We start from the raw sequence: 111098 nt of genomic DNA on the forward strand, positions 1-111098 counted from the left end.
CCCAGTCGGGTAGGATTGGTGCTGCTCATGGAGTCAGCCCTGATCCCCCCGCCGAACCGCACGTGCAGCTTTCACCGCATGCGGCTCTCCACTGTGACGAACCATCACTTTGCCGTAGATCGGGCAGGCGGCCTCTGTGAGTATCCCAGTGGCATTGCTCGCACAGGACCACCGTCCTGCGGGCGCGTGCCACCTTCATTCTCACGACAAAACCGCGGTGCGAAACATCGGCCATCCCCCGGATATGGTGCACCTGACACGGAACATCGGATCGACCGCAAGCCTCGCATTGCTTGGCATTCTGACGATCAACCCAGTCCGTACGTGAGTGGGTGAACACCTGCGTCCAAGGCTGGATATCAATCCTGGACGAGGTGGCCGGATCACGTTTCAGATGAGCCAGTTTCCAGACTTTGACCGATCGGGGCTGGCCATCGACGTCGTAGCCGATGGTGAATTCCTGCCCCGTCCTCATGCGGGCCACGACCGCTCGCACATTGGTTTTGTGCTTGCTGGCCAAGGTCTTGAACAAGCTCCACCGCTGGAGAAACTCAAGCCTGTTCAGCTTGAAGCTCACATCCTTGGCGAGAGCATAGTAGTTCGCAAAACCCCGCAATTCGGCGTTGTAAGCTAGGACGATCTCAACGTCGCTGCAGCTGAGCAGCAGGCTACGATGACGCGGCTTCAACACCGACAGATCACCATAACCTTTTGCAGAAGCGAACGCGTGGACCTTCTCCCAAGGGACATGCAGCTGCATCACTTCCGACGGCGGCCTACGAAGGAAGCTGACGGAACCTTGTCGGCTCCGGACAACCCGTTGGCGTGTCGTATATGTGCGGACCTCATATCCAAGGAAGGCGGCTCCATCGCTCGCCTTGCGGATACCGCTTTTCTCCTCGGACACCGTGAGCGCCAGCGCCTCGGTCAGGAATGCCCTGACTTCGGCGAACACGCTTCGTGCATCCTCCTTGCTACCGATAACCCCAATCATGAAGTCGTCCGCGTAGCGACAGTAACGAAGTCGGCGATAACCGGGGTCCATCGCGTCTCTCGACGGGATGGACCGCTTTTGCGGCAGTAAGGTTTGGATTTTGGCCAAGGAGGCCGCAACCTTCACCTCGTCGACATTGTCTTTGGCCCGCAGCATGGTGACGCGCTTCCGTTGTTTCTGGATGCGCCCAGCCAGTCGCCCATATTCCGGGTTCGTGGCACGGACCTTCCCCCTCTCGAAAGCCGCGATCCGTTCCGCCATGAACATATCGAGTTCATGGAGGTAGATGTTGGCCAAGATTGGAGAGACGATACCGCCCTGCGGAGTGCCGCTGTAGGTCCGGGTGTGAACCCGGTCTTCCATAACACCCGCCTTAAGCATGCTGCCGATCAAGCCGATGAATTTCTCGTCATCGATCCTTTTCCGCAACAGCCGCAGGAGGATGTCGTGGTCGATGTTCTCGAAGAACCCCGCGACATCCACATCTACGAGCCATTTCACCCCCGTCCATACGGCTTTGACGTGTTCAAGCGCCGTATGACACGACCGGCCCGGCCGGAATCCATGGGAGGCGTTCGAGAACACCGGTTCATAGATCCGTTCGAGCAGTTGCCGCGCCACTTCCTGAACGAGGCGGTCGTCGCGCGTGGGAATGCCCAGCGGACGCCGTTTGCCCTTGCCTTTCGGGATAAACACCCGACGCACTGGTTTGGGATCATAGGTCCCTGCCGTCACGCTGGCGATAATCGGGTCGAGGTCTTCCGGTCCGAAGTCCGCGAAGGTCTCGCCGTCAATACCCGGCGTCATCGCACCCTTGTTGGATCCGATCTTCTGGAGCCCCTCCTCCCAAAGGAGGCGAGACCCCATCAGACGATAGAGTCCATTCACCCTTTTGCCCGACGCAACGAGCGCCGGAATGGCCTCCAACCGGCCTTTCACAGTTTCTGGCAGCATCAGCACACCCCATGATCGGTGGTTGAAGAATCACAGCTGCCGCCCTTCCCCCGGTCTTCCCCGCTTTCGGCCCGATCGCTCGAGACCTTATACAGTTGCACCGCCGCCTCCGAAGAGGTCGATGTCCCGGGCATTACCCCGGGCATTTGAGTAATATGGCGGCTCCGTACCCATGCAGGCCGGCAGAAGCCGCCTGTTTAGGGCATCCCGTAGTTACGCTGAATGGAGATGCGGCGCGGTTAGGTGTCCCGTTCGTCCACTAAACCCCTCGACGAGAGGCGCACCGGATGGGCTGAGAAACAGGCGGCCAAGACATGAGACCGCTGTCATCATCCGGACCTGGCGTGACAGTCGCTTTCGCCAGTATCGCTATATAGATTGCTGCAGACTGGGATTTAAGCAGTGTAGCCTTCACCATACGCACCTTGCCCTGACCGTCATCGCCTCCATTTGCGACTAAGACGCATCTGGCCTTTTCCGAACATGCTATTGTTCCCCGTCCCTTTCGGGATTTCAGACCTTGTGAGGCCCGAGGTTAGTCCGGCGAGCAGAGGCATTCTCAACTTACCTCATCATCACTGATACTCCATTTCAGCGCCGCAACGGCGCACTGTCTTTATAGGCGAAGATGTAGCCGTCCTTCGCATTCGGCGTCCATCGGACCTCACAAATGAGCGCGGTGATGGAGGTGGCGACATCGTTTTCGAGGACTTCGACAGCGGCATACCAGACGCGGTTTCCGACGCATGCGCTGTCGATCACGCGCGCACCGCGCGTGCCGCCACCATCGGCGTCGTTGGTGTAGGTGAATTGTGCGTCCAGATACGCCTTGGGCGTGCTGTGGCGACCCATTCCGTCGCGCCTCATCGAAAGCCATCCCATGGCGGGTTCTCCTGTGAGAATGGGTCATGCTGCCAGCTTCGCCGGATGTACGGCCTCGGCCGAGAAGGTGCGAAGATATGCAAAGGCTTGCTCGGCCTTTGTGGCGGCAACGAAGATCACGCTCTTGTCCGACCGGAGCATACGCAACCAATCGCCAATGTAGCTTGCATGGCTATCGTGTATCTCGGATGGGAGACCAAGATCGCTACACACCATGGCTCCTGTTAGGCCGCGTGGACGAATTTGAGCAGGTAGCGGGTGGCAGCGATCTGGATCATGCTGAGGAAGCTTTCGGCGAGTTGGTCGTATCGGGTGGCGACCGCGCGATTGATCTTGAGATGACCAAACATGCGCTCGATACGATTGCGCTCCTTGTAGAGGGTGCGGTCGTGGATGATCGGCTTCTTACGGTTGGATCGTCCTGGGATGACGGCGTCGATCCCGCGGCCACGTAGATCGTCACGGATGGCGTCGGCGTCGTACCCCTTGTCACCCAGCAGCGCGGCCGGCTCGACCTCGGGCAGTGCGATCAGTGTGTCGTACGCCTTGCAGTCGGCGGCTTGCCCACCTGTCAGATGGAAGGCGAGCGGTCGCCCACCAGCATCGGCGATGCAGTGAACCTTACAGCCGAACCCGCCCCGCGAGCGGCCAAGAGCCTGTCGATGAGTCCCCCTTTTACCCCCGCTGCCGAGACGTGGGCGCGAATGGTGGTACTGTCGATGCTGTAGTGGCCGGTGTCCGCCATCATTTCGGCCAGGGTGACCGACACGATCTCCCAGGTGCCGGCCTCGCTCCAGCGCCTGAACCGCCGATAGATCGTGTTCCACTTGCCGTACTTCTCCGGCACGTCGCGCCAGGGCGCCCCGCAGCGCAGCCGCCAGAGAATACCGTTCAGAACCGCCCGGTTCTCGGTCGGGCGCCGTCCGCGACCACGCATAGATGGTTCGATCGGCAACAGATCCTTCAAGACCCGCCACTCCGCCTCGCTCAGATCGCCCCGGCTCAATCACGCCTCCAAAAGGAAGCCTTGAATCAACCGCTCGATCCAGCGTCAACCAATTCGTCCACGCCGCCTAGTTCTGCAACCAGCTCTTCGAGCGCGTAAGCCTTGTCACCAAATTTCTTCCCGAATGTTCGATCCAAGCGAGACTGATGCCCGGTCCAGTGAGCGTGCTCATGTGCGAGGATAGAGGCATGAGCGTCGGCGGACCTGAAGCTGCCGGCGTGCGGCATCTGGATGAAGTCGAAAGTCGGGCTGAAGAAGGCTCGGTCGCCGCCCCGACGCACTCGCGACGGTATCGCCGAGAAGAAGGCGTCGATGCGATCCTGTCGCGCCGACAACAGCGCAGGGGTCGGTGGGACCGGCCGGGCATAGAAGTAGCTCGGGAGGCCCTCGATCTCGTCGGCATTGAAGACGGTGTACGAGCGCAGGAATCGGATCAGCTTGTCGGCCGACAGGCCGAGCAGGTTCGGTTGCGCCTTCTTGCGGAAGGTGGAGCTGTAAACAGAGAACGATGGCTGCGCCTCACGGCGGACCAGTCCGCCAAGCTCCTCGGCCTGACGCGCCGTCATCCAGTAGCGGCTTTTGAAGCCGAGGAAGTCGGCCATCGCCCATAGCCAGATCGAGTTGATTCCGAGGTACGGAGTCCCTTCGTGGCGCAGCGGGCGCCCACCTTCTCCGGTCACCGACCACGGACGCTGCCATGGAACGGTGCCGGCCTCGAGCTTGGCGATGATGGTGTCGGTAATTGCGGCCGCGATGTCGCGAGTGCCTGCGGGCATGGCACGGCTCCTCGAATGGACGTGAAAAGAAGCTGCCGACGCTGCGGTGAGGCAGCGCCGGCAGCGAGGTTGCCCAGCGGGTGCGCTGTTACTCGGCCGCGACCAGGTGGTCGGTCGTGTCGTCGTTCTGGTTATCCGGGTGCGGGACCTCACCCGTGACACTGCCGTCGTCGGCCTCGGCGGTCTCGTCATCCTCGGTGGGTTCACCGTCCCCGTCGGCGATCAGTGCGCCAAGATCGTCGTCTTCGCCTTCGCCGTCGGCGTCGCCGATGAGCCCCGCAAGCTCGTCCTGGCCATCGTCCGCGGCCAGCTCGTTCGACGGCTTGTCATTGAACCGCATCGCCGAGGGCACCCAGGCGAGCGCCTTGTCCTTGATCTCGGTTTCGACGATCGCGTCACCGGCGAACAGCTTCTGGCACGACGCCGAGATGTCCGGCTTCTTGCTGCTCGCGTGACGGCTCGTCAGCGCAGGACCGCCGACCTCGTCGAGGAGCGACAACAGCGCGCCCTTGGGAACGCGGTCGAAGAAATTCTCCGACGTGGGACGCCACCAACTGGCAACGTCGATCTCGAGGATCGTGGCGAGGCGGTTCTGGAGCGGGATCTGCTGGGTGGCGCCGTAGCCTTCCTTCGCCTCGAACGACGTCGCGACGATCCACGCCATCCAGGCCGCCTTCGTCTCGTCGGCCAGCACTCGGAACGCCTCGAAGCGAGCGACCTTGTCGGTTGCCTCGGTCCAGGTCGCATCCAGACTGTCGTGGACCTCGGCGAGATAATCTCGCGCACGCGAGTTGGGCACGTTATTCGCCAATACCGGATCCTGCGGCAGCGCGGCGCGGATCGTCGTGCCGTTGCCGGTGCCGCGATGGCTGCGTGCTTCGATCATGGCGAAGATCATATAGTCCAGCGCGAGACCGGGGTTCGCCTGCAATGCCGCGCCGAGCACGTCGCGACGCTGGATGGCGAGCTGATCGAGGAGCACCTGGCTCATCTGCTTGCCGCCGGGGGCGGCGCGGTCGGGCTCGACGATCGCGGTGGTGCTGCCCCGGAAGCTCGACCGTCCAGTGCCCTCCTCGATGCGGAAGGTCGGGGTCTGGATACCACGCGGCGTGACCTCGCCATCGTCATCGCTGGTCGCGTCACCGTGCTCACCATCAGCCTCGCCAGCGACGTCATCGATCGCATCGGGCTCGACCATCGTGACCGTCAGAGGCGTCTCGCTGTAGAAGGTGTCGTCGAGCACCATCTCGCCCGCGTGCGACAGCGTGAGGAACGTGCCGACACGCGACGCGAGTTCGGGAGGCATCATTACCGGCCGATTTTCGAGGGCATGCAGTTCCGCAGCGAGCGCGTCGTACTGCTCCTCGATCGCGATGTACGCCTCGTCAGCCAACGTGCCGCTTTCGAGCTGCTCCTGCAGCGGCTCCAGCAACGCCTCGATCTCGACGGCGCGGGCGCCCTGCTCCTCGGTCATCGGCTCGGTCGGCAGGGCCACCGGATAGAGGCCGCGGGCGGCATCGTAGGTGCTGTTCGATGCGACCGGTCGGATCCAAGCCAGGCCGCGCTCGTCGCCGATGCGCTTCGCTTCGGCTTCCATCTTCTCGGCCGCGAGCTTCTGGACGATTTCGGGGTTCGACCAGCGATCGTCACCCTCGCTGAAGAGCTCGCGCTCGATGATACCGCCGGCGGCTTCGTAGGCGTCCGCGCCGACAAGCAATGCGACCGGATCGTTGCTGCGCATGTCGTCGTTGGCGATCATGCGACGGATCATGTCGGCGTTGTAGTAGCTGCTGTTGCCGTAGGTATTCCAGACCTTCAGCTGGCGGTCATGGCTGGCCGTCGAGCCGTATGCCTTGGCCATCTCGAGGCTGATCTTCTCGTCGGCGAGCGCATCGAAGATCGGCTCGGCGAGGTCGGCAAGCCGCAGGCGCCCTTCCACGAAGCGGCGGGTCACGCCGAACCGACGGGCAATACCATCGATGTCGCCGCCCTGAGATTGAATGATCTGGAAGCCGCGGCACTCGTCAGCCGGGTTCATCGCGTCGCGCTGGAAATTCTCGACCAGCGAGACTTCGGACAGTTCGCTCTCGGGGCCCGTCATCAGCTTGACCGGCACATCATAGTCGTCGGCGTTGATCTCGCCACGTTCGACCAGGAGCATCAGGCCCCGGTAGCGGCTTTCGCCGGCAACGATGCCGAAGTGACCGCGCGGCTTCTTCAGCGGCGTCACGATGAGGTTCTGGAGGATGCCGCGTGCGGAGATGCTCGCGGCGAAGCTCTCGGCCTTGTCGGCACGACGCTTACGGACATTGACGTCGGAGGGGACGAGCTTCGACAGCTTGACGGACTGGATCATGGGAAATCACCCTTATTGCTGAGCATCCGACATTCTCGCCGGACACCTTCTCCCTCCCCCTTCTCTCCCTGGCTCCGGCTGCTTCGGAACGTGACATGTTCCTGGCCCGTTCAGTGTTGCCGCGTGGGCGCTCCGGGCTATGAAGGTGACGTCGCGCCCGCGACCTTCCCCTGACTATCGGGATCCAAGATGAGCGAAGATACGAACCCCGTCGAACTGGCGACCGAGCTGACGATCGCGTGGCTATCAAACCCGAATACACGGACCTCGGCCGACGACGTTCCAGCTTTCCTGAAAGCGATGCACGAAGCGGTCGCGACACTAGGCGCCGGCCCGAATGAGGCGACCGCCGAGCCTGCTGCCGCTGAATATACGCCGGCTGTATCGGTGCGGAAGTCGCTGGCGAGCAAGGACCACATCGTCAGCATGATCGATGGAAAGCCGTACAAGACGCTGCGCCGTCATCTTGCGGGTCACGGCTTGACCCCGGATGATTATCGTCAGCGTTACGGGCTGAAGGCCGATTATCCGATGGTCGCGGAAGCCTACAGCGAAGCCCGTCGGGATATGGCCAAGAAGATCGGTCTCGGACGCAAGCCTGGTCAGAAGCCGGGTGCTGCAGCGGCCGAGGCCCCGGTCAGCAAGCCGCGCCGGACCAAGAAGGCTGCGGAAGCGGCCGAAGCCTGATTGGGTGGCCGGTCCGCCCGTCAGGGGTAGGATCGGCCAACCCTTCATGCCACCTTGAGGAGCTTCTCGAGGATCGTGCTGGCCTCGCCGACCGGTACGAACACGCGCGTCCGATAGGCGATGATCTCCGTGAAGCATCCCAGCGCCTTGAGGTAGGCAAGTTGCTGAGCTGGAGCGCGCTCGATCTCGATCCGCTGCGCACCGTTCACGAAAGAACGGCGGATCGTCATCTCGAACGGCCGAACCACGTCGACGCTGCGGCCCGACAGGACCGAATGTGCGATTGCCTCGACAGGCAGGTCCTCGCTCTTCGCGATCCCCAGCTTGGTGTAGAGCTGGACGACGTGTTGGTCGAACACGAGGCGGCCCAGCCACGAGTTGCCTTGTCCGTCGACGATACGGTTCACCGCGAGATGATCGGACGGGAGTGCCGACCAGATTGGCAGAAGCAGGCCCGTCGCGAGGCGGATCGTCTCGACCTCGGTCTGCCCTGCCAGTTCGGCGACCTCTTCGGCCCACTTGGTCTCGAACGTGGCGCGATCGATCACGTCCCAAGCGGACTCGAGCAGGTCGGTCTCGCCGATATATTCACGCCGGCACGGGCGCTGCAGTTCGAGCCGAGGGATCGGCTGCCCCTGTTCGTCCATCCACGGGCGAGCGTGTAGCTGCAACGCGACTTTGCCCGACCGCCCGTTCATGACAAAGGCCGCATCGCCGGCCCACTGCGCCGTTGTGAGGATGCGCTCCAAGGAAATCGGCGTCTTTTTGCGTGCGATCTCGATGGTGAGGAGATGGGACGTCGCGCCCGAAAGCGGGTCGGTGCGCAGCAGCGTATCATCGACGACGGTAGCGGTGTCCGCGGTGATGGTTTCAACGCCAACGTCGAGCGTGCCCGCTTCCCGGGCTGCAGCGACACGCGTTTCGACGAGCGAGAGGAACTCGTCGAAGATCACGTTCTGCAATCCGATCGGCAGGGCCAGGAGGCGATTGAGCCAGCGCTGGATAGGCGGCAGCTCTTCCTTCAGGCACCCGTCGCTGTCGTAGAGCTCAAGCCCGGTGCGCGCGCAGAAGTCGTCAAGAGTCGTGCTGGTCAGCTTACCTTTGTCGAGGAGGTGGAACCACGTAACGAGCGCGTCCTTGGCGTATTCGCTCTCGAGGTTGTCAGCCGGGTCGAAAAGGTTCTGCCCGCCGGTCTGGCGCTGCCCACGTGTCAGCGCGCCGAGGCTATCGAGCCGTCGTGCGATCGTCGAGGTGAAGCGGAGCTCACCCTTGCAGTCTGTCGTGACCGGTCGAAATAGCGGGGTCGAGGCTTGATGGGTGCGATGCGTGCGTCCGAGCCCCTGGATCGCTCGATCAGCGCGCCAGCCCGGCTCCAGAAGGAAGTGAACGCGCTGCTCTTGGTTCTTGGCGTCGAGGCTGGCGTGATAGGATCGTCCCGTCCCTCCAGCGTCGGAAAAGACCAGCACGCGCTTCGTGCCGGTCATGAAGGCCGCAGCCTCAACCTGGCTCGACCGAGCTGATCGGGTTTCGACCTTCTGGCGCCCCTCGGAGGTGCAAACGAGCCGTTTGGATCGGCCTGTCACTTCGGCGACGTGGTCGGTGCCGAAGTGCTCGATCAAGGCGTCGAGCGCGGACTTGATCGGCGGAAGCCCGCAGATGTGTTCGAGCATGGCTTCACGGGCGGCGATGGCGTCGGGATTGTAGACCGGATTGCCAGCCTCGTCTGCCATCGGCCGCGACCGCGCGGTGCCGGTATCGTCGGTATAGGTTTCCATCTGGCGCGTCGGGAACGCTCGCTGCAGATAGTCGGCGATATACTCGGTGGGCGACAGGTCGATCGTGGGATCGGCGCGCTCCTCTGCCGACATCTGGTTGAGCCGGCGATCGAGGATCGCTTCGGCGGTGGTCACCAGCTGAAGCACGACCGATTGCCCAGCCTTCAGGTGCTGTTCCACCGCGGCGATGACCGTCGGGAGTTTCATCGCGAGAAGGACCTGACCGAAGAACCGCTGCTTGCAGGATTCGAGGCGCGACCGGGCGGCCGCTTTTGCGCCGCTGTTGAGCGTCCCGCCTTCGAGGCCGTCGACGACGTTGGTAAACTCGAGCGCCGCCTCCATGTTCTGATGGATCACGCTCCAGGCCTGCGCATAGGTGTCGTAGATCTCGATCTGCAGCGGCGTCAGCTCGTGCTTGAGGACGTCGTATTCGACGCCTGCGAAGCTGAGCGCCCTAGCCGTGTAGAGCCCGAGCGCTTTCAGATCGCGGGCAACGAGCTCCATGGCAGCGATGCCACCTTTCCGGATCTCGGCGATGAACGTCTCGCGACCGGCGAACGCCGTCTCCGGCCCCCACAAGCCAAGCCGGACCGCATAGGCGAGATTGTTCACGTCGGATGCGCCCGTCGCGGACGCGTACAGAACGCGGGCGTCCGGGAGATGGTTCTGCAAAAGGACGCCGCAGATACCCTGCTGCGACCCATCCTTCTTGCCGAGCGCACCCTCGCCGCCCGCTACGCCGCCCATCTCGTGGGCCTCGTCAAATGCGATGACACCGTCGAAATCAGGCCCCGCCCAGTCTAGGATCTGCTGCAGGCGGCTGCTCTCGGTCCGCATCGAGCGCAGCGTCGGATAGGTGACGAACAGGACGCCCTCTTCGAGGCGGATCGCCTCGTCGATCTTCCAGTTAGAGACCGGCTGCACATCGCCCGCCATACCGCCCAGGGCGGACCAATCGCGCCGCGCATCCTCAAGGAGCGGCTCGTTCTTGGTCACCCAGATGTGGCGTCTGCGGCCCTGCAGCCAGCTGTCGAGAATGCACGCGGCCACCTGTCGCCCCTTACCCGCGCCGGTTCCATCGCCGAGGAAGAAGCCTTTCCGGTAGCTGCGGCCGTCCTCGTTCAGGGTGAGGCCAACGCCCTCCTTGTCTGGCTTGAACATCCCCGGGAGCATCTGCGACCATGCGTGTCCGGCATAAATCACGGTCTCGAGCTGCGACGAGGACAGCATCCGCTCCGAGACGGTGCGCTCGGGAAGGTGCGGGATATGGGCAGGGACCGGTGCCGGGATCGAGCCCATCGCGACCGATTCTACCAGCGCCGTCGGGTGCTCGCCGGCCGCGTCGAAGATGATCCGGCTCGGACGATAGGGAAGATACACTCCGACCTGGTCTGCGAGCGGTGCCGGAGCTGACAGGGTCGTATAGCCGACCGGCAGAACGGCGTTACGAACCGGCTTGTGGTAGGTGCGTGCCACGGCCGGCTTCGCGGTGCGTGCGGCACCGAAGAGACTTACCGCGGCAGCGGGAGCCCTCGCGCTCCGTGCTTCCGACACCAGCTCGGCTCGGGCAGGCATCTCAACCACGTCGAGGAAGTCGAGGACGGAACGACGCTGGATGACGGTGTGCGACGTACCCCCTGCCACCTTGTCGATGACGTAGAGCCGCACCGCGATGTCGGTGCCATGCTTGCGGTAGCAGCTTTCGAGCCGCAGCGACGTGCGGACGGTGCAGCCGGTGAGCACCGCTTCATAGGCAGCTTTCAGTTGCGCGCTCGGCGCGAACCAATCGGGCATGATCGCGACAATCCGACCACCCATCGAAACGCGGCGGATTGCCGCCTGCAGATGGCGGAGTGCCGCGAGATTGTCGGCGCCGCGGCCAATGCTGCGCGAGAACGGCGGGTTCATCAGAACGACGGTAGGCCGTTCCAACGAGGCATGGAGGCTCACGAGCGCAGCCCCATCGTGGCCGGTGATGATGGCATTCGGGAAGACGCTGGCGAGGCGTTCTCGACGGCGCGGATCGATCTCGTTCAGTTGCAGGCCGGCATGATGCGGCACCTGAACCGCAAGCAGCCCATTGCCGGCGCTCGGTTCCAGCACGATGTCGTCCGGTCCGATCGCGGCCATGACCGCTGCGAGCGCGCCGATATCGATCGGCGTCGAAAACTGCTGCAGCTCGATCTGCTCCTCGCTGCGCACGGTTTGCGTCGGGAGCCGTTCCATCAACGCTGCGGCATGCGTCACGCCGGCGATGTCAGCCAGTGGATAGGGCTGCTTGGCGACGTGCAGCGCCAAAGCGTGTTCCAGCATCTCGAAGCTGTCGCGCTGGGTCCAACGGCCCTCCGCGTCGGTGCCTCCGAACGCAGCCGTCATGGCGTTGTTGAGCGCGCGCCGCGTGATCGGCTCGCCAGACGCCAGTGCGAGCGCGATCGTGAGCGCGGCCGGTCGGTCGGTGACAGGCGGCAAGTCGAGGAGGTCGGACATGGAAGGCTCCCTTGGTCATGCTGCCATTCCGGCAGCTCACCGCCTCCCTCCCCCTCCCCTCTCTTTCGCCTCGAGCACCTCCGCCCAATCCTTGTAGGGCGCCGGCGGAAAGTCCGGCACGACGGTCAGGGTGTCGGACGCATATTGTTCGATGCTGCGCGCCACAGCGCGTCGCCCAGCGAGATCGCGATCCGCAGCCAGGATCAGCCGGGTGACCGACGATGGAATGGCCAGAAGGTCGAGTCGTCGTGACCCGAACGAAGACCAACAGGGGAGGCCACGCAGTCGCGACCATGCTTGGGCACTCTCGAAACCCTCTGCGAGCCCTATCGTCGAGGCCAGACCACCGCCACGCCACGCGCCATTGCCGAGGGTCCCGAGCGTCTGCTTCTCGGTGTAGGCGCTCGTTGCGGGATCGATGAAAATCCTTTGGAAAGCGACCAGGCGGTCAGCTTCGCGAACGGCGACGAGCAGTGCTGGCTTGAACACGGTGAGCGGCTTCGGCCCGAGTGGGCAGCGCGGGTGAAAGCGAATGTCGGTCGGCAGCGGTAGCAGGAAGCGCGACGCGAGATAGCGCTCCGCGCAGGTTCCTGGCACGCCACGAGCCTCATTCCATAATCGCTCGATATTGGCGGTGCCTCCTGCGCGGGTCACCTTGGGTGGCTCATAGCGCTGGCCTAGCGGTATGCGGTCGAGCTCGCGCAGGATGTCGGCAGGGTCGCAACCCGCAAAGCAGGTCACAAGGATGCCTCGATCGCCTTGTCGGAGTGACAGGCTTGGCGTCTTGTCCGTATGCGCTGGGCAGCGGCACGTCGCGACGTTCCGGTGCCAAGTTCCCCCGAGCGCGCCGACGAGGTCGACCAGCTTCTGTGACGGACGATTGGCGATCAGGGTCATGCCGGATCCCCCTCGCGTCGCATCGTCTTCGTCAGGCGCGCGATCACATATGCAGCGTCCCGCGCGGCGAAATAGCTGTCGATCGCGTCGTCGTCGTGGAGGGGGACGACATCGGCGTTCGGTTCGGACCGGCTCCGTACATAAGCCGCTAGGGCCGTGCGGGCCGATCGTTCACTGGGATGCACGTCGGTTTGATCGCGACCGTCGACGTCGCGGATGAAGAGCAGGAAGCGTTCCATGGCGAGCGGACCTCGTACCTGGCCGCCTGTACCGGCGAACCATTACCGCAAGGGAATGTCGGGCCACCCGAGCAGCCCATCCTTTCTCCCCCCCTCCGCTCTTCCTCTACCCCTGTTAAATCAGGGCTGATTTCGTATCCGTCCCGTTTACCCAGCGCTAAGCCCAGCCAAGTAGGGTGCTCTAGGAACTAGAATCGATCCGTGCTTGTTTGTCGACGCACGGCCTTAAAAAGAGGTGTGGATGTCTCAGTTTTCGCCAGTCGAGATCGCGAACTGGGTCGCCATCTATCTGGCGGCAGGAATCTGCTGCGGAATCGCCATGGTCATGTCAGTTTCGGTGACGCTTCACGAGATGTGGCAGGCCAAGGTCTGGCAAGATGCCCGCACGATCCGCGGTGCGGCTCTGCTGCTTCCGAAGACATGGTGGCGCTGGCAGAAGCTCTACCTACTTTCCACGCCCGTTACACTTGGCATAGTCTGTTACTTCGCCGCGACGATGAACTGGGGTTGATCCTCAGAGCCTGCAATTATTTAGCGGTCCAACGAGGCTTTTAGAGCCTCATCGCATTGGCGATTTGAATGCCCGCAGCATCGTCCTCGATATCACTCGGGCGTAATGTGAGCAGATCGCCCAGGTGGCGCATGCGCGGGTGGGTCACCGCCTTTGCGGCGAGATAATCGTCGTTGTCGAACCCCATCGCTTCCACAACGAGCGTGCGCAGCTCCCCGGTTTCGCGGGATCTCCCCTCGAGGACGAAGTCCGGACGACATGGGCCATCTGGTGTCATGGTATCGAAGAGCGGCTTTCCGATCGCCAGATCAATTGACTGCGAACGGAGAAGCCGTTGGGCTTCCAAGATCCGCTTGAGGGTTTTCCGCTCGAAATCCGACTCCACCGGAACGAACAGCCGGCCATTGTAAATCGGCTGTGCGTACCCCCGCAGCGGCGCATACCCATGGGCCTCCGGGTACTCGCCGGCGACAACCAGCACGAGGAACGGGCCGCTGATCCTGTTACCCCGCACCGATGGTGACTGAACCCGATTAGCGATTTCCACGGGAGGACCATCGGGCACGTAGATTTTGTGCCCTTGGATCGCGGTCGCATAGAGCAGGACGAAGCCTTGCGGCGCATGCGCCTTTGGCCAGTTTTCCGCGAGGCGTCGCAGCGTTGCATACACGACCTTGGCCTCGAGCGGCCGGGCGTGCGTCCAGATGGCGCGGCCTAACTCGATGCCGGGAGCAATCTCGATCTTTCCCGCCGCGCCGAGGATGGCGGCAAAGGCCTCCTTGATCGACCACTCCGGACCTGCGCCGATCGGCGGGACGCTGTTGGATCCGGCCGTGTCCATTAGCCGCCATAGAAGGCGAGCCAGCCGCGGCGTCGACGCGTTTCGCGTCCGATCGTCGTTGCTGTCTTCTTCCGGCCGTTGCGAGAGCTTCTCCGGCGCGGGCCTGAGCACCTCGAAAAAGCCAGCAGGCGGGTCGGTGGGCGTGTTGGGGGACCGGATCTCGGTGATCCGGTTGGTCACCTGGTCGCGGAAGAACGGGCAGTCTGCGCGATGCTCGGGACGTTTCTCGCTGGTCAGACGTCGAAGATAGTAGGTCTCCGCCTCGGACAGGAACGCGGGTGTGAGGATCGGTGGGGCCGCCTCCGCTCCAAGGCAATTGCAGGCGATCCAGCGGTGACCGATGCGCGCGTTCTGAACGAGCGTGATGCCGGCCTGCTCGTCGTGGAAGGTGCCTTTGCCCACGTACCAGCGTACCAGCGCCTCCCGCAGCGGCTGCGGAAGCTTGATGCGATTTGGACCTTTTCCGTCAGTGTCTCGATGGATCAACCACATGCTCGAAGAGCCTTTGGGCGACGTTTCTTGACCAGTTTCGCCCTCGGCCCCGGTCTTGACAAGGGCAAATCTCTTGATCTCCACTCTTTTAAACAGGGGGTCGAGGAGGTTTTTGTGCAGAAGTTTTACGCCGGTGTGGCGATCGCGAGCGTGGCGCTGGCCACATCTGCTTCGGCCGCGCCTGAAAAGCGCGGCAAGGTTCGGCGCGTTGAGCTGATCTCGATGACCACCGCGTCGGCGCTGCCAATGGCGGAGGGTGATGGCGGACCCGCCGATGACCTCCCAGCACCTGACCTCCCGCCTGAGTTCAAGGTGCACGATCTAAGCCGCCGCTACGTTGAGTTTCGGATGAAGCAGGAGCTCGCGTCGATCTTTCCCGAGGTCAGCGTATCCGACAGCCTGGCCCCGGCTGTAGCGGCGACGTCCTCCATCAGCGTGCCCGATTGGATGAAACCGGGCGTCGGATCGTTTACGGCGCCAGCCTTCGTTCCCGGCTGTGCTCCGCTCGCGTATCGGCCGTCAGGGTTTCTCTCGCGCGAGGCCGAAAGTCGGCGGGCAATTTACTATGGCATGATGAGCTCGATCGCCTGCGAACACGGCATTCCAACTGGGCTCTTCGACGCGATGATAATTCGCGAGAGCCGCTACAATCCAACAGCTCTATCGCCGAAAAACGCCTTCGGCTTCGCGCAGCTGATGCCCGGCACTGCGATGGGGCTCGGCGTGAACCGGTTCGATCCCTACCAGAACATGCGTGGCGGTGCCCGATACCTCCGCCAGCAGCTCGATAAGTTCGGCCGCGTGCAGCTCGCGCTCGCTGCCTATAATGCCGGTCCTGGCCGAGTGCGCGGGGGTCTCGTCCCCCGGATCACCGAAACGCAGGCCTATGTAACCGACATCATCGCCAATTGGTCGAGATTGACCGCAGCGCCTGGGTCACAAGCACTTCGTTCGACCTTGCCACAACCTGCCTATCGCTCGGTCGCACTCGCGCAATTCTGACCTCTCAGCGTTCGCGCCCTGCCGATGATCGACGCCAGAAAACGCATGCTCCTTTCGGGAGCAATGCGACGGCGTAGCCGGCGCTCCGACAGTCAGTCTTCGGGCCGCCGTCGAGATGCGCGTTGCGGTTTCGTTGCTCTCGCCGTCAGGCGTGAACGCCTTGGCCGGCTAGGCCAAGTCTTTCTGAGCTAATGATATATGAATCTAGGAGCGGTTGCAGGCCAGGTTGGCACTCGCTCTCTTTGGCATCGATCGCGGCGCCGAGGCGCGCGAGAACCTTGCCTAGTTGGCCGTCGACCGTCGCCAACGCATATTCCCGACGCGACAGTGAGCTGAGCATCGCGGCCGTCTGCTCGATCCGCTCGGCTTCCTGCTGGACGACATCCGCGGGCAAAGGAGCCGGACGCAGCCAGCGCGGAAGGTGAGCCTCGATCCAGGCCGGCATGAGCATGCGGTACGCATTGCTGGTTTGCTTATAGCGTGGTCCAACGCCGTCGATCTCGACGCGTTTGAAGCGACGCTGGGCAAGAACGAAGCCGAGTTCGGTCAGAAGCGCAAGTGCGCGGATGACGGTGCGGCGTCCGATACCGACAGTCTCGGCCAGATACTCGAGGGTGGGGTACACACGGCCTGCTTGGACTCGCGCGATCCTGAGCAATGCCTCGAGGACCGCCAGCGTGTTACGGCTGAAGCGCAGGATAGCGGCCTCCCGCGGTGTCGGCTCTCGTTCTTCGTGCGCGATCCTTGCGCGCAGGTTCGCCCGTCCCGCGCTCAGCGCCGCAGCGCGCTTGTAGATCCGGTCGGTTTCACCTTTGCTGGGACGCGAAAAGAAGGCGTCTTCGAACGTACCAGCCTCGATGCTGTCGCGCCGCACGGGCGCCCCAGTGCGGTGGGTTGCGCCAGATCGCGACGGCTTCCGCTTGAAGCGGGCACCGCCGAGCACGGCCAGAGCCGCCTCTGCCATTGTTATTGCAGCCAATTTCCTGCCCTCACATTGGGCCGGGACCGGGGCAAAACTCGTCCGTGGGGCGAAGCGCGCAACCCTTGAACCGAAGCTCGGAAACCAGTATATCTTGAGCGTTCAACGGCTCTTTCGATGCTTGCCGGCATCGGACATAGCGGTCTCAGGGTGCCCGGCCTCGTGCCGGGCATTCGTTTATGTGGTCACAGCCATTCCCAATTTTTCCAGGCCGCGGACTGCGACCCAGGCGGCCGCATAGTGGCGCACGATAGCCATTCGCGAAACACGCGTGATTCGTGCTTTCGACAACATTAGGCGGCTAATGTTCGTGCTTTTGAAAACACGTAGGCTGCCCCGTCCCGCGCCACGGGACAACAATTCGTGCTTTTGGAAACGCGAGAAGTTGGTGGCGCCGTGTTTGGAGTCGGCTTTCGTCGAATCGAAAACGTCTATGACGAGAGGCGCTTCACCGTGCTCTCTGGAATGATTTTGACGAGGTATTCGCGGACTGTTCGCCCGGCTGCCGTCACCGTTCCGAGACCTTGATCCTCGATCTCAAATCGAAAGCCTGGGATCGGGTCCTCTTTGATGGTTTTCGTAAGTGCGAATTTGAATTGGCGCGAGGATCCTTGGTAGCCCATCTGCAGCCGCAGATCCTCAAGCGGAATGGTAGTCTGACCGTCAACGCACAGCGATCGGGCAACCTCATAGAGTCGACGTTCGACCGGGCCGAGCTGGAAGTAGGTGGATGCGTATTCGAGGACCTGGCGGTCGACCATGATAGCCCGATACAGCCAGTCACAGAGGCGAATTTTGACCGCCTTCAGGCGCTTCACGCCACCTTCGCCCTTGCTGTATTGCAGCTTGGCCTCTTGTAGCCACGAGAAAAAGCCCTCCTCGCCTTCCCCGCCTGCTTCGATGTTGGTCTTGATCTGTGTGCCTTGAAGTCGCTCAAGAGCCTCAGACAATCTTGTGTAGGACCTAGCCGACTTGTTGACGCCGGTGACGCTGAAAAGGTCGTTCGCACTGAAGCTGAACTCCTGCCCAATGGCCTTCCCTGCCTCTACCTTGGAAACCATTAGGCTGGCGATATAGAGCAGGATTTCCTTGTCGTAGATCGTGGCCACCCCTTTTGGTCCCGGCCCGATTTCGATCGAGATGTCACCCTTTTTATAGGTAAGCGGTTGCATCCAGGCCTTCTTCGCCAACGCGAAGAACGGCCATGCCATGAGTGACCGCTCTCCGCGGACTGGTCCGTGGAGAGGACTGTCGAGCAGAAAAAGCTCGCCCTGTTCTTGCTCCGCCATTGTCAACTTACCTTCATGTGTCTCGGCATTCGCCGAGGAGAGCGGATCGGGTTCAGCCGGGATCCCCAGTGACCTCGACGCTCTCGTGTTTTTGATAATTCGCTTCCGGCGCTCTCGCGTTTTTGAAAGCACGAAAATTCGGCCGCTGGCGTTTCCGAAAGCACGAAATCCGACCCCAAAACCGGCTTTCTAGGCCCTGTTTCTGCCGATTTCGGACAGGTCCAGGCCGCCCGGCCGCCCTTCTTCGTGCTTTTGAAAACGCGAGAGGCTGTGTCGGTGTAGCGGTCGGTAAGGGGGGTCTGGATTACGGAAGCGTAAGCCATGCCTTGCCGTAGCACCGTGTCGGCTTCGGCTCAAACGGCATCATCCCCGTTTGCTGATGCACACGGTCCTCCAGCCCGCGTTCAACCTCCCCCTCCCCTTCCGATCCCGGGGGGCGTCAGATGCTCTAGGAGCCCTAAGGGACGCGAGATGGCAGGGCGGCGGGAGGTCTGTCCGGGACGGCGTGGCGGTGGTGACAGCGCCAAAAAAAAGGCACCTGAAGCGGTGCCCAATCCATCATTTCAGTCGAGGTGCCGTTAGAGCCCGTCGGCCTCTCTCTTTCGCAGCCGGAGCCCCTTGCGCTCAGCTAGGTCCGCATACCCTCGCTCGAAAGTCTCACATACCAGCTGCTGGATCTGCTGGCCGTGCTCACCCTTCACGTCGCTTAGATCCAAGCCGCCGATCGCGGACACAGCGTTCGCCAATCTCGGCGCCAATCCGCCGAACATCGTCGCGAGGAATGACGTCAGGCCTGCGGCCTCCTCGCGATCGTCACCCGACATGCAGCCGAGCAGCTCGGTCCCGAAGAACGCTTCTGACTGCGTGATGCCGAGCGCGGCGCAGATCGCCTGGGCCTCGTCCACGCGCATCGGCCGGCGCTTGGCCGTGTCCGAATGCAGGATGCAGTGGAGCCTCGTCCGCTTCATCATCGGCGTTGAAGCCTCGAGCACGCGGAACGTGACCCGCAATTCCTTCATCCTCGCGAGGAGGAAGTCGGCAAGTTCTGGCTTGGCGCTGCTACTGCTTTCGCCAGAATTGTAAGGATTAGACGCTCCCACCTCAGGGCACTCCCCACCCGCTAGCTTCGACTCAGGTACGCCCGAAAATGACAGAATGGCAACCCTGCCGTTAACGTTAATTTCATGTTTCCGAGGTGCTACCTGATTGGAATCACGTTCGTTTCGGTTCTTTTTGCCGCAGCTCGAAAGGCCTGGGCGTCCTCAACGTCCAGCCCCAGCTTATTAATCACCTCCGTCGTGTTCTCCTCAACGATGAAGTCGAAGAGGACCAGTGAAACGGCGGACGCAAAACTTACCGATGATCCGATAACCTCTTGAAGGTCTGGGATCGAACCGTCGATCGCCTCAGCGCTGCTTTCGAGGATCGTCAGTGATAGGCCGACATCGCCATCAGTTGGGATGATCCGCAGATGCTCCTTCAACGAGCCTGGTCGGTAGGTATCCTTGATTTGGGCGGCCGAGGAAGATCGATCGTTGACCACGTCGTTGATCGAAAGAAGTCTCTTCTTCTTGTTCGAGAAAAGGCGGATGCTTTCGGTTACGAGCCGAAAGAACGTTTCCGAGATCTTTAGATCGAAGGCGCGTTCACCCGCCGTCATCTTAGAAGAAGTCCTCACCTTGATAGCACACCCTGAAAAATACCGTCTCCGCGGCGTTTTAGCACCATCGAGTCCGCGTTGTGTAACACAATCAAAGAGCGGAGTCGCATCGCGGGATTAAGGCCTTCGCGCCGCTGTCCTCGCACGCGGACGCGTGTCCGCCAATACGGACAGCTGTCCGCTATTACGGACAGGCGTTCGTAAACGCGGACAGATGTTCGTGGGGGCGGACAAGTCGTCCCGAAGCGCGGGACAAGAGCCTGATTGGTAAGCTGGCAAAGCTCATTTCGTCGCAATCGCAGAAAAAACTTACGGCAACCTTACCAGTTCCTAAACGCGCCGATTGCGCGAATTTTTTTCCCGGTCGAGCCTTTGGTTGGGCGCGCTGAAATGCGCTCAATCAAAGGAGACCTTTCGTCATGAAGACCATGCTCAAGATGGGCCGTCGCGTCGAGACGGCCGCACTGGCCACCCTCGGCGTCGCAGCGGCTGCGGCCGTGATGGCCTCGCCCGCCTTCGCGGGTGCCGACGGCACGTTCGATACCGCGCTGAACGCCTTCACCGGCTTCCTCGAGGGTTCGGGCGGCAAGATCATCACCGTGCTGTCGCTGGCCGGCGGTGTCGTCGGTCTGGCCTCGGGCCGCTTCTCGCTCGGCCAGGTCGCGATCCCGGTGGGCGTGGGCGTCGGCGCCGGCACCGGCGTTCCGATCGTCACCTCGACCGTCACCGCCACCATCTAACTCGATCCGGCACCGGCGGAGATAGCAGCTCCGCCGGCGTCGTCACTGAAGGTGGCGTGATGTCAGCCGATAAGTACGTGATCCCATCGCACTTGGACGACCCTGAGCTTATCGGCTTTTGGACGTTGGACGAGTTCCTAGCGATGGTCATCCCCTTCACGTGGGGGATCCTGTCCCAACACATCGTCATCGGGATCGGCTTCGCCGTCCTGGGCTGGTGGGCACTCCGTAAGGCCAAGGCGGGACGGGCGACATCTTGGTTGATCCACCTGGCATACTGGCACCTCCCCGGCGGCTTTCCGTCTCTCAGGGCCACGCCACCTTCCTATCTCCGACTGATGGTGGGCTGACATGGACTATTCCTACCAGCACGCGCAGAGCCAGCGTGTCCTTCGCCAGCGCAATCTTCTCGGCATCGCCGCCCTTGTGCTGGCAGGCGCCGTCGCACTCCTCCTCCTCATGTCCGCGACCCGTAGTCGTGAGATCGTCCTGCAGCCGGTCCTCGGATCGCCGGTGACGGTCTCCAGCAGCGGCGTGTCGCGCGAATATCTCGAGCTCGTCACCCGCGACACGGCGGTCCTGACGCTGAACCGATCGCCCGGCAGCCTCGACTATTGGATGAAGTCGGTCCTCGCGATCGTCTCCCCGAGAGCGCAGGGCACGATCAAGGCCGACCTGCTGAAGATCGTCAACGAGCAGCGCAATTCGAGCATGAGCCAATTCTTCACGCTCGAGGGCATGGAGATCGACGCCAAGCACCTGCAGTCTACCGTGACCGGCAAGCTCAGCACGGTGGTCGGCCAGAAGATCGTGTCGAGCGAGCCGCGCACCTTCATCTACGACTGGGAGTATTCGGGCATGAGCCTGAAGCTGGTCGGATTCAGCATGGCGCAGCCGAAGGGCCGCCTGGGAGGCTCGCTGTGACGGACGCATTCTACGCCTTCGGCAGCGCTGCACTCGGCACGGTGCTCGCCTCGCGCACAATGTGCTGGCTCAGCCGCATCGCCGGCGCGGCGCTCATCGCAGTCGCGGTCTTTGTCTTTGCCGCGCCTGCCTTCGCAGCCAGCGACCAGACGCTGATGGTCGCGGACGGCGCGCAGGTGTCGTGCACCGCGTCGGCCAAGGATCTGACGCGCATCAGCCTCGTCGGCGACGAGTTTGCCGGTGTCTCGAAGATCAACACGGGCAACCCGTCGGACGACTTCTCGGTCGTAAACGAGCCAGTTCGCGGCGACATCTACCTGTCCGTTCCTGAGGGCTTCAACCGCCAGACGCTCTCCTTCTTCGGCACTTCGAAGCGCGGCTATGTCTACAAGTTCGCCTGCCGCATCGCGGGCGACCAGGCGGTGCAGGTGTTCCTCTCGAACCCCGCGATCGCCAAGGCCGACGCGGCCGAGGCGGCACCGACCAAGGTCGCCGCTGCGTCGACTCCTGAGGACGCGGCGGTGTCGTTGGTGCAGGCGATGTACGCGAACAAGTCGGTCGATGGCTACGAGCTGCGCCAGCGCTCTTTGAAGCCGGTCTACGTCGGCGACCTCAAGGTCCAGATGATCTCGGAATATCGCGGCGAGGCACTGACGGGTCGCGTTCTGCGGATCGAGAACAAGGGCACGCAGGAAAAAGTCCTGACCGAGGCACAGGTCGCGCCCGCCAGCGCCCTCGCCGTGTCGATCGCCGAGCCCAAACTCGCACCGGGTCGGGTCACGACCGCCTACCTCGTCTCGCGGAACGGAAACTAAGCCATGGCCATCAAGGACATCTTCTCGCGGTCGCGTAAGCCGCTCGACGGCCCCGAGGCCGCTCCAGAGACGGACGGCGTATCGCCGATCGCGTCCGAGCTCGACGGCAACAACGAGACCAAGAAGAAGCAGCGCATGCTTCTCGCAAGCGTCGGCGCGGTCGGCCTCGTTGCCTCGTCGTTCTGGATCTTCGGCGGCTCGGACAACGCCCGCAAGGTCGACCCCGACAAGCCCGAGCAGGTGAAGGTGTCGGTCGGCGACATGGCGAACAGGACCCTCTCCGAGCAGGAGTGGATGGCGCTGTCGGAGAACCGCTTCCAGTCAGCCGAGAACCAGCTGAAGAGCGTCGACGGCACCAACGCCCGTGTGGCGCAGCTTTCGCAGCAGATCGACGCGTTGAAGGCGCAGAACCAGTCGATGTCGTCGGACGGCCAGCGTGTCGTCTCGGCCTATCAGGCCGAGAACGAGCAGCTGCGCAGGCAGGTGAACGAGCGCGCGGCCGCCCCGCCGCCTGTCCCGGCCGGTCCGCAGGCGATGTACGGCCCGGGCAGCGCTGCGGTGTACGGCCGCGGCGCGGGGGCGCCGCCTGCCGGTCCCGATCTCTCCGCGCCTCGCCTGAGCGAAGTGAAGATGGTCTCGTTCAGCTCGACCGATCGCGGCACTGCGTCCAAGATCGCCAAGGGCAGCACGGTCTACACCGACAGCCCCAACTACCTGCCCGCGAACAGCTTCGCGACCGCCAAGGTCATCGTCGGCGTCGACGCCGCGGCGGGCGTGAACAGCCAGACCGACCCGCTGCCGGTCGTGCTGCGCATCACTGGGCCGGCGCGCTCCGTGCTCCAGAACGGCAAGCTGCTCACCACCAAGATCCAGGGCTGCCTCATCAACGGCGCCGCGCGCGGCGAGCTGTCGAGCGAGAAGGTCTACATCAAGCTGCAGAAGATGACCTGCCCGCAGCCGGGCGGCCGCTATGCCGAGTCCGAGGTGAAGGGCTTCATCGCATTCGGCGGCAAGACCGGCGTGCGGGGTCGCGTCGTCAGCCGCGAGGGATCGCTGGTGAGCCAAGCCTTCATCGCCGGCCTCGTCGGCGGGATCGGGCGCGGCTTCGCGGCCAACACCAACATTGCGCTGCAGCCCGGCAACGTCGTGCTCGCCAACGGCAAGCGCCAGCAGCTCGGGCTCGGCGACATCGCGCAGGGCGGCGTCGGCAACGGCATCGGCGAGGCGGGCGACATGGTCTCCAAGTATCTGATCGAGCGCGCCGAGCAGTACCAGCCCGTCATTGAGATGCCGACGGGTGTCGACGTCGAAATCGTCTTCCTGGAGGGTGTGTATGTCCGCAATTGATTACATCGCCTTCTGGCGTCTTCGTCCTCGCTTCATCGCCACCATCGCGGGTTGCGCGGCTGTCGTCGGCATCGGTGCCGCTGGCGCTGCGGCGGATCTCGGAATCATGTCGCCGTCCAACCAGAAGGTCGCAGCGCTCCTCAAGGCACGGCTGCCAAGGACCGACGTTTCCAAGGTCGACTGCGGCGTCGTCGACGGCCTCTGTGAAGTGACTGCCGGCAGCAATCTCTTCTATGTCGATCGTTCGGGCCGCTACCTCATGATCGGCCGGGTCTACGACATGGAGACGCGGCAGGACCTTACCGCCACCCGGCTCCTCGAGATCAATCCCGACACGCTCATCGGCGGGGCGGCTAAGGCCAACAACGCCGCCAGCAGCGACGAAGCACCGCTAACGCGTGGTGCCGGGTCCCAGCCCACCGCACCTGCAGCGCCGCAGCACCTCTCGCTCACGAGCCTGCCGGCGACCGGCGCGATCGTCTGGGGCAAGCCTTCGGGCAAGACGGTCACCGTGTTCAGCGATTTCCGCTGCGGCTATTGCCGCGCGCTCTCCAACACGCTCCGCACGATGAACGTCCGCGTGATCGAGCGCCCCATCTCGGTCCTGGGCAGCCGCGACCTCGCCAATCAGGTCTATTGCGCCAAGAACCGCGAGGAGGCCCTGCATCAGGCCTACGCCGGTGAGCCGCTGCGCAACGCCGGCACCTGCGACACGTCGGGCCTCGACGCCAACGAGAAGTTCGCGCGCGCCCATGGTCTCTCCGGCACGCCCGTCATCGTCCGCGCCGACGGTGCGATGATCGAGGGCTACCGGCCCAAGGAGGCGCTCGCCGCCTTCATCGCGGGAGGACGGTCGTGAACCCTACCAAAATCGGAGCGCTTGGTCTCATCCTCGCGGGCACTGGCCTTGCCAGCTGCACGACGATGGGTGGCAACATCAAGGGCAACTTCTCGTGCGTCGCCCCGGATGGCATCTGCGCCCCGAGTTCGACGATCGATGATCGCGCATTGGCGATGATCGCCGGCGAGGACGGCGATCGCATGATTACGCCCGCTGGTCCCTACAGCGTGCCCGCAAGCGACGGTCGCGGCCCTCAGAGTATCGCCGCGCGCTCGGTAAGTGGCGGCTTCCAGGCCGCATCAGCCGCGCCGGCGCGTAGCCAAGAGCGGGTGCTGCGCATCGTATTCCCCGCGCAGATCGACGCGGCGGGTCGCCTTCGCGAGCAGACCGCCATTCATGCCGTGGTTGAGCGTGGCGAGTGGCAGCAGGCTCTCGCTGCGAACGCGGTTGCGACCACGCCCTCCGAGGTAGCATCGGCGACGGGCGGCGATACTCTCCTCGCCGCGGTCGATCGGGCCGCCCCCCCCGTCACCGCGTCCGCGGATCCCGCCTTTGATCCCGACATGCCGAGCGCGGCTGCGGTTGCCGCTGCGCGCGTGCAGGCCGATCCTGTTGGCGACATCAAGGACCAGGTCGCTCGCCAGCTCGCGCGCAATCCAAGACGCGTGCCGGTGGCCACCCGGCCCACGTTCCGCCCTGCGCCGACAGGGGTAGCCGTCCAGACTGCACCCGTGGCTCCTGCCTCCCCGCCTCAGGCGCGAACGGCGACGACACAGCCGGTCGGCCCCGCCAAAACCCCCGCCCCTTCCCCTTCCGCGTCTGTTCGCCCTGTCGCGACGACGCCAACGGCGACGTCGGCCGTCACCGTCCCGCTTCATGCAACCCAGGCGGGTCGGACCGCGATCGCATCGGTCGCGGCAAACCCGGCAATCCGTGCGGGGCTCGCGCGCGTCGAGCCTGACGCGCGCGAAGCCGCCAAGGCCAACGGCGTCGTACCGGTGCTGCGCGCTCCCTCATTCCCCGGAGTGGATCAATGAGCTTCCTAAGCGGCCTGCTGGCGATGATCCTTGGCGATAATGCCAAGCCTGAGGGCGGACGGCCCGACACGGCGGTGCCGCGCTTCGTTCACTGGCTGCCGTATCGCAGCTTCGACCCGAAGACGAAGATCTTCTACAATAGCGCGACCCGCGGGTTCGTCCTCGAGTGCACGCCGATGCTCGGCGCGACCGAGCAGAGCCATGAAATGCTCGCGCAATTCCTCTCTGAAGGCATTCCGACGCCGGGCGCGCTGCAGGTTCATGGCTGGATGAGCCCGCGCATCAGCGAGTTGCTCTCCAAGTGGTATCTGCCGCGCTATTCGGCGGCCGGCGTCTATGAGCGCATGGCCAAGCACCGTACCGAGTATCTGCTCGGTGGCGTGTGGAACTCGCTGTCGTCCGCAGCGCCCTTCCACATGCGCAATCACCGGCTCGCCATCTCCTATTCGACGCCGGAATCGAGCCGCGTGTCCAACGAGGAAATCGTCTCCGTGATGGAGGGCCTCGCGTCCGCGCTGGAGTCCATCGGCGTCCATTCGCGCGCCATGGATCCCAAGGCGCTCATCACCTGGATCGATGACCTGACCTCACCGACGACGGCACCGGGTGACGACACGATCACCTACAATCCGTTCGATCCCATCGCCGATCAGGCGGTACGGCACGATCTTGAGATGAAGATCGAGCCCGATCGGATCCTGCTCCGGACCGAACGGTTCCGCCCAACGGGCAAGACGGTCGATAATGCACCCGAGATCGGCGAGATCTACCCCGACACCTTCGACGTGCGCTCGTTCTCGGTGCGCAACTTGCCGCAGCGTTGGGCGCCGTGGGATATGGCCAAGCTCATCGGCGACATGTTCGCCGACAAGCTGCGCATGCCCTGCCCCGTGTCGACCAACCTGTGTCTCGACTTCCCGGATGCGGAGGCCGAGGGGCAGCGCGCCGGTCGCAAGTTCATGCGGACCACGAGCCTTGCGGACTCCAAGTCGGCGCGCATGCTGCCGCAGCTGAAGGATCAGTCGGCCGAGTGGAAGTTCGTCAAGGACGAGCTGCGTCAAGGCCGCAAGCTCGTGCAAGCCTTCTTCTCGGTCACCTCTTTCAGCCCGAAGGGCAAGGGTGACTCGAACGAGCGGACGCTGAAGTCGGTGTACCGCGCCGCAGGCTGGGACCTGCTCGACGATCGCTATCTGCAGATCCAGGGCCTGCTCGCCGCTATGCCGATGACAATGGCGAACGGACTGTCGTTCGACCTCAAAAACATGAAGCGCATGCGGACGGTTCTGACCACGACCGCAGCGAGCCTCATGCCGCTGCAGGGCGAGTATCTGGGTGGCCTCCAACCGCACCTCATGCTGGTTGGCCGGCGTGGACAGCCGTTCTTCTGGTCGCCGTTCGAGAACACCGCCGGCAATCACAATGTCGCAGTGTGCGGCAAGTCGGGCTCGGGCAAGTCGGTCGCTCTGCAGGAGCTGTGCGCCTCGATGGTTGGAGCCGGCGCGAAGGTCGTCGTGATCGACGACGGTCGCTCGTTCGAGCACTCGGCCAAGCTGCAGGGCGGCGCCTTCGTCGAGTTCACCATGGCGTCTGGCTTCTGCATCAACCCGTTCGCGATGATCGACCCTGAGCTTGCCGGGCAGGATGAGGACTATCTCATGGACTGCTTTGCGATGCTGAAAAGCATCGTGAACCAGATGGCGCGGCACATCGACAAGCTCAACGACACCGAGCGCGGCCTGATCGACGGTGCCATCAACAAGGTGTGGGCGGCGAAGGGGCGTAGCGGTTGCATCGATGACGTGATCGCTGCCCTCGAGGAGACGGGTAATCCGGTTGCGACCGACCTCGGTATCGCCATGCGCCCGTTCTCGAGTGCGGGCACCTATGGCCGCTTCTTCACCGGCGACGTGTCGTTCCAGCTGAAGGCGAACCTGACCGTCTTCGAGCTGTCGGACCTGTCGTCGCGCGAGGAGTTGCGCTCGGTCGCGCTCACCGCGATCATGTTCATGGCGAGCCAGGCGATGCGCCGGGAGGATCGCTCCGTGCCCAAGGCGCTGCTCCTCGACGAGGCCTGGCAGATGCTGAAGGGCGGCTCCATGGCCGACTTCATCGAGGCCTATGCGCGTACCTGCCGCAAGTACGGTGCCTCGCTCGTCACCGCCACGCAGAGCATCAACGACTACTACAAGTCGGATGGCTCCAAGGCGGCGCTCGAGAACAGCGACTGGTTCGTCGTGCTGCAGCAGAAGGCCGAGACGATCGCCGACTTCAAGAAGCACGATCGCTTCGAGATGGACGATTACACGGATGCGCTGATGCGCTCGCTGAAGCGCAACGGCGTCGAATATTCCGACGTGCTCATCAAAGGCCCGGAATCGATGGCGGTCGGTCGCCTCGTGCTCGATCCCTACTCCGCGACCGTCTTCTCGTCCTCACCGCGCACCTTCGCGGCGATCCACGACCTGCTCGATCATGGTCTGACGATGGAAGAGGCGATCGAGCGCGTCGCCTACCCCGAGAACCCTGAAAAGTGGAGCGACGCCGGCGACGACGCGCTTCCGATCGCCGCGGAGTGACCGTCATGGCAACGCACGCAAACCCCCTTCTCCCGCTCGCCGCGCCCAAAAGGGCCGGACGGGTCGACTATGGCTTCCTGCTCTACTTTGGGCTGCACATGGCGGGCTTTCTCGCCACGACGTTGCTCATGACGTGGGGGCTCTTCGTGCTCTTCTTCCTCGTCCTGGGCGGCCTGTCGCTCGATGGGATGATGCACCACCTCCAGAACATGACCAGTCGCTATCTGGCGGCCGGATCTGACCGCGTCGACCAGTTCAAGATCACGGTGGGTATAGCGCACCTGATCCTGTCGACCGCCCTCATCTTCTTCCGCCGGCACGCCATCCTGCCGCGCGACCCTGCCGCCCGGGAGCGCCAAGCATGACCGAAGCATCGAGTGTCGACCGCAACGACGATGGCCTTGGCCTGTCGCCCGGTCTCGAAACCACGCCGGTCCGTGCATCGGGCCGCGCGGTGCCGCGGCGGGCTGTCTTCGCGGGCTACACGATGCCGCAGCTCCTTGTCGGCGCGGCGCTCCTGCTGGCCCTGATCTGGGCCATGTGGATCAGCAAGGCCGTTATGGCCGAGAAGCCGCAGCACATCGTGAAGGCGGACCTATCGCGCATTGTCGGCGAATACGTGCAGGCGCAGGCCCGCAGTGCCACGCCGCCCGACCAGGTGCAGGCGCAGATGCGGACCTTCATGGCGGCGCTTGATACCGAGCTTCAGCGGCGTGGCGCCGCAGGGCAGGTCGTCCTCGTCGGCGAGGCGGTCCTGTCGAAGAGCGTCCCCGACATCACCGGCGAGGTCGCCAAGGCTGTCTATTCGACCGGTGTTCGCGTGCCGCAGCCCGCCTCTCCCGCTCAGATGGGTGCCATGATGCGTGGACAGGCTCCGACTGCTCCCGTTGCTGCCCCCGTCGCCGTTGCGCCTGAAGTCACGCAGATTCCGACTGGTGCTCCCGCCCCATCGCCCTTTGGCGCGGTAGGGATGGACACGGCTCAAGCGGTCCCCGCCCCGGCCCCCGACCTTAGCGCTGCTGGCGCCAGCGTCTCGACCTTTGGTGGTCCCAGTGGCCAGTAACGCGGTCAGCGCACCGGCGCCGACTGAGCGCTTTCGGCCGAGGAAACGGCTTTGGGCGGCGCTCGGCCTTTTCATCGCTGGTGGCGCGTCGCTCAATGCACTCGCGGAATGGCGCGATACCCACGCCCTGCTCATCAACTCGTCAGAGTCGTTGCCGAATTGGGCCTTCGTGATCCACAAAACTGCGACGCCAGCGCGCGGTGAATACGTCTTCTTCGTGCCTCCTGCCTCGCCGCTCGTCGTTCGGCACTTCGGTGCAAAGAAGCAGATGTTCGGCAAGATCGTCTATGGCATGCCGGGCGACCTGGTTGAGCATCGCGGCGCCGACGTCATCGTCGCCGGTAAGCTCGTCGCGCACATGAAACCGCTGACAAAGTTCGGCGAACGACTTGTACCCGGCCCGACCGGCATCATTCCGCGTGACTGCTATTTCGTCGGTAGTCCGCACAAGGATGGCTTTGACAGCCGGTATGCGGCGATCGGCTTCGCGTGCGCGAACAAGATCGTCGGCGTCGGAAAGCCGATCCTGTGAAGCGGGCGCTGGAGTCCGTCGCGATCGTCGCCCTCCTCTCGGTTTCGCTGAGCTCGGCGACCCGCGCGAGCGACCATGGCATCGTCGGGCAGACATTCCCGATCGTGGAGCCGGATCTGCTCGCTACGATCGAGGCGAAGCTCCAGCGGCTGCAGGCGAATGGCGACATCGATCGCATGAATGCGGCCTTCGCTCGCAGGGCGGAGGCCCGCGTGCGGCGTCCGAAACCCGTCGCCGGTATCACCCCCGCGACCGAAGCGCGGACCTGGGCCTATGACCCGACGATCACGATCGAGCGCGACGTTCAAGATCAAAAGGGCAACTACATCGCCCGGCGTGGTCAGACGGTAAATCCACTCGATTTCACCGCCGTCACCCAGGCTCTGGTGTTCGTCGACGGTGACAACAAGGCCGAGATGGCGTGGGCGACCGCCCAATACAGCGACCTCAAGGCCAAGATCATCCTCGTCAGCGGCTCCCCCCTCGAGGAGATGACGGCGCGGCAACGCCGCTTCTACTTCGATCAGGAAGGTCGCCTGACGGGCAAGCTCGGCATCCGGCACACACCCGCCGTCGCCGTGCAGGACGGCCGCGTCATGAAGCTCTCCGAAATCAAGCTGAAGGGAAACAGCTGATGCCTCTGTGGCTCGATCTCCTGAAGACGCCGATGGCAGCGCCGGAAACGGCGGAGCTGCGCGGTATGCGCCGCACCTTCCAGTTCCTGTGCGTGGCATCTGCGGTTGGCGTCCTCGCCATCTCTCCGCTTGTGAAGCTCTTTGGTCGCCCCGCGTCCTTCGTGGTGGCGGCCGTCCTCGCGACGACGGCCCTTCACACGGCGCTCTACGTTTTCCGGAAGAACCGCGCGGACAACGCCTACCTCGACGCCGCCACTTCGCCGGAGGAGGCCGCGTGAAAGGCCTGCGCCTCCTCACCCTCGCGCTCTCCGTGTTCGCCCTATCGGCGGTGTTGAGCCCGCGCGCGGAGGCGCAGTCGAAGTGTACCGGCAAGTTCGTGAACCCGATCACGGATGTGTGCTGGTCGTGCCTGTTCCCGCTTTCGGTCGGTGGCCTCAAGATCTGGCCGAGCAATCGTCCCGACACAGACAACCCCAGCTTGCCCGTCTGCGCCTGCGGATCACCCGTCCCGCGCATCGGTATTTCGGCCGGCTTTTGGGAGCCGGTGCGTCTCGCCGACGTGTCGACCAAGCCATGGTGTTTCGTGAACCTCGGCGGGACCAAGATCTCGCCCGGCTTCGACATCGGACAGGGCAATTTGTCGGGGCCGTCGCAGAAAGGTGGGAACGGACAGAACACGTCGAAGTGGCATGTCCACTGGTACGTATATCCGCTGCTCTACTGGATGGAGATCCTCGCAGACTTCGCCTGCTTCGAGCAATCGTCCTTCGACATCGCCTATATGACCGAGGTCGATCCGCTCTGGCAGGACGACTCTCTCACCGCGCTCATCAATCCTGAGGCGGTGCTCTTCTCCTCACCGATCGCGCAGGCCGCGTGTGCCGGTGACTGCATCGCAGCGACCGCCAAGCTGCCTCTCGATGCGACCTTCTGGTGCGCTGGCTGTCAGGGACCGATGTACCCCGTCAACGGCAACATCGCTGCCTCGATCGGCCACGTTCAGGCGTCGCGCCTGGCGCTTGCGCGCTTCGCCTTCAAGATCCACCGCGAGGGCCTCGCGTGGGGCACGATGGGCTCCAAGGGCCTCTGCAACAAGTACCCGATGCCGGTGCTGCGCAAGCAGCAATACCGCGTCCAGATGACCAACCCGATCCCGACCGTCAGCGGCAAGTATGCCTGCTCGCCTCTAGGTGCCTCGACCATGCCCCCGCAGGCTGGCCGGGCCTTCCCCGTGAAGGGCGAGGACATGGGCTACCTCGTCTGGCGCAAGCGCAACTGTTGCGTGCTGTGAGGAACCACTGACATGCGTCGCTTCACCATCGTCCTCGCTCTGGTCGCCACGATCGGCGGGATTCAGGCAATCGCTCAGACCGTCGACGGTCTGGATCTCGACGCCATCAAGCGCCGCTCGGCGGCCATGCAGGGCGATGCCGAGACGTTCGCCGACCACGTCCGCAATCGTGGCGACGCCTTCCGCGAAGAAGCCGTGGCGGTCCAGACCAAGGCCACCGGAAACCTCGTCGAGCTGGCGAAAGCCGACCTGCCGGTGAACGGCGACGGTGCTTTCGATTTCGATGAGATCATCAAGGGCGCCAGCCAGAACGTCTCGTCGACAGGCCGGGGCGACGCGCCTCAGTTCATAGCGTTCGCCAGCCTCTCGATGCCGGTGCCGGCGCTTCGCCAGCTGATCGCCGACACGGCGAAGGCCGGGGGTGTGGTCGTCTTTCGCGGTTTCCCTGGCAATTCGATGAAGGCGTTCAGCGAGGCGTTGAGCAAGGTCGTGACCGAGAAGGACCAGCTCTCGAACGTCGGCATTGATCCCCGGCTTTTCCGTGCCTTCGATGTTCAGGCCGTGCCGACCTATGTGGCGGTGTCCTCCGACTTCGACCTGTGCTCGGGCCTTAACTGTCGCACCGCGGTGCCCGCGCACGATCGCATCACCGGTAACGTCTCGGTCCGCTATGTGCTCGATACCTTCGTGTCGGCCCGCGGACCGGGTGCCGGTGTCGCCTCCGTCGCGCTGCGCAACATGGCGAAGGCCAGCTAGATGAAGCGGGTCGCCGCCTCCCTGTTTCTCGCCATCCTCGTGGGTGGCGCCAGCGGCGTCATCGCGCAGACGACGATCGAAGAGGCGCGTCAGCAGGGCAATGCCATGGGCAAGGCGATGCGCGCCGATGATAGCCTCGGCCCGAATGAGCTGAAGCTGCAGGAGCTGCCCGGGTATGGCGGCACCGATCTGCCAGAGAAGGGCTATTTCGACGATCCCGACAAGCTGACGATGGATGGGAAAGTCGCCGCGCCGACGAGCGACGCATACGGCACCGTTACCGACAAGGGCGGCACGCGGCCGAGCTTCAGCAATGCCGAAATCCTCGCTGCGACCTCGCGGGGCACCGCGATCGAGAAGGATCCCGAGACCTATCTCGGCGGGCAGGACATTGGCGGAAGCCAAGGCACCTGCACCGCGCTTCCCCCATCGGTGGGCTCGAAGGGCTATTACGAAGCGACGTGCAACAAGGGCTCGAAGGTCACGCAGGCCAACGAGATCTGCCGCGGCAATATGGTCCCGCACGTCGTCAACACCGCCCGCTATTTCTACTACGGCGTTCTCGACAAGAACGAGGGCTACGGCTTTGCCCGCAATAGCGTCATGCAGGCTCGGACCGCGGCCGGCGTCTGCCGTACCGAGCCGGTGTCGAAGCACATCTGCGACGCGCAGATCGACCTCGGCGCAGGCGGCACCAACGTCGAGGACTATCGCAAATTCTGTAAGGGCAAGCTGAGCGGCACGGCGCAGCTCTATTCCTGTTCGAGCGAGCTTCCCGCCAGTGACACGGGTAGCCACCAGAATTTTCGCACCGGCACGGTCTACTTGAAGAAGGAAGGCGAAGTCAGCGTGTCCGTCACTCGCAACGAGGGCACCTGCCCGTCGCTTGCCGCAGACACCAGCTGCACGCCGCAGGCGGCCGAGGTGTGCACCGAGGGCCCTGAAACACGCACGATTGAAGGCTTGCCAGTGACGCAGAGCTGCTGGGCCTGGTCGCGCACCTTTACCTGCCAACGGCTCGAACCGGCGAGCGACTGCGGCTCGCTGGACGACAACAAGCAGTGCAAATTCCTGCGCGACGAATGTCTCGACGATCCCCAGTCGGGGGCCTGCAAGGTATCGCAGCGCGTCTATAGCTGCCCGCTGCCGGATGACCCGGCGTCGACCGACAAGCAGTATGTCTGCGGCAACGACGTCTACTGCCTCAACGGCAACTGCGAGCAGATCGAGCGCGAAGCCTCGACCGAGTTCAAGGACGCGCTCGTCGCGCTTCACTCGATCGGCGACGCCGGCAAGCAGTTCGATCCGAACAACCTGACGGTCTTTTCCGGCGAGCGCGGGACCTGCAACAAGAAGATCTTTGGCGCGTCCAATTGCTGTTCGGGCAAGGGTGTGCCGTTGCTGACGCCTTGGCTGTGCAGCTCGGCCGAGAAGCAACTCGACGAGAAGGACGACAAGGGGCTGTGCCACAAGGTCGGCTCCTATTGTTCGGACAAGGTGCTCGGCATCTGCGTCACGTCGAAGGACGCCTATTGCTGCTTCGGCAGCAAGCTATCCCGCATCCTGCAGGAGCAGGGCCGCCAGCAGATCAACAAGCCGTGGGGCAAGCCCAAGGACGAGACCTGCAAAGGCTTCACCATCGAGGAGTTTCAGCGCCTCGACCTGTCGAAAATGGATTTCTCGGAGGTCTATGCCGAGTTCATGGACGCCGCGAAATTGCCCGACGAGGTCAGTGTCATGACCGACATCCAGCAGAAAATTCAGGGGTATTATGACCTTCACGGGGGCAAATGATGTGGAAGGTCCGGGGGGACCATGCGCCGTCGACATGTCGGTGCTCGACCTCGCCATCTTCCTGCGGATCCACCGCTCCGGGCGCGGCACGTCAGCCGGCGAGGTCGCACAGACGGTCGGGCACTGGTTCGACTGTCAGATCGACCCGCGAGAGATCGAGCGATCGTTTCCTCGCATGGTCGACGCCGGTTGGCTCGTGCGCCGCGACAGCGGGATGCGCGCCACGATCAAGGGCCGCAAGCACGGCCGCAGTCACCTCCGTGGGATCGTCCGCATGCTCGATCAGGGCACCAAGATGCTCGACGTCGCGCGGATGATGCACGTCCTTCAACTCGCAATGATTGAGCTCGACGGGGAGCACGACGATGATGACGATCAGGGATAACCGCCGCGGCCGCGTCGCCGCCACGCTTCTCATGCTCCTCGCAGCTGCCGCGCCGGTCGCGGCGCCGGCGGGGGCGCAGTCGCTCGATCTCCAATCAGTGGCGATGGCCGATGCCGGCGACGACGCGGAGAGCGAGGACCAGGTGCAGCCTGAGGTCCTCGAGGCAAACGTCGATACGCCTGTTCAGGGTGACGATTTCTACTGCGGCCAGCGCCGCCTCGGGCAGTGGTTCTATTGCGAGCGTCCGAAGACCCCCCCCAAGTCCCCGCAACCTGCCCAGCAGGCTCAAGCATCGGCGACGGACCGGATGAAGGCGATCTCCAAGCAGCTCAACGAGCTGAAGAACCGCGCCATCCTCGAGCCGACCGAGGCCAACGTCATTGCCTATGTGCGCTATCAGCGCGAGCAGTTGGATCGGGCCTCCACCTTCTCCGACACCTGGCAGCGCGCGCTCTGGCAGAACCCCGACATCGACTACACGCTGCAGCGACCGGTCTCCACCGTCGGCAAGCGTGCCTGGACCGATAACCGCAGCGCAACGCGCGATCAGGCGCTGTCTCGTATCGGCCAGCGGTACGGCATGTTCTACTTCTTCGCGCAGAGCTGCGCCGCGTGCGAGGTCTTCTCTCCGATCCTCCGCTCGGTCGCCGACAGTCATCGTATGACCGTGATGGCCGTCTCAACCGATGGTGGTCCGAGCCGAACCTTCCCCAATTACGTGGTCGACAGCGGCCAGCGCGAGCGCATGGGCGTGCCGCTGGCCACGCCTGCGCTCGTCCTCTTCGACACCGTGACCCGCAAGACCGTGCCCATCGGCTTCGGCGTCATGTCGGCCGACGAGGTCATGGAGCGGATCTTCATGCTCACCAACACCAAGCCGGGTCAGGATTTCTGATGACCGCTACCACCTGCAAACCCCGCCCCTCCCCCTTCCGCGTCTTCCTGCGGCGGTCCGCCGCGGTCGTCGCGTGCCTCGGGGCCGCGAGCATGATCCCGGTCGACATCGCGCGTGCCGACGTCGCCGGGCAGATGAATAGCTTCTTCCAGGACGCGGGCGGCGCCGCCAATGTCACTGGCCCCAGCGCATATCAGGGCCAGAGCGCCGGATACTATTCGATGGGCAATGTCTGGACCCGCTTCCCGCAAAAGAGCGTGCAGCCGCTCAATCTCCAGATGCCGAGCGTGCGCGCCGGGTGTGGCGGCATCGACATCTTCACCGGCTCCTTCTCGTTCATCAACGGCGCCGAGATGGTCGCTATGCTGAAGGCGACCGCGAACAACGCGCTCGGCTTCGCGTTCCAGCTCGCGATCGACAGCGTCTCGCCCGAAATCGGCAAGGTCATGGATGGCATGGCCAACAAGGCGCAGCAGATGAACCAGATGAACATCTCGTCGTGCGAGGCAGCGCAGGGCCTGGTGGGGGGCCTATGGCCGAAGATGGCCGGAGCGCGGTCCAACGTCTGCGCAGCGATCGGCAACAGCCAAGGTATCTTCTCCGACTGGGCGCGGTCCCGTCAGGAGTGCGGACCGGGAAATAAGCAGGAGTCGACGATCGACGCCAACACCGATCCCAAGGTGGCGGAGAATGCGGCCGGCACGCCGCGCAACTACACCTGGGACGCAATCCAGAAGTCCAATAAGTTCGGCACCTTCGATCAGGCGTTCTCGGAATACCTGATGACCCTCGTCGGCACGATCATCGTCAACCCGAAGGGTGGCGATGACGGCGGCCCGGCTGTGGTCTTTCATGGGCCTGCCGAGGAGGCGGTCGTCACCGCCCTTCTCGATGGTACGGGCACGGGCGGGCAACCGGTCAAGTTTCTGAAGTGCGACGAGCAGCTGAAGTGCCTCAAGGTCACCGAACAGAATCTTCAGATCGCGACCGGACTTCGCACGAAGATCAAGGGCATGATCGACTCGATCAACTCGAAGATCCGCACCGACAGCGCGCTCGACGTTGGGGAGCAGCAGCTCCTCAATATGACGACGATCCCGCTCTACAAAATGCTCGCGGTCCAAGCGATGGCACACCAGAGCTTTAATCCCGGTGAGACGAACGCTCTTGCCGAGATCGTCGCTGTGAACATGCTCTCGGCGATGATCGACAACATGCTCGATCGGATCAGCCAGTCATCGGTCCAGGTCCAGTCGGGTGACGTCGACGTCAGCAAGGCATGGCGCGAGCAGCTGGCGTCGGCACGTGACCGCTACTCGCAGCGCGACTTCAAGCTGAACGACAAGCTCAATCAGACGATCTTCCTCATCAACAAATCCGTGATGCTGGAATCGACCCTGCAGAACAGCATGTCGCCGGCGATGGCCGCTTCGCTCAATTTCTCGCGCGGGCTGAGCGCGCAGGGCCTCAACTAAGGACGAACGGCATGGTCGAGGTCTTCACGATCGGCGGTGGCGAATACATCGTCAACACGTTCAACGCCGTCGCAGCGTGGACGGGAGGGGGCGGCTACCGTTCGCTCCTTCGCGTCGTCATGGTCCTCGGCCTGATCTATTCGCTTCTGTGCGTCGCCTTCACGATGAACGTCCGCGTCTGGATGAACTGGTTCATTGGCTCGACGCTCATCTACATGTGCTTGATGGTCCCTACCGTGTCGGTGAAGGTGACCGACCGCATCAACCCGTCGCTGGCCCCTGCCGCCGTTGCCAACGTGCCCCTCGGGCTGGGCGTGATCGCGAGCTTCACCAGTCAGGTCGGTGACTGGCTCACCCGCACGGCCGAGACGGTCTTCACGATGCCAAGCCAGCTGAACTACTCAACCAACGGCATGGTCTATGGCGCGCGCCTTTTCGACGCGACGCGCAATTTCGAGATCCGCGACGCCGAGTTTGCGACCAACCTGTCGGCGCATTTCAAGAACTGCGTGTTCGGCGACATCATGCTCGGTCAGAAGTCGATGACCGACTTGGCGAACGCGAAGGACCTATGGAGCGCGATGGGGCCGGGTTCGGTCGCCCGGTCGCAGCCTTGGGTCAGCCGCAACGGTGCGTCGGTGACAAGCGACATCATCACGTGCAACAACGCCTACAACCTGCTCTCAGAGCAATGGACGCCGATGATCGCGGCGCACACGCCGATCTGGTCGAAGCAGGCCTTCCCCAAACTCTCGACCGCCGTCGCCTCGGCTAAGCTTCGTGCCGATGTTCCGATCGTCAATCAGGCCTTCACCGCCTCGAGCGCCAACTACGAAGCCGTGATGCGGCAGAACACGGCGATCAACGCGTTCATGCAGGCTCGCGACGGGATGGCCGGCGGTCCGGGCGCGGCGTCGATCGATACCTTCGCCACGACGCGGGCGGACATTCAGGCGCGCAACACGTACAACTCGATCGCCCAACAGGCGATGAGCTGGGTTCCGATCCTCAACATCGTGCTCACGGTCGTGTTCTACGCGATGTTCCCGGTGATTTTCCCGCTCTTCCTGATGCCTCAAACGGGGGTCGGGGCGCTCAAGGGCTATCTGACCGGGTTCTTCTACCTCGCGTCTTGGGGGCCGCTGTACGTCATCCTCCACATGATCTGCATGACGCGCGCCACCAGTGCCGCCCAGGGCGCAGCGGAAGGAGGTATGTCGCTAGGCACGTTCGCGGGCATCGGCGCCGTCAATGCCGAGACGGCCACGATCGCCGGCTTCATGCTGATGAGTGTGCCCTTCCTCGCGGCGGGTCTCGCCAAGGGCGCGATGAGTATCTCGGGTCAGGCGACATCGGTCCTCAACCCGGCTCAGAACGCAGCTGAAGCGGCTGCGGCCGAGCAGACGACCGGCAACTATTCTTATGGCAACACGAGCTTCGCCAACTCGACATCGAACATGCGTCAAAGCAACAATTGGCAAGACACACCCATGTTTTCGTCGGGTGCTGCCGGTTCGAGCTTCCGATTTGACAATGGTGCCACCGCAAGCAGCTATGGCAACGGCCACTCCGTAATTGATACAAACGGGGCAATTAGTCGATTTGAGAGCACGCCGACCCTCAATGCGGGCTTCCTTTCGGATATGAAGACCACGAAGAGCGCCTATGACCGATCTGCTGAAAGTGACGAGGCCTCTGCAGCGGCGTTGACGACATATAGCCAGACGGGTCGTTGGGCCACCGGGGTTTCTGCCGAGCAAATCCGAGGCTGGGAAACGGGATCAACCTCGCAGCATACTGCGACGGTCGACCGGAGCGTCCGTAACAGTCAGGGCACATCTACCGGCCTCGAGGATCAAAGCGCCATTACGCAATCGAGGCGGCTTACCGACGGCAACAATCGTAGCGCTGAGACAATCGACACTGTTCGTGGCACGATCGGAGCCAGCATCGGCGGGGGTGGCGGTCGCCGTTCCAGTCCTGCTCCGGAAGGGGCAGGCGCCAACACTCCAACGACGGGCCGCGGCGGATTGCTCGGTCGTGCCGTTGGTGCTCTTCCCTCGATTGGTGGAGAGGTCTCCAAGACCGGGATCCAAGGCGACCGCCTCAGTCACAACGCGGATCAATCTCGCGGCACTGATGATCGCAATTCGACGACGCAGAGCGTCCGCGACGACACCACTGTCGCCAACGGCGCAAGCATCGGCGATACCGACACAAACCGCTCCGGGACGTTCGCTCGCGGCAGCACCAGTCGCAGTTCGTCGCTTTCGCGCGAAGAGGCCCTTGCCCGGGCGCATTCGTTCGAGGAGCGCGCGCGCCAGTCGCGTGAGAGGGCACAGCAGCTCTCCCAAGATATCAGCTATGCCGAAACGCATAGCATGCAGATGAGCACCAACCTCAGTGCTGAGCTTGGTGATTGGTACGCCCGCGAGAGCCAGAAAGCCGGTGGGCTTGATGCGCCTGGGCTTCATGAAGTTGGCCTGACCGGTCATCGCCGGCAGGTGCGCGATACCTTGATCGCGAAGTTCCTTTCTGAACGTCAGGAAGGTATGTTCAACGAGGTACAGGGCCAGCTCCATCTAAATGACCCGCATGAGCTGAGTGGTCCGGCGCTGGCCGGCGCAGGAGCCATAGAGAAGATGTATAAGCCCGGCGGCCTGATAGATGCTGGCGGCCCTGGGCAGTCAGCCGCACCCGTCGCTGCGGCCGAGGCGATTGAGGCAGGGTCGGGCAAGGTGCAGGATGCGCGTAGTCTGGCTACGGCGCAGCGCTCTTCTACCGTTATGGCTGCGCAGCCCGTGAAGGCAGAGATCGACGAAAAGCTTGGAAAGGGCTTCTTCGTCGACCCCTCGCTGAGGAAGTGAAGCCTAACTCCAGAACCAAAGAAGGAGGCCGACGAAACATGCACCGTAGACTGCCAAATAGGCAAGCTGATGGCTTCGTGGTGCATCCGCAGCCGGAGCTTCAACAGCCGGGATTTCAGACGCCGGCGTCGCGATCACGCCGCCAGAGCCGCTCTGGTCTCGCGTAATCAGGTACTGGGTGAGGTCGTAGGCCATGGCACATTGCTCCCGCCGCAAGGATACAGCGTTTGTTAATGGCCATCAAGGCGTTCGCCGCACCGGAGTTCATAACGAAAACCCGTCAGCGCGACAGGTGTTTGACGGTGCGCTGCTAGGGTTTTCTTGGCTCCTGGTTATGATGATCGGACTCTTCCCGTTGGCAGAGGCATCGTTGAATAGATCACCATCGATAACGATGCCTACGACCATCGCCTTCTTCATCGCCGTCGGCAGCGGCATCTTGCTTCGAAAGCGGCACTCCTGGGTAGGTGTGGTACTCCACATCTACGGGCAGATCGCCATCTGGCTTTCCCTGTTCGTCATGTCGCTCGCTATCGTACTGGCCCTGCTGGGTCACAAATGATCCCATTCTGCCTGATCCTCGGTGACAGCACCGCAGTTGGCACCGCCGCAGCGTTGGCGATGTCGGGCATTCAGTGCGAGACGCGCGCTCGTGTTGGCGCATCTTCCAGTGACGCGCTGCGGTTCTCCCCTGAGACGTTGTCTGCCAGCCTCGTTGTCATAGCTCTCGGTTCGAACGATCCGCGCAGCCCTAAGCTTCTTCGAAATCTGGACGTCATCCGGCGTAGAACCACTGCGTCCCGGGTCGTTTGGATCGCGCCGTATAACCCGGCTGCCTCAGCGATCGTCAGGACTGTTGCCGTGACCTTCGGCGATACGGTCGTGCACCTGGACGCCTTTCGTACACAAGACGGCATCCACCCTGTCAGTTATAGCTCAGTCGCTCAGATGGTGAGTGCGCCACGACCAACACAACGCTCGCCAGGTGCCCGGTCAACCTCACCAAGCGCTCAGCGGCTCGTCCGCCAAGCCGTTGTTGTCACCTTCTAAGCCGTGGCGGGTCTTTGCAACAGGCTGAAGGTCCTCCGCAAAGAGCGTGGTTGGAGCCAAGCACAGCTCGCTGAAAGGCTTCAGATCTCACGGCAAGCGGTCAACGCGATCGAAACGGGGAAGCACGATCCATCGTTGTCTAGCGCGTTCCAGATTGCACGCCTTTTCAGTCGACCGATTGCCGAAATCTTCGGCGACTAGGTCAAGGTTTTCGGTGACGGGACGTAGGGATGTGCCTGGCGCACAACCTCTGCGGCTTTCGCAATGGCGTCGATCTCCTTCATCGTGCCGCTCTGATCAATCCTCCAATTTGACCGGGGATTGAATACGATGGGCAAAGCCGTCACCTCGCCTATCAGCTTTTCCCAGTGCGCTTCGGGCTTGCCAGTGACGCCAGCGAGTAAATGGGCGAGCAGCGCCCGAATATCGTTCGTGTCTTCCGGAGCGTCATGGTTGGCCATTGGTCACCCTTTCTCGCCGTTCTGCGGCAGTCTGAACCGGGAGGGGCTCCTATCGGTTTGCTACCGGCAAACGAAAAGGATGACCATGAGCGACGCATCTCTCGTCAACGTAAACACTGCGACGGCCGAGCAGCTGGATGCTGTTCCCGAGCTCAAAGGCCATGGTTTCGAGATTGTGCGCTACCGTGAGGAGCGCGGCAAGTTCACCGATCTTCGTCAGCTTGATGAGGTGCCCGGCATGGCCGGAAAGGCCGACGGCGGAAGGTCTGCACTGACCGTTGGCGACGCCTGATGCCTTAGCGGCGCAGGATCGGCACCGACGATACAGAAGCATGGCCGCGGCGACCGCATCCTCGGCATCGCAACCGAATGACCTTGGATGCCACGTCGCCGTCGCCATGAAACCGTTCGAGGATTTGGCCTGCCGGCATGTTCATGCTCCGACCGCAGACGCATGCAATCCGCATGTCGGCGCGATCGGCCGCCCATTCACCGAGCGTTTTGTACGGTGCCTCGATCGTCGGCCGTTTGCTCACAGCGGTGACACGTCCTCATACCGTCCCGCCTTGCGAAGCTGGCGAACGATCCCGTTAAACGCGGCCGTCACGCCTTGGGCTCTGCCAATTTCGTTCGTCTGGGATGCTGCATCCCAATAGAGCTCGAGGGGCCAACGTTCAGGGCAGTGGGGTAGAAGACAGCGTAGCGCGAGACGGACTTCCATGCCGTCGACGGTCGTCTCCGAACACCTGGCCACGCCGGCACGCAGGATGTGCACCGACAGCGCGATCACCACGCGCTGGTGCCGAGGCAGCGTCGACACGGATTAGTGGAAGTCGTGCGATTTGAAGCGCGCGACCTCCTCAGGATCCTTACCGTCCGCATGGGGCGGCCAGTATTGGTTGCGCGGCTCGGGCTGCCATCCCTTGTCCCCGCGATCCGGTGAGCCTGGATGTTGGCCCGCATCGCCGCGCCCGGTGCGGTGCGGGAAGGACATATCTCCGACACGGTGGAGCAGGTCGCCATGGTCGACGATCCGGTCGCAGATGACGTGGATCACCTCGCCTTCCTTCTGCACGCGCCCCTTTAGACCGACCATGGAGGCCGACATTACGGTTCGGCGCTGCGCCTCGAAGCGGTCGGGCCAAAGTATGCCGTTGGCGATTCCGGTCTCGTCCTCGATCGTTATGAACAGCACACCCTTCGCGGAACCGGGCTTCTGACGCACAAGGATGATGCCCGCGACTTCGACATGGCGGCCGTCGCGGACGCTGGCGAGATCCGCGCAGCGCGTCACGCCGCGACGTGTCAGCTCGTCACGCACGAACGTCAGCGGATGAGCACGGAGCGACAATTGCAGGTTGCGATAATCCTCGATCACCTCACGGCCATCAGTCAGCGCCCGCAGCTGCACCTCTGGCTCAATGCCTTCCGCGCTCAGTGTCTCGGCCGCGCGGTCAGCCGCGGCAAAGAGCGGCAGCGGAGCCTCGCCGAGCCCCCTCACCTTCCATAGACCCTGCCGGCGATCGGCACCGAAGCTGTGAAAGGCATCGCCGTCCGCCAGCTTCTCGATCGCGGCACGCTGCGCGCCGGATCGGCGCCACACGTCCTCGACGCAGTCATATGCGGTGGTGCTGCGCGCCGAGACGATTTTCGCTCCGTCAGCGTTCGATAGGCCGCGGATTACTCGCAGGCCAAGCCGCACCGCCAAATAACGCCCGCCTGTTCGCTCGAGGGTGCAATCCCACCGGCTCGCATTGACGCAAGGTGGCCGCACCTCGACCCCGTGCTCGCGCGCGTCGCGGACGATCTGTGCGGGCGCGTAGAAGCCCATGGGCTGCGCGTTCATCAGCGCGGCGCAGAACACGTCCGGATGATGGTGTTTCATCCAGCTGCTCGCATAGGAGATCTTGGCGAAGCTGGCGGCGTGGCTCTCGGGGAAGCCGTAGGAGCCGAAGCCCTCAAGCTGGCGGAAGGTGCGCTCCGCGAAGTCGCGGGGATAGCCGCGTGCGACCATGCCCTCGATCAGCTTCTCGCTGAAATGGCTGACCCCGCCGGTGAATTTGAAGGTGGCCATGGCGCGGCGCAGCTGGTCCGCCTCGGCCGGCGTGAAGCCCGCGCCGACGATGGCGACCTTCATGGCTTGCTCCTGAAACAGGGGAACGCCGAGGGTCTTTTCCAACACCGCGCGCAGCTCCGGGCGCGGGTACTCCGGCCGTTCCAGCCCCTCACGCCGGCGAAGGTACGGGTGGACCATGTCACCCTGGATCGGCCCCGGCCGCACGATCGCGACCTGGATCACGAGGTCATAGAAGCGGCGCGGTTTCATGCGCGGCAGCATGCTCATCTGCGCGCGGCTCTCGATCTGGAAGGTGCCGAGCGTGTCAGCCTTCTGGATCATGGCGTAGACGGCCGGGTCATCGTCCTGCAGGTCGGCCAATCCAACCCGAATGCCTTTGTCCTGTTCGAGTAGGTTGAAGGCCCGGTTCATGCAGCCGAGCATGCCGAGGCCGAGGACGTCGACCTTCATGAACTTGAGGGAGTCGATGTCGTCCTTGTCCCACTCGATGATCTGCCGATCCTCCATCGCAGCGGGCTCGATCGGCACTAGGTCGTCAAGGCGATCATGGGTCAGCACGAAGCCGCCCGGGTGCTGCGACATGTGACGCGGCACGCCGATCAGCTTGCGCGCGAGGTCGAGCGTCAGGCGCAGCCGGCGATCGGCGATGTCGAGGTTGAGCTCGTCGACCTGCTTCTCGCCGACGCCTTCGGCCGACCAGCCCCACACAAGGCCGGCGAGCGAGGAGGTCAGGTCCTCAGGCAGCCCAAGCGCCTTGCCGACGTCGCGCACCGCGCCGCGCGCGCGGTATCGCGTCACGACCGCCGTCAGCGCGGAGTGGTTGCGACCGTATGTCTCATAGATCCACTGGATGATCTCCTCGCGGCGCTCATGCTCGAAGTCGACGTCGATGTCGGGCGGTTCGCGGCGCTCCCCCGACACGAAGCGCTCGAACAGCAGCTCATGCTTGATCGGATCGATCGAGGTGACGCCGAGCACGAAGCACACGCAGCTGTTTGCGGCCGAGCCGCGGCCTTGGCAGAGGATCCCGCGCCGACGCGCCTCGCGCACGATGGCGTACACGGTGAGGAAGTACGGTGCGTAGCCTAGCTCGCCGATCAGCCGCATCTCATGCGCGATCTGCGTCGTGTAGGCCTCCGGCACGTTGCCGTCGAACATCCGCTCGACCGCTTCGGTCGCCAGCTTCTCCAAGGCTTCTTGCGCTGACAGCCCTTCGATCAGGCGCTCGTGCGGGTACTGATAGGCCAGCTCGCCAAGGTCGAAAGTGCAGATGCGCGCAATGTCGACGCTGGCCTGTAGCGCGTCCGGATAGGCGCGGAATCGCCGGACCATCTCGTCTGGCGACTTGAGCGCCCGGTCCGCGTTCACCTCCCGGCGATAGCCGAGCTCGTCGACGGTGCATTTCTCGCGCACTGCAGTCACGACGTCCTGCAGCAGTCGTGCCTCGGGCGCATGATAGAGGACGTCGCCTGTCACGACGGCACGGACGCCTGCCCCGCCCGCCTGTCGCGCCAGCGCATCGATGCGGACCGCGTCCCCCGGCCGACGCCGCTGGAACAGGGCCATATAGCCGCGACGCCCGTAGATAGCCTTCAGGTCCTTCAGCGCGGCGACGTTCTCCTCGTCCGCCTCGTGCGGCAGCAGGATGGCGACAACACCCTCGGACCACGGCTCGAGGTCGTGCCAGTGGAGGAGGCACCCGCCCTTGCCCGCCCGCTTCTTGCCGACGGTGAGCAGCCGCGTGATCCTCGACCAGGCGGGCCGGTCGGTCGGATAGAGCAGCAGGCGCCGGCCGCAGGACAGATCGACGCGCGTGCCCGCGATCGAGCGGACGCCTGTGGCTTTCTGCGCCTCCCATGCCCGTACGACACCCCCAACGGTGCCGATGTCGCTGACGCCGATCGCCGGGTAGCCGAGCAGCGCCGCGGCCGCGAACAGCTCCTCCGGCGACGACGCGCCGCGCAGGAGCGAAAAATGGGTGAGCACCTGTAGCTCGACATAGTGGGTCATCCGAAGACCCCGTGCATCCACCAGGACAGGTCGCCCGTATCTTCCTCGAAACCGTCACCGCGGCGGAAGACCCAGTAGCGGCCGCCCGCATCGTCCTCGACACGGTAATAGTCCCGCACCGCCCACACCTCGGCATCGCGGCGCCACCACTCGCCGTGCACGCGCTCGGGGCCGTCGCCGGCAACGATCTTGTAGGTCTTGCCCCGCCACTCGAACCGACGCGGTGGCTGGTCCGGCATCAGCGCCATCACGCGCGCCAGCGGTTCAGGCCGGGCAAAGAGGCGGATCGGGCGCTTCCATGCCGGCCATGATCCTGGCATCTCCACCGGGTCGGAGCGGGTGACGGCCCGCTCCGGCACATGGCTTTCGACGGGCGCAAGCCGGTAGACGGCATAGCCTCCAATCCTGCCGGCGATGACGTCGACGAGGCGCGCCGGGTCCCGCACCAGCGTCTCGCCGGCGAGGACCGCGCCAAGGTCGACCGCATCCAACGGTTCGGTATGCGGCGCGACCAGCCAGAATTGCTCGAGACCCATGCCAGGGTCGATCCGCTCGATCCTGAGCTTCAGGAGCCTGAGAAGGTGCGATACCTCGCGCGTCGGCCGCGACGTGCCGACACCCACGACCTGTTCCGTGCCGTCGACGCGCACGGCCGTGAGGCGGAGTGCCCGTGCGCCCAAGCCTCGCGCCTCCAGGACCTGCGCTAGATCGTTCAGCAGGTCGCCCATAACCTGTTCGATCGCCTCAGCTGTGCCGATCGGCTCAAGGAGGCGACGTTCGACGATCGGAACTTCGGCATCCTCGCGCGGGGTGATTGGCTCGGCCACGGCGCCGAGCGCCTGGTCCAGACGCGTGATCGCCGGCAGGCCGAGCCGACGCGCCAGCGGTCCGCGCGCGACCGGCAGCAGATCCGCTATCGTCTCGAAGCCGAAGCGTTTGGCCGCGCTGATGGCGCTCGGCGCCAGGCGCAATGCGACGATCGGCAGCGGCGAGATCGCACTGGCGGTTGCACCCGGCTCGACGCGGGTCAGCTCGCTGCGGCCGAAGCGAGCGAGGGCATGGGCCGCCCCTGCCGTATCAGCGACGGCCACGCGTGCGGTAAAGCCGGCACGACGGCAGAAGGCGATCAGCCGCCTGCAGAACCGCTCCTCACCACCATGCAGATGCGCGCAGCCAGCAAGGTCGATCCAGAGCCCATCGGCGGGCGTGACAGCAGCAATCGGAGACCAGCGCCGAACCGCGAACAGCGCCAAGCGGTCGAGGAGTGCAGCATCAGCCTCCGGCTCGGCCGGACGGAAATCGAGATCCGATACGAGCGCGCGCGCATGGGTCGCAGCCATACCGGGATGGATGCCAAGCGCCCGTGCGCCTTCGCAGGCAGCAACCACCTCCTCGCGCCGGCCAGCCTTCCCGATAAGCGCCAGAGGTGGAAAGCCATGGGTTTTAATATCCAACGGCGATGCTTTTGGCTCCGGATGCCCTGCGATCACGGTCTTATAGGGGTGGCTTGCTGCCTCCGATCGCCGGCCGAGCTCGCGCATAGGCGGCTGCGCATGTGTTGGCAGCGCCGCGATCTGCGTCTCGACGTCGACGCGGGACGGCAGGCCCTCGCGTGCCCACCGCGCACCTGGCCGCCAACCGCCGCCCCGCGGCACCGAACAGGCGCCGGGGTCGTCATCTACCGGCAGCTCGAGGACAAGCCGTTCAGGCTGCCGCGAAGCGGACCGTTCCAACCGTCTCAGCCGCTCGATGGCCAAGTCCGGCAGGAACAGCGAGACGACCCGTCTCATCGCTGCCCTCCACAATCAGGGAGAAGCCCTCACCACCACGCTGGCGAGCGCATTCCACCGTCCATCTCGCCCTTCCTACACCCGCGACCTCAAGCCGCTCGGACGGTGTGGTGCCGATCCGCCAGCGGGTCCAGGCCGCGGATGGTTCGGCAAGCGGATCCTCGTTGAGTCCGCGTCGACGGCGCAAAAGCAGGACCGGCATGTCAGCCTCGGCCGCGACCAACTGCAGGCGGCGGGTGGCGACCATGGAGACTTTGCTCGCCTCCGCGACGATGGCAGACGGTGTACCGTCGCGCACCGTATCCTCGATCACCGCCAGAAGGGCCGCGTCATCGCGCGGTTGGGCATGGATCACGGCTGCGCTGGGTAAGCCGATCTGCTCCAGCGCCGGCGCATACAGGTCAGCGCGGCAGCTCGCCCACAACACCGGCCCGCCTGTCGCAGCAGCTTCGCGCGCGGCGATGCTGGCGAGGAAGAGGGTCGTCGCCGCGTCGTCGACCATCGTGGCACTCTGTGCCGTCGCCTCGTGTAGCGCGCCCGCGCGAAGGCCCCCTGCCCCGAGCCGCCCGTCGATCGCATCGACACCGAAAGGCATGATGCGGAAGTCGGTCGCGGGTGTGGCGATCGTCCGAAGATGCGCTATGGTCGGCGCTGATGAATCAAGGGCGGCGGGCATAAGGGTTAGACTCTACTCGTTCCCTTTATGTTCCGTTACCGAGCTCTATTGGTCAAGCCTCGATCCTCTCGGTTCATCGTTTCGCGGTGGAACACCTGCAAAACGGTGTGAAAACAAACGGCGAAAATCAGCTTTCCAAGGCTGGTCGCGTGACTCATAGAAATGCGATGCCGATCCGCGCCGAAAACCGTTGGCTTTACCCGATCGACTGGCAGCAGCTGTCAGGCACGATCCGGTTCGACCGCGCCGGCAGGCGCTGCGAGCAATGCGGTCGGCCGCACCTTCGGCGGGTCGCTCACCTTGGCGATGGACGCTGGTGGGATGCCGATGCGAGGTGTTGGCGGTCAGACCAGGGCAAGCGGGTTTCGATGAAGGGCGGCTTTACGCTGGCGAGCGTCCGGACGACCTATGTCGTGCTGGCATGCGCGCACCTCGATCATGATCCGAGCAACAGCGCCCCGGCTAACCTGCGAGCGCTCTGTCAACGCTGCCACATGATCCACGATGCGGCCGAGCACCGCTGGCAGCGCTGGTGGAATGGGTTTCGGCTGCGGGCGATGCGGGACCTGTATGAGGATCCGCGCATCACCCGCGAGCGACACGCTGCAAGTTAGAGGTCAATGTTTCGGTTCTTCATGGCGTCAGCCGCGATGTCAGCGATCGGCCCTATCCCGCCGACTGCCTCATAGATCACGGTAACATCGTGGTCCTCGAGCTTGTCGAGCATCAGCGCAACCGCTCGGGCGTTCGCCTCATCCAGTACGGTCTTTGTGTCGTCGCTCGTCATGAGTAAGGATTCCGCTCGTTTTTCTAGGGAGCATGAATAGCATGAACATCAGCGAGCTGGCCAAGGGCGTCGCCACGTCGACGGGATCGAGCGAAGCCGACGCCAAGAAGGCGATCACGGCGGTTTTCGATCAGATCGCGGACGCTGCAGCGAAGGGCGATGAAGTCTCGATCCCTGGTTTCGGCAAGTTTGCCGTCAAGGATCGGCCCGAGCGGCAGGGCCGCAACCCGGCGACCGGCGAAGCCATGACGATCGCGGCGTCGAAGAAGGTGTCGTTTACCGCCGCGAAGGGTCTGAAGGACAAGCTCTGACGAACAAGCGCCGGCGATCGTCGCCGGCGCCGATAGGAGGCGCTGATGTGTAATCGGTATCGATTAACGGCGAAGCAGGCCGAGGTGGCTGCGACGTTCGGCATCCGCACCCCCTATGAGGTGGAGGAGACGTTTCCAATTGGCGATATCTTCCCGACGGGGAAGAAGACGCCGTTCTATGGCGCTGTCGTTGTGCAGGATGGCGACGATCGCAGGCTCGAGCGCATGGAGTGGGGCGTGCCGACGCAGGTGCCGAGTAAGCGTGATCCGACGGTAAAGCTGACGAAGTACGTGACCAACGTGCGCAATCTCAGTTCCAGCTTCTGGCGGTCGATGCTGACCACCCCGGCTCGGCGTTGTCTCGTGCCGGTTACGTCGTTCTCTGAATATGGACTCGCGCCTGGTGAGGACGGCAAGAAGCCGCTGCACTGGTTCGACGTGCCCAGCCGACCTGTCTTCGCCTTTGCCGGAATTTGGAGACCGACGGAGCGCGGGAATGCTTATAGTTTTCTTACTACTGAGCCCAACTTCCTAGTCTCGCCTATACACCCCAAGGCAATGCCTGTCATTCTGCATGACGACGATTATGCTCGATGGCTCACTGGCCCCTGGAACGAGTTAGAGCCACTTGTATCTCCGTATCCGGCGCAACTCATGCGCTTAGAATAGCGCTGCACTTGCAAGCGGCCGCGCCGACTTTGCCTTTTATGCGGCACCGTTATGGGGATTTATGAGGCTTCGGCTTGGTAGGCTGCGGATGCGGATGTTGAATAGTGGTCTTCATCACAGTGAGGCCGTCGTCGCTCTTCACCCAATTGGCATTCCCCGATTGATCTATGACAATGATTTGCTGATCCGTCGGCATTGGATAACCAGAAATCCTCGATCCGCCGCTCGTAATAATTGATACGCAATCTGTTCTGCCGCCATTCGCCGCTGGTCTCTTTAGGCCAGCGCAAATCAAGGCACTCGATTTTGCTTCCTTCGCGAGCCGCATGCCCTCTTCGTAACCAACCGAGAGGACTGTACCTGATGCAAAGAAAAGACCGTACAGGATACCGAAGACGATCATGGCAACAAAGGGGCCGGACCCAATTATAATAGGTCCAAAGCAGCCTGCTGCCTTCATACCGTTCATGCCTGCTCGGCTGACCGCCCTTACGCGATGACCAACCTTCCGATCGATCCATCGTATTCTATCGATGATCGCTAGGCAGGTCATGCTTACAGCGCCGCCTAATATGCATATCAAGGTAACCGCCAGAAAGATCGCTGTCGCGGAGGCGTTCAGGATAGCGACTATTCCGGCTATGAAATCGCCAGCCGCAGTCTGGTCCTGCAAGCCGGATGGCAGGCCAAACTCATTGAACAACGAAAGCTGGGATGATTCTCCCACAAATAATATATAGGGAGGTATTAGCAGTGTGACGACTGGAAGCGAAAGGCGCAGGACCTTTACAGCGCGACCGAGGAAGCGCTGCCTTAAATTACCGTGCTGACCGTCTGCTAAAATAGGCACTTCCAGCCCTAACTCCGAAACGTCATATCGGTTCTAGGCGGGGCTACAGACACTCCGCCTCATCGATTTACGCCTATGCAAGTGGTACGGTAAACGCGTCTATAAAGCGATCTGCTGTCAGGTTATGTGTGGCGAGTTGTTGATGTACGGCCGCGGGGTCTCCAAGAACCTCCTCATTCGCCGCTTTAACGAAGTCCAAAAAGCTATCTCTAAGTAGCCGAAGCCGGTGCCCATCTATGACCCGGCAATCCGGTATAGCAGTGGCCTGCGGCCCTACATACGAGAGTGGATGAATGATAATCGGGATAAATGGCTCGGTATCCCCATATCGGTCTTTGAACCACTCGATTGATTGGCCGAGTTGGCCGAGGTCGCGCTTTTTTATGCCTTCCTCGGATCCAGCCTCATTTTTGCATTCTATGACCAGAAACTCCCTCCCTGGTAGCCGCCAGAGATTATCCGGACCTTCCTGATAGTCCTCCTCTGGCCGCTGCGAGAGCATCCCGATTGCTAGACCAAGCTGACGCACAGCCTCCTCAAAACGTTTGTAAGGCACGCGCTTAAAGGCAAGATCCTCCTTGACGTCCGTCGCGAAAAAGATCCGATCCTGATGCTCAAGACGGCGGGTCCGCAGGTAACGTATTGAACTGATGGGGTGGATGCCCCCTTCGAGCGGCGTCGTATGATGCCGGACCGGCACCGGGAGGTGCCAAGCGAAGGAGGAGCAGATGACCGACGTCCACATCCTCGCCATCGACCTGGCGAAGCGCAGCTTCCAGATCTGCGCGACAGCGCCGGGAGGGGCGTGTGTGGATGCCCCCGGTTTTGCAAGGCGATTTTCCGACGTTCTGGCGGCTCGGCGCTTATATCGTTCGTGTGTCAGGCCTGTTCGCGTGGCTCATCGTTTGCCACTGGCCGGTATGCAGTTCGAAGAACGCGGTCCACATCGGTTCAGAGAGCTACGATGCTCGCGCCCCGGGACTGGTTTCCACGTCCTGAACATTGAAGTCCTTGCCGCATAATCGTCAGTCGATCTCCTTGCGAGGGCCGCGAAGCCCCCAGGCGCTTACCGGTTCGCTTCAGAGGAAGACGACCGGCTTACGCCATCCGATAATTCTCTTCTCGCGTCATCATCGCCCAGATCATGCGCGCCATCTTGTTGGCCAAGGCGACCGCAGCCACCATTCGCGGCTTGCGACCGAGCACATGGCCGAGCCAGTTGTCGGGCAGGACGCCTTTGCGGACGATCCATCTGATCCGGCTCATCGCGCCGACGATCAGCAGCTTGCGGATATCGGCCTGCCCCATCTTGCTGACCGAGCCGAGCCGCGTTTTGCCGCCGGTGGATCGCTGTCGCGGGACCAGGCCCAGCCACGCGGCGAAGTTCCTGCCGCTTGCAAAGGTCCGCAGATCCGGCGCGAAGGCCATGATCGCGCCTGCGGTCACGAGGCCGACCCCCGGCACCGTACACAGCCGACGCATGGCGTCGTCAACCTTGGTCGAGTGAACGAGCTTCGAGTGCAGCTCCTCGATCTTGTTCGTGAGCAACGCGATCTGGTCCAGGTAGAGGCGTGCGACATCGCGAACCGCGTCGGGAAGGTCGATCGCGCCGTCGTCAATCATCCCGACGACTGACTTCAGGTTCGCAGGCCCTTGCGCCACGACCAGGCCGAACTCGGCCAGGTGGCCACGGAGCGCATTGATCAACTGCGTGCGCTGACCGACGAAGGATTGATGCGTTCGAAAGGCGACGGCACGGGCTTGATGCTCGGCGCTCTTCACCGCCACATAATGCAGGTTCGGTCGAACAGCCGCTTCTGCGATCGCTGCGGCGTCCGCTGCATCGTTCTTCTGCCGTTTGACGAACGGCTTTACGTAGATCGGCGGGATTAGGCGAACGTCATGCCCCAGCGCTTGCGCAAACCGGCCCCAGAAGTGGCTCGTGGCACAGGCTTCCATCGCGACGATGCATGGCGCCTGCTCGCGCAGATGCGTCTCGAGCTTGGCCCGCGACACGGTCCGGTTAAATAGAACCGCCCCTCCCGGCGCTGTCGCGCAGATCTGGAAGCTGCGCTTCGCCAGGTCGATGGCGAGGATGTGGACGTCGGTCATCTGCTCCTCCTTCGCTTGGCACCTCCCGGTGCCGGTCCGGCATCATACGACGCCGCTCGAAGGGGGCATCCACCCCATCAGTTCATATTGCAGACACAGCCTGAGCTTCGTTCACTGTTGAGAGGCGTTCATAGCTAAGCGCTTCGAGTGGGCGGGTTACGCTCCGGTTCAAAGCGTAGGCCGCCTTGGTTATTTTCTGCGCCTCTGCCCGATCGTGAAAGTGCGTAAGCTGCGCAAGGCGGCTCATCAACCAGGCCTTATTGTCATCGTCCGTTGCTGAGGTCACCACAGGTTGCAGCGTTGCGACTGCTCCCCTCGTATCGCCATCTCGAGCCAAGTCGATTGCGGATCGCAGGGTCACCTGCGTGCGGTCAAAGCGCAATTCATTTGATCCCTCGGCTTTCAGCAGTGCCGACCGCGCTGATTTTCGCCACCCGTCGTGCCTGCTCAGACAGTGGTCGACGACTTGAGCGACCTTTCCGATATCGATTGTCCCGCCCGCCGCCTTCTCGACCTGTTTCGCGAGTTTTAGAGAAAGGTCGAGCTGCGCACTCGTCGCGGCGGTAAGCATCGCCTTTCCGTCCGCAGAAAGAAGCCTCTCCGTCAACTTCGAGCCGAACAGGATGACGGCGCAAAAGTCGTCAATTGATCTCACGCCACGACCCATGCCTTGCTCTATCCGCTGCACCTGCCGGTGCAGAGTGACACCGGACGCGCTCAGCACTGTCATGTCCGCGCGTTCTACCAGCGATGCAGCCTCTGGCAGACCTACAATAGCGAGAACGCGGCACGCGTCGTCCGGGAGATCGATGCCGTCATATCTGTTCACAAGCACCGTCATACCGACGTGCGATTGCCTGAGCTTCGCGACACCGTCAGCAACATCATCGCCCATCAATATTTGGTCGGCGTGGTTAGCCCATTCCTCAGAAGCTGCTTTCGATGGAACAATAACGACGACGTTATGCTCCTTTGAAAGCTCCTTCAACATACCGCTGACGTCGTTGAACGTTATGTCCTTGTTGAGCTGTTGCGGCATCAAAATCATCCGCTCGCCCATTGTCGCGGAAGGCGTGGTTACCGCCACCTCCAGAACGTCAGGGTCTGCTCCAAAGTGAGTGGCTAGGATAGTGTCATCAGAGAGCGTCGCGGTCATGTAGATGCGCCGTTTGGCACGCCTAAAGGGGTTGACCAGGTCTGCCCAGGGATAGACGGCAGAAATCTCCATCTCTTGGCCGCCTATTATCACCCGGCAGAGCGCGAGGCCTTCGCCAAGGAATGGGACGACGTATTTGAAGGGCTTTTCGCTCTCGGCGTTGACTAACTCTGTCAGTAGTTCATCTGCAGCATCTTTGAGCGCCCAGTAGGGCACCTCAACGTAATCGCTGTGATCGTTAGCTTTAATCCGTTTGAGGCTGCGTGGGCTTTGTTGGTTGATTGCCTCCTCGAACCTGTTGAGAGCCCATTCGTAAACGGGATGGCTGGACGGGATCGTTAGCCGGAATTGCCGCTCAAGAGTGCGCAGGCATGCATGTGCATCGTCCACGACGATGGCGCCTATGGGGATCTTCTCGCCCTCTTTGGCGACGCCAAACACTGACATGCCATTAAAGACGTGATAGATGCTTGTAACGAGGATCTTAGAGCCGGCTTTGACATCAGGGTCCCGGGTGGCCGTAGAAACGGCGATACCCAAGCGATCTGCCTCCCATACTACTTGGTCGACTAGAAGGTTATCCGCGCATACAAATACGGCCGGATAAATTCCCTCATTAATCGAGCTTTGCAGAGCGAGCAGTCCGACGGTCGTCTTTCCGGATCCTACATTAAGCTTGATGACAGTGTCTTTAGACGTTCCCCGGGAGAACCACCCGTCGAGTACGTCCCGTTGAACATCCCGAAGAAAATCGAAATCCTTATGTTTGTCGAGGGTCTGGAATATCTCACGCGGGTTAATAGGTGCGACCTCGTCGTCATCCAGCAGCGCATCAAAGTCGATATCCATAAGGCACCCTCTTCCGATTAGAGTAGAGGACTCGCATTGATTACGCCTGCCCTGCAATGGGTAAATGTCTCTGCCTGGCTTCAATGTGTGCGGTCTGGTATGGGTATACCCTCTGCGTTCCTACTCTGGCCGGTCCGATTTCCGCCAAAATTGGACGTCATAAATTTGGCTCGGGTTGGCCCTTTGGTCCGCCTGAAGTCCTAACCAAGGAGGACCAAAGGGCACCCTACCAAACGGCACCGCAGAGCTCCTTTGAGGATTGAAGCTCTGCCTTATGTGCGCTCGCAAGACGGTGTCGGCGCGTTGAATTTACTGCTGGCGACTGTCCTACAAACGATAGGCCCGCGAGACAGTCGGGTGCTCCACCTCGATGCTTGGACACATGGGTGAGGTTATGTCTTAATCCTCGCTCTATGTAGATTCGTTTCAATGCGGCGTCGAACACCGCCTGGTACCGATCAGCGGCCAAGCGTTATGGGTTTGCGTGTGTTCATTGACGGGTATGCCACAGTCCTCGTGGCACACCTCACATTTCAATCGAACTATAATTTTCGAAGGCATTCTAGAAAGGGTAAGCGGGTGCTGTTCCCTTGATGGTCGTCCACTGCCAATGCGTAAACTCTTCCCAGTTCGCCGGGCCGCCGATCGATGTTCCGTTACCAGATGCTCCGACACCACCGAAAGGGTTAACGACGTCGTCGTTCACGGTTTGGTCGTTGATGTGGACCAGACCCGCCTGAAGGCGGTCACCAATGGCCATACCGCGTCCAACGTCGCGGGTGATGATCGCCGCGGACAGGCCGTATTCAGTGTCGTTGGCGAGCGCGATCGCCTGTTCATCACTCTCGAACGGTACGACAACCGCCACAGGCCCGAAGATTTCGTCGCTGAACGCAGGCATGTCCTTGCTTACCCCTGTCAGCACGGTCGGCTTGAAAAACAAACCATCGGACGTGCCACCCGCAGCTACCTTCGCACCTTGGGCAACGCTTCCATCTAGGACCTTGCGGGCGTGGTCGGCTTGCGTCTGGTTGATGAGCGGTCCAACCGCGACCTGCCCGGACATTGGATCGCCCACCGGCAGCGCTTCCGCGTGAGCTACGAGGCGCTTGGTGAACTCCTCGACGATGGTCGCATGCACCAGCACCCGCCCTGCAGACATGCAAATCTGTCCCTGATGAAGATAGCTCGCCCATGAGGCATTCTTGGCTGCCAGTTCGAGATCCGCGTCTTCGAGGACGATCAAAGAATTTTTACCGCCAAGTTCCAGCGAGACCTTTTTCAGGTTTTCGCTGGCCGTCTTGCCTACCATCCGACCAGCGGCGGTAGATCCAGTAAATTGAATCATGGCGACGTTCGGATCACGGCACAGCGCCTCGCCCGCGTCGCCGCGTCCCGGCAGTACCTGGAGGACGCCATTTGGTAGACCCGCAAGCTCGAACAACCGGGCGATCACGAAGCCGCCACAAATGGACGTGCGCGGATCGGGTTTTAGCACAACTGCATTGCCGACCGCGATCGCTGGTGCGACTGCGCGCATCGCCAGATAGAGCGGAAAGTTGAACGGGGCGATGATGCCTACGACGCCTAACGGTCGGCGACGGGCGAGGCTGATGCGCCCACGCTCGCTCGGCAGCACAAGCCCCTGCGCTTGCTGTGGCATGGCACCCGCAAGCGAGATCGACTTGATGGTTATAGACAGTTCGAATTCGGCCTTCGCTCTGACCGATCCACTCTCGCGCATGATCCACTCGACGATCTCGTCCCACCGCTCGGTTGCAACCTGCACAACCTTTGGAAAAACGGCTGCCCGATTATCCGGAGTATCGGAGGCCCATGCCTTCTGAGCGGCGCGCGCACTCGCGGCAGCCGCCGCGATGTCGTCGGGGCTGGCGATGCCGATCTTGCCTAACGTCGCTCCCGTTGCAGGTTCTTGAACGTCTGTCGTTGTCGACAGCGTTGTCCAGCTCCCGGTGAACGCCCCGCCGCTAAGCTGCTCGTCTCCGATCAGTTTTGTGCTGTCCGTCACTTCCGCTCTCCTAGCTTTTCGTTTGGCATAGCGTACCTTCGATCAACATCGGGCCGCAAAGACCGTTGAGGTCGCTCACCGATACCCAGTGGATATGATGACCCTAATTTAGGCGTTGTTTTCGGTCTACAAGCCAATTGGTGGTACGCAGGCGACCGTGGCGAGCTACCGTCAGGGTATTGGATAGATACAAGATCTGTATTGGACGGCAGTCGACTCTCGTCATTACGCTCCTGAAATCGACACGCACGAAAAGCGGCGATGCGTTCGGCTGGAGCCGAAGCGACACGATGCGGCGCCATTGCCGCAAGGAGAGGATTGATGAACGACGACGCGAGCATTCGGGCGCTCAACGCAGTCCTCGCCGCTGAGGATGGCTTGATGCAGGGGCGGCTCGAGCGGCGTGACTTCTTGCGAGTTGCCGCAATGGCGGGAATCGCTTCCACAACTGCTGTGAGCCGGGCCGCATTCGCGCAGGCCGCCCGCGAAAATCAGCTTCAGCTTGGCGCGGCACTCCAAAAGCAGTACGATTATATCGTTTGTGGCGCCGGTTCGTCCGGGTCGGTTGTCGCGCGCCGTCTCGCTGAAAACCCGGCGGTCAAAGTGCTGCTTCTTGAGGCAGGCGGCAGCGATCAGGTGCCGAGCGTTACCAATCCTGGCGTTTGGTTCACAAACCTCGGTAGCGAGCGGGACTGGGGCTTCAAGGGCGCGCCAAATCCCAAGATCAACAATCGCGAAATCCCATTATCGATGGGCAAGGTCCTGGGCGGCGGATCGTCGATCAACGTTATGATCTGGTCGCGTGGTCACAAGAACGACTGGGACTATTTCGCGAGTGAGTCCGGTGATCCGCGCTGGAGCTACGAGAACGTGCTCGGAATTTACCGCCGCATTGAGGATTACCAAGGTCCTGCCGATGCGCACCGACGAGGCAAGGGTGGTCTTGTATATGTCGGCGAAACACCAAATCCTTCGCCCATTGCGCCCGCGATGCTCGCATCGTGCAAAGGCGTTGGGATCCCGACTTTCCCTGATCAGAACGCCATCCTGATGGAGGGCGTCGGCGGGGCTGCGATCCCCAACGTTCGCTACAAGCCCGGCGAGCGCCTCAACGTGTTCAGCACCTATGTCCGGCCGATTCTGGATCGGCCGAACATCACGGTCCTCACGCAGGCGACGATCCGCAAGCTCACCACCAAGGGCACGCGCGTCACTGGGGTCGAGTTCACCCATGGCGGAAAGCTGATGACCATCGGTGCGACGCGCGAGGTAATTCTTTCGACCGGCGCGATCAACACGCCCAAGATCCTGATGCAGTCGGGCATCGGCGAGGCGGCGCAGCTTCGCAAATTCGGCATTCCTGTCGTCGCGGACCTCCCGGGTGTCGGCAAGAACTTCCAGGATCACGTGATGATCGCGGGTTGCGTCTGGGAGTACAAAGAGCCGATCGCGCCGCGCAACAATGCCGCCGAGGCAACTTTCTTTTGGAAGAGTGACTCCAAGCTCGACACGCCGGATTTGCAGCCGTTCCAGATCGAGATTCCCTACGTGAGTGAAGTCACGGGCAAGCAGTACAACCCGCCTGCTGGAAGCTGGTCGCTATCACCTGCCGTGGTGCGTCCGAAGAGCCGCGGTGAGATCACCATCACCGGTGCGGACCCCAGTTCCCCGGTCAACATTGCGGCAAATACCTTCGCTGAGCCCGATGACATGACGGCAATGCTCCGTTGCATCGAGCTTTGCCGCGAGATCGGCAATACCGGTCCACTCGCGGCTTTCAACAAGCGGGAGGTTATGCCGGGGAAGATCACTGGCGCCGACCTCCAGGACTTCGCCCGCAACGCGGCGGTGACCTACTGGCACCAGAGCTGCACCGCCAAGATGGGTCGGGATAACATGTCCGTCGTGGACGGGCAGTTGCGCGTTCACGGCATCCAGGGCCTCCGCATCGCGGACGCCTCGATCATGCCTCGCGTAACGACCGGCAATACCATGGCAGGCTGCGTCATCATCGGGGAGCAGGCTGCCAGCGCCATCACCGCCTAAACGAACACGATCAAAAAAGAGGGGAATGCACCATGCCGATTTCGGCAACGATCCGTGGCGTCCTGGCGACGTCCGCCGCCCTGCTGGGCTTTGCTGCCGCCATACCCGTTCAAGCTCAGACAGCGGTCGACCCCGGTGACTACACGGCGCTACCCCCCGGCACCGACCTCGCGCTGGTCTACGGCCAGTTCATCAACCGCGACAAGCTCAAGCTTCCAGGCGGCGGGGAGCTGAAGGACGACACCAATCTCAACACATCGGTCGCGCTGCTGCGCTACGTCCACTTCACGAAACTCGGGCCGTTCGTCGTCGATCCGCAAATCATCGTACCGGTGGGGTCGGTCCATGATGCTCGGGTTGGTGGGCAGAATCTGGGATCATCCACCGGTATCGGAGACGTTCTCGTCTTTGCGACGATCTGGTTTGTTAACAAGCCGAGCGATAACTATTCGACGTATCTCGGCTTCTCGCCGATCGTGGGTATCCCTACCGGGACGTACGACCGCAACAAGGCCGTCAACTTCGGCAATAATCGGTGGTCGTTCGATCCGCAGATTGGCTTCATCCAGGGGCTAGGCAAGAACGTCACCCTCGATCTCTACGGCGACGTGAACTTCTTCACGGTCAACAATGACGTCGGCGCGCTCAGCCAGCGGTTGACGAAGAAGCCCGTCTACCATGTCCAGAGCTGGCTTCGGTACGCCTTGCCCGACAAGAAGACGACGATCGCCATCGGCACCGCGAGTATGTGGGGAGGCAAGGAGCACCTCGACGGCGTCTATACCGGTCAGCGCTCTGAGCGTCAGCAGATTAGACTGGCGATCCAAAAATTCGTCGCGCCGAAGTGGCAGCTCGAGCTGATCGGCGGACGTGACGTACAATCACGAGAGGGCTTCAACGAAGCTGCCCGAATTCAGGTGCGGGTCCTAAAAATCCTCTGACCGACCCTGCGGAACCAAGCTCGAAGCCGAGGTGGGCCGGTCGCTGCGGCGATCGACCCACCTTCCTTATGTTCCCCCAGCGTCAATCTGCCAACTTCGCGCCGCTGAAGCCTCGGTGGTTGCCTCAACGCGTGAACACCCCTGAGCTATTGGAGGGCGCCAGCGACCACCTCGGTTGCGACTCCGCGCTGCTGCCGCATTCGCACTTCCGGCTTTGCAGGCGCCCCGCCCCGTGCGCGAACTCGCAAGCGTGGGGGGGGCATATCCAGCGCCGCCGACGAACGTTCCAAAGGGCTCACCCGCTTCTACAGATCATTGGTGTGCCATCGATTTACATACCATGCCGGTATCGGCTAAGAATTCTTTGGCGGGGGCATACTTGATATTCCCGAAAGACTGATTTGCCTTGTTGGTGTCACCGACCTCCTAGGTATCGATCGCATACGTCATCGGTATTGGACGTTCGGAAAGACTTCTTCCTAACTTTCGTCAACGAACGCGTTCTGACCGGGCGGAGCCCCGGCAGTCGAGCGAACGGGGAGGAAATACATGAAGGCTCATCGAAGCTACACGGCGACCATCCGCCGAACTGTGTCCAGCACGGCACTCGCGATCGGTCTTGGCGTGGTTCCCGCCCCTGCCTTGGCACAGACCACCATTCCCGCCCAAACGCCACCGGAACAGCCCGTCGTTGAGGCGGGCACCTCGGCAGCACAGGCCGCGCCGGCCCCGGCGGCCTCCGCCCCACCCGTACAGCAGTCCGACCCCATCGCCGAGGAACCTGGAGGCATTGGCGACATCGTCGTGACGGCGCGCCGTCGCGAGGAGAGCATCCAGAACGTCCCTATTTCCGTCGCGGCGTTCGGGGGCAGCGCGCTCGCCGAGCGTCAGATCGACTCCTCCGACAAGCTCACCCAGCTCGCTCCCAATGTCCAATTCAGCGCGGTTGCGCCCGCATCCGGCAACAGCTCGTCCTCCGCGATTTTCATCCGCGGCGTCGGTCAGACCGACTTCCTGGCCTCGACCGATCCCGGCGTTGGCTTCTACGTCGACGGCGTCTACTTCGCACGCGCCAGTGGAACCGCCATATCGCTACTTGATGTTGAGCGCGTCGAGGTGCTCCGCGGCCCGCAGGGGACGCTGTTCGGTCGCAACACCGTCGGCGGTGCCATCCAGGTCTTCTCCGCGCGCCCAAACTTCTCCGGCGTGTCCGGCAACGTTGGCTGGACGCTCGGTGACTATAAGCGCGCGGATCTGCGCGGCGTCCTCAACCTCCCGGTGAGCGAGACGCTGGCGGTACGGTTCGCGGCCACCAAGCGCATCCGCGACGGCTACGTCACCAACATCCTCGACGGACGCGACTTCGGTGACGTCAACACATTTGCGGCCCGTGCAAGCCTGCTGTGGAAGCCGAGTGACAAGTTCGAGGCGCTGCTGATCGGCGACTACACCAAGGACGACGTGAACGGGTCGCCGACCGTCTTCGGCGGGATCAACACCAGCGCCGCGTTCGTCCGCTTCGCCTCGGTAATCGCGGGTTGTCCCGGCTTCGCGCTGACGAACCCCGTCACGCCGGTGCCGGAGAACAACGATCGCCGCTGCGCCAACAACCAGTACTCGGCCCTCGGCCCCTTCAAGGTCGCCTCCAACGCGCCCAGCCGGTCCGAGCTGGAGATGTACGGCATCGGCCTGACACTCCAGTACGACGTCGCCGACTGGCTGACCGTCAAGTCGATCACTGCCTATCGCGAGACCAACCCTTTCTCGATCCGCGACGCCGACAACACGCCGCTGCGCATCCTCGAGACCGTCAACCAGGACAACATAAAGCAGTTCACCCAGGAGCTGCAGTTCCTTGGCGAGACCCCCAACGGCCGCCTCAAGTACCAATTCGGCGCCTACTATTTTCGCGAGACCGACTACCAGTTCTACCCGGTCTTCCTCCCGTCGCAGATCAGCGCCACCACCGGCGAGGAACTGCGCGTCGGCGGCCTCAACAACAACGCCGACATCAAGAATGAATCGCTGGCGATCTTTACGCAGGAGTCCTTCGCGATCACGGACAAGCTGAACCTGACGGTCGGCCTCCGCTACACCCGCGACAAGAAGGAGGCCACGCCGTTCGAGACCGCCGCCGTCAGCGGCTACGGCTACACGAACGTCGGCTACAACGTGGCCTATCCCGCGCCGCTGAACGCCCAGAACGTCTGCCTCGGGCCGCAGCGCACGGGCGCGGTGGCCGCGACCTGCACCGGCTCCCGGACCTTCCTCTTCAACCCGGTCCTCAACTCGAAGACCAACAGCAAGTTCACGCCCGCGGCGACGCTGCAATATCAGTGGACACCGGAGCTCATGACCTATGCGAGCTACTCGCAGGGCTTCAAGAGCGGCGGCTTCAACACCCGCATCGTGCAGCCCGTCATCTCGCCCAACGCGCCGACGGGTCGGGAATTTCTGCCCGAATTCGACCCCGAGCAGGTGACGTCGTACGAGATCGGCGGCAAGCTGCTCATCGGCCGCACGCTCCGGCTTTCCGCCGCAGCCTTCAAGTCGAAATACAAGGACATCCAGATCGTTGTGCGCGAGGGCGTCGCCCCGGTCGTGCGCAACGCCGGCGAGGCGACGATCAATGGCTTCGAGGTCGAAGGAACCGTCAGCCCGATCGGTCCGCTGCTGATCAATTTCGGCGTCGGATACACGGATTTTGGCTACGACAGCTTCACGAACGCGCTCAATGCCGGGCAGGCGAACCTTGCGCCTGGCGCGCTAGGTCGCGTCGACCTCGACGACATGCAGGCCTATACGCCGAAGTGGAGCCTCAACGGCGGGTTCGCCTACCGCATCCCGTTGAGCTCGGGTTCGCTCACTCCGCGCGTCGACGTCGCGTACCGCAGCAAGACCTACTTCGACGCGCCGAACACCGAGCAGATCGCCCAGAACAAGTATGCGCTGGTCAACGCGACCTTGCGTTACGCCGACCGGGCCGACCGCTACAGCATCGCTGCGGGCGTCACCAATCTGACCAACAAGGCCTATATTGGCAGCGGCAATTCGTCCCTCACCGCAGCATCCGGCTATGCCGAGGTGACGTACGGCCCGCCGCGCATGTTCACGGTCGAAGGCACGATCAATTTCTGAACCCTCTCTCCACGGGCAAGTGTCCGGTAGGTCCCGGTCGCTTCCCGACCTCGTTACGGTCGCCCCGATGCTGTTCGTCAGCATCTGGGCGACTGGCTTTTTGGTCGCACGCCTCGTCGCGGGCCACGCGGACCCGCTCACTTTCCTGACCATCCGCTTCGCGTGCGGTACGGCCATATTCACCGGCTTAGCTGCGCTCGCCGGTGCGTCCAGGCCCCGCGAACCGCGGTTGTGGGCGAACGCGGTCGTCGCTGGCCTCCTGCTCCAGGGAATTTATCTGGCGGGCGTGTTCTGGTCAGTCAGCCATGGCCTGCCGGCAGCGGTCTGCGCCCTCATCACAGGCCTGCAGCCGCTCCTGACCGCAGCGCTGGCCGGGCCGATGCTTGGCGACCGCGTCACCCGTCGGCAGTGGATGGGAATCCTGGTCGGCTTGATCGGCGCGACAATGGTGCTCGCCCCGCAGGTGACCTCGTCCGTCCACGCGGCGGCTCCCGTCACCGTCGCGGTCGCGGCGCTGGCGACCGTCGCCATCACGCTCGGCACCATCTGGCAGAAGCGCAGCGGCGGTGGCGTTGACCTACGCGTCGGCGCGGCGATCCAATTCGCCGCCTCGGGCCTCGTCATCGCGCCCGTCGCGCTCCTGACCGAGGATATGCGCTTCGATGGCAGCTGGGAGGCGTGGAGCGCGCTAACCTGGTCGGTAATCGGCCTGTCGGTCGGCGGGATGACCTTGCTCCTGATGATGATCGGGCGCAGCGCGGTCTCGGTCGTCGCCTCGCTGTTCTACCTTGTGCCGCCCGTCGTGGCGGTGCTGGCGTTCATGCTCTTTGGGGAGGCGCTCGGCGCGGTGCAGATCGCCGGCCTGATCGTCGCCTCCGCGGGGGTCGCGATCACGACACGGGACAGAAGCTGACGTATGTTGATGGTCTAGGAAGGGCGCCGGTGAGAGGATGGTTCAAGTCGTACGCTAAGCCCGGCGACTGCTCCGATCGGGATGGTGAAAGGGGAATGCTAGCGGGAGGTCCGCTGGCTTGGGATTAGCGCCCGATCCCGGACCGGCCGTTCGCGACACCATTTCAAAAGAGGATCGTTTTCTCAGGGAAGGATGCTGTTAGATGTCATTGGAGCTAAATAAGGCGAACGTGATCGCCTTTTACGAGATGATGTTCAACGACTGCCGACCTGCTGAGGCAATCAAGCAATATGTCGGCGGAGAATATATCCAGCACAACCCTCAAGTCGCTACCGGAAAGCAGGCATTTATCGACTATTTTGAGCGGATGGCACGAGAGTGGCCTGGCAAGAGAGTCGAATTCAAGCGGACTATTGCAGAAGGAAATACCGTGGTCCTGCACTGCCATCAGGACTGGCCCGGAGACCACGACTACGCTGGCATCGACATCTTCCGATTAGATGATGAGGGTCGTATCGTCGAGCATTGGGATGTGCTTCAAATTATCCCCGACCACTTTGAAAACCCGAACGGCATGTTCTGATGAGGGGTCCGTACTCCCACATTCTGCCATTGAGCCTGCTCCGTACGGTCCCGAAGGCTGCCAGCCATTTATCGATCGAGTACCGCCTTTGAGCGCCCGCCGGTTCTTCGTAACAGGGAGCCTGCAGTGAGACAGCCGGGAAGTATGCGCTGATCGCACGGGCAGGCGATGGGCTTGCCTACCCTGACCGATTCTGCTGAGCCTACGTCCTTGATGCGGGCACCGACGGCTGACGGCCTCAGGCGGGTAGCGCGGCCCCCGGCAGCTCGTCCGGAACGTGCGACCTGTACCGCCGAGCGAAGAGCATCATCGCCGCGACCGAGATCAGCCCCGGCACCGCGAAAGCGACGAAGTTCAACGCCATCGGCAGCTTGGCAGCGAGCAGCAGTCCGCCCAGCAGCGGCCCGACGATCGCTCCGACCCGACCGACTCCCGAGGCCCAGCCGAGCCCCGTCGTCTTGATAGAAGCGCCGTAGAAGTCCGCCACGGTCGCGTAGAGGAGGATCTGCGTGCCCGTCGTGCCTGCTCCCGCGACGAATATCAGCAGGTAGAGGACGGCCGTCGGGCTCTTCGCGCCGAGCAGCGCGATACACGTCGCGCCGATCGCGAAGGAACTGACCACAACGCGCACCAGTCCGTAACGGTCGGCAAGCCGCCCGCCGCCGATGGCGCCGAACATACCGCCGAAGTTGAGGGCAAGAAGAAACGACAGGCTCGAGCCGAGCCCGTAGCCGGCGGTGCGCATCAGCTGCGGCAGCCAGGAGCCGAGCGCGTACACCATCAGCAGGCAGCAGAAGAAGCATGTCCACAGCGCCAGCGTTCCACCCGCCCGGCCATCGTGAAACAGCGCGGCGATGGAGGATGAGCCCGCTTTAGCGTCCCGCAGGACCAGTTGGCCGCCCGGGACCGTGCGGCCGGGTGCGATCTTCGTCAGAATGGCACTCGCACGTCCCTCGTCCCCCCGACGTATCAGAACGGCGAGCGACTCAGGTAGCTTCCAGAGCACGATCGGGAGCAGACAAAGAGGCACCGCGGCAGCGAAGAACATGGCACGCCAACCAAACGTCGGCAGCAGCCAGATGCCGAGCCCGGCGGCTACCATGCCGCCGACTGCGTAGCCACTGAACATCAGCGCCACGAGCGTCGTTCGCAGGCGTTTCGGTGCATATTCATTCGTCAGCGCCACGGCGTTGGGCATGAGCCCACCGCATCCTAGTCCCGCCAGGAAGCGCATGACCCCGAACTCCGTTGTGTTCCCGACGAAGCCGTTGACGATCGTCGACACGCTGAAGATGGAGAAGCAGATGGCGATGCAGCGCTTGCGCCCGATCCGGTCGCCCAGCGATCCGAAGGTTAGCGCGCCGATCATCATGCCGAACAGCGCCCAGCTTGCGAGCGAGCCCGCCTGGGGTGGGGTGAGGTCCCACTGTTCCATCAGCTGGGGCAGGATCGCGCCATAGATGAAGACGTCGTAGCCATCGACGATGAGGAGCAGGCCGCAGAGGACGACGATTGTCCAGTGGAAGCGGCCGAACGTGGCCTCGTCGACAATGTCGTTGACCACGGTGCCTGCCATAGACCTACTCCCCTGCAAAATCGGTGACGTCTCAGACACGCTCCAGCATGAGCGCGATCCCCTGGCCGACGCCGATGCACATGAATGCCATGGCGTAGCGACCACCGGTGCGATGCAGCTCCTCAACGGCCGTCATCGTAATCCGCGCACCCGACATGCCGAGCGGATGGCCGTACGCAATAGCCCCTCCGTTCCGATTTACGCGCGGATCATCCTGCGCGATGCCAAGATCACGCAACGTAGCGATGGCCTGACTGGCGAATGCCTCATTCAGCTCGATCACGTCGAGCCGATCAAGGCTAATCCCGGTATTCCTGCTCAGCTTGCGCGCCGCCTCGATCGGACCGACGCCCATGATCCTTGGCGCGATGCCAGCTGCTGCCATGCCAAGCACACGTGCGCGAGGACGAAGCCCGTTACGTGATGCGGCGTCTTCGGAGGCGACGAGCATAGCTGCTGCGCCGTCATTTAGCCCGGAGGCGTTCCCCGCCGTCACCGTACCGTCGTGGCGTACCACCGGCTTCAGCTTGGCAAGAGCGCCCAGGCTTGACGCGCGCGGATGCTCATCCTGTGAGAAATCGATCGGATCGCCCTTTCGCTGAGGAACGCTGACCGACACGATTTCAGCCGCCACACGACCACTAGCGATAGCTGCTGCGGCCTTCTCCTGGCTGGCGAGGGCGAAGCGGTCCTGATCTTCGCGTGATACGCGCCACACGTCAGCGACGTTCTCGCCGGTTTCGGGCATGGAGTCGACGCCATAGGCGTGACGCATCGCGGGATTGACGAAGCGCCATCCCAGCGTCGTGTCCTCAATCTTCTGAGAGCGGTCAAAGGCTGAATTAGCCTTGCCGAGCACGTACGGTGCCCTGCTCATGCTCTCGACACCGCCGGCGATTATGAACTGTGCATCCCCGCAGCGTATCGCCTGCGCCGCGATGCCGACAGCGTTTAGGCCTGAGCCGCAGAGGCGATTGACGGTTGTACCTGGCACGGCTTCAGGCAACCCGGCCAAAAGCACGGCCATGCGCGCGACGTTGCGATTGTCCTCTCCCGCTTGGTTGGCACAACCAAGGATCGTGTCGTCAACGGTTTCCCAGTCTACGCCTGCGTTGCGTGCGGCGAGCTCGCGGATGGGGATGGCCGCGAGGTCGTCGGCGCGGATCGATGACAGGCCGCCATTGAGCTTGCCGATGGGGGTACGGATGGCGTCGCAGATGAAGGCGTCAGGCATGGGACCTCAGACGAAGGCGTCGATAATGGCGTCGGCAAGGGCGTTTGGTGCGTCAAGCGGAGCAAGGTGAGCAGCATCGAGCATGACATGTTGAGCACCCGAGATGCGTTCGATCAGGTGCTCGCCATGACCGACGAACGGTGTCGAGGTATCGCGGTCCCCCGAGACGACGAGCGTTGGAACGGAGATTGTTTGCAAGCGATCAGCGATGTCCATGTCACGGATAGCAGCCGCGCACCCGGCATAGCCTGCCGGCTCCATACAGAGCAGGCCACGTCGTACGCTGGCGGCGATCTCGGGCCTGGCTTGCACAAAGCTTGGCGATAGAAACCGCGACATGGCAAGGTCAGCGATCCCAGCTACGCCTTCCTCCCGCACCTTCTCGACCCGAGCCGTCCAGGCGGATCGATCCATCGTTGCCGAGGTGCATATGAGCGCCAAGCCGGTAACTCTTTCCGGCGCGTCCATTGCAAGCTGCATGGCGATCATGCCGCCCAGGGACACGCCCGCCACCAATGCGGCTTCAACGTCAGCTGCATCCATAGCCGCTGCCACGTCGCCTGCGAGCATCGACAGCTCATAGTCTCCTGCCGGGGCATCGGATGCGCCGTGACCACGGGTGTCGATGCGCAAAAGCGAGAACCGATGCCTAAGCGCGGGAATTGCCGCGTCCCACAGGTCCATGTCGGTCCCAATGGAATTCAGCAGCACCAGCGACGGAGCAGCGGTGTCGCCTTCGACCTTCCAGTAGATGTCAGCGCCTTGCGATCGGATGAAAGGCATCAGGCAGCGCGCTCTAACGCGGTTTCGTCTGTGAATGATGCATCAGTCTTCGCCCGCACCTCGTCCACGGTGATGCCTGGGGCCAGCTCGATCAGGCGTAATCCAGGCTTGTCGCATGCGAGAACGGCCAGGTCCGTGATGATCAGATCAACGCACGCCTTGCCGGTGAGCGGCAAGGTGCAGGCCGGCAGTATCTTAGATACGCCTGCCTTGTTGGCGTGATCCATGACGACCACAACACGCTTGACGCCGGCGACGAGATCCATCGCGCCGCCCATGCCTTTCACCATCTTGCCCGGGATGGTCCAGTTCGCGATGTCACCAGTCTCGCTGACCTCCATCGCGCCGAGAACGGCCATGTCGATGTGCCCGCCGCGGATCATCGCAAAGCTGTCCGCCGACGAGAAGAAGCTGGACGTGGGCAGCGCTGTAATCGTCTGCTTGCCGGCGTTGATGAGATCAGGATCGACCGCATCACGCGTAGGAAATGGGCCAATTCCGAGCATTCCGTTTTCTGACTGAAGCGTCACGTCAAGACCTTCAGGAACGTAGTTGGCTACCAGCGTCGGTATGCCGATGCCGAGATTGACATAGAACCCGTCTTGCAGCTCGCGAGCGGCCCTCGCCGCCATCTGTTCGCGGGTCCAGCCCTTCGTATCGCCGGCCATCACGCGTCCTCCTTCTCGCGAACCGTCAGCTTCTCGATCCGCTTCTCGTTGATGGTCGACAGGACGACCCGGTCGACAAAGATGCCGGGCGTGTGGATGCAATCGGGGTCGAAGCTGCCCGCTTCCACGATCTCCTCGACCTCCGCCACAGTGACCCGACCCGCTGTCGCCATGTTCGGGTTGAAGTTGCGCGCGGTCTTGCGGAACATGAGGTTGCCCGCCGGGTCCGCCCGCCAGGCCTTTACGATCGACAGGTCGGATCGCAGCCAGGTCTCGCGGACGTACTCCTCTCCGTCGAAGTTCTCGACGGGCTTGCCCTCCGCCACGACGGTGCCGACGCCCGTTTTGGTGTAGAATGCCGGGATGCCCGCACCGCCCGCACGAATGCGCTCAGCCAAGGTTCCTTGCGGCGTAAGTTCAAGGTCAAGCTCGCCCGAGAGGTACTGCTGCTCGAAAAGCTTGTTTTCGCCCACGTACGACGAGATCATCTTCGCGATCTGTCGGGTCTCCAGCAGCATCCAGAGGCCGAAGCCGTCGGCGCCGGCGTTGTTGGAGATGACGGTCAGCCCCTTCACCCCGCTTGCGCGAATTTCCGGGATCAGGCTTTCGGGATTGCCGGACAGGCCGAAGCCGCCCGACATGATCGTCATGCCGTCGAAAAGCAGCCCGTCGAGGGCCGCCGCCGGATTGTCGTAGACCTTGTTCTTCATGTCGCTCCGATCAGCCCAGGTCACCGCCCGCGACGGGCAGGATGGAGCCGGTGATGTACGATGCCTCGTCCGAGGCGAGGAAGAGGATCGGCGCGATCTGCTCATCGAGCGTCGCGTACCGTCCGAGGAACGTGGACGTCGTGACCTGCTCGACCGCCTCAGCCATCCAGGCCTGCTCACGTGCGTCGTCCCCGTCGGGATTGCGCGGCACCATGCGGGGCGGGGCCTGCGTTCCGCCCGGCGCCGTAGCAACGACCCGGATGCCGCGGTCACCGTATTCCATCGCCAAGCTTTGGGTCATTGCGTTGATGCCGCCCTTGGCCGCCGAATAGGGTACCCGTCGGATGCCACGCGTCGCGTTGGACGAGACGTTGACGATCGTACCCACTCCCTGGTGGAGCATGATTGGCAGGACGGCGTGGCAGCTCCAGAGCGTTGGCATGAGCGATCGCCGGATTTCGGCCTCTATCTGCTGCGGCTCAAACTCGGCGAACGGTCGCATACGGATCGCGCCGCCTACATTGTTGACGAGGATGTCGACGCGGCCGAACTCGGTTTCGGCCGCGCGCATCGCCGATACGGCACCCTCGCTCGTCTCGAGATCGCAAACAAAGGCGCGCGCGGCCCTGCCTGCTTCATGTGCGACATCGGCGACAAAGTCGGCGCGATCGACAAGCATGACGGCCGCACCTTCAGCGGCCGCACGTAGCGCAACGCCGCGGCCGATGCCCTGCGCCGCGCCCGTCACGACCATCGTCTTGCCACGGAACCGGTCGGCAAAGATCATGCCGCAGCCTTTACCGAACTCTCGCTGGGCGCGAATTTTTCGTAGTGGAAGTGCTTTGGCTCAACGCCCTTGTCCCGCAGAAAGGTGCGTACAGCCTCGACCATGGGCGGCGGTCCACACAGGTAGATGTCACAGTCACCGGCGTTGAGGTGGTCGTCCGAAAGATGCTCGGTGACATAACCCTTGAGGGGATGTCCGCTCTCCGGATCGGCGACGCATACCGCAGAGGTCAGCGTCGGCAGGCGGGCGGCCAAAGCGTCGATGCGCTCCATCTCGACCATGTCGCCATCTTTGGTCACGCCATAGATCAGGTGAAGCGGCTGCTCGGTGCCCTGATCAGCAAGGACCTCCAACATCGACAGGATCGGCGCTAGGCCGGTGCCACCGGCGAGGAGTATTGTCGGGCGATCGACGTTTCGCAGAAAGAAGCTGCCCTGCGGTCCGACAAAGCTCATCCGAGCGCCGGGCTGCGCCTTCTCGCTAAGCCAGCTGCTCATCAGGCCGCCCGGAATGTTGCGGATAAGGAAGCTGGCTTCCGCCGCGCCAGGTTTGGAGCTGAACGAATAGGAGCGGTGTTGCCCAGTGTCCGGAACCATCAGGTTCACGTACTGGCCCGGGAGGAAGCCTAGAGCGGCGGGATCGTCCACCCGCAGCGTGAGGATGATCGTGCTGTCGGAGACCATCTCCACGCTGGCAACTTCGCCGCCATGTATGGCGGGCTTCACCTTGCACGCCGACGACGGCACCGGCACTGCGATCACGCAATCGGACGAGACCTGCATCTGGCAGGTCAGGACCATGCCTTCTTCCGCCTCGTCCTCGGTCAGCGCTTCTTCGATGTACTCGTCGCCAAGCTCGTAGCTGCCCTGCTCGCAGCGGCACTTGCATGTGCCGCATACGCCGTCCGAACAGTCCATCGGCAGGTTGATCTTCTGGCGGAACGCGGCGTCGAGCACCTTCTCGCCTGCGTTGCAGTCGATGAAGCGCGTAGCGCCGTCCTCGAAGTTGAGTGCGATACGGTAGCCCATGTGATCCTCTCGAGCCCGGCGTCAGATGTGATAAATGTCGATCACCTGGCGGATGTAGTCGTTCTTGAGCACGACCTTCTTGTTGGTAATGACCGGCTGATCACCAGTCGCGTCGATGGTGTAATAGGATGTCCCGAAGAAGCTCAGCGTCTCCTTGTAGCGGTGACTGAGCGTATGCCAGTTGAACCGTACCTCAAGCACACCGTCTGTCTCGCTCGTCACCTCAATGTTTGTGACGGCATGGTTCGTACGTGGCTCGGGCATACTTGCTCCCGATCGCTCGGTCTTGATGCGGAAGACGCGATCTTCCAGCCCATCCCGATTGGGATAGTAGATCAGCGAAATCTCACGCTGAGGGTCTTCGACCAGTTTGTCGTCGTCGTCCCAAGCCGGCATCCAGAACACTGCGTTGGGCGCGTAGCAGGTCAGCCATTCATCCCACTGCCGATCGTCGAGCAGCCGCGCCTCCCGAAAGAGGAACGCGGCAACCCGGTCATAAGCGAGTGTCATGCTGCCACCCGCAAACGGTCGACCTGCCGGACAGTGCTGCCGCCGTCGCCACCATCGTCCTTGTCGAGGGCCGCGATCAACGTCTGCGCCCAATATTCGTGCTGCCGCACGAACAGACCCTCATCCTCGCTGCGATTGCCGCTGAGCGTAGGCTCTAGACCCATCGCCGTGGCGTTCTCATCAGGACCCGCGATCCAGTGCGTAGCGCCGCGGCTCAGATCATTCCACAAATCGCCTGCGCCTTCGTAGGCGGTCTGGCAGGAGCGGAACTCCTCCAGATCGTCAGGCGTGCCCATCCCACTGACGTTGAAGAAGTCCTCGTACTGACGGATGCGAAGCGCCCTTTCGGCGTCCGCCTCGCCTTTCGGCGCGAAGCAGTAGATCGTGACCTCGGTCTTATCCACGCTCACCGGACGGATGACCCGGATCTGCGTCGAGAACTGGTCCATCAGATACACATTGGGGTAGAGGCACAGGTTGCGCGTCTGATCGACGATCGGCTTGGCACGCTCCTCGCCCAGTCGCTCCGCCAGCTCCTCGCGGTGTGCGTATACGGGGCGAACCTCAGGGTTGAGGAGCCGTGTCCACAACAGAATGTGGCCGTTGTCGAAGCCGTAGACGCCGCCAACGCTCTTCGACCAACCATCGGGGTCGACTGCCTTGGTGGCCTCCTCCTTGCGCCGGCCGGTCGTTGCCGAGTAATTCCAGTGGACTGCGCTGACGTGATAGCCGTCCGCGCCATTCTCCATCTGAAGCTTCCAGTTGCCGTCGTAGACGTAGGATGAGTTCCCGCGAAGCACCTCCAGCCCTTCTGGCGCCTGGTCGACCATCTGGTCGATGATCACGCGGGTCGAGCCAAGCCAATCCTCCAACGACTGCACGTCGGGGTTGATGCTGCCAAACAGGAAACCGCGGTAGTTCTCGAAACGCGCTACCTTGGTCAGATCGTGCGAACCCTCAGTGTTGAACGCCTCGGGGTAGTCTCCCGTCTTGCCGTCCTTAACCTTGAGAAGCTTGCCCGCGTTGCTGAACGTCCAACCATGGAACTGGCAGGTGAAGCTGCCCTTGTTGCCATGCTTCTTGCGGCAGAGCATCGCGCCCCGGTGCGCGCAGGCATTGATGACCGCGTTGAGCTGGCCAGTTTTGTCGCGCGTGATGATGATCGGCTGACGGCCGATGAAGGTCGTGAAATAGTCGTTGTTCTCCGGTATCTGGCTCTCGTGGGCGAGATAGACCCAGTTCCCCTCGAAGATGTGCTTCATCTCGAGGTCGAACAGGGCCGGATCGGTGAATACGTCGCGTCGGCAGCGGAATGCGCCCGTGGCGGGATCGTCAACGACCGCGGTTTCGAGGCGTTCGCGGATATTTGCGCGAAGGTCGGTCATGGTGCTTCTCCTTTGCGACGAATGTCAGGCGACGGCGAGCCGGGCGCGGTTTGAGAAGGCCTCGTCGTCTGCCACCTCAGCGCGCTGCAGCTGGAAATCGAAAGCGATGTGAGCGCTGTCGCCCTGCCGGTTCGGCACGGGCAGCAGGCCTTCGCGGGTGCCGAAGGCGAAGTCGTCCGCGGCGAAAGGATCGTCACCGAAGTTGATTTGTGTCGTCAGCTGCCTGTAGCCGGGAGCCTCGATGAAGAAGTGAACGTGGGCAGGGCGATTGCCGTGTCGACCCAAGACCTTCATCAGCTGATCTGACGCACCACCCGGCGGGACGCTATAGCCGTTCGGCATCTTGGAATGGAACGAGTAGCGCCCATCGTCGCCGAGCTTGATCCGCCGGCGGTTATTGAAGGGCGTCTGTTCGTGGGTCGGATCGAAGTGCGAGTAGAACCCACGCGAGTCCGCGTGCCAGACGTGAAGTATGGCATTCTTCACCGCCTCCCCGTCAGGTCCCGTGATCTGACCTGTCATGTAGAGGGTGGTCGTCTCATCCGGGTCATCCGTCAGATTGGCGTCGTTCTCGACTAGCGGAGCGCCTTCGACGTAAAGGGGGCCTTCGATCGTACGCGGTGTGCCGCCGGTCTTGCCCGCCTCCGCATCCTTGGCGTCCATGTACAGGTCGAGGAAATGCTCGATGCCCGTACCGGGCATGAGGAGGCCAAATTCTCCGGCAGCCGATTGCAGATAGTTGACCGCACTCCAGACCTCGTTCTCACTGATATCGTGACGGACGATGATCGTCATGGTTGCTTCGACGAGATCGCGCATGATGGCCTTCACCCGAGGATTGCCGTCGGTTGACGCTGTACCGGCAACGCGGTCGAGCAGGTCCTGGATTGCGGGGGTCTGTACGAAGGAAACGTCCATGGGGGTCTCTCCTGGAATTCTATCTGGTCGCCGCCTTGGGCGGTCTATCAGTTGCGGCTGCTTCAGCGGTCGTCGTCGTGGAGCGATGACGGGTGGCGGCACAGGGCAGTGACCCGCATCGTCATGAAAGGGTAGAGCGGCAGGCTCATTAGAATGTCATGCAGTTCGGCATTCGAAGCGACATCGAAGATGCTGACATTCGCGTATTGGCCTACGACCCGCCAGATGTGCCGCCATGTGCCCGCACGCTGGAGATCCTGGAACCGCGCCTTTTCGGCAGCTTTGAGGCGGGCGCCTTCTTCGGCGTCGAAGCCGATCGGTATGTTCACGTCCATCTCTACCTGGAACAACATGGTCGTCAGGCCCTCTCTGCAACGACGTGGAGTGTGGGTGCGGTGCGGTCTCGACGATGGAAAGCCACGCGGTCCTCATCGAGCGCCACACCGAGGCCGGGACCGGTCGGGACCGCGAGCTCGAAGTCGGCGTAGCGAAGCGGTTCTGCCAGTATGTCCTGGGTAAGCAGCAACGGACCGAACAGCTCTGTGCCCCATGCGAGCGTCGGAAGGGTTGCACACAGATGGGCCGACGCCGCTGTCCCGACACCGCCTTCAAGCATCGTCCCGCCGTAGAGGCCAACACCGCCGGCATGGGCAATCGTCGCGACAGCATGTGCGGGTAGCAGACCACCCGATTGCGCGATCTTCACCGCGAAGATGCGGGCGCCCGAGCAGGCGGCAATAGCGAAGGCGTCACAGGGACCATGTAGCGCCTCGTCCGCCATCAGCGGCACGATGTGCTTAGCCGACAGCCGCGCCATCGATGCGTGCGCATGCCTTGCGACTGGTTGCTCGACGAGGTCGACACCGGCATCTTGCAATAGACGCATACCGAGATCGGCCTGTGCTTCATCCCAGTTCTGGTTGACGTCGACACGGACGCTGCCGCGGTCACCAACCGCCTTTTTGATGGCAGCGACATGCGAGACGTCGTCGCGGACCGATCGCTTGCCGATCTTGAGCTTGAAGATGTTATGCCGGCGAAGATCGAGAACGCGCTCCGCTTCCTCGATGTCGCGCGCGGTGTCACCGCTCGCCAGCGTCCACGCAACCGGAAGACTGTCGCGGACGCGTCCCCCACCGATCAGCTCGGACACCGGTACTCCCAGGCGCTTGCCTGCCAAATCTAAAAGCGCCGTCTCCACCGCACACTTAGCGATATGGTTGCCGAAAACGCTTTGCGTCACCTTGGCCATGGCGGCGCCGACTCTAGTCGGGTCGCAGGTCCTGAGCACAGGAGCGATGTAGCTGTCGATGGCGAGTTTTATACCTTCAGGGCTCTCCTCACCGTAGCTGAGGCCGCCGATCGTCGTGCCTTCACCGATACCTTCTAAACCGTCGGAGTCGCGCATTCGCACCAGTACGATCGACTGGTGATGCATCGTCGCCATCGCTAGGACATGCGGACGTATCGTCGGAATATCGACGATGAAGGTATCGATCTCTGCGATCGTGACCATGACCTCTCCACATCCTCAGCTCTACGTTATCCCAGCATAGGTACGTCGGAGGGGCTGGACGCGCAAAGATCAATGTGGTTTGCTCACGATACTCACAGGGTATTCAAGCGATGGATCTTCGTCAGTTTCGCTATTTTGTGACCGTCGCGGCCGAACGGAATTTCAATAAGGCGGCAGAGCGGCTGCACATGGCGCAGCCGCCCCTCAGCCGGTCAATCCAGCAATTGGAAGCCGAGATCGGTGCAGAATTGATCGATCGTACGAGCAGGCCGCTTTCCCTGACGCCCATGGGGCACTTCTTCCACGATCAGGCCGTGCAAATTCTGCGGCGTGTCGAAGACATGCGTGCGATGATGGAGGCCGCGATCGCGACCGATAAGCGGCGCTTTACGATTGGGTTCGTGTCATCCACGATCTACGCCCGGCTGCCGGCACTAATACGTGAGTTTCGCTCCGAGCTACCCGATGTAGAGTTGACGCTGGTGGAGAGTACGACCCTTGATCAAATCGCTGCTCTAAAGGAAGGCCGTATTGATATTGGCTTTGGGCGCATCCGATTTGAGGATCCTGCCGTGCGACGCACCGTCCTGCGACGAGAACCCCTAATCGCAGCGGTACCGCTTGCCAGCACACTGGGCATAGACGGCGGTCCCATTTCATTGGCGGCACTCGCTCGCGAAAAAGTAATCCTTTACCCGAGCGCTCCGCGGCCGAGCTACGCCGATCAAGTTCTGTCGCTGTTTCATGACAATGGTCTCACGCCCAGCGTCATCCACGAAGCTAGAGAATTGCAGATTGCGATTGGCTTAGTGGCGGCGGAGGAGGGAGTCGCCATCATTCCAGAATCCGTAAAGCGAGCACGCCCGGACGACGTTCGTTACCTAGAGCTACTAGAACCCGCCCATTCACCTATCATTATGAGCCACCGTGTCGGCGATTTTTCACCAGAAATCTCTGCTTTCATGCGTATCATCGCGCGCAAGTACAACGACTGGAAATATCCTGTGCCCGAAGCGCTGTTGATCACGGTATAACTAAACTAGCAGCATCGACGCCCTCTTTTTAAGTAAGCTTAGGGGCCATCGCGAAACCTTCCCTGCGCGATGGCCTCGCCCAAGTCTAGGTCGATGCCTGCGGTCAGCTGAAAGTTGCTCTCCTACTTCTTGTCGGAACCGATCAGCAGGAGCCGCGAGCCCCGCAACCTGCATGGCGCCAGCTGCGAGGCGGGCTGTCGGTGGAAGCGCGTCGACGATCGGACATCGCGCTCTGTTTGTCTGACATCCGCCATGCTAATCAAAGCTCGGGGAGGCGGGCCGGTGCTCACACAGATACGAAGGATCAAGAACCTCGGGGTCTTCGGTGACTATTCGCGCAGCCCTGAGGTCCCCGACCTGAACCGATACAACCTGATCTATGGCGAGAACGGCTCGGGCAAGACGACGCTCTCGCGTCTGCTCGCCTGCCTCGAGGAGGGCGAGCACGCGGATCACCCTGACCTAGAGTTCACAATCGAGACCCAGTCGGGCGCGTTGGCGCGCGGAACCCGGTATGGGCGCAAGGTGCGGGCGTTCAACAGCGACTTCATCGAGGCGAACATCGGCGGTTTGGACGGGCCGCTGCGTCACATCCTCATTTTGGGTGAGGAGAACAAGCTGGTCGCGGCGGAGATCAAGTCAGAGATCGACACACGAGACGCCCGCCTCCGGCGCATCGCGGAGTTGGACGCATCGGTCGCCAAGCTGGAGACGGAGCGTGGGCGCTTGTTCTCGGGCATCGCGAAGACGATCGGCGAGGCGACGAGCGGGGCGACCCTGCGCAGCTACCGCAAGCCTGACGCGGAGGGCGCGTTCCGGAATCTTACCGGGGGCGAGCAGCTGTCCGACGAAGAACTCGCCCTCCACCACACCACCGTCCACCAGGACATGATGCCGTCGATCGTCCAAATCCAAGAGCCGAGCGTCCGGATCGGCGTTGACGAACCAGAGAGCGCCATCGCCGTAGCGCGAGGCACTGCGCTGCGCGCGTGCGACCTGGCGGCCGAGTCCGCGCAGTCGAATGTCCTGGAACGCCTGTTGGGGAAGCCCGACATCGCAAGCTGGGTCGAGCAAGGCATATCCCTGCACGGCCGGCATTCCTCGGAGACCTGCGAATTCTGCGCGCGACCGATGCCTGCTGAACGGCTCGCAGCTTTGGCGGACCACTTCAGCGCGGAGGACCAACGACTGAAGGCGCGCATCGAGCGCGAGCGCGACCGGTTGTCAGCGGCAATCGAGGGCCTGAACCGGATCATCGCGCCGGACCGCCTCGCCCTTTATTCCGAACTCCGTGACAGCTACGACGCAGCAACCAAAGAACTCGACGCCGCGCTCATAGAGCTCAAGGCCCGGCTGGGCGAGGTTGACGCCACGCTCACGAGCAAGTTGGCCAACCGCACCCGATCATACGAGGCCACGGCGTCCAGTGATACGGCCAGGCTGGCGCAGTCCTTCACGAACCTAAACGCGATCATCGAGCGCCATAATGAGAAAACCGCCGGCTTCGACAGCGCACGCAGTACGTCGCGTGACGCGATCGAGGCACATTACTTGCGTTCAATCAAGGGGCAGGCTGATGAGCTGGCCGAGCGGATAGTCGCCGCCACGGTCGAGATCGCCCTGCTGCGGAACGGTGGCGAGGGCCTGCCGGACGTGCGCGGCATCGCGGCGCTGAACGCCTCCATCGCGGCGAAGCAGGCTCAGGTCTCGAACGAGCACAAGGGCGGAGAGAACCTGACGAGGGATCTTTGTCAATTCCTGGGCAGGACCGATCTACGGTTCGACTCAGGCGTGGACGGCTACCATGTCATGCGACGAGGCAGGCCGGCGAGGCGCCTCAGCGAGGGTGAGAAGACCGCGATCGCGTTCCTATACTTCCTAGTGCAGCTGACGGACCGCGACTTCGACATGTCGGAGGGAGTGGTGGTCATCGACGACCCGATCTCAAGCCTCGACGCCTCGGCGATCTACCAAGCCTTCTCGTTCCTGAAGAACAGGACGCAGGGTGCCAAGCAACTCTTCATCCTCACCCATAACTTCGAGTTTCTCAGACTAGTCATCAACTGGCTTCAGAACATTCCAGGACCCAGAGCGGAGAAGACCTTCACGATGGTCCTCTGCTCCGAAACGGAGGAAGGCCGTTCCGCACGCCTCGCGCCGCTCGACCGGTTACTCATCGATCACGCGACCGAATACCACTACCTGTTCAAGGTGCTGCACACCTTCAAGTCGGACGGGACGATCCTCGGCTGCTACCACGTCCCGAACATAGCCCGTAAGGTGCTTGAGACGTTCCTCGACTTCCACGTGCCCTCCAACCGGAGCCTGCACCGGAAGCTCGAGGAGACCGACTTCGACCCGCACAAGAAGACGGCGATCTACAAGTTCGCCAATGACCTCTCGCACCACACCGGCAAGTCGTTCGACCCAGCCCTCGTGGCGGAAACCCAGAAGAACACGATCTACCTGCTCGAGATGATCGAGGCGGTCGCACCACTCCACTACGGCGGCCTGAAGGCACTCGCGGAGGCTTAGACCCCGCGCGCCACCTTCGCCCGCTTGACGGCACCGGCGTTCATCCGACACACCAACCCGCCCGGATTTTGCAGGCAAAGACGCGGTTGGGAGCGCCGTGGACCATTTCGGCGATCGGCGACGTGTTGATCGGCAAGGGCACCACCGCAGCGAGCCGGGGTGGTAATCGGCGAGCCGTAGCTGAACGAACGTCCGCTTACGCCGATTGCCATCCGAACTCGGTCGGGCCGTAATCCTACCAGAACGTGTAAGTTTCGCTACCGATCTCCCGTCAGGCTAATCCGATTGCCAAGATGGCGGAAGGCGCGATCACGACAGGTGAGAAGGATGATCTGCATCCGCGTTGCCGCCTCCGTCAGGATTTCAGTCATGAGATCGAGGCGGGTATCGTCCGAATAGACCAGCGGGTCGTCCAGGATCAGCGATACTGGCATTCCCTGCTCGAGGAGCATGTCGGCAAAGGCGAGCCGCGTAAGGACTGCCAGCTGCTCCTGGGTGCCCCTGGAGAGATCGCCGCAACTCTCGCCCAAACCGCCCCGCGCAATCGACGCCAAGCCAAGGTCGTCGCCAAAGCCGGGATTCGCACCCGGCAGCAGCCGTTCGATGTGCCGGCGCGCACGCCGCGCCACCGGCCCGACGAATGTCCGTGACGTCTCGGCGCGCGCACTCTCCAACATGTCGCGAAGCAACTTCAGCGTTTCGGCTTCCTGCGTCACACGTGCCAGGTTGGTAGCTGCGGCATCAGCCTCCTCGCGCGCGACTGCGGCGCGGTCGGCCAGCCCCTTGCCGCCTTCCGCCTCGATCCGCGCCTCGAGCCCGGCAATCACCTTTTCCAGGTCGGTACGCTGGGCCCGGGCCACCTCGACCCGCTTGTCCAGCAGGCCGATCTGCCGTTCGATGGTAGCAACGTCATGCGCAGTCGCTGCGCGTTCGGCATCCTGCAGGTTGACGAGCGCTGCCGCCTCCTGCTGGCGCGCATCGCGCAAAGCGTCGTCAAGCGAGGCCACCTCGGGCCTGGCTTCCAAGGTGGCAAGCTGTGCCGCGGCGTTCAGCGCATCCCGCTCGGCGCCAGCTTCCTGCACCATCAATGGAGTATTGCGCGCCTCCACCTCGCGCAACTGCTCGGATGCCACTGCATCGACACCTTCCGCCCTTGCGAGCGCCGTATCCGCCTCACCTAACGCGATGGTCAGCGCCTCGACGTCTGGTTCCTCGCCACTCCCCTCCCCTTCCGCGCCTTCCTGCAATTCGACGATGAAAAGCTTCAGGGCCGACGCGCCCACCTCGATTCCGAGCAGCGTCACGGCAGGCGTGATCCCGATGATCCGCGCCTCGAGCGTGCGAAGGTTGGCGACCGCGTCTCGCGCGGCCTCGTTGCGAGCGCGAGCCGCAGTGACGCTCTCCACCCCGTGCTCGGCCAAGGCCGCGTTCAGATCATCGGTCGCATTGGCGAGCGCCGTCTCGGCGCCTTGCAGCCCGACCGGCGGACGGATGATCAGTTCGGCATCGCCCAGTTGGATGCGCGTCTCGCGAGACAACATCCGGTCTCCACGCTCCGCCGCAGATCCGTCGATCGTCAGGCCGCTGACATCACCGGCGAACTCGATCCGCGTCGCACCGGCATCCACGGCCGCCCGCGCCTTGTCCACGGCACGTTCACGTTCTTCGAGGGCCTTGATGACGGTGGTGGGGATCACCGCAGTCGCGAGCTGTCGCGTCACTTCGTATTCGGCCTCCAGCGCAACCAGCTCGGCATATCGCCGTCGTGCCTCGCCGACTGCTACCCGGCGCTCGCGCTCGGCAGCCCGTATCCGAGCAGCGTCAAGTGCCGCGTGGGCGGTCCGCCCAGTGTCACGAGCACGGGTTAGCAGCTCACGGGCTGTCGTCGCTCGTTCCTGCGCGGCCGCCAACTCCCCGATCAGGCTGGATCGACTATCCCGTGCCTTGCTGAGCGCTGTAGCCGTGTCGCTGACAGCTTTGCGGGCGATTGCGAGGCGCGATGCGAGATCCTCAAGTGCCCTGACACGGTCGACAAGGCGGCCCTGCTCAGCGCGGCGTGTGTCGAGCAGCTGAGCGGCAGAGCGCGCCACGTCAAGCTGGCCTACCAGCGCCCGACGCTGCTCAGCATCGGTTGTATCGGCAAGATCGCGGTCGAGCAGCTTCAGCCGCGCCCGTGCGGCCTCGAGGTCGGAAAAGCCCTGCTCTAGGGCGGCAAGCCGAGTGGCCGCCTCGCTCGCGGCGCGCTGCGCGGCGTCATGCTCGTCGCGGGCCGCAGTCTGGCGACCAGTCAGCCGACCGCTGTTGGTCCAGTATTCCGCGTACTGACTGTCGATGCGGGGGCGAACACGCTGGTAGGCAACACCGCCCATGATCGTGCCGACCTCAGCTTCCAGGGTAGCGCGAACGCTGTCGCGCACGATCTCGCCTGGCGCAGTCACTTCAAGCGCCTGCGCCTGCCCGACCCACAACAGACCGAGTGCGCCGTGGGCGGCCGCGTCGCCGCCCTGGCTGGTGTCGCGACGCGCGCCGAGCAGTGCTTGCAGCTGCGCCTCGGCATCCTCGCCCTGCGCACGCCCGTTCGGTCCCCGAACCTCGACCGAAGCACTCTTCAGGAAGCGCTTGCTGACTTCCCACGCCTCGCCTTTCGCCTCGAAGCCGATCTCGATCTGCGGGGCGACGGCCTCGCCGTAAGGCGCATAGCTGCGCGCAAGCCGGTTGGCGGTGTTGTGCCGGATGAAGAAAGCGGCGCGCATCGCTTCCAGCAGCGTCGACTTGCCGGTCTCGTTGGGCTCTATGATGACGTTGAGCCCATCCGTCAGCCCGTCGAGCACGAAGGGGTCGCGGTATTTGCGGAAGTTTGAGAGCGCGATGCGCCGGATCCGAAGGCTCATGCCGCGTCCTGCCCACGCTGATGTTCCACGAACAGGCGCTCGAGCGCCCGCCTGGCAATGGCGCCGTCGCTGCCACCGGCCTCTATCATGCTCATCAGCTTGGCCGCGGCCGTGCCGATCATACCCTCGACCCGCAGGTCTGCCAGATCCTGTTCGCTCGGCCGACCGACGAGATCGTCGGCGGTGACCGTCAGATGGCGGAGGCGATGGCGCAGGTCATTGTCGAGGCGCGCAAGGATCGCGATACGATCGGATAAACTGACGATACCCGAGAGCGAGAGCTGCAGGAGGGTTGCCGATGGTTCGACCTGCGCAAGCAGCCGGTCGCACTCGGCGGCAAAGCCCTCCGCGTCGGCAACCGTCCACGAACGCATCAGCCACTGGAACCTGCCAGTACGGATTGGCGATACCGACGGCTCCGCCCCAGCCTCAAGCGTCACGAGCAGAGCGTAGCCCGGCTCATCCCGCTGGAAGCGATCGGTTTCGGGCGTGCCTGAGTACCAGGTGCGCGCATCGACCCGGAGGCTCCCGTGCCAGTCGCCAAGCGCAAGATAGTCGAGGTTGGAGCGCTGCGCGCGATCAGGCGCAATCTGGTTCTGCGCCTCGCCGCGCGACGAGAAGTCGCGGATCGAGCCGTGTGCCAGACCGATGCGCAAGCTCGCGCCTGGCGTCTCCATCGTGTCGAACAGCGCGGTCGGATCGTCGAGATTATGCCGGTGGGTCAGTGGTGCCGGTAGCAGCCACTGCCCGGGCTCCAGCTCGCATGGCACCGGCTCGGCGAGGATACGGACATTGGCGGCGCCTTTGGCGCGGACACGATCCCACAAGCCGCTGTTGCGGGCGAAGTCATGGTTGCCGGGCAGCAGCCACCAGGTACAGGCATAGCGCTGCATCCGTGACACCGCCTGCACGATCACGCGGTCTTCCGGTCCCTCAGTATCGAACACATCGCCAGCGACCAGCACATGCGCGACATCATGCTCCGCAGCTGCTTTGCCGATCGCGTCAATCGCATCGAACCGCGCCTCGCTAAGCGCAGCGCGCACGTCGCTGTCGAAGCGGCCATACGGCTTGCCGAGTTGCCAGTCGGCAGTGTGGATCAGGCGTAGCATGGAAACCTTCTGGCGGTGTGGGTTATGGCTGTCGAGCCGGACGTCCTGCCCCCTTCCCTACCCCGCCACCATGTAAAGTCAGCGGATCGCGACAACCTTGACCTCGACGGCATCGGCGATCTTCTTCCAGTTCTGGTCGCTGGTCCATGCGGGCAGACCGTCCCGTCGGGCAAGAGCCAGACAGAAACGGTCACCAAGGCTGAGTCCCGCCTCCGCTGTTGCCGCCCGCAACCGCCCGGCAATCTGCGCGAGTGCCTTGTCGGCCGGCACGACCGTCAGCGGCAATGGATCGAGCATCGCATCGACTTCGCGCTCGGGCATGCCGGCATGGACGAAGTGACTGACTACCTCGGCATAGTTAACGCTGCTCACCCGCGCCCCACCGATCTCAGCCGCGACCTTTGTCGCGCCGCGTTCGCCCTTGAGCATCGCGATGATCGCAGACGCGTCCAGCACCACGCTCATTCGCCGCTCTCTTCCCGACGTCGGGCAAGGAATGCGTCGACGGATGCGTCGGGATTACCGCCAGTGTACTGCTTGGCCAGAGCCTGGGCACGTGCCACAGCCTGACTTGCCGTCCGCAACACCACGCCGTCCTCCGTCTCATCAAGGTAGACCGCACCACCGCCACTCAGGCCAAGGCGCTTCCTCACGTCTGCCGGCAGGCTCATGCGCCCGTTAGGCGTAATGTTGATTTGCAAGGTCATGTTTGCACGCCAGCCCTGATGTACCACGTTGACGCAACATAGCTGACGCCCCCGCCGACGACAACAATGTCGATATTGCGTCTGTCCCTTATACTAATGTCACAGCTGGTACGTTGTGCCACGCCGCCACGATTCTGCCAAATACGCATTTTAGGAGGTACGGTTTGGGTATACCTCTGAAAGACCGGAGCGCGCCCGGTCTTTTTTCCGTCAAACGCGCTCTCAAAAAAGACTGGACATAACAAGACCGTTCATAAAGGACTGAAGCATGTTCGTCCGGGCTTATCTCCGCGCATCGACCGCTGAACAGGATGCGACCCGCGCTCGCGCAGCGCTGGATGCGTTCGCCGCCTCACATGGATTCCGTATCGCATCGCGCTATGTTGAACACGAGAGCGGCACTCGCCTCGCCCGGCCGGAGCTTTTTCGACTACTGGACGATTGCGGCCCCGGTGACGTGTTGCTGGTCGAGCAGGTCGACCGTCTATCGCGCCTCAGCTCGGCCGATTGGAGCAAGTTGCGATCGGAGATCGAGGCACGCCAGGTTCGGATCGTGTCTCTCGATCTGCCAACCTCCTGGAACCTGATCGCTACCCCCGACGACTTCACAGCTCGGATGTTCGCCGCGGTAAATGCAATGATGCTCGACGTCCTCGCCGCGGTCGCTCGCAAGGATTATGATGATCGTCGGCGCCGGCAAGCCGAAGGCGTCAGCCGAGCTCGAACCGCAGGCCTCTACAAAGGCCGCGTTGAGAACACTGCCCGCAACGCCGCGATCGCCCGGTCACTGAAGGATGGGCAGAGCTGGCGCGAGATCATGATCGGCACGGGCTGCAGTCGGACGTTGCTCGCTAAGATTGCTCGCCGCCTGAAGAACGAACGGTCGGGCGACGCCAGCGGCACTGATCCGTGCGCTGTCGAGGACATCGCCTGAGCGCCAGCAATTCGGGCTTCCCCTGCCCTTCCAACTCGCCAAGCCGCTGTGCCGTAGCGTCGACGCCGTCGTCAGGCGCGTTTTCCCAAGGCTTTAACAAAATTCCTTCTGGCTAACGATCCAACAGTCGTTACGGGCGTTATCAATATCGCTGAGCTGATTTCCCAGATACGGTAGACGGCGCAGCAGATGCTGCCTTTTGGCAGTATTTGGGAGGCGTCGGTTAACCATGATGGACAAGGAACTGCTTCGCGGTCTTGAGGAGCATCACCGAGTCATCCGGGTTGGCCTCACGTTAATTCAGAGTCACTGCGCAACCGACTGCGCGAACATTGCCGGTCTGGAAAAGGCTCGCTTAGATCTAACCCGCGCAAGCCGCGAAAGGTCGGCGTTTGTTAGCGACTGCATTATTCCGCGTTTACTGGAAACGGCAGACAGCGACGATCGTGCTGCGCTGTCGGATTTCCTTGTCGCCTTCACCTCTAAGAGGCTCATCTCAGACAAACACATCGAAAGGTGGACCGACGACAAGATCGCAGCCGACGTACCTGGCTACTGCGCGGCCGCTCGTACCATCTGGTCAATGATGGAGGAGCAAATGGAACGCGAAACTCGCGTGCTCGGAGCGCGCTTGCTGCGCAACTCCGAGCTATGCAGCGCGCGACGCTGAGCCTTTACCGTCGCCGCGACTGACGGCGGGGTTGTCTCAAGCGGAGGCGATAGGCGAGCGCCCATACTTTTCGAACAGCAGGTTCAGGGCTTCCGCCATGAGTTTGACTTGGTCGGTGTCGTGCTCGACAGCCAGCATCGCAAGCTGCTTACGAACCGCGGGATCGAAGTAACCGGCAATGTTCACCTTGCCGTTCCGGCGAGGGCCCGGCGCCGCCCGAACAGGCCCGTCCCCCTCCCCCGCCTCGACCGCCTCGGCCGGTCGAGCGATAGGCGACGGCGCTGGCGCAACCTTGCCGCCAATCTCTCCCAGCTTACCCAGACCTGCTGCGAAGCCAACCTTTCTAGTCATGCCGCCTCACCCTTCTTCTTACGCTGCGCAGGTGCACGTGTGCGAGTGTGCAGCTGTGCGACCACCCAGTCAAACAAGGCGGTCACCTCTGCGGCAGCTTTTCCGTTCGGCTCGACCTCCTGCGCTGCTTGGCCCGAAATCATACAGCGGCTGAAGGCGACGCGATCCCCAAACGACGGGTCCGCGACCTGAAGCCCGAACGACGAAGCGATCGTCTCGGCCGCCTCCTGGCCACCAGTGCCTTGGTGAGGCACGCTGTTGAGGACCGCGAACGCCGTTTTGCCAACCAGCTTCAACAGCTCGACTGTCTTCGCCATAGCCCTGAGATCCATGATCGTGGGCTGACACGGTACGAGGATCAGATCTGCCGCCTTTGCCGCCTCGAGAGCTGTGCTCTCGCTGTGCGGAGCCGTGTCGAGGATTACCACGTCGGCCCCCATCGACTTCGCTTCCTCGAGAACCTTTGTCAGCCTGGATGGCTGGATCGATAGCACTGCGGGCGTCTCATCCGCGCGATGATCCTTCCATTCGGCTGCGCTGGCCTGTGGATCGAGGTCGAGGAGCAAGGTGTTCTTGCCGGTAGCGGCGAAAGCTGTCGCAAGGTGGATCGCGAGCGTCGTTTTTCCGACCCCGCCCTTCTGCGCAATGAGAGCCACTGTCTTCATCTTGATATCCTCGCTTTGCCCTATGCACAGTCGTGACTGTGCACACGTGCGCGATTGCGTTGGTACGTATGCCCACACTCGCGCTAGCGCACAAGCGCGAAAACGCACGTGCGCGCGTGTGCACAGGTGCACGGTCGCACCAGTGTCTGAACCGTTGTTGCGTTGAATGACCTTGTTCAATGGTGCCAACACAGCTGCTCAAGCCAGCTCGGCTCAAAGCAATGACGCTGCGCCGGTGAGCCGACTGGTTTCTGGGGCGGGTCTCGCACGTGCGGGCTCTACCCTGCGTCGCTTAGCTGGCGGCGTCAGGCCGCCCCTAAGCACCTCCTCTTACCATCCTCGGTGAGCCCTTCCCGTTCAACATCCATCAGCTACCCACACGACAAGCAGCCCGACTACAGATCCTTCGCACTATCGCGTAATCACGACCGTGCGACGACGCACCCTCGCACCTGTGCACACCTGCGACAGTGCATTATCGCAATAGTGCGCCGAGCCAATGCAGCCCTTAGCGCCGTGTCGCAGAGATCGCGTCGGCGACCTGTCGTCCCTCGGCCGAGCCAGAGCCATGCGCCACGCAATCACGGCGGTCGCATCGCACCTGTGCACCAGTGCACCGGTGATTCATTCCATCGCAGGGTGTGGAGCATAACGCTTTCGCACGATCCCCAACGCTAAGGGGGCGGGTGAAAAGGGAGCTTCTGAACTAGCTGGCGCCTTCGGGGGGAGGGCACCCCACGACCTTGGCAGGCTAGAGCCAAGCGCACTCGCTCACGCATACGCTCCCAGACATACGTGCATCGACGCGCGGGTGCGCTGGTGCACAGAAGCGTAATTGCGACGTCGCAGACGTGCAAGTGAGCACCTGTGCACAGGTGCGCGGTCGCACACTCGCGATACCTATATCAGTATGCCGACGATGACCAACATCAGGGCGGCGTTGGACGCGAGGATCTTCCCGACGCCCAGCGCGCGAGCCGATCGGCCTTTCCTCCTGGTAGACCAGGTGCGGTCGATCCCGGTACGTACTGCCAATATCCCGTCGACGGCTAGGACGGACCCTATAACGAACAGCATCAGGGTGAAGGCCTTCACAAATTCTCGACCTGATGACGGCGATATGGCGAACGCAGCCACGAGACAGACCGTCGCGATCCCGTAGAGCGATGCGCCAGCATCGAGGAGACCGGACATCAGGAGACGGCGAGGTTGGCTCCACGGGATCGGCACAAACATCGTCGGCCTTCTGCAGACGCGGCACGGCTCAACCGGACTGGCGGGCGGCCACGCTCCGAGGCGATTGCCGCAATATCCGCATGTCGGCGCAGTGGGGGAGGGGGCCGTTTGCATCGACTACGCTGACGGATCCGTGATGGTTTCGTCTGCCGGCACGTCGGCGCGCATGGAGGCATTGTAGCAGGCGGGGTCGCAGAACAGCATAGGACGGCCTCTACACGTCATCTGGTGCCCCTCCAGCATGACGGGCCTGCTTGCCAGTCGCTGGCATCGCTCGTTGGTCTTCGTCATGAAGCCGCAAGGGATGGCGATCGGTTCACCACGCGGCGCCTCCATCTCGGCCGCGTCTAGCGGCTCTATGTTGAGGTCCGGGGCAGGATCGAAGAAGTCCCGCTGCTGGATACGCGCGTGTTTCATATGGACACCTGACGACGATGGGGGAGGGGGCTCTCGAGCGATGCTCTCGCTCGCCTGCTAACTCCCTCTCCCCTCTAAAGCTTATTGCCTCGGCGCTGGTGGTGCCATCGGAGGCGCCGGGGAGGGCGCCGGTCCGATCGAAGCTCCAGTTGGTTGGGGCAACCGCGTCTGTGCCTGATTGGTCAGCTTGACGAAGGCGTCGAGCATCGCGACCGAAGTGATCTTGCCCATGTCGGTGCTGGTATACGCACCTCCGAGAGCGCCGACGCCGGCGTTGGTGAGCAGACCGCCTCCCAGGATCGACAGATCCTTTTTGCGGGCCGAGCCCGTCGCGATCGCCTGTTGGATGCCGGTTTTCACCTCGATCAAGGTAAGCATGGTCTGGCTCGACTTGACCTTCTGTTTGAACCCGAGGCCGCCGGGGAACATCGTGCCGAGCCCGCCTCCGCTGCCACCCGCATCAGAATCCGAATAGAGCACCTTGGCCTGGAGAAGGTAATCCGCGGCCTTCAGAGTGGCTTGGTTGTTCGCGCCAGCGACGCTTCCACCCGCTGCGAGCTGACGCTCTCGCTGCAGGGCGTCGAAGCCTTCTCCACGATCGACGACCTGGAAGCAGCCCGATTGAGCAACGAGAAGCTTCAGCAGGGGGATCGGATCAACACGCTGACTCCCGCCGTTCTGGGCTTCTGCCATCCGCATCAGCGCCGCAAGGCCCGGGGGAATGCCCTCGGCGGTTCCTCCAGCGGCGCGCTCCTCCACCAACGCGATGGTCCCGTAGGGTCGATCGCAGCGTGGAACCTGCGTATTCTCGTCGATCCCGATCCCCCCCTTACCCGCCTTCTGGGCGAGCGCCGGCGAAGCCGACGCTGCGAGCAATGCCATGATTGCGATAGTACGGCGCATTGTATCCCTCCCTCGTTCGATGATCGTGTACCATAGGTTTGTTGCTATCTCAGTGCGTTGCGACTGAAATGACCTATTCCAGAAAGCCCTTTGCGCTGTCGGCTTTGACCTCGAGAGCGCGAGCAAGACCGGTCTGCAGCCGGATCGTCTTGTCTGTTGATCCGACCACCTTCACCGGAGCCATCATTTCCTTTGCTGTGGTCGAGCCGAAAAGGCGGTCATTCCCGTGCCAGAAGGCCGTCAGCCCCTCCGCAATCCTGACGCGGTAGGTCCCGACCTGGACCGGTGTTGCCGTCTTCTTCCCCCCAGCTACGTAGATCCCCAACACATCCTTGTCGGTCGCGACGTCGTTCAAGACGACCACGTAGCCATGATTGGGCCTGTCTGGAGCGCGAAACCTTAGAATGCCCTGTCGACGGTTAAGGTCGGTTGCCGGTGTGGTGAACACCGTGCCGCTTTCCGGGAATGGCACTGGAATCATCCTCTGAAATGCCGACGTCATCACCGAGGTGTACGTCCTATAGATGACATACATGCCCCCGAGCGCGACGGCCGGAACTAGGATTGCTTGAAGTAGCGCACGTCCGACGCCGGCCATTTGCCATCTTGCGTTGGTCCATGACGATCCCTGGCCCATTTCCACACGCCCGCGCTTGTCGTTCCAGATCGTCGGGCCGTCATCGATACCCTGGCGCCTCCGATACCGGGCCCGCATATAGTCGCGATCATCAAGCCCCATGACGTGCCGCTCCAGTTGTTATGGCGCGCTTCGTCACGGCGCGGTGATGCAGAATCTTCAGCTGCTGCATGAAGTCGGCGATGACGAAGGAAAACTCGTCTGCGACCTCCTTCTCGGCCGCACATTCCGGCGCGATCGAAGCCGCGGCGAGCACCAAATGAGCCGCTGCAATCGGATGCTCATCCATGAGGTGAAAGGCTCTCGTGCGAAGATCGTCGGCCAGCTCCTCGGCGGGGGTGTGTACCCCGGCTTGGCTGGTAGGGGCGCTCTGAGCGTCATCTAATCCGCTGGCTTCGGCAGATGGACGTGATCGTTCGGCTATTGCCATGGCTACATGACCTCGTGGCGGGGAAGGTTCTGTGCGGGGAGGGGTCGCAGCGACGCGACGATCGGCATGACGTCGTTGAAGTTGGGCTGCACGCGCCCGGGCACGCGGATCGTGCGATATCCCGCATAAGCCGTCATTTCGTCGCGAACGCGGTCCTTGAACGGGTTATGCGACCAGTCGTCGACCTCGATTAGCGCGACGATCAGGCCCGTCGCACGATCCTGCGCCACGAAGTCGACGATCTTCTGCGAAAAGGCATTCCGGTCGGAAATCTTGCTCTTCCGCATTGGGCTTTGCGGTACGCGCAGAAGCGCTCCCATCGCGACTTGCGCATGGATACGGCAGTGCGGCAGGGCGCGCTCGAGGACGTTGAGCATGGCCGTCTCGCGCGGGGTCAGGAAGCGTTTCGCAACCGGGCGCGGTGGACCGAATATGTTTCGAACACCTAGCGCCTTCAGGATGAGGACGGCCGAGACCAATGCGATCAGGAGGGGGAGGGGCTTGTCCATCATCGGACGGCACTCAGAGGGATCGAATCCGATGTTTTGCCGCTCTCAGCCGCTGATAGCCGGTTTTCGGACATAGAAAGCCACTGCACCTCTTTTGATGATGCTGGCCTTCCGGGGATGAGCTGCGCGGCGACGACGATGATCGCGAATATGACTAGGACCCGGGCGAGTTGAACGATCATGCGCCGATCGATCGATCGGCGCGCATCGTCCTTCTTCTCCAGTTCGGCTGCACCCTGCAGACAGGCGAGCGCTCCGTCACTCAGGATACGAGCATTTTGGGTTTCGTCGTCAAACAGGGTGGCGTCGCCACTCGAAAACCGACTGGCTCGAATAGCGAGCAGATCATGCGCGAGCCTGCGCAACTCTTCGGACGTGGGTTTGCTCTGAAATATCGGGCTCATGGCGTTCCTCACATATCCAGGCTTAGATTTTTCTGAGGGAGCCCCGGCAGCTGGTCGCCGTGGCCAGGCATCGCGGGCAGGGAGCTCAAATCGTCCATGTCGAGCGGGCGCATTCCCAGCTCGTCGTCCTTCCGCGTCTCCGGGCGCTTCTGGCGATCCTCGTCATCCTTGCGGTCGAGCGCGAGGCCGTCACGCTCCATCTGCTTCGGATCCGAGTAGTCGTTCTCCGACTTGCCCATGGGTGGGAGGTCGTCAGCCGACGTCAGCGATGCGTCGAAGATGATCCGCTGCCCGTCATCGCGATCGAGTGTCGCTGCTGCTGCGCTAAGCGCGTCGTCGGCCGCCTTGGTATGTCGCCCCGGGCCGTCGATATCGAGGCGTCCGAGGGTCTCGAGCGACGCCGTCTTGTTGCCGGGGTTGCTGTCGAGTTGTCGGTCCAGCTTCTGAAGGTTGTCGATGACCATCGTCAGCTCGAACCGCACGCGGGTGACGGCGACGTTGAAAAGGCGCTGGTTGGACAGGTTGCGCTCGAAGCTGCGCATGGCGACTATCGCGTCGTTGGTCGTGACGCCCTGTGCCATGTGCATGTTCAGGGCGTATGCGAGATCCATGCGGTGCATCATCCGGTCACCGTTCTCGAGCGTGACCTCGTCTTTGTTGGCCAGCTGTACGGTGACCTTCCCGTCCTCGATCCGAGTGATGGTGCCGAGCGAGGCGTTGAAAATCCCGCGGTCCTTGTCGTTATCCGTCCACCTGATGCGATCGCCCTCATGGATGCGGATCGTCTCCAAGGTCGCGAGCGACATGCGATCCTTGCCGATCATGGGGTCCATGCGCTGGGGATTGAATTTGATGGCGCGCCCATTCTGGACCACCTCCACCCTGCCGTTGGCGAAAGTGCGTCTGACCTCCGCCACGCCGCGGCGCAGGCCGAGCTCCGGGATCACCTCCTGTATCTGAAGCTGCTGACCCTTCTCGTAGGATTGGGCGTACCGCAGCTCCTCGCGGGTCAAATTGATGTTCTGCAGGACTGTAACGAACAAGCCATCGCCCTTGAGCGTGCCCTCGTCCCGCAAGCCCTTCTGGACCGCATCATTGATGTCCGCTCGTGTTTCGCGCCCGGAGGCGAAGATCGCCGTTTCAGCGCGCTTCTCCGGCGACAGGTCGAGCCATAGCTCCGCCGCACGCGCGGCCGGGTCTTGGTGTTCGACCACCTTGTCACCGAGCACTTTTAGCGCCTGGCCCGCCTTTCCGACGTTGGCGAGTGCTGCAACCGTCCGAAGCTGGTCGGTCTGCTGTCGCAGATTTTCATCCATCCGAGCCATGCCGATCATCGCCGCCTGCATCATCGCGAACGCCTTGCCGGCGTCGATCGGGAGCAGCTGCTGTCGGTCGCCGATGAGCGCGATACGTTCGATGCCGAGCGCCTCTGCGATCGTCAGCATCTTCAACATGTCCTGGTTGGAGACCATCGACGTCTCGTCGACGACGATGACCGTGTCCTTCAGCTCGTCCCGCCGCGCCTGAGCAGCCGGCGTGTTCGGGTTTATGGCGTGCTTCTCATTGTGCCAGATGAAGTGCGCGATCGTCTCGGCGCTGACGCCGGCGGCCTGCATCTGGTCGACCGACATCTCCCGATTGGGGATCGCATCGGGCCGGGCCATGCCCTCCTTCATGTCGGCGACCATCTTGTTCTGAAAGGCGAGGCCTAGCACCGACTTGCCTTCAGATTCCGCCACGCGTGCGACAGCTTGGAGCATCGTCGACTTGCCCGCGCCGGCGATGCCCTGCACCGCGACGATCTTGTCAGGCGAGGACACGACCAGCGTTGCGGCTGCAAGCTGTCCTTCGTTCAGCGCGTGAGGGGAGGCGGCCTGTAGGCGGTCTGGTGCCTCCGAAGGGGCAACCAGCGGTGTCGCAGTGCCTTTGCCGGCCTCTACTCGCTCAAGGATCCGTTCCTCGGTTCTGAGGGATTCCGGCGTCGTTACGGCGGCCACCATCCCGGCGCTGCTACGGATCTCGCCGGCAAGCAGCTTGCCCTTCTCGGTCAGCTGATCGATGCGCGCCTCGACGTGATCGATCGTCACGCCCTTCAAATTGAAGTCGAGTGCCTTCTTGGCGACCTGGTTCTTCTCGAATGCCGCCTCGCGCTGGCCCAAGGTCCGGATCGCCGAGGCAACGGCGAGCTGCGCGTTGGCTTGCCCGGCGCTCTGCGCCATTCGCACGAAACCGCGGTCGACGAGCGGGTCGGGCGAACGCATCAAGCCCGACACCGTTTCTCTCGCCACCTTCACGGCGTCTGCGATGGCATTGTAGCTGCGGCCAATAGCCCCGGCGTTCTCACGCTGCTCCATCTTCGCGGCGGCGTTCATCGCACCCTCAAGCAGCGCCTTTCCGTCCCAACCGGCTGCGGCTGCATCCTTCATCCAGTCGAGGACCAGGCCGTCCCGATCCTCGAGGTTGAGTTTGGGATCGCGGGTTGTGACGGTGACACCGTCTCGCCCCTTAGGTGATACGATACCCAGCTCGGCCGCCTTCTCGAGGATCTGCTCACGGCGCTGGCTGAAGGTCTCGAGGACGTCCTTGGGCACCCCGACAATCTCGAACGTGCCGTGCTTTCCGGTCGCTACAAGTTGGTAGCCGAGCTTCTCCAACTCATTGCGGAGATACGCATGGTAGATTGCGCCGATCACGGTGTTGTTCGCCCAGATTTTGTCAGCGTGGAGCGCATGCCACTCGCCATCCGGCCCCTTCGTCAGGTTGGCCAGGATCGCATGGATATGGAGCTGGGGATCGAGCGCGCGGCTCGTGTCGTGCTGAAAGAGTGCGTAGACCAAATTGCCGGTCTTCACCGCCTCCGTTTTGCCGTCCTTCGTGATGCGCGTTTCAGCGAGGTTCTTCTCGATCCATGACAACGTCTGCTGGACCGCCTTGGTATGGGCTCCGTCCGGGCCGAGGATACGCTTGTCCCCTGCCACATAGGCCATGAGCGAGACTGACTTCGGTGCCGAGAAGGTGAGGTCGTACCCCGGCCGCCGACCCTCTCGTTGGTCGACCTTCTCTCCTGAAGGCAGCTCGCCATGCAGTGCCTTCGCGAAAGCCTCTTGGCTGACCGCGCCGGTAAGGCCTGCCGTGGCGGCGCCTTCCCCGCCCCAAAGGCTGACGTCTCCAGCCTTCTCGTCGGTGTAATAATCACCTGCGACATAGTCGTCCTTGGTGAAATACTTCGCCGCGCCGGAGGCCGATTTCACGGTAGCGATCGAGTGCATCGTTACAGCCCGATCCCGTCGTCTTCAGGGAAGGCGTCACGCGCTTCGCGGACGGACAGATCCTCCGGCCGCTCCGCGGTCGGTGTCGGATCGTCACGCAACCGTTCGTCGCTGCGCGCAGGGGCGCTGCGCCCATCCATGGACCGGGCCCGGTCGTCACGCTCATCATCGCTGGTCCGGCCGCGATCGGCCGGCGATCCCGCTTCGGTGCTGCTCACCACCGTCGCCTCCGACGATGGGCCGTCACGGGAGTTATCGACCTCCCCTTCGCTGGGCTGGGAGAGGATATTCGCGGCGAGATTGTTCGCGACGTTGGCCGGTTCTACCTCCTCCTCCGACAGTGCCAGCGACTCCCCACGCCCGCCGTCATCACCACCGCTGTTCGGCTTTCCACCACCTCCGCGACCAGACGCCGCAGGCGCGTCAGGATCGCGCGGTTTCCGCGGGACGAAACCTTCCGCGACCTTCGGGTAGTGCTCCCACTCGAGCTGGATGCGCGCGGCAGGGAAGCCGTCAGGAAATTTGACGAAGCCGTGCATGGATGGAAGGTTCGTAATGTCGTCTGGGATGACCAGCGGCTCGACCTGCTTCCGAGGCGTCAGGGTCGAGGCATCGCGGGTGTTGTTGTAGCCGTAGCTATACCCCTCATCCATCTGCCGGATTTCACGGTTGCCGATGTATCTGGCGCACTGCTCCGCGGTATCGAGATCGGCCGCAGCCAGGATCAATTTGGTGCGCGCGAGCGACGACAGATTGCGGGCGTTTTCCTCGCCGTAGACCTGCACCAGCTTGTCGAAGGAGTGGAGCCCAAGGATCATCGCCCCGCCGAAATTTCGGGCGGTCTGCAGGCCGCTTTCGATCGCCGGGAGCCGGTGAAGGGCACCGAGCTCGTCAAACATGAACCACGTCCGCAGCGACCGGGTTTTCGGCATCGTCATGAGCGAGTGGATGGCGAGGTTCGACCACAGCGTGAGCAGCGCCCGGTTCATCTCGAGATCGGTGTAATTTGAGGTGATGAAGAGGATCGAACCGGGCTTCTTGTCGCCGGTCATCCAGTCCTTGATCGAGTAGGTGCGCCCCTCGTCGGGGAGGAAGCGCAGGACCTGCGCATTGGTGTTGAAGACGGCGCGGATCGACTCCGCCATGCGCGCGGCTTCAGGCGCCGTCAGAGGGTCTGCGATCGTCTTGGCTAGGTGCTTGTGAACCTGCTTCAGGTCGGCCGTCATGAGGTTGTCCGCCAGTGCCTGGTTCGTTGTCATTTTCTTCTCGATGAGCTTCATGCACATCTCGATGAACAGGGTCCGCGCGGCGAGCGCCCAGAAGGGCTCGGAGGAGCCGCCATCGGACGGAATGAGGGCGGCGGCAGCGGCCGTGAACTCGCTGTAGGTCCGGCAGTCGTTGAAGATCGACCAGGCCGGGCAGCGCGCGTCCATCGGGTTCAGGATCGTGTCCCGTTCGGGGTCGTAGAACGCCTCGACATAAGCCCCTGTCAGATCGAACACGACGGCGCTGTCTTGGCGCTGCCGGATCTGTGCGATGGTCTTGCGGAGGGCGGTCGTCTTACCGGCGCCGGTCGTGCCGAGAAGCAGGGAATGGGACTGCTCAAGGCGGTGCGGGTAGGGGATGCCCGCGATCGTGTACGGATGGTGGATGCCTCCCGCTTTGCGGGCTCCAAACGGCAGCTTCAGGACCTGCTCCGGCGTCTTGTTCGGGAACAGGCTTTGAGCCTCTTTCACGAACTCGATTTTGTTGTGCTGGACGATCTCGGCATAGAGGACATCGCGCTCGACCAGCATGGCTCCGCGCTCGTGACGCTCCTGAACCATTGCCTTGCCGCGCCGCTTGGAAAAGTCGACGTACCAGATGGCAAGGGGCACGGTGACGCAGGACGCGATCATGGCCGATCCGATCACCCCGCGGACGGCTTTCGTCCAAGCCCGAGCGACTTCCGGAACGTAGGGCACATAGCCCATGATCGTGCGGTGCAGACTGTTGTCGGGCATCCGCAAATCGACCTGCTTCAGGTTGTCCAGGGCGACCCAATTCCAGAGACCCGCTAGAACCCGCATGCAGATCAGCTGGACGTTGTTTTCATCGAGGGTGATGGACAGGATAATGACGTAGGCGAGAGCGAACACGCCGAGCCACATCAGGATCGGCAATTTGGCCCCCTGCAGCCACATCAGCACCTGAGTGTTTAGGAGCTGCGAACCACGCGTGAAGTTGCCCGAATTGCGGGGGAGTTCGCCTCGCGCCGAGTGGTGTTCCTGAGGGATAGGACGGCCGTCATTGCGGATGTCACGCCGCATGGCCTTGGGGTCATCGCGCGCCATGATACTGCTCCATCCGAAGGTCAGTCTGGGCGATCAAATGGTCGCGCAATTCGGGGTGGTTTTCGCGAATGATCGCGTCGAGCGCGATCTGCGTATATTCGGTCACGCGCATGTGGCGGAGCTGGCTGTCGTCGGCACGCTTCGCACCGGCGACGAATTGCTCGATCGCCAATCGGATCACGTCTGACGTGCTGCGATTTTGGCGTGCCGCTACCGCATCGACCTGGTCACGTAGATCCCGCGGGATCCGGACCGTGCAGTGTGTTTTGGTACTCAAGAACCAGCTCCCTAGCAGGGGGGCTGGTGGGCACTCCGTGGTGTAGTTTTTAGCGGGTCTTCAATGCTCATTCAAGCCGCTCGTTGATTTGCGCCTCGAAATCGTGCCACATCGTAACACGCAAAAAGCGCGGTTTTCTGCGGTTTTCTGAGTGTGTTACGTTGTGCCACAAAGCGTAACACATTGTGACCCTCATTCGTCATCTGCTAACCTGTTGAAATTGCTCGGGAAAAGGCAAGCGAAGCTTGCGTAGGGTGTGCTCTACTGTAGTCCCGATTCCTTCGTATTGCTCTGGCTGTTCCGGTCCGTCGAGACGGCTCGGGATCGCCTCGGTTTTCCGCCGGGATCCAATCCGCCGCTAGGCGGAAAGCAGCTGCCTGAAGGGCGCTGCGCGCCGGGCGTATGGTCCTCTTGTAGGGGGATAGCCAAGGGTTTCGCTCCATGGTCGTTCGAGTGGCTTCCTGTGCGATCCATAGGCGGCTATATCGGTCCCGTTCAGAGCCGATAAGCCGTACCGAAAAGGACACTTTATGGCGAAGTCACTGGACGCTGAAATGGCCGCGATCGCGGCCGACGAACGCAAGCTCGCCGAGCGCCGTCAGGCGCATCAGGCGAAGGTGCGGGAGGCGGCTGTCGGAGCAGTCGAGAAGGCAGGGCTGTTCAAGGTCCCGCTCGATCGACTGGAGGGGCTGATGAAGGCGGTGAAGACGCTGGGCGTCGACGAGGTTGAGAAGCGGCTCATGGCGCAAGCCTGAGCCGGTTCGAGGCCGATGGTCACGGCGATGGCCGCATGGGGCTGCTACCTCATGCGGCCATTCTGTTTTCTGGTCAGGACGCGGCGCAGCCGGCTTGAGGTTGGCAGGCAAAAAAAGGGACGCGCCAGCCGATAGGCTGGGCGTCCCTGCGGGTCGCTGAGCGTGGCTCGCTTGGCCGTCAGGCCCATGCGAGGTGGTATTCTCCCTCGACCGGCTTCAGCGCCGCCATGGTGGTCAGCGCTTCGACGTATCGAGACATCTGGGGATCCTCGTCGAGCCGTCGCCGGATGCGCGGATCCATGAGCCGCTGTCGGAGCTGCGACAGCGGGATCGCGCCGCACGATTCCTCGTCCAGACCGAGGCTGGCGAGAAGGGCGAAGGCGTTCCCGTTGGCGACCTCCAATTCGGGTGCGCCATCGGGATTGAGGCCAAGGCCGAGCCGCAGATCGCCGGTCGGTTCCTGTTGCCAGACGCGGACGCGGCGTGCCCGGAACTGGGCCTCGTCGATGACGGCAATAACGGCCGGATCGTGGTCGAAGCAGCGCGCGATTGAGGCGAGCGCGAGAGGGCACACCCGGACCTCGATCTCGAACGACCCGGAGGCTGGTTCACCGTGGATCGGGATGACCATCGGAGCCCCGGTCCGGCCGCTATGCTCGTCGACAAGATCGCGGAGCGCGCCGAGCTGGTCGGGAGTGATGACGGCGGGTGAGGGCGACAGGACATTGTGGCCGTCGTCGACGCGGAACGTGATGGTCATCTCGACCTCCTTCGTTGAAACCGCTTCTCCCTTTCTCTCTCCTCTCCGGCGACGATCCCGGCCCCCTGAGACTGGGCGCGAGCAATGTGTCAGCGTGCGTGCTGGAGAATGGTTTTATGAGCGCGTCAGCAGCGCCAGGGCGGGCTCGATGCCCGCACTGGCGCTTCCCGGCCGAGGCGTAGCAAGGGCGGCCCGAAGGGGCCGCTCCGCAGCGAGCGAGCCGGGTAGGGCGCGCGGATCGCAGACAGGAAAAAGGCCGCCCGGATCACCGAGCGGCCTGTTGGAATGGCAACCGGAGAGCGTCGCCGCCCGGCCAAGTTACTTGAGGAAGTTGCTCCAGATGGCGGCAGCGCCGAGCAGCGCGAGCAGTGCTGTCTGCACGCCGATCCAGATGGTCAGCGTCGAGCGCGTCGTCTCGATCTTGCTGTCGATGCCCGTCAGCTTCGCCTCGAGCGCCTTGTTTGCCTGACCGACTGCCACGTCCACGTGCTCCTCGATCGCTGCCACTACGGCAGCCGCCTTGTCGTCCTCGACATTAGCGTCCTTCAGAGCACGAAACAACAGAACCTGCATAACCATTCCTCCTTTGTCTTCATGACGGAGATCACGCGTCGGTCGGGGTGGCGAGGGTCAAGGACCGCGTAGCGGCCGCGGCAGCGGCGGTGGGGGTCACGATTTTGCGTAGCAAAATGGTGGGGCCCCGCCGTCCTTGAGGCTCGCCGCACCGGCCGACAGACTGGGACGACTTGAGATAGAGGGTTTACCCCGCGGCAGCAGCGCCAGGGCGGGCTCGATGCCCGCACTGGCGCTTCCCCGGCCGAGGCGTAGCAAGGGCAGGCCGAAGGACCTGACCGATGCGAGCGAGCCGGGTGACGGCCGGGCCTTGAGCCTCACCCCGGGGAGGGGCTTGCCGCGAGGATCATCAGCGCCGCTTCGTCGGTGCGGCCCTGTGCGATGATGATCCCGCGCGCGTTCCCACGCGCTGCCTCGGCGGCTATGCCCTCGGCGATCTGATGCGCCTCGTCGAACTCCCCGGAGCAGTCGTCATCGATCACCATCTCCTCCAGCTCGTGATCGAAGCGTCCCGTGTATCGGCCGGCCCATCCGTCACGCTCCCGGAGCGCGTCTTCCAGTCGCTGGATCGTCCGGAACCCGTGGCGCTGAGCGGCCAGATAGCCGGCTTCGTGCGTGGCGTAGCTACGCTGCGTGTTGATGCTGTTCATGACCGTCTCCTTCGTCTTGATGACGGTGTCCTCGCGTCGGTCGGGGTGGCGAGGGTCAAGGACCGCGTAGCGGCCGCGTCAGCGGCGGTGGGGGTCACGATTTTGCGTAGCAAAATGGTGGGGCCCCGCCGTCCTTGAGGCTCGTCACCCCGGCCGACAAACTGGGACGACTTGAGAGAGAGTTTTTCCCGCGGCAGCAGCGACGGGGCGGGCTCAATGCCCGCTCCGGCGCTTCCCCGGCCGAGGCGTAGCAAGGGGAGGCCGAAGGGCCGGACCGAAGCGAGCGAGCGGGGCGGGGGCGGGGTTGTCCACGGCTGACCCGAAACCCCTTTCAGCGGGAAGACGGTCGCCAATATGGCGGTGGCAGATCCCGGGTGCCGCTCGCCAGCTGGCCGGGCCGTCATCCCCCGGTCAGCCGTGGACGCTGCGGCTTTAGCGCGCAGATCCTAACAACATGCGGTTGAGCCGCGAACACGCGCTGCCGGCGCTGCGGGCGTGCGGCAGCGCCTTACCGGAAGGGGGAAGGTGACCGGGCGCGCGCTGACCAGGCGCGGCCCGACGGGGCCGTGCCAAGGCAGTGCGCGCCCGGTCACCTGGCGTGGGGGAAACCAGTAGGGTTTCCCCCACAAAGCGACGGTGGCGAAAAGGGGCCAGCGCCGGGGATTTCTCGTCGCTGGCCTAGTCATTCCTGCCAAGGAAAGGGGATGGGCGGCGCGTAGGGGGAAAGCGCGCCGCCCGATGGGTTCAACCGAACGCGGCGCGCTTGGTTGCGACGGGGGCGGGGGCCTGTCCGTCGATCCGGAAAGCGTGGGTCGGGATGCGGGCGGTTTTCAGCACCTGCAACAGGTTGGATTGCAGCCCGGACCCCTGACAGACGATTGCCTCGACCGGGTTAAGGGCGGCAAGCTGTTCGTTACGAACGAAGCCCGCGCGCTTGCCATAGCGGCCCGTCTGCGGGGTGAAGGCAACAACCGTGACGCCTCGGCTTGCGGCCCATGCTGCGGCGATAGCATCGCATCCCTTGCGCTGCGCGGTCGTGCACAAGGTCATGTGCGGAACGCGCGCCTTGATGGCGTCGAGCCGGTCCCAAAGCTGTTGCCAGTCGTGCCACTCTGCGCCGCCCGAAAAGACGACAAGCGGGCCGGTGGGGTTGCGCTTCTCGCGGTGGTCCTGCGCGCGCGCTTTGAGGAAGTCGATTGCCGCGATCTGGCTTGCGGTGCCTCCGCTCGAAACCTTCGATCCGCGCGCCGGGGACCATGGGTGGCCGGTCTGCGCGCGGTAACAATCGGCGGCATAATCGCGCATACACTCGATGGCGGCGCGCTGTTCCGTCTTGGTCTGGGCGCGGAGTTGCAATTCCTCCATCTCGACCGCGTAAATCTCCGACGGGTCATAGCGGCGGGTCATCTCGCCAAGGTCGGCGCAAAGCCGGTCTTCCTCGCGTTCCAGCTTCTGCGCCTCGTAGTGGAACGAGTTGACGAAGCCCCATGCGATCGCCTGCGCGCTCGCCTCTAGGCGAGTGTCGCGGAACAGGTCGAAAAGGGTCGCCATGATCGCCGCGCAATCGTGTTGCGCCTCGATCGGCTCGGGCATGTCCAGTTCCTGCCGCTCGCCCCCCATTTCGACGATGGAAAGCGCGCCAACGTCGCCGAACGCGTCCTGAAAATTGGTCGTCGCGGTCGCCTCGGCGTAGCTCTCCGCGATCTCGTCGGCCGCATCGGTCGCCGTCGCGCTGTGCTCGGCGTTATCGTCGGCGGGGTGGCAATCGTTGGTGTCCGTGCGCGCGGCGTTCGCCCGGCGCGTCGCCCATCCCTTGCGGGCGGCGTCTGCGCGGGTGGTGTCGCTCGTTGCGAGGGCTTCGCCCATGGCGGCAAAGCTGCTAAAGCGCTGCGAGGTCGTTTCCTTGGTCATGGCGTCAATCCTTGGCAATTGGTGGCGGCTAGGGTCGGGGGAGGGTTGCACCCCTCTCCCCGCCCGTCTGGCTGGCTTAGAAGGCCGGGACGTAGTCGTCGGCGGTCTGGTCGTCGCTCACGCGGCCATCGGCGGTCGCGTTGCCTGCGAAGTCGTCGGCGTTGTTGGTGCGGCTGCGGCGACCGGTCCGGCTGCCGTCGAGGTTCTCGCGCCGCGGGGCGGGGCGGTTCCAGACGACGCGATAGCCTTCCTCGACGTCGCCAAAGAGCATGATCTGGAGGGGTTCGGGGAGGCTCGGGTCGTCCAGCTTGCCCTGATAGAAGCTCTCGCCGCTGCTGTTGCTGGTCATTTCCCAAAGCGCGCCGATCTGAACCCAACGCTTCGCGACGTTCAGGACCATGATCTCGAAGGCGGGCGCGCGCTCGTTGTTGCTCTCGACCGGGCGGAGACCCAAGCGAGCGAGGTCGATCGTGGCGGTTGCGACCGAACCGAGCAGCTGACCATTGACCGACTTGAAGGAACCGATGTTCATGATCTTAACTCCTATTTGCGGGGGCCTCTCCCCCTGTTTGCCGGTGCTTGGGGCCTTTCCCCTTCCGGCATCTTTCTTTTACCCCTTCCCCTATAAGTATTGAAGCGCATTGTTTTCTTGACACTAAAGTCATCGTACACGGTGAGTCCGAGCATAAATAGCTCCTGACTAGGGAGCGTAAATAAACAAATCAAAGGCGTATTGATCGCCCAAGCGATCAATTCCCCTTTTACTGTGCTGATGGGCAAGGCCCGGCCTCTGTTCTCATCGCACCCGGAGCCGTCCTCGCAGGGGCTCAAGAGGCAGGCACGGCCGGCGGGGTCAACATGAATGACGGAGGCTCCGCCGCTTTAGCGGTGGAAACCGTAGGGCCTTTAGGCCCGGTATTCTTGTTGAGGCGTCTTCAAACAAACAAAAGCATTGCCCGCTTGCGGGCAATTCTCCTTTGACGCCGACCCCGTCGGACGGGTCTGGCACGCCGAGACACTGGGAGACGGCGCAGGGTGCGATGAGAACATAGGCCCACAAAGCACTCATCATGCGCCTAGCGCATGATTCAACAGCCGAAGGCTGCCAGCGGTGAACGTCGTGCGCGCGTGACTTCTGGGGCTAGGGGAGGGGCAAGCCTCTCACATCCGCGTAGATCGCCTCAGGAGCGCCGTGGGGTCGTCTCCGGGACCCGGACAAGGGATCGTCACCCGTCAGGGCGGAGACCCGCTCTTGCGGGGCTCCGGTCGGCTCTTGCCGACTAGAGCCCGGCCCCGCCCACCGGGCGGGGATGGCCCTCACCCATCTTCCCCTTATGCCGAGATGCAGCCACGATGTCCGGCATACGAGGGGCAACCGGGATCATCGTCATGTCGACATTCGACAAAGGCCTGTTGAGCGCGACGATCGATGCAAATGGCATCGCATGGGTCACCTACGCTGGCCCGCCGTTCACCCTCTGGCAGTTGCTTGAAAGCAATGCAGTCGGCGCCGTTACCCGTCGATCGTCAGCCGACTCCAGCGACGTGCTCGAACCGATCTTCCGGGCCGGGCCGTGCTGCTGGATTCTCTGCCTCCAGTATTGCGGCGACGGCCTACCGCCTCCCTTTCCCCTCGCCACGCTGGCTCAGGTCGCTTACTGGCATCAACGCGTTGTCTGAGCGCTACCCTGCGATTTCAACCGACTGGAACGTGGTCACCGAAGGTGTCGTTTAGGATCACGCGGCAACTGGGCGCGAGGGCGCGATCTCGTTTGCCTCGCACCTGGGTTTAGGTCAGCATCGACCCATGATCGTCATCCTGCTGCTCGTCATCATCGCCATTCTGTTGTTCGGTGCGGCAGCGGTCCGCAGCGCGATCGGCATCATGGTATCTGGCATCGTCGCGCTCGTGTTCCTGCTCTACCTGCTGGGTACTGGCTGGCATGGCGTCGCGACGATCGGTTTGGTACTGCTCGGCGTTGGAGCCGCCTTTGTGGGATCGGTGGTGCTGAAGGCGCGCGCTGATGAACGTGCCACTGAGACGCGGACGCAACAAATCTTGGCGATGTCGGACGAGGACCGAGCGCTAAGGATTGCCGCCATCGCCGAGAAGCAAAAGGCTGATGCATGGCAACGGCGTTACGAAGCGGGGCGAAAGGCCGGTCCGCACAAGCGCAAATAGGTTCGCCGCTCAAGGAAATTGCACGTGACTGGCGAACCCGAGATCAATGAAACGGCATCGCGCGGCTATGAGCCACCAGCTCGAGTGCGCGACTATTTCGCGGAGATGTACGTCGCCGGCGTCCTCGCCGACGCAGGGTGGGATATCTATTTCCCTCGCCGCGATAACGGCTTCGACATGATCGTCAGTCGCCCGGCCACGAACACGACGATCGTCCGGCCGGTGCAGGTCAAGGGCAAGTACGCGAGCGACGAGAAGACCGACAAGAGCGCCTATGGCTATGTGGGCCGGCTGACCGCCTTCCACGATGACATGATCCTCGCCATGCCGTTCTTCACGTCACAAGACGCCCATGCGCCAGCTCTGATCGCATGGCTCCCGCGCGCGGCGCTTCGGCCTCATAGCAGGGGGTGGCGCTGTCAGCCCGCTCGGTTCGTGAACTCGGCGCCCGAGCCGCGGCCTGGTTACGCGCAGTATTTCGGCGAGCCCGGGTTGATGGTGTTCGCCGCTGAGGTTGGCGTGTCGATCATCTGATCGATGCCGATGGAGTGAGCGCTCGGCTATTGGCGCGGCGCTGGGCGGCGCAAGTGCCGAAAGGCCTCTACCTCCGGGAACATCAGCCGGGGCAGGTCGAGCAGCCAGCCCGACGCCGTCCAGCAACCGATGCAGGCGACGACCCAAACGGCGATGTACGATCGCCCGTCGACGTAGGGCAGGGCGGCATAGGCATTGAAGAGCCAGATGAACAGGGCGGCGAACAGGAAGACCCGCTTCCAAGTATAGCGATCGGTGATGCGCCGCATGCTCCGCTCCACGTCCTCAAGAGACTGCGGTCGGGTGTCGCGTTCGATTGGCTGCACGGCGCTGTCCTCCATGGTCGTCAACGTAGCCACGTAGCCGACGGCAAGAAAGCCGGAGCGAGCAATCTACCCTCGTGCGCCACCACCCATGGTGATCGCGCGCCATCGACCTCTTCCAGCCTTCGGGCCGGACTGGTAATCATCAAGTCAGCGATGGGAGTCTGTTGGATGAACAAGGCACTTCGGGGGATCGCAGCCTTTATGCTTGCAGGCATAACTTCGCTGCCGCTATTCCTCCTGGCAAATCATTATGCAGGCGGCTTGATATCGTTCTTCCTTTTTATGTTCGTGCTCGTCCCGAAAAGCATAATGATCGCGCGGCACGTAACAGGGTATGATATTTTGGCCGAGGCCGGTTTCCCGCCCTCTTGAACGCGTATTTAACAGGCTGTGGTGACGCCAAACGCTGACGCACCATCGTCTATCGAGGCATGGCCCAATGTTATCAATTCGCTCGTTCTCAATCGGCGCTGCTTGTGCGATAAGTATGCGGTTACCGCACGTCTGCGGTACGCTGCTTAATAGGAGCAGGCGAGTGAAGTTACGTCTGACGGTTTCTTTCTGCATCCTTGCGGCGTTGGTCGCGGTGGATGTCATTTTCGCGCTCTGGGCCGTTGATCTCGCGCGCGCCACCTTTGCCGGCCGCCTTGAGCCACTGGCTGTTGCCCTCGGTGCCTTTCTCGCTTTGGGCATGGGCGGCGCGGTGGTGACCGCAGGGCAGGCATTGCTTGGCCGCTGGGTGAACGAGGCCGCATCACGCAGAGGCGATGCTGTCTGACTAGCTGCGATCGCGCCACGGCGTGATAGGTTAGTCGGTATCAGGCCTGAAAGCGGATAGAATGTCGTCGAGCTGCTGCTGCGACAAAGTGATCGTCGGTTGTGTAGGCGTCGCCGTCGCCAGCGGTTGTCGGAAATCGAGCAGCGGTCGAAATTCGGCGGGCCAGGTGTCGCGCAGCTGCGCCTCGATCGCGGGCAGTGCCTCGTCGGGGGTAATGCTCCGGCCGGACCGGGCAAGCTGGCCGTTCGTCATGCCGATGGTCCCGCAGCGACAATCCATACCGAACGGCGGTTGCCACCGCGTCCAGAACGGATGCTCGCGGGGGAGCAGCACGTTGGCCAGCGGAAGATGCGAGGAATCTGTGCGGGCGTCGCCTACGATCGTCCCGTACTTGAAGGGGAGGGCGGTCGCCTTGCCGTCCTGCGCGTGCCGGTGGGCAGCGCGAGCAAGCTTCAGCGTGACGCCGAAAAAGCGCTCGGCGAGGTCGCGCTCCGTTCGAGGGTCGAGCCCGGTGTTACTCCTCGCGACCAGGTTGAGGAAGTTTGCCTCGGCGCCTCCGCGCAGGAGTGACGTGACCATCCCGTCATGAAGCTCACCGGCGAGCGCCTCGGCATAGGGCACTTCCCAGTCGGTCATTGCCGCGATCTGCGGGGTCCATGCTGCGATCAGGAGATCGCCGCGATCCGAAACCCAGTCGACGATGTCGTCTGCTGCGATAATCATGTCTTGGTCTATCCGCACGGCCGGCGGGTGACACGCTGCTATTTCGGTGTCGCTCGCGGGAGCGGTCCGCAGGCAAAAAAAGGGGCCGGCGCTTGCCGACCCCTTTGGTTTCAGGGAGGGCTATGCCAGCCCTTGAGGAAGACGCAGCATGGATACGGTAGTGAGGCCGTCGACGACCTGGCTCCTGTTCGCCGACGCATGGCGCGCGCGCGATCAGCGCATCGACGACATCGCCCATCCGTCCGCCGAGCGTGATGCCACCGCCTTGTTGCGCCAATATGTTGCGGCTGCGGGGTTGCTCGGGGGTGCAGTCGCCGTAGCGATCGTGGGCATCGCAATCAGTCCGCCATCCGCTGTTGCTGCGATCGGTGGCATCATCGTCGCGCTGGCTTTTGGCTATGCCTTGGTGCTGACGGAGCTCACGGCCGTACCGGAGACGCTTCGGGCTATCCCGACGTTGCCGTCTCGCCGATTGAGGCGATTGCGCCTCGCGACCGCTGCGATCGGGACCGTGGAGACAATCCTGCCGCTGATCCTGGCAGTCGCGATCGTGGTAGTCCACTGGTGAGGCGATCGAGCGGCGTCAGCTCGTTCGGCCCGACATATCGACCCAATTGTCTATGTCGTGACCCGAAGCATCGCGGATCTCGTACATGTCCGCGCGGGTGAGGCGGCCATCGGACCAAGCGGCGCGATACGCCGCCTGACCCTGCGGGCCGGTCTTGGATAGCACGGTCGCGGCGCGCTCTTCTTTGGGGCCGACGGGGATGAAATAAACCGCGACCAGTCCGGTAAGGGCCGCAGACGTGAGAGCGATGGCTGCCAGCCGGACAGTGCGCGCATGAGGCTGCTGCATCCGTTCAGACCCTCCGCAGAATGCCGAGGCGCCTACGAATTAACGCGGTGCCGATGATGTAGGGCGGGCCAGCGAGCAAGCCCGCTACTGCCCAGACCCAGAGGTCGACGTCGGCGTAAACGAGCGCGCCGACGATCCCAGCCCAATAAGCTGCCTCGAGGAGGTGCATGAAGGCGTTGAGGTAATCGCGTCCCGTCGTCTTCGGAACGACGAAGCTGTTGCGGCGCGGCGTGGCCATATCCGGCACTCCCGTTGATAATTGCGTGAACATACGGGAAGCCGGGGCAAAGCCAAGTCAGGTTTGGTCCGATCAGACCGCGGCTTTCAGCGGCTCAGGTTTCTTCCCGTCGGGTAGTTTCTCGCGAAGGTGGTTCCGTACTAGCGCCGCGGAGAACGGCTTCCCGATGAACGTCGCCTTCTCCGGCAGGTCGCCATCGTTCGGTTTGACGCGACCGCTGGCGATGACAATCTCGATCCACGGCCACCGCGCCGCGACATGGTGAGCGAGGGCAAAGCCGTCCGTCTCTCCTGGCATCTCGACGTCAGAGAAGAGGAGCGTGATACCTTCGGCGTGCTCGGGGAGCATAGCTTTCGCAGCATCGCCATGATCGGCCGAATGACAGCGAAACCCAACATCCTCGAGGATGCCGCACGCGTCCATAAGGATGATAGGGTCATCATCGACGACAAGCGCGAAAGGGATCGTTGAGGGTTCCATTCCCCTCAAACCCTTGATTTGGAGCAAAGTCTCCTAACACGCGTCGATTTTCCAACGACTGTCACGCGGTCGAGCGCCGGACAGTCGGGGGGAGGGGAGGTACATCCTCACGACGTTATGCCGACGTTCCCGCGATAGTACCTTTCGGACAGACGACGCTCGCGCACCGCCAGCACGACGAAGGTGATCGCATAGGCCAGTCCCGCAGCAAGCAGGACCAGAAGCGGCACACCAAATGCTGCCAAAGCGATGATAACGGTAGGTCCGATCATGCTGAGGAGCGTGAAGCTCTGCGAGGAGCCGGGTGCGCGAAGTCCGTCCCTGTTGGTGCGCCAGTCTGCTCCGCGGCCTGCTCGCATCGCAGCGCGCATGTTCCACAAGCCGGCTCCCATCGCGATGGCGATCCCCAGAATAAGCAAAACGTGCATTCCGAACCTCCAACGTGTGAGATGTGTGTGACCTTCATAGGGCTGCGCGGTCAAGCGCGGCGACCTGGTGCCACCACTGATGATGTTCCCGGCAAGATTCATCCTGTGGGATCTACGTGGTATGAAGAAAAAGACTTGCGCACCCTGTTCACGTTATGTTCAATACGCGCCACAGGAGGACGACCATGAAGTTGAAGGACGCGATGCGCGGCTATGATTACGATCTGCCGCTTCTGGATGCGCTAAACGATCCGCAGCTGTCGGTCGATCGCCGGGTGCTGGCCGGAGCGACCATCGGCGTCGGCCTGGACATCGCCTATTTCGCAATCCGTGAGCTGGAGGAAGCGTTCGCGGCCTTGGCGCACGACCATAGCAACGGCGTCGAGGAGGGTGTCGGCTTCGAGGAGGTCGCCGAGATCCTGAAGGCGCAGAGCCCGTTCCAGATGCGTCTATGGCACCTGCTGGACGTGACGCCCCTGCAGCTGGCGCTCGAGGACCTCGCGTGGCTCAAGAGCCTCGCGTATCGCCGCGGCCGTATGGCGGCGGTCGTCCGCGACGAGAACCTGCCGATCACCTACATGACCGATGAGGCGCTCTGCGAAGGCGTCACCGCATCGCAGCTGATGGCGCGAACGCAGGCGAGCAGCTGATCTGTCTTCAGGCGACCAGTACCTGCATGGTCTCGGGCGCCTGGGGCCTCTGCCGCGATACGCGGAAGGGTTGAGTAGCGTTGCCGGTGCGAACGACGAATTGATCGACGCCGGTCGCTTCGCGCAGTTGGATTGCGACGGCATAGGCGTTCTCGAAGGACGCCAGTGAGCGGCAGGTAGAAGCTGTGTTGAGCATGGCGCGGTACTCGTCTGGCACGTCCTGTCACGGCACGCGCCGCAGCGCGTCCGTTCATGGATTGTTGAACATGTTGGGTATATCAAAGGGAGCGGACCGGATTCGACGCACTCGCGTTTAATCGGTCTATCCGCCGTTTCGACGGAGGATCCTTTGATGATGGGGTCGGGGCCGCTGCTATCGGTTTCGGCCCCATTTTCGTATCCGCCGCTTGTGAGAGGCGCCGTAGGCGTCCAATTTAGCGGGGCATCATCATCCCGCTGGCGAGGCCAACCACGTAGCCGTCAGCCTCGGCCTTTCGCTTGACCATCTCTTCGCACGTCAGCGGTTCCGAAGGCGGAGCCATGCTTGCTGCTCCGATCATGCCGCAGAAGCCGAGCCCTGCAACCACGGCGGTTACCTTCAAAGTCACCGCACCACCCTGGTAGAGAATGGTTATGGAGGCGGTGACCAGGACCGAGATTACGAACACCAAACCAGTATGATCCATGGTTTCAACTCCTACAGAGTTACGATATGGAAGCATCGGCGAACGGCATCGCAGGCGCGCGCCAATCGCACCGCGTCACACCAAAAGGACGCAGCTTTACAGCGCCGTTAAACGCTCCGTTTTACATAACCATTATTATCGCTCTGAAAGAAAGCGCGCTGCCGATACAGGCGTGCAGGCGTCTAACAGGCGCTAACAGCAGCCTGATTACTGGCGCGTCCGGTCGCGATTAAGCCATCTGTCGAAAGGACCGAACAGCTTCGGGAGTTTGTAGGTGACAAGACCGATCATAAAGAAAAGGCCGCTGCCGAGAAAGTTCTGAGGTAGCCGGTCAGGGGACAGTCCTTCCCACATCAGGCCGGTATAAACGCAGGCGAGCCCGATCAGGTAGACGACAGCGGCGAAGCCCGAAGCTGCTACCATACCGTAACCGACGCTTGCGACGGCCTGGTCGTCAATCTGCCCTGTAGCCCGCTTCATCATCGCGAGGAGCAGGACGAACATCATCACCACCATCGGTGTCCCGGCGACGATCTGAAGCCATTCGATGGCAACCATCTCTCCGAAGGGCCCGGATCCAAGCATGGCAATTCTCCCTCAATCTGTCCTTACGTCTTTCACCCTCCCCTCTCAATCGCGCGTCGCTCCCGTTCGTGGCGCAGGCGGTCAACCGTCGCGACGTCTGCGTGAGATTGGATCAGCCGATCGAGTGCGTCGTCAGGAAGGTATCGCGGATCGAGTTTCGGTCCCTTGGCCTTGGGCGCATCGCGCCCGATGGCGATCAGATGACGGCGGTTGCGCACCTCGACCAGTAGCGCTCCGCGTTCCGCTCGGTTGAAGGCGCGATCGAGACCGTAAAGCCACCCCGCCGAGGCCTCGACCAGCATCGCCTCGCAGCGCTGAAGATCGTCATCGTGACGGCATTCACGGATTCGGTCGACCGTCAGGGCGCGTGCCGTCTCGCGGGTTCGGCGATAATGATCGCTGTTTGGGCCTTCGAGCGCGAAAAGCCGGTGCATATGGCGGACCCACGCTCCCATGCTCTCCCATGCAAACGGCTTCGGCGCGCTACGCGGTTCTGCACGATAGGTTTTCATCGGGGCGAGGGACCGCGGCGGCTTTTTGTCGCCGTAGAAGAGGTCGGGCTCCCGCCAGCTCATCGGACCGGCTCCAGGTCCCGCAGCTCTGCCATCTCGATCTTGGCCGTGCGCTCGGCTCCGACGGGATTGAAGAAGACATAGCAATGGTCCGCGAATGGGGCTCCGCATAGGCGCCACACCACGCCTGCCCGACCGAGAAAGCGTTGGATTCCGAATGCCGGATCAACGGATCCCGGTGCGTCGACCAGTCGGACGCGCTGGCGCACTGCGAGCCAGTTTCCGGCCTTGCGGACGATCGCGGCGCGTTCGTCCGGCGACAGGATAGACGGCCGATCTGATCGTGGCGGACCGAACGTCGCAAACGGGTCGCCTTTGATCCGCTCCAGCTTCTGCTCGATCGCTTCGACAGGCGGCCGATCCCAATCCGGCGCGGCCCGGTTGCGACGGAAGTGTGTCGTCGCTTTGGATCCGAAGAGATCCTGCTGATACCCAACAACACGCCGCTGGCGTTGCTCTTCGGCATAGGTGGCTCGCCATACGTCGTCGTCCGTTTGCGGCCTCGGGGCTTCATCGGCACGACGAACGAGCGCCATCAACTCGGCGAACTCCTCCGGGGAGGTCGTGGCTATGCGCGGATCGTACCTCATCGCAGGACCCTCGACAGGTGTCCTGCGTACACTGAGACCACCTTCCAATAGGCAGCCATGGGGGCCTTGTGACGCCGCCAGCATTCCTCGGCTCGCGTCTGCGCGTCGTGTCGCAGCTCGAGGAGGACGAGCCGTAGCTCAGCT

General features: G+C 62.8%; 115 protein-coding genes. 46 read left to right on the forward strand and 69 right to left on the reverse strand.

Annotated elements, in window-relative coordinates; all coding sequences use genetic code 11:
* Nucleotides 1-25 precede the first annotated feature (25 nt).
* The 6 genes from ABC319_RS00005 to ABC319_RS00030 all read right to left on the reverse strand — a co-directional run bounded on the left by ABC319_RS00005 (nucleotide 26) and on the right by ABC319_RS00030 (nucleotide 6968).
* Entirely contained in the window at nucleotides 26-1948 is a 1923-nt protein-coding gene (locus ABC319_RS00005; RefSeq protein WP_024018999.1) for a reverse transcriptase domain-containing protein, read from the reverse strand.
* Nucleotides 1949-2539: 591 nt separating this feature from the next.
* A complete protein-coding gene (locus tag ABC319_RS00010; protein WP_413068371.1) occupies nucleotides 2540-2830 on the reverse strand; it encodes a hypothetical protein in 291 nt (96 codons plus the stop codon).
* Nucleotides 2831-2854: 24 nt separating this feature from the next.
* Nucleotides 2855-3046 (reverse strand): zincin-like metallopeptidase domain-containing protein, encoded by a 192-nt coding sequence (locus ABC319_RS00015; RefSeq protein WP_413068372.1) that lies wholly within the window; start codon nucleotides 3044-3046, stop codon nucleotides 2855-2857.
* An 8-nt stretch (nucleotides 3047-3054) separates the two neighbouring features.
* Nucleotides 3055-3836 (reverse strand): IS5 family transposase gene (locus tag ABC319_RS00020; protein ID WP_413068373.1). Its coding sequence is split into 2 segments (ribosomal slippage): nucleotides 3055-3512 and nucleotides 3512-3836, totalling 783 coding nucleotides; the frame shifts between segments, so codons are not numbered across the junction.
* A 26-nt stretch (nucleotides 3837-3862) separates the two neighbouring features.
* Nucleotides 3863-4612 (reverse strand): ArdC family protein, encoded by a 750-nt coding sequence (locus ABC319_RS00025; RefSeq protein ID WP_413068374.1) that lies wholly within the window; start codon nucleotides 4610-4612, stop codon nucleotides 3863-3865.
* Nucleotides 4613-4700: 88 nt separating this feature from the next.
* On the reverse strand, nucleotides 4701-6968 hold the full coding sequence (locus tag ABC319_RS00030) for a ParB/RepB/Spo0J family partition protein (RefSeq protein WP_066773340.1): 2268 nt from the start codon (nucleotides 6966-6968) through the stop codon (nucleotides 4701-4703).
* 189 nt (nucleotides 6969-7157) lie between these two features.
* On the opposite strand from ABC319_RS00030, the gene ABC319_RS00035 reads away from it, so the two are divergent.
* Nucleotides 7158-7655, forward strand: coding sequence for a Ros/MucR family transcriptional regulator (locus ABC319_RS00035; protein WP_066773338.1), 498 nt, complete (start codon nucleotides 7158-7160; stop codon nucleotides 7653-7655).
* Between the two features lie 44 nt (nucleotides 7656-7699).
* Here the strand turns inward: ABC319_RS00035 and ABC319_RS00040 are convergent, their stop codons facing one another.
* The 3 genes from ABC319_RS00040 to ABC319_RS00050 are packed head-to-tail and all read right to left on the reverse strand — an operon-like array spanning nucleotide 7700 to nucleotide 13053.
* A complete protein-coding gene (locus ABC319_RS00040; protein ID WP_066773335.1) occupies nucleotides 7700-11917 on the reverse strand; it encodes a strawberry notch-like NTP hydrolase domain-containing protein in 4218 nt (1405 codons plus the stop codon).
* A 36-nt stretch (nucleotides 11918-11953) separates the two neighbouring features.
* Nucleotides 11954-12814 (reverse strand): DUF7146 domain-containing protein, encoded by an 861-nt coding sequence (locus ABC319_RS00045; RefSeq protein ID WP_066773332.1) that lies wholly within the window; start codon nucleotides 12812-12814, stop codon nucleotides 11954-11956.
* Entirely contained in the window at nucleotides 12811-13053 is a 243-nt protein-coding gene (locus ABC319_RS00050; RefSeq protein ID WP_066773330.1) for a hypothetical protein, read from the reverse strand. The genes ABC319_RS00045 and ABC319_RS00050 overlap by 4 nt, the downstream gene beginning before the upstream one ends.
* Nucleotides 13054-13294: 241 nt before the next feature.
* Here ABC319_RS00050 and ABC319_RS00055 point away from each other — a divergent pair, with 241 nt between their 5' ends.
* Nucleotides 13295-13564, forward strand: a complete 270-nt coding sequence (locus ABC319_RS00055) for a hypothetical protein (RefSeq protein ID WP_066773327.1) — start codon at nucleotides 13295-13297, stop codon at nucleotides 13562-13564.
* 40 nt (nucleotides 13565-13604) lie between these two features.
* Here the strand turns inward: ABC319_RS00055 and ABC319_RS00060 are convergent, their stop codons facing one another.
* Nucleotides 13605-14897 (reverse strand): hypothetical protein, encoded by a 1293-nt coding sequence (locus ABC319_RS00060; RefSeq protein WP_066773324.1) that lies wholly within the window; start codon nucleotides 14895-14897, stop codon nucleotides 13605-13607.
* 27 nt (nucleotides 14898-14924) lie between these two features.
* Between ABC319_RS00060 and ABC319_RS00065 the strand changes: the two genes are divergently transcribed.
* Nucleotides 14925-15899, forward strand: coding sequence for a lytic transglycosylase domain-containing protein (locus ABC319_RS00065; protein WP_231728698.1), 975 nt, complete (start codon nucleotides 14925-14927; stop codon nucleotides 15897-15899).
* A 145-nt stretch (nucleotides 15900-16044) separates the two neighbouring features.
* Here ABC319_RS00065 and ABC319_RS00070 read toward each other — a convergent pair whose 3' ends face one another.
* The 4 genes from ABC319_RS00070 to ABC319_RS00085 all read right to left on the reverse strand — a co-directional run bounded on the left by ABC319_RS00070 (nucleotide 16045) and on the right by ABC319_RS00085 (nucleotide 19827).
* Nucleotides 16045-16863, reverse strand: a complete 819-nt coding sequence (locus ABC319_RS00070) for a helix-turn-helix domain-containing protein (RefSeq protein ID WP_082731323.1) — start codon at nucleotides 16861-16863, stop codon at nucleotides 16045-16047.
* Between the two features lie 446 nt (nucleotides 16864-17309).
* A complete protein-coding gene (locus ABC319_RS00075; protein ID WP_066773312.1) occupies nucleotides 17310-18167 on the reverse strand; it encodes a replication initiator protein A in 858 nt (285 codons plus the stop codon).
* A gap of 578 nt (nucleotides 18168-18745) precedes the next feature.
* A complete protein-coding gene (locus ABC319_RS00080) occupies nucleotides 18746-19177 on the reverse strand; it encodes a hypothetical protein (RefSeq protein ID WP_184116619.1) in 432 nt (143 codons plus the stop codon).
* A gap of 188 nt (nucleotides 19178-19365) precedes the next feature.
* Nucleotides 19366-19827, reverse strand: a complete 462-nt coding sequence (locus ABC319_RS00085) for a hypothetical protein (RefSeq protein ID WP_066773308.1) — start codon at nucleotides 19825-19827, stop codon at nucleotides 19366-19368.
* Nucleotides 19828-20246: 419 nt separating this feature from the next.
* Between ABC319_RS00085 and ABC319_RS00090 the strand changes: the two genes are divergently transcribed.
* The 20 genes from ABC319_RS00090 (at nucleotide 20247) to ABC319_RS00185 (ending at nucleotide 39800) form a co-directional block, all read left to right on the forward strand.
* Nucleotides 20247-20567 (forward strand): TrbC/VirB2 family protein, encoded by a 321-nt coding sequence (locus tag ABC319_RS00090; RefSeq protein WP_066708110.1) that lies wholly within the window; start codon nucleotides 20247-20249, stop codon nucleotides 20565-20567.
* A gap of 59 nt (nucleotides 20568-20626) precedes the next feature.
* A complete protein-coding gene (gene traL / locus ABC319_RS00095; protein WP_066773306.1) occupies nucleotides 20627-20917 on the forward strand; it encodes a type IV conjugative transfer system protein TraL in 291 nt (96 codons plus the stop codon).
* A gap of 1 nt (nucleotide 20918) precedes the next feature.
* Nucleotides 20919-21491 carry a type IV conjugative transfer system protein TraE gene (locus ABC319_RS00100; protein WP_066773304.1) on the forward strand — a complete coding sequence of 191 codons (573 nt, stop codon included), beginning with the start codon at nucleotides 20919-20921 and terminating at the stop codon, nucleotides 21489-21491.
* A 59-nt stretch (nucleotides 21492-21550) separates the two neighbouring features.
* Nucleotides 21551-22306 (forward strand): type-F conjugative transfer system secretin TraK, encoded by a 756-nt coding sequence (locus ABC319_RS00105; protein ID WP_066773423.1) that lies wholly within the window; start codon nucleotides 21551-21553, stop codon nucleotides 22304-22306.
* Between the two features lie 3 nt (nucleotides 22307-22309).
* A complete protein-coding gene (locus ABC319_RS00110; protein ID WP_066773302.1) occupies nucleotides 22310-23653 on the forward strand; it encodes a TraB/VirB10 family protein in 1344 nt (447 codons plus the stop codon).
* Nucleotides 23640-24512: a DsbC family protein gene (locus tag ABC319_RS00115; protein WP_066773299.1), complete on the forward strand. Its 873-nt coding sequence runs from the start codon at nucleotides 23640-23642 to the stop codon at nucleotides 24510-24512. The genes ABC319_RS00110 and ABC319_RS00115 overlap by 14 nt, the downstream gene beginning before the upstream one ends.
* Before the next feature lie 65 nt (nucleotides 24513-24577).
* Entirely contained in the window at nucleotides 24578-25531 is a 954-nt protein-coding gene (locus ABC319_RS00120) for a conjugal transfer protein TraV (protein ID WP_413068375.1), read from the forward strand.
* Nucleotides 25528-28107 (forward strand): type IV secretion system protein TraC, encoded by a 2580-nt coding sequence (gene traC, locus ABC319_RS00125; RefSeq protein WP_066773547.1) that lies wholly within the window; start codon nucleotides 25528-25530, stop codon nucleotides 28105-28107. Before ABC319_RS00120 ends, traC begins: the two co-directional genes overlap by 4 nt.
* Before the next feature lie 5 nt (nucleotides 28108-28112).
* The gene (locus ABC319_RS00130; RefSeq protein ID WP_066773545.1) at nucleotides 28113-28472 is read left to right on the forward strand and encodes a hypothetical protein; all 360 of its coding nucleotides are present in this window, start codon (nucleotides 28113-28115) and stop codon (nucleotides 28470-28472) included.
* The gene (locus ABC319_RS00135; protein WP_082731337.1) at nucleotides 28469-29170 is read left to right on the forward strand and encodes a TrbI F-type domain-containing protein; all 702 of its coding nucleotides are present in this window, start codon (nucleotides 28469-28471) and stop codon (nucleotides 29168-29170) included. The genes ABC319_RS00130 and ABC319_RS00135 overlap by 4 nt, the downstream gene beginning before the upstream one ends.
* Complete coding sequence (locus ABC319_RS00140) at nucleotides 29151-29702, forward strand: S26 family signal peptidase (protein ID WP_394427582.1); 552 nt, start codon at nucleotides 29151-29153, stop codon at nucleotides 29700-29702. Before ABC319_RS00135 ends, ABC319_RS00140 begins: the two co-directional genes overlap by 20 nt.
* Nucleotides 29699-30337, forward strand: a complete 639-nt coding sequence (gene traW / locus ABC319_RS00145; RefSeq protein WP_066773540.1) for a type-F conjugative transfer system protein TraW — start codon at nucleotides 29699-29701, stop codon at nucleotides 30335-30337. The genes ABC319_RS00140 and traW overlap by 4 nt, the downstream gene beginning before the upstream one ends.
* Entirely contained in the window at nucleotides 30337-30615 is a 279-nt protein-coding gene (locus ABC319_RS00150) for a hypothetical protein (RefSeq protein WP_066773532.1), read from the forward strand. Before traW ends, ABC319_RS00150 begins: the two co-directional genes overlap by 1 nt.
* A gap of 32 nt (nucleotides 30616-30647) precedes the next feature.
* Entirely contained in the window at nucleotides 30648-31628 is a 981-nt protein-coding gene (gene traU, locus ABC319_RS00155) for a conjugal transfer pilus assembly protein TraU (RefSeq protein WP_231728706.1), read from the forward strand.
* Nucleotides 31629-31640: 12 nt separating this feature from the next.
* Entirely contained in the window at nucleotides 31641-32384 is a 744-nt protein-coding gene (gene trbC / locus ABC319_RS00160) for a type-F conjugative transfer system pilin assembly protein TrbC (RefSeq protein ID WP_066773518.1), read from the forward strand.
* On the forward strand, nucleotides 32385-34178 hold the full coding sequence (locus ABC319_RS00165; RefSeq protein ID WP_066773516.1) for a conjugal transfer protein TraN: 1794 nt from the start codon (nucleotides 32385-32387) through the stop codon (nucleotides 34176-34178).
* A gap of 34 nt (nucleotides 34179-34212) precedes the next feature.
* Nucleotides 34213-34563, forward strand: coding sequence for a hypothetical protein (locus ABC319_RS00170; RefSeq protein ID WP_066708155.1), 351 nt, complete (start codon nucleotides 34213-34215; stop codon nucleotides 34561-34563).
* The gene (locus tag ABC319_RS00175) at nucleotides 34544-35458 is read left to right on the forward strand and encodes a conjugal transfer protein TraF (RefSeq protein WP_231728705.1); all 915 of its coding nucleotides are present in this window, start codon (nucleotides 34544-34546) and stop codon (nucleotides 35456-35458) included. Before ABC319_RS00170 ends, ABC319_RS00175 begins: the two co-directional genes overlap by 20 nt.
* 92 nt (nucleotides 35459-35550) lie before the next feature.
* Nucleotides 35551-36933: a conjugal transfer protein TraH gene (locus tag ABC319_RS00180; RefSeq protein WP_066773556.1), complete on the forward strand. Its 1383-nt coding sequence runs from the start codon at nucleotides 35551-35553 to the stop codon at nucleotides 36931-36933.
* Between the two features lie 11 nt (nucleotides 36934-36944).
* A complete protein-coding gene (locus ABC319_RS00185; RefSeq protein WP_066773513.1) occupies nucleotides 36945-39800 on the forward strand; it encodes a conjugal transfer protein TraG N-terminal domain-containing protein in 2856 nt (951 codons plus the stop codon).
* Nucleotides 39801-39803: 3 nt separating this feature from the next.
* Here ABC319_RS00185 and ABC319_RS00190 read toward each other — a convergent pair whose 3' ends face one another.
* Nucleotides 39804-39995, reverse strand: a complete 192-nt coding sequence (locus ABC319_RS00190; RefSeq protein ID WP_156442303.1) for a hypothetical protein — start codon at nucleotides 39993-39995, stop codon at nucleotides 39804-39806.
* Between the two features lie 199 nt (nucleotides 39996-40194).
* Between ABC319_RS00190 and ABC319_RS00195 the strand changes: the two genes are divergently transcribed.
* Complete coding sequence (locus tag ABC319_RS00195) at nucleotides 40195-40362, forward strand: hypothetical protein (protein ID WP_242417101.1); 168 nt, start codon at nucleotides 40195-40197, stop codon at nucleotides 40360-40362.
* 491 nt (nucleotides 40363-40853) lie between these two features.
* Nucleotides 40854-41051 (forward strand): helix-turn-helix transcriptional regulator, encoded by a 198-nt coding sequence (locus ABC319_RS00200; protein ID WP_082731336.1) that lies wholly within the window; start codon nucleotides 40854-40856, stop codon nucleotides 41049-41051.
* Here the strand turns inward: ABC319_RS00200 and ABC319_RS00205 are convergent.
* Nucleotides 41048-41311 (reverse strand): hypothetical protein, encoded by a 264-nt coding sequence (locus ABC319_RS00205; protein WP_066773505.1) that lies wholly within the window; start codon nucleotides 41309-41311, stop codon nucleotides 41048-41050. The genes ABC319_RS00200 and ABC319_RS00205 overlap by 4 nt on opposite strands.
* A gap of 85 nt (nucleotides 41312-41396) precedes the next feature.
* Here ABC319_RS00205 and ABC319_RS00210 point away from each other — a divergent pair, with 85 nt between their 5' ends.
* Nucleotides 41397-41603, forward strand: a complete 207-nt coding sequence (locus ABC319_RS00210) for a helix-hairpin-helix domain-containing protein (protein WP_066773553.1) — start codon at nucleotides 41397-41399, stop codon at nucleotides 41601-41603.
* A gap of 531 nt (nucleotides 41604-42134) precedes the next feature.
* On the opposite strand, the gene ABC319_RS00215 is transcribed toward ABC319_RS00210, so the two are convergent.
* The 3 genes from ABC319_RS00215 to ABC319_RS00225 are packed head-to-tail and all read right to left on the reverse strand — an operon-like array spanning nucleotide 42135 to nucleotide 47864.
* The gene (locus tag ABC319_RS00215; protein ID WP_066773501.1) at nucleotides 42135-45398 is read right to left on the reverse strand and encodes an error-prone DNA polymerase; all 3264 of its coding nucleotides are present in this window, start codon (nucleotides 45396-45398) and stop codon (nucleotides 42135-42137) included.
* Nucleotides 45395-47188, reverse strand: coding sequence for a DNA polymerase Y family protein (locus ABC319_RS00220; protein ID WP_242417102.1), 1794 nt, complete (start codon nucleotides 47186-47188; stop codon nucleotides 45395-45397). Before ABC319_RS00220 ends, ABC319_RS00215 begins: the two co-directional genes overlap by 4 nt.
* Nucleotides 47103-47864, reverse strand: a complete 762-nt coding sequence (locus ABC319_RS00225; protein WP_183937299.1) for an ImuA family protein — start codon at nucleotides 47862-47864, stop codon at nucleotides 47103-47105. The genes ABC319_RS00220 and ABC319_RS00225 overlap by 86 nt, the downstream gene beginning before the upstream one ends.
* A gap of 86 nt (nucleotides 47865-47950) precedes the next feature.
* Between ABC319_RS00225 and ABC319_RS00230 the strand changes: the two genes are divergently transcribed.
* The gene (locus ABC319_RS00230; protein WP_242417103.1) at nucleotides 47951-48478 is read left to right on the forward strand and encodes a hypothetical protein; all 528 of its coding nucleotides are present in this window, start codon (nucleotides 47951-47953) and stop codon (nucleotides 48476-48478) included.
* Here ABC319_RS00230 and ABC319_RS00235 read toward each other — a convergent pair.
* Nucleotides 48475-48651: a hypothetical protein gene (locus tag ABC319_RS00235; protein WP_156442302.1), complete on the reverse strand. Its 177-nt coding sequence runs from the start codon at nucleotides 48649-48651 to the stop codon at nucleotides 48475-48477. The genes ABC319_RS00230 and ABC319_RS00235 overlap by 4 nt on opposite strands.
* 41 nt (nucleotides 48652-48692) lie before the next feature.
* On the opposite strand from ABC319_RS00235, the gene ABC319_RS00240 reads away from it, so the two are divergent.
* The gene (locus ABC319_RS00240) at nucleotides 48693-48962 is read left to right on the forward strand and encodes an HU family DNA-binding protein (RefSeq protein WP_066773491.1); all 270 of its coding nucleotides are present in this window, start codon (nucleotides 48693-48695) and stop codon (nucleotides 48960-48962) included.
* Between the two features lie 45 nt (nucleotides 48963-49007).
* Complete coding sequence (locus tag ABC319_RS00245) at nucleotides 49008-49631, forward strand: SOS response-associated peptidase (protein WP_082731335.1); 624 nt, start codon at nucleotides 49008-49010, stop codon at nucleotides 49629-49631.
* Nucleotides 49632-49680: 49 nt separating this feature from the next.
* On the opposite strand, the gene ABC319_RS00250 is transcribed toward ABC319_RS00245, so the two are convergent.
* From ABC319_RS00250 to ABC319_RS00270, 5 genes are all read right to left on the reverse strand, one after another.
* Entirely contained in the window at nucleotides 49681-50100 is a 420-nt protein-coding gene (locus tag ABC319_RS00250; RefSeq protein ID WP_242417104.1) for a hypothetical protein, read from the reverse strand.
* A 454-nt stretch (nucleotides 50101-50554) separates the two neighbouring features.
* Complete coding sequence (locus tag ABC319_RS00255; RefSeq protein ID WP_413068376.1) at nucleotides 50555-51226, reverse strand: hypothetical protein; 672 nt, start codon at nucleotides 51224-51226, stop codon at nucleotides 50555-50557.
* Between the two features lie 353 nt (nucleotides 51227-51579).
* Nucleotides 51580-52593 carry an IS110 family RNA-guided transposase gene (locus tag ABC319_RS00260; protein ID WP_413068377.1) on the reverse strand — a complete coding sequence of 338 codons (1014 nt, stop codon included), beginning with the start codon at nucleotides 52591-52593 and terminating at the stop codon, nucleotides 51580-51582.
* Between the two features lie 82 nt (nucleotides 52594-52675).
* Nucleotides 52676-54598, reverse strand: coding sequence for a helicase C-terminal domain-containing protein (locus tag ABC319_RS00265; protein ID WP_413068378.1), 1923 nt, complete (start codon nucleotides 54596-54598; stop codon nucleotides 52676-52678).
* A 562-nt stretch (nucleotides 54599-55160) separates the two neighbouring features.
* Nucleotides 55161-56627, reverse strand: a complete 1467-nt coding sequence (locus ABC319_RS00270; protein ID WP_022676122.1) for a benzaldehyde dehydrogenase — start codon at nucleotides 56625-56627, stop codon at nucleotides 55161-55163.
* A gap of 321 nt (nucleotides 56628-56948) precedes the next feature.
* On the opposite strand from ABC319_RS00270, the gene ABC319_RS00275 reads away from it, so the two are divergent.
* The 5 genes from ABC319_RS00275 (at nucleotide 56949) to ABC319_RS00295 (ending at nucleotide 64248) form a co-directional block, all read left to right on the forward strand.
* On the forward strand, nucleotides 56949-58673 hold the full coding sequence (locus ABC319_RS00275) for a GMC family oxidoreductase (RefSeq protein ID WP_066667186.1): 1725 nt from the start codon (nucleotides 56949-56951) through the stop codon (nucleotides 58671-58673).
* A 32-nt stretch (nucleotides 58674-58705) separates the two neighbouring features.
* The gene (locus tag ABC319_RS00280) at nucleotides 58706-59614 is read left to right on the forward strand and encodes a transporter (RefSeq protein ID WP_066667187.1); all 909 of its coding nucleotides are present in this window, start codon (nucleotides 58706-58708) and stop codon (nucleotides 59612-59614) included.
* Nucleotides 59615-60163: 549 nt separating this feature from the next.
* Nucleotides 60164-62752 carry a TonB-dependent receptor gene (locus tag ABC319_RS00285; protein ID WP_082731222.1) on the forward strand — a complete coding sequence of 863 codons (2589 nt, stop codon included), beginning with the start codon at nucleotides 60164-60166 and terminating at the stop codon, nucleotides 62750-62752.
* Nucleotides 62753-62819: 67 nt separating this feature from the next.
* Complete coding sequence (locus ABC319_RS00290) at nucleotides 62820-63665, forward strand: DMT family transporter (RefSeq protein ID WP_066667189.1); 846 nt, start codon at nucleotides 62820-62822, stop codon at nucleotides 63663-63665.
* A 202-nt stretch (nucleotides 63666-63867) separates the two neighbouring features.
* Nucleotides 63868-64248: a nuclear transport factor 2 family protein gene (locus tag ABC319_RS00295; protein WP_413068379.1), complete on the forward strand. Its 381-nt coding sequence runs from the start codon at nucleotides 63868-63870 to the stop codon at nucleotides 64246-64248.
* A gap of 238 nt (nucleotides 64249-64486) precedes the next feature.
* Here ABC319_RS00295 and ABC319_RS00300 read toward each other — a convergent pair whose 3' ends face one another.
* The 12 genes from ABC319_RS00300 to ABC319_RS00355 all read right to left on the reverse strand — a co-directional run bounded on the left by ABC319_RS00300 (nucleotide 64487) and on the right by ABC319_RS00355 (nucleotide 75363).
* Complete coding sequence (locus tag ABC319_RS00300) at nucleotides 64487-65824, reverse strand: MFS transporter (protein WP_022674933.1); 1338 nt, start codon at nucleotides 65822-65824, stop codon at nucleotides 64487-64489.
* 31 nt (nucleotides 65825-65855) lie between these two features.
* Nucleotides 65856-67058: a 3-oxoadipyl-CoA thiolase gene (gene pcaF / locus ABC319_RS00305; RefSeq protein ID WP_022674934.1), complete on the reverse strand. Its 1203-nt coding sequence runs from the start codon at nucleotides 67056-67058 to the stop codon at nucleotides 65856-65858.
* A 6-nt stretch (nucleotides 67059-67064) separates the two neighbouring features.
* Entirely contained in the window at nucleotides 67065-67841 is a 777-nt protein-coding gene (gene pcaD, locus ABC319_RS00310; protein WP_066667190.1) for a 3-oxoadipate enol-lactonase, read from the reverse strand.
* Entirely contained in the window at nucleotides 67841-68509 is a 669-nt protein-coding gene (locus ABC319_RS00315) for a 3-oxoacid CoA-transferase subunit B (RefSeq protein WP_022674936.1), read from the reverse strand. The genes pcaD and ABC319_RS00315 overlap by 1 nt, the downstream gene beginning before the upstream one ends.
* Nucleotides 68509-69219, reverse strand: a complete 711-nt coding sequence (locus tag ABC319_RS00320) for a CoA transferase subunit A (protein ID WP_022674937.1) — start codon at nucleotides 69217-69219, stop codon at nucleotides 68509-68511. The genes ABC319_RS00315 and ABC319_RS00320 overlap by 1 nt, the downstream gene beginning before the upstream one ends.
* Nucleotides 69220-69229: 10 nt before the next feature.
* Complete coding sequence (benD, locus tag ABC319_RS00325) at nucleotides 69230-70006, reverse strand: benzoate diol dehydrogenase BenD (RefSeq protein ID WP_022674938.1); 777 nt, start codon at nucleotides 70004-70006, stop codon at nucleotides 69230-69232.
* Nucleotides 70003-71034, reverse strand: a complete 1032-nt coding sequence (benC, locus tag ABC319_RS00330) for a benzoate 1,2-dioxygenase electron transfer component BenC (RefSeq protein ID WP_022674939.1) — start codon at nucleotides 71032-71034, stop codon at nucleotides 70003-70005. Before benC ends, benD begins: the two co-directional genes overlap by 4 nt.
* Before the next feature lie 21 nt (nucleotides 71035-71055).
* On the reverse strand, nucleotides 71056-71544 hold the full coding sequence (benB, locus tag ABC319_RS00335) for a benzoate 1,2-dioxygenase small subunit (RefSeq protein WP_022674940.1): 489 nt from the start codon (nucleotides 71542-71544) through the stop codon (nucleotides 71056-71058).
* The gene (locus ABC319_RS00340) at nucleotides 71541-72929 is read right to left on the reverse strand and encodes a Rieske 2Fe-2S domain-containing protein (RefSeq protein ID WP_022674941.1); all 1389 of its coding nucleotides are present in this window, start codon (nucleotides 72927-72929) and stop codon (nucleotides 71541-71543) included. The genes benB and ABC319_RS00340 overlap by 4 nt, the downstream gene beginning before the upstream one ends.
* A gap of 24 nt (nucleotides 72930-72953) precedes the next feature.
* Nucleotides 72954-73847 (reverse strand): dioxygenase family protein, encoded by an 894-nt coding sequence (locus ABC319_RS00345; RefSeq protein ID WP_022674942.1) that lies wholly within the window; start codon nucleotides 73845-73847, stop codon nucleotides 72954-72956.
* Between the two features lie 62 nt (nucleotides 73848-73909).
* Nucleotides 73910-74200: a muconolactone Delta-isomerase gene (catC, locus tag ABC319_RS00350; RefSeq protein ID WP_022674943.1), complete on the reverse strand. Its 291-nt coding sequence runs from the start codon at nucleotides 74198-74200 to the stop codon at nucleotides 73910-73912.
* Between the two features lie 5 nt (nucleotides 74201-74205).
* Nucleotides 74206-75363: a muconate/chloromuconate family cycloisomerase gene (locus ABC319_RS00355; protein WP_066667191.1), complete on the reverse strand. Its 1158-nt coding sequence runs from the start codon at nucleotides 75361-75363 to the stop codon at nucleotides 74206-74208.
* Nucleotides 75364-75473: 110 nt separating this feature from the next.
* On the opposite strand from ABC319_RS00355, the gene ABC319_RS00360 reads away from it, so the two are divergent.
* Nucleotides 75474-76397, forward strand: coding sequence for a LysR family transcriptional regulator (locus tag ABC319_RS00360; RefSeq protein WP_022674945.1), 924 nt, complete (start codon nucleotides 75474-75476; stop codon nucleotides 76395-76397).
* Between the two features lie 282 nt (nucleotides 76398-76679).
* The gene (locus tag ABC319_RS00365; protein WP_066667207.1) at nucleotides 76680-78932 is read left to right on the forward strand and encodes an AAA family ATPase; all 2253 of its coding nucleotides are present in this window, start codon (nucleotides 76680-76682) and stop codon (nucleotides 78930-78932) included.
* Between the two features lie 257 nt (nucleotides 78933-79189).
* Here the strand turns inward: ABC319_RS00365 and ABC319_RS00370 are convergent, their stop codons facing one another.
* The 4 genes from ABC319_RS00370 to ABC319_RS00385 all read right to left on the reverse strand — a co-directional run bounded on the left by ABC319_RS00370 (nucleotide 79190) and on the right by ABC319_RS00385 (nucleotide 83642).
* The gene (locus tag ABC319_RS00370; protein WP_022676110.1) at nucleotides 79190-81823 is read right to left on the reverse strand and encodes an AAA family ATPase; all 2634 of its coding nucleotides are present in this window, start codon (nucleotides 81821-81823) and stop codon (nucleotides 79190-79192) included.
* Nucleotides 81820-82935 (reverse strand): metallophosphoesterase family protein, encoded by a 1116-nt coding sequence (locus ABC319_RS00375; RefSeq protein WP_022676111.1) that lies wholly within the window; start codon nucleotides 82933-82935, stop codon nucleotides 81820-81822. Before ABC319_RS00375 ends, ABC319_RS00370 begins: the two co-directional genes overlap by 4 nt.
* A 78-nt stretch (nucleotides 82936-83013) precedes the next feature.
* On the reverse strand, nucleotides 83014-83400 hold the full coding sequence (locus ABC319_RS00380; protein ID WP_022676112.1) for a type II toxin-antitoxin system VapC family toxin: 387 nt from the start codon (nucleotides 83398-83400) through the stop codon (nucleotides 83014-83016).
* A complete protein-coding gene (locus ABC319_RS00385) occupies nucleotides 83397-83642 on the reverse strand; it encodes an AbrB/MazE/SpoVT family DNA-binding domain-containing protein (RefSeq protein WP_022676113.1) in 246 nt (81 codons plus the stop codon). The genes ABC319_RS00380 and ABC319_RS00385 overlap by 4 nt, the downstream gene beginning before the upstream one ends.
* Nucleotides 83643-83910: 268 nt before the next feature.
* On the opposite strand from ABC319_RS00385, the gene ABC319_RS00390 reads away from it, so the two are divergent.
* Together ABC319_RS00390 and ABC319_RS00395 are read left to right on the forward strand one after the other, a co-directional pair.
* The gene (locus ABC319_RS00390) at nucleotides 83911-84576 is read left to right on the forward strand and encodes a recombinase family protein (RefSeq protein WP_022676114.1); all 666 of its coding nucleotides are present in this window, start codon (nucleotides 83911-83913) and stop codon (nucleotides 84574-84576) included.
* 229 nt (nucleotides 84577-84805) lie between these two features.
* Nucleotides 84806-85246 (forward strand): hypothetical protein, encoded by a 441-nt coding sequence (locus ABC319_RS00395; RefSeq protein WP_022676115.1) that lies wholly within the window; start codon nucleotides 84806-84808, stop codon nucleotides 85244-85246.
* A gap of 36 nt (nucleotides 85247-85282) precedes the next feature.
* Here ABC319_RS00395 and ABC319_RS00400 read toward each other — a convergent pair whose 3' ends face one another.
* The 12 genes from ABC319_RS00400 to ABC319_RS00455 all read right to left on the reverse strand — a co-directional run bounded on the left by ABC319_RS00400 (nucleotide 85283) and on the right by ABC319_RS00455 (nucleotide 96677).
* Nucleotides 85283-85597 (reverse strand): ribbon-helix-helix domain-containing protein, encoded by a 315-nt coding sequence (locus tag ABC319_RS00400; protein WP_022676116.1) that lies wholly within the window; start codon nucleotides 85595-85597, stop codon nucleotides 85283-85285.
* Complete coding sequence (gene parA / locus ABC319_RS00405; protein WP_066667192.1) at nucleotides 85594-86262, reverse strand: ParA family partition ATPase; 669 nt, start codon at nucleotides 86260-86262, stop codon at nucleotides 85594-85596. The genes ABC319_RS00400 and parA overlap by 4 nt, the downstream gene beginning before the upstream one ends.
* 900 nt (nucleotides 86263-87162) lie before the next feature.
* Entirely contained in the window at nucleotides 87163-87456 is a 294-nt protein-coding gene (locus tag ABC319_RS00410; protein WP_022675752.1) for a hypothetical protein, read from the reverse strand.
* A 159-nt stretch (nucleotides 87457-87615) separates the two neighbouring features.
* On the reverse strand, nucleotides 87616-87915 hold the full coding sequence (locus ABC319_RS00415) for a hypothetical protein (RefSeq protein WP_022675751.1): 300 nt from the start codon (nucleotides 87913-87915) through the stop codon (nucleotides 87616-87618).
* An 81-nt stretch (nucleotides 87916-87996) separates the two neighbouring features.
* Nucleotides 87997-88818, reverse strand: a complete 822-nt coding sequence (locus ABC319_RS00420) for a CsgG/HfaB family protein (protein ID WP_022675750.1) — start codon at nucleotides 88816-88818, stop codon at nucleotides 87997-87999.
* Between the two features lie 73 nt (nucleotides 88819-88891).
* Nucleotides 88892-89557: a hypothetical protein gene (locus tag ABC319_RS00425; RefSeq protein WP_022675749.1), complete on the reverse strand. Its 666-nt coding sequence runs from the start codon at nucleotides 89555-89557 to the stop codon at nucleotides 88892-88894.
* Nucleotides 89547-89885, reverse strand: a complete 339-nt coding sequence (locus ABC319_RS00430) for a hypothetical protein (RefSeq protein ID WP_148291664.1) — start codon at nucleotides 89883-89885, stop codon at nucleotides 89547-89549. The genes ABC319_RS00425 and ABC319_RS00430 overlap by 11 nt, the downstream gene beginning before the upstream one ends.
* A gap of 2 nt (nucleotides 89886-89887) precedes the next feature.
* Nucleotides 89888-90397: a DUF2726 domain-containing protein gene (locus tag ABC319_RS00435; RefSeq protein ID WP_022675746.1), complete on the reverse strand. Its 510-nt coding sequence runs from the start codon at nucleotides 90395-90397 to the stop codon at nucleotides 89888-89890.
* Nucleotides 90394-90798: a hypothetical protein gene (locus ABC319_RS00440; protein WP_022675745.1), complete on the reverse strand. Its 405-nt coding sequence runs from the start codon at nucleotides 90796-90798 to the stop codon at nucleotides 90394-90396. The genes ABC319_RS00435 and ABC319_RS00440 overlap by 4 nt, the downstream gene beginning before the upstream one ends.
* Nucleotides 90799-90806: 8 nt before the next feature.
* Nucleotides 90807-94067: a MobF family relaxase gene (mobF, locus tag ABC319_RS00445; RefSeq protein WP_066667194.1), complete on the reverse strand. Its 3261-nt coding sequence runs from the start codon at nucleotides 94065-94067 to the stop codon at nucleotides 90807-90809.
* Between the two features lie 2 nt (nucleotides 94068-94069).
* Nucleotides 94070-96400, reverse strand: coding sequence for a type IV secretion system DNA-binding domain-containing protein (locus ABC319_RS00450; protein ID WP_066667199.1), 2331 nt, complete (start codon nucleotides 96398-96400; stop codon nucleotides 94070-94072).
* Complete coding sequence (locus ABC319_RS00455) at nucleotides 96387-96677, reverse strand: ribbon-helix-helix protein, CopG family (protein WP_066667201.1); 291 nt, start codon at nucleotides 96675-96677, stop codon at nucleotides 96387-96389. Before ABC319_RS00455 ends, ABC319_RS00450 begins: the two co-directional genes overlap by 14 nt.
* A 530-nt stretch (nucleotides 96678-97207) precedes the next feature.
* Between ABC319_RS00455 and ABC319_RS00460 the strand changes: the two genes are divergently transcribed.
* On the forward strand, nucleotides 97208-97432 hold the full coding sequence (locus ABC319_RS00460; RefSeq protein ID WP_066667202.1) for a hypothetical protein: 225 nt from the start codon (nucleotides 97208-97210) through the stop codon (nucleotides 97430-97432).
* Between the two features lie 178 nt (nucleotides 97433-97610).
* On the opposite strand, the gene ABC319_RS00465 is transcribed toward ABC319_RS00460, so the two are convergent.
* The 5 genes from ABC319_RS00465 to ABC319_RS00485 form a co-directional block, all read right to left on the reverse strand.
* Nucleotides 97611-98192 carry a hypothetical protein gene (locus tag ABC319_RS00465; RefSeq protein ID WP_066667203.1) on the reverse strand — a complete coding sequence of 194 codons (582 nt, stop codon included), beginning with the start codon at nucleotides 98190-98192 and terminating at the stop codon, nucleotides 97611-97613.
* Nucleotides 98193-98510: 318 nt separating this feature from the next.
* Nucleotides 98511-98765, reverse strand: coding sequence for a hypothetical protein (locus ABC319_RS00470; protein ID WP_413068380.1), 255 nt, complete (start codon nucleotides 98763-98765; stop codon nucleotides 98511-98513).
* Between the two features lie 317 nt (nucleotides 98766-99082).
* On the reverse strand, nucleotides 99083-99415 hold the full coding sequence (locus ABC319_RS00475) for a hypothetical protein (RefSeq protein WP_066760017.1): 333 nt from the start codon (nucleotides 99413-99415) through the stop codon (nucleotides 99083-99085).
* A 744-nt stretch (nucleotides 99416-100159) separates the two neighbouring features.
* Entirely contained in the window at nucleotides 100160-101326 is a 1167-nt protein-coding gene (locus ABC319_RS00480; protein WP_082730931.1) for a DUF2493 domain-containing protein, read from the reverse strand.
* Between the two features lie 76 nt (nucleotides 101327-101402).
* Nucleotides 101403-101858 carry a DUF736 domain-containing protein gene (locus tag ABC319_RS00485; RefSeq protein WP_066667206.1) on the reverse strand — a complete coding sequence of 152 codons (456 nt, stop codon included), beginning with the start codon at nucleotides 101856-101858 and terminating at the stop codon, nucleotides 101403-101405.
* Nucleotides 101859-102715: 857 nt separating this feature from the next.
* Here ABC319_RS00485 and ABC319_RS00490 point away from each other — a divergent pair.
* The 3 genes from ABC319_RS00490 (at nucleotide 102716) to ABC319_RS00500 (ending at nucleotide 104042) form a co-directional block, all read left to right on the forward strand.
* Complete coding sequence (locus ABC319_RS00490) at nucleotides 102716-103006, forward strand: hypothetical protein (RefSeq protein ID WP_183937291.1); 291 nt, start codon at nucleotides 102716-102718, stop codon at nucleotides 103004-103006.
* A gap of 127 nt (nucleotides 103007-103133) precedes the next feature.
* Nucleotides 103134-103508, forward strand: a complete 375-nt coding sequence (locus ABC319_RS00495; RefSeq protein ID WP_066667121.1) for a hypothetical protein — start codon at nucleotides 103134-103136, stop codon at nucleotides 103506-103508.
* A gap of 24 nt (nucleotides 103509-103532) precedes the next feature.
* The gene (locus ABC319_RS00500) at nucleotides 103533-104042 is read left to right on the forward strand and encodes a sigma-70 family RNA polymerase sigma factor family protein (RefSeq protein ID WP_156442234.1); all 510 of its coding nucleotides are present in this window, start codon (nucleotides 103533-103535) and stop codon (nucleotides 104040-104042) included.
* Nucleotides 104043-104068: 26 nt separating this feature from the next.
* Here the strand turns inward: ABC319_RS00500 and ABC319_RS00505 are convergent, their stop codons facing one another.
* Nucleotides 104069-104311: a hypothetical protein gene (locus tag ABC319_RS00505; protein WP_156444659.1), complete on the reverse strand. Its 243-nt coding sequence runs from the start codon at nucleotides 104309-104311 to the stop codon at nucleotides 104069-104071.
* Between the two features lie 225 nt (nucleotides 104312-104536).
* On the opposite strand from ABC319_RS00505, the gene ABC319_RS00510 reads away from it, so the two are divergent.
* Both ABC319_RS00510 and ABC319_RS00515 read left to right on the forward strand, forming a co-directional pair.
* Nucleotides 104537-104740, forward strand: coding sequence for a hypothetical protein (locus ABC319_RS00510; RefSeq protein ID WP_066667130.1), 204 nt, complete (start codon nucleotides 104537-104539; stop codon nucleotides 104738-104740).
* A gap of 163 nt (nucleotides 104741-104903) precedes the next feature.
* Nucleotides 104904-105146: a hypothetical protein gene (locus ABC319_RS00515; protein WP_156442232.1), complete on the forward strand. Its 243-nt coding sequence runs from the start codon at nucleotides 104904-104906 to the stop codon at nucleotides 105144-105146.
* Nucleotides 105147-105176: 30 nt separating this feature from the next.
* On the opposite strand, the gene ABC319_RS00520 is transcribed toward ABC319_RS00515, so the two are convergent.
* The gene (locus ABC319_RS00520) at nucleotides 105177-105887 is read right to left on the reverse strand and encodes a putative phage head morphogenesis protein (protein ID WP_413068381.1); all 711 of its coding nucleotides are present in this window, start codon (nucleotides 105885-105887) and stop codon (nucleotides 105177-105179) included.
* A gap of 130 nt (nucleotides 105888-106017) precedes the next feature.
* On the opposite strand from ABC319_RS00520, the gene ABC319_RS00525 reads away from it, so the two are divergent.
* Nucleotides 106018-106437, forward strand: a complete 420-nt coding sequence (locus tag ABC319_RS00525) for a hypothetical protein (protein WP_066760092.1) — start codon at nucleotides 106018-106020, stop codon at nucleotides 106435-106437.
* A gap of 15 nt (nucleotides 106438-106452) precedes the next feature.
* Here the strand turns inward: ABC319_RS00525 and ABC319_RS00530 are convergent, their stop codons facing one another.
* The 4 genes from ABC319_RS00530 to ABC319_RS00545 all read right to left on the reverse strand — a co-directional run bounded on the left by ABC319_RS00530 (nucleotide 106453) and on the right by ABC319_RS00545 (nucleotide 107925).
* Nucleotides 106453-106725 carry a hypothetical protein gene (locus ABC319_RS00530; protein WP_183937289.1) on the reverse strand — a complete coding sequence of 91 codons (273 nt, stop codon included), beginning with the start codon at nucleotides 106723-106725 and terminating at the stop codon, nucleotides 106453-106455.
* 4 nt (nucleotides 106726-106729) lie between these two features.
* Entirely contained in the window at nucleotides 106730-106963 is a 234-nt protein-coding gene (locus tag ABC319_RS00535; protein WP_156442288.1) for a hypothetical protein, read from the reverse strand.
* A gap of 72 nt (nucleotides 106964-107035) precedes the next feature.
* Nucleotides 107036-107443: a response regulator gene (locus tag ABC319_RS00540; RefSeq protein WP_066773415.1), complete on the reverse strand. Its 408-nt coding sequence runs from the start codon at nucleotides 107441-107443 to the stop codon at nucleotides 107036-107038.
* A 107-nt stretch (nucleotides 107444-107550) separates the two neighbouring features.
* Entirely contained in the window at nucleotides 107551-107925 is a 375-nt protein-coding gene (locus tag ABC319_RS00545; protein WP_183937288.1) for a hypothetical protein, read from the reverse strand.
* A 131-nt stretch (nucleotides 107926-108056) separates the two neighbouring features.
* Between ABC319_RS00545 and ABC319_RS00550 the strand changes: the two genes are divergently transcribed.
* Nucleotides 108057-108521 carry a hypothetical protein gene (locus tag ABC319_RS00550; RefSeq protein ID WP_183937287.1) on the forward strand — a complete coding sequence of 155 codons (465 nt, stop codon included), beginning with the start codon at nucleotides 108057-108059 and terminating at the stop codon, nucleotides 108519-108521.
* Between the two features lie 7 nt (nucleotides 108522-108528).
* Here ABC319_RS00550 and ABC319_RS00555 read toward each other — a convergent pair whose 3' ends face one another.
* From ABC319_RS00555 to ABC319_RS00575, 5 genes are all read right to left on the reverse strand, one after another.
* Nucleotides 108529-108738 (reverse strand): hypothetical protein, encoded by a 210-nt coding sequence (locus tag ABC319_RS00555; RefSeq protein WP_336944772.1) that lies wholly within the window; start codon nucleotides 108736-108738, stop codon nucleotides 108529-108531.
* Nucleotides 108739-108955: 217 nt separating this feature from the next.
* Entirely contained in the window at nucleotides 108956-109207 is a 252-nt protein-coding gene (locus ABC319_RS00560; protein WP_066773408.1) for a hypothetical protein, read from the reverse strand.
* Nucleotides 109208-109414: 207 nt separating this feature from the next.
* Entirely contained in the window at nucleotides 109415-109792 is a 378-nt protein-coding gene (locus tag ABC319_RS00565; RefSeq protein ID WP_066773405.1) for a hypothetical protein, read from the reverse strand.
* Nucleotides 109793-109824: 32 nt separating this feature from the next.
* Entirely contained in the window at nucleotides 109825-110367 is a 543-nt protein-coding gene (locus ABC319_RS00570; protein WP_066773402.1) for a hypothetical protein, read from the reverse strand.
* Nucleotides 110364-110954, reverse strand: a complete 591-nt coding sequence (locus tag ABC319_RS00575) for a hypothetical protein (RefSeq protein WP_066773399.1) — start codon at nucleotides 110952-110954, stop codon at nucleotides 110364-110366. The genes ABC319_RS00570 and ABC319_RS00575 overlap by 4 nt, the downstream gene beginning before the upstream one ends.
* Between the last annotated feature and the right edge of the window lie 144 nt (nucleotides 110955-111098).

This window comes from Sphingomonas phoenicis, from assembly GCF_047238005.1.
GTDB lineage: Bacteria > Pseudomonadota > Alphaproteobacteria > Sphingomonadales > Sphingomonadaceae > Sphingomonas.

What these genes read in the sequence shown, in the direction of transcription:
- ABC319_RS00005 (WP_024018999.1), bottom strand. Translation starts at nt 1,948, where the DNA reads ATGCTGCCAGAAACTGTGAAAGGCCGGTTGGAGGCCATTCCGGCGCTC.
- ABC319_RS00010 (WP_413068371.1), bottom strand. Translation starts at nt 2,830, where the DNA reads ATGGGATGGCTTTCGATGAGGCGCGACGGAATGGGTCGCCACAGCACG.
- ABC319_RS00015 (WP_413068372.1), bottom strand. Translation starts at nt 3,046, where the DNA reads ATGGTGTGTAGCGATCTTGGTCTCCCATCCGAGATACACGATAGCCAT.
- ABC319_RS00025 (WP_413068374.1), bottom strand. Translation starts at nt 4,612, where the DNA reads ATGCCCGCAGGCACTCGCGACATCGCGGCCGCAATTACCGACACCATC.
- ABC319_RS00030 (WP_066773340.1), bottom strand. Translation starts at nt 6,968, where the DNA reads ATGATCCAGTCCGTCAAGCTGTCGAAGCTCGTCCCCTCCGACGTCAAT.
- ABC319_RS00035 (WP_066773338.1), top strand. Translation starts at nt 7,158, where the DNA reads ATGAGCGAAGATACGAACCCCGTCGAACTGGCGACCGAGCTGACGATC.
- ABC319_RS00040 (WP_066773335.1), bottom strand. Translation starts at nt 11,917, where the DNA reads ATGTCCGACCTCCTCGACTTGCCGCCTGTCACCGACCGACCGGCCGCG.
- ABC319_RS00045 (WP_066773332.1), bottom strand. Translation starts at nt 12,814, where the DNA reads ATGACCCTGATCGCCAATCGTCCGTCACAGAAGCTGGTCGACCTCGTC.
- ABC319_RS00050 (WP_066773330.1), bottom strand. Translation starts at nt 13,053, where the DNA reads ATGGAACGCTTCCTGCTCTTCATCCGCGACGTCGACGGTCGCGATCAA.
- ABC319_RS00055 (WP_066773327.1), top strand. Translation starts at nt 13,295, where the DNA reads ATGTCTCAGTTTTCGCCAGTCGAGATCGCGAACTGGGTCGCCATCTAT.
- ABC319_RS00060 (WP_066773324.1), bottom strand. Translation starts at nt 14,897, where the DNA reads ATGTGGTTGATCCATCGAGACACTGACGGAAAAGGTCCAAATCGCATC.
- ABC319_RS00070 (WP_082731323.1), bottom strand. Translation starts at nt 16,863, where the DNA reads ATGGCAGAGGCGGCTCTGGCCGTGCTCGGCGGTGCCCGCTTCAAGCGG.
- ABC319_RS00075 (WP_066773312.1), bottom strand. Translation starts at nt 18,167, where the DNA reads ATGGCGGAGCAAGAACAGGGCGAGCTTTTTCTGCTCGACAGTCCTCTC.
- ABC319_RS00085 (WP_066773308.1), bottom strand. Translation starts at nt 19,827, where the DNA reads ATGACGGCGGGTGAACGCGCCTTCGATCTAAAGATCTCGGAAACGTTC.
- ABC319_RS00090 (WP_066708110.1), top strand. Translation starts at nt 20,247, where the DNA reads ATGAAGACCATGCTCAAGATGGGCCGTCGCGTCGAGACGGCCGCACTG.
- traL (WP_066773306.1), top strand. Translation starts at nt 20,627, where the DNA reads ATGTCAGCCGATAAGTACGTGATCCCATCGCACTTGGACGACCCTGAG.
- ABC319_RS00100 (WP_066773304.1), top strand. Translation starts at nt 20,919, where the DNA reads ATGGACTATTCCTACCAGCACGCGCAGAGCCAGCGTGTCCTTCGCCAG.
- ABC319_RS00105 (WP_066773423.1), top strand. Translation starts at nt 21,551, where the DNA reads ATGTGCTGGCTCAGCCGCATCGCCGGCGCGGCGCTCATCGCAGTCGCG.
- ABC319_RS00110 (WP_066773302.1), top strand. Translation starts at nt 22,310, where the DNA reads ATGGCCATCAAGGACATCTTCTCGCGGTCGCGTAAGCCGCTCGACGGC.
- ABC319_RS00115 (WP_066773299.1), top strand. Translation starts at nt 23,640, where the DNA reads ATGTCCGCAATTGATTACATCGCCTTCTGGCGTCTTCGTCCTCGCTTC.
- ABC319_RS00120 (WP_413068375.1), top strand. Translation starts at nt 24,578, where the DNA reads ATGGGTGGCAACATCAAGGGCAACTTCTCGTGCGTCGCCCCGGATGGC.
- traC (WP_066773547.1), top strand. Translation starts at nt 25,528, where the DNA reads ATGAGCTTCCTAAGCGGCCTGCTGGCGATGATCCTTGGCGATAATGCC.
- ABC319_RS00130 (WP_066773545.1), top strand. Translation starts at nt 28,113, where the DNA reads ATGGCAACGCACGCAAACCCCCTTCTCCCGCTCGCCGCGCCCAAAAGG.
- ABC319_RS00135 (WP_082731337.1), top strand. Translation starts at nt 28,469, where the DNA reads ATGACCGAAGCATCGAGTGTCGACCGCAACGACGATGGCCTTGGCCTG.
- ABC319_RS00150 (WP_066773532.1), top strand. Translation starts at nt 30,337, where the DNA reads ATGCCTCTGTGGCTCGATCTCCTGAAGACGCCGATGGCAGCGCCGGAA.
- trbC (WP_066773518.1), top strand. Translation starts at nt 31,641, where the DNA reads ATGCGTCGCTTCACCATCGTCCTCGCTCTGGTCGCCACGATCGGCGGG.
- ABC319_RS00165 (WP_066773516.1), top strand. Translation starts at nt 32,385, where the DNA reads ATGAAGCGGGTCGCCGCCTCCCTGTTTCTCGCCATCCTCGTGGGTGGC.
- ABC319_RS00170 (WP_066708155.1), top strand. Translation starts at nt 34,213, where the DNA reads ATGTCGGTGCTCGACCTCGCCATCTTCCTGCGGATCCACCGCTCCGGG.
- ABC319_RS00175 (WP_231728705.1), top strand. Translation starts at nt 34,544, where the DNA reads ATGATGACGATCAGGGATAACCGCCGCGGCCGCGTCGCCGCCACGCTT.
- ABC319_RS00180 (WP_066773556.1), top strand. Translation starts at nt 35,551, where the DNA reads ATGATCCCGGTCGACATCGCGCGTGCCGACGTCGCCGGGCAGATGAAT.
- ABC319_RS00185 (WP_066773513.1), top strand. Translation starts at nt 36,945, where the DNA reads ATGGTCGAGGTCTTCACGATCGGCGGTGGCGAATACATCGTCAACACG.
- ABC319_RS00190 (WP_156442303.1), bottom strand. Translation starts at nt 39,995, where the DNA reads ATGGCCTACGACCTCACCCAGTACCTGATTACGCGAGACCAGAGCGGC.
- ABC319_RS00195 (WP_242417101.1), top strand. Translation starts at nt 40,195, where the DNA reads ATGCCTACGACCATCGCCTTCTTCATCGCCGTCGGCAGCGGCATCTTG.
- ABC319_RS00205 (WP_066773505.1), bottom strand. Translation starts at nt 41,311, where the DNA reads ATGGCCAACCATGACGCTCCGGAAGACACGAACGATATTCGGGCGCTG.
- ABC319_RS00210 (WP_066773553.1), top strand. Translation starts at nt 41,397, where the DNA reads ATGAGCGACGCATCTCTCGTCAACGTAAACACTGCGACGGCCGAGCAG.
- ABC319_RS00215 (WP_066773501.1), bottom strand. Translation starts at nt 45,398, where the DNA reads ATGACCCACTATGTCGAGCTACAGGTGCTCACCCATTTTTCGCTCCTG.
- ABC319_RS00220 (WP_242417102.1), bottom strand. Translation starts at nt 47,188, where the DNA reads ATGAGACGGGTCGTCTCGCTGTTCCTGCCGGACTTGGCCATCGAGCGG.
- ABC319_RS00225 (WP_183937299.1), bottom strand. Translation starts at nt 47,864, where the DNA reads ATGCCCGCCGCCCTTGATTCATCAGCGCCGACCATAGCGCATCTTCGG.
- ABC319_RS00235 (WP_156442302.1), bottom strand. Translation starts at nt 48,651, where the DNA reads ATGACGAGCGACGACACAAAGACCGTACTGGATGAGGCGAACGCCCGA.
- ABC319_RS00240 (WP_066773491.1), top strand. Translation starts at nt 48,693, where the DNA reads ATGAACATCAGCGAGCTGGCCAAGGGCGTCGCCACGTCGACGGGATCG.
- ABC319_RS00245 (WP_082731335.1), top strand. Translation starts at nt 49,008, where the DNA reads ATGTGTAATCGGTATCGATTAACGGCGAAGCAGGCCGAGGTGGCTGCG.
- ABC319_RS00250 (WP_242417104.1), bottom strand. Translation starts at nt 50,100, where the DNA reads ATGAACGGTATGAAGGCAGCAGGCTGCTTTGGACCTATTATAATTGGG.
- ABC319_RS00255 (WP_413068376.1), bottom strand. Translation starts at nt 51,226, where the DNA reads ATGTGGACGTCGGTCATCTGCTCCTCCTTCGCTTGGCACCTCCCGGTG.
- ABC319_RS00260 (WP_413068377.1), bottom strand. Translation starts at nt 52,593, where the DNA reads ATGACCGACGTCCACATCCTCGCCATCGACCTGGCGAAGCGCAGCTTC.
- ABC319_RS00265 (WP_413068378.1), bottom strand. Translation starts at nt 54,598, where the DNA reads ATGGATATCGACTTTGATGCGCTGCTGGATGACGACGAGGTCGCACCT.
- ABC319_RS00275 (WP_066667186.1), top strand. Translation starts at nt 56,949, where the DNA reads ATGAACGACGACGCGAGCATTCGGGCGCTCAACGCAGTCCTCGCCGCT.
- ABC319_RS00280 (WP_066667187.1), top strand. Translation starts at nt 58,706, where the DNA reads ATGCCGATTTCGGCAACGATCCGTGGCGTCCTGGCGACGTCCGCCGCC.
- ABC319_RS00285 (WP_082731222.1), top strand. Translation starts at nt 60,164, where the DNA reads ATGAAGGCTCATCGAAGCTACACGGCGACCATCCGCCGAACTGTGTCC.
- ABC319_RS00290 (WP_066667189.1), top strand. Translation starts at nt 62,820, where the DNA reads ATGCTGTTCGTCAGCATCTGGGCGACTGGCTTTTTGGTCGCACGCCTC.
- ABC319_RS00295 (WP_413068379.1), top strand. Translation starts at nt 63,868, where the DNA reads ATGTCATTGGAGCTAAATAAGGCGAACGTGATCGCCTTTTACGAGATG.
- ABC319_RS00300 (WP_022674933.1), bottom strand. Translation starts at nt 65,824, where the DNA reads ATGGCAGGCACCGTGGTCAACGACATTGTCGACGAGGCCACGTTCGGC.
- pcaF (WP_022674934.1), bottom strand. Translation starts at nt 67,058, where the DNA reads ATGCCTGACGCCTTCATCTGCGACGCCATCCGTACCCCCATCGGCAAG.
- pcaD (WP_066667190.1), bottom strand. Translation starts at nt 67,841, where the DNA reads ATGCCTTTCATCCGATCGCAAGGCGCTGACATCTACTGGAAGGTCGAA.
- ABC319_RS00315 (WP_022674936.1), bottom strand. Translation starts at nt 68,509, where the DNA reads ATGGCCGGCGATACGAAGGGCTGGACCCGCGAACAGATGGCGGCGAGG.
- ABC319_RS00320 (WP_022674937.1), bottom strand. Translation starts at nt 69,219, where the DNA reads ATGAAGAACAAGGTCTACGACAATCCGGCGGCGGCCCTCGACGGGCTG.
- benD (WP_022674938.1), bottom strand. Translation starts at nt 70,006, where the DNA reads ATGATCTTTGCCGACCGGTTCCGTGGCAAGACGATGGTCGTGACGGGC.
- benC (WP_022674939.1), bottom strand. Translation starts at nt 71,034, where the DNA reads ATGGGCTACCGTATCGCACTCAACTTCGAGGACGGCGCTACGCGCTTC.
- benB (WP_022674940.1), bottom strand. Translation starts at nt 71,544, where the DNA reads ATGACACTCGCTTATGACCGGGTTGCCGCGTTCCTCTTTCGGGAGGCG.
- ABC319_RS00340 (WP_022674941.1), bottom strand. Translation starts at nt 72,929, where the DNA reads ATGACCGACCTTCGCGCAAATATCCGCGAACGCCTCGAAACCGCGGTC.
- ABC319_RS00345 (WP_022674942.1), bottom strand. Translation starts at nt 73,847, where the DNA reads ATGGACGTTTCCTTCGTACAGACCCCCGCAATCCAGGACCTGCTCGAC.
- catC (WP_022674943.1), bottom strand. Translation starts at nt 74,200, where the DNA reads ATGTTGTTCCAGGTAGAGATGGACGTGAACATACCGATCGGCTTCGAC.
- ABC319_RS00355 (WP_066667191.1), bottom strand. Translation starts at nt 75,363, where the DNA reads ATGGTCACGATCGCAGAGATCGATACCTTCATCGTCGATATTCCGACG.
- ABC319_RS00360 (WP_022674945.1), top strand. Translation starts at nt 75,474, where the DNA reads ATGGATCTTCGTCAGTTTCGCTATTTTGTGACCGTCGCGGCCGAACGG.
- ABC319_RS00370 (WP_022676110.1), bottom strand. Translation starts at nt 81,823, where the DNA reads ATGAGCCTTCGGATCCGGCGCATCGCGCTCTCAAACTTCCGCAAATAC.
- ABC319_RS00375 (WP_022676111.1), bottom strand. Translation starts at nt 82,935, where the DNA reads ATGCTACGCCTGATCCACACTGCCGACTGGCAACTCGGCAAGCCGTAT.
- ABC319_RS00380 (WP_022676112.1), bottom strand. Translation starts at nt 83,400, where the DNA reads ATGAGCGTGGTGCTGGACGCGTCTGCGATCATCGCGATGCTCAAGGGC.
- ABC319_RS00385 (WP_022676113.1), bottom strand. Translation starts at nt 83,642, where the DNA reads ATGACCTTGCAAATCAACATTACGCCTAACGGGCGCATGAGCCTGCCG.
- ABC319_RS00390 (WP_022676114.1), top strand. Translation starts at nt 83,911, where the DNA reads ATGTTCGTCCGGGCTTATCTCCGCGCATCGACCGCTGAACAGGATGCG.
- ABC319_RS00395 (WP_022676115.1), top strand. Translation starts at nt 84,806, where the DNA reads ATGATGGACAAGGAACTGCTTCGCGGTCTTGAGGAGCATCACCGAGTC.
- ABC319_RS00400 (WP_022676116.1), bottom strand. Translation starts at nt 85,597, where the DNA reads ATGACTAGAAAGGTTGGCTTCGCAGCAGGTCTGGGTAAGCTGGGAGAG.
- parA (WP_066667192.1), bottom strand. Translation starts at nt 86,262, where the DNA reads ATGAAGACAGTGGCTCTCATTGCGCAGAAGGGCGGGGTCGGAAAAACG.
- ABC319_RS00410 (WP_022675752.1), bottom strand. Translation starts at nt 87,456, where the DNA reads ATGTCCGGTCTCCTCGATGCTGGCGCATCGCTCTACGGGATCGCGACG.
- ABC319_RS00415 (WP_022675751.1), bottom strand. Translation starts at nt 87,915, where the DNA reads ATGAAACACGCGCGTATCCAGCAGCGGGACTTCTTCGATCCTGCCCCG.
- ABC319_RS00420 (WP_022675750.1), bottom strand. Translation starts at nt 88,818, where the DNA reads ATGCGCCGTACTATCGCAATCATGGCATTGCTCGCAGCGTCGGCTTCG.
- ABC319_RS00425 (WP_022675749.1), bottom strand. Translation starts at nt 89,557, where the DNA reads ATGGGGCTTGATGATCGCGACTATATGCGGGCCCGGTATCGGAGGCGC.
- ABC319_RS00430 (WP_148291664.1), bottom strand. Translation starts at nt 89,885, where the DNA reads ATGGCAATAGCCGAACGATCACGTCCATCTGCCGAAGCCAGCGGATTA.
- ABC319_RS00435 (WP_022675746.1), bottom strand. Translation starts at nt 90,397, where the DNA reads ATGATGGACAAGCCCCTCCCCCTCCTGATCGCATTGGTCTCGGCCGTC.
- ABC319_RS00440 (WP_022675745.1), bottom strand. Translation starts at nt 90,798, where the DNA reads ATGAGCCCGATATTTCAGAGCAAACCCACGTCCGAAGAGTTGCGCAGG.
- mobF (WP_066667194.1), bottom strand. Translation starts at nt 94,067, where the DNA reads ATGCACTCGATCGCTACCGTGAAATCGGCCTCCGGCGCGGCGAAGTAT.
- ABC319_RS00450 (WP_066667199.1), bottom strand. Translation starts at nt 96,400, where the DNA reads ATGGCGCGCGATGACCCCAAGGCCATGCGGCGTGACATCCGCAATGAC.
- ABC319_RS00460 (WP_066667202.1), top strand. Translation starts at nt 97,208, where the DNA reads ATGGCGAAGTCACTGGACGCTGAAATGGCCGCGATCGCGGCCGACGAA.
- ABC319_RS00465 (WP_066667203.1), bottom strand. Translation starts at nt 98,192, where the DNA reads ATGACCATCACGTTCCGCGTCGACGACGGCCACAATGTCCTGTCGCCC.
- ABC319_RS00470 (WP_413068380.1), bottom strand. Translation starts at nt 98,765, where the DNA reads ATGCAGGTTCTGTTGTTTCGTGCTCTGAAGGACGCTAATGTCGAGGAC.
- ABC319_RS00475 (WP_066760017.1), bottom strand. Translation starts at nt 99,415, where the DNA reads ATGAACAGCATCAACACGCAGCGTAGCTACGCCACGCACGAAGCCGGC.
- ABC319_RS00480 (WP_082730931.1), bottom strand. Translation starts at nt 101,326, where the DNA reads ATGACCAAGGAAACGACCTCGCAGCGCTTTAGCAGCTTTGCCGCCATG.
- ABC319_RS00485 (WP_066667206.1), bottom strand. Translation starts at nt 101,858, where the DNA reads ATGAACATCGGTTCCTTCAAGTCGGTCAATGGTCAGCTGCTCGGTTCG.
- ABC319_RS00490 (WP_183937291.1), top strand. Translation starts at nt 102,716, where the DNA reads ATGTCGACATTCGACAAAGGCCTGTTGAGCGCGACGATCGATGCAAAT.
- ABC319_RS00495 (WP_066667121.1), top strand. Translation starts at nt 103,134, where the DNA reads ATGATCGTCATCCTGCTGCTCGTCATCATCGCCATTCTGTTGTTCGGT.
- ABC319_RS00505 (WP_156444659.1), bottom strand. Translation starts at nt 104,311, where the DNA reads ATGCGGCGCATCACCGATCGCTATACTTGGAAGCGGGTCTTCCTGTTC.
- ABC319_RS00510 (WP_066667130.1), top strand. Translation starts at nt 104,537, where the DNA reads ATGAACAAGGCACTTCGGGGGATCGCAGCCTTTATGCTTGCAGGCATA.
- ABC319_RS00525 (WP_066760092.1), top strand. Translation starts at nt 106,018, where the DNA reads ATGGATACGGTAGTGAGGCCGTCGACGACCTGGCTCCTGTTCGCCGAC.
- ABC319_RS00530 (WP_183937289.1), bottom strand. Translation starts at nt 106,725, where the DNA reads ATGCAGCAGCCTCATGCGCGCACTGTCCGGCTGGCAGCCATCGCTCTC.
- ABC319_RS00535 (WP_156442288.1), bottom strand. Translation starts at nt 106,963, where the DNA reads ATGGCCACGCCGCGCCGCAACAGCTTCGTCGTTCCGAAGACGACGGGA.
- ABC319_RS00540 (WP_066773415.1), bottom strand. Translation starts at nt 107,443, where the DNA reads ATGGAACCCTCAACGATCCCTTTCGCGCTTGTCGTCGATGATGACCCT.
- ABC319_RS00550 (WP_183937287.1), top strand. Translation starts at nt 108,057, where the DNA reads ATGAAGTTGAAGGACGCGATGCGCGGCTATGATTACGATCTGCCGCTT.
- ABC319_RS00560 (WP_066773408.1), bottom strand. Translation starts at nt 109,207, where the DNA reads ATGGATCATACTGGTTTGGTGTTCGTAATCTCGGTCCTGGTCACCGCC.
- ABC319_RS00565 (WP_066773405.1), bottom strand. Translation starts at nt 109,792, where the DNA reads ATGCTTGGATCCGGGCCCTTCGGAGAGATGGTTGCCATCGAATGGCTT.
- ABC319_RS00570 (WP_066773402.1), bottom strand. Translation starts at nt 110,367, where the DNA reads ATGAGCTGGCGGGAGCCCGACCTCTTCTACGGCGACAAAAAGCCGCCG.
- ABC319_RS00575 (WP_066773399.1), bottom strand. Translation starts at nt 110,954, where the DNA reads ATGAGGTACGATCCGCGCATAGCCACGACCTCCCCGGAGGAGTTCGCC.